Source organism: Pseudomonas sp. JY-Q, assembly GCF_001655295.1.
Classification (GTDB): Bacteria; Pseudomonadota; Gammaproteobacteria; order Pseudomonadales; family Pseudomonadaceae; genus Aquipseudomonas; species Aquipseudomonas alloputida.
In genome coordinates this window covers 2,323,620-2,438,962 of record NZ_CP011525.1, presented here as the reverse complement: position 1 = coordinate 2,438,962, position 115,343 = coordinate 2,323,620, and the positions used below count along the sequence as shown (strand labels likewise).

Here is a 115,343-nt window from a genome sequence, read left to right as displayed (position 1 = left end):
ATGTCGAACTTGGCGCCCACATCGATGCCACGCGTGGGCTCGTCGAACAGCAGCACCTGGCAATCGCGCTCCAGCCAGCGGCCGATCACCACTTTTTGCTGGTTACCGCCAGACAGCTCACCCACCACCTGCTGCGCGCCGGCACTGCGAATGCGCATGGCCTGGATCTGGCGTTCGGCCAAGGCCTTTTCCGCTTCGCTATCGAGCACACCGGCGCGCGATACCGCGCCCAGGTTGCCCAACGCAATGTTGGCGCTGATCGACTGCGTCAACAGCAGGCCCTCGCCTTTGCGGTCTTCGGTTATCAGCGCGATACCGGCCCGCACTGCAGCCTTGGGCGAGTCGATGTTTACCGCCTGCGGCGGTTGGCCGAGCGCGATACCGCCGCTGTCGGCGCGATCGGCACCGTAGATCAGGCGCAACAGCTCGGTACGGCCGGCGCCGATCAGGCCGGAAATGCCAAAAATCTCCCCTGCCCTGACTTCGAACGACACCTCGCGCACCTTGTCGCCGCGGCACAACTTGTCGACCTTGAGCAGCGGTGCACCCATCTGCCGTCGGCCCAGGTCGATATGCTCGCCCAGCTCGCGGCCGACCATCAGGTTGACCAGCTCGGCGCTGCTGTAGCGCTGGATCGGCTCGTCGCACACCAGCTTGCCATCGCGCAGCACAACGATGCGTTGGGCCACCCGCTGCAACTCTTCCAGGCGATGCGAGATATAGACGATGGCCACGCCGCGCGCGCGCAGGCGCTCGATCTGGGTGAACAGCAACGCCACCTCGCGCGCAGTGAGCATGGCAGTGGGTTCGTCCAGGATCAGCACATGGCAGTCACCGATCAGGTTGCGGGCAATTTCGACCATTTGCTGATGGCCGATGCCCAGTTCACCGACAGGGGTGTCCGGGTCGATGGCGTCGAGCCCGACCCGAGCCATGGCGGCCGTTGCCAGCTGGCGCAGGCGCTTGTGGCTGATCCAGCCGAAACGGCTGGGCAGGTTGTCGAGAAACAGGTTTTCCGCGACGGTCAGCGTCGGCAGCAGGTTCAGTTCCTGCATGACCATGCGCACACCAAGGCGTTCGGCCTCGCTGCGGCTGCCGGGCGCGTAGGCCTGGCCACGGTAGGTCATGTGCCCGGTGGTGGGCACCTCCAGGCCGCTGATGAGCTTGGACAACGTACTCTTGCCCGCGCCGTTCTCGCCGGTCAGGGCCAGCACTTCGCCGGCGCGCAGGCTCAGGCTGACCTCGCCGAGCACGGGCTGGGCGTAGGTCTTGCCCAGGCCGCTGGCGGCAAGCACCACTTCATTGGCCGATGCAGGCATGGCCGATTCTCCTGGCAGCATCAGGGCTTCTTGGTGATGAGTTCGACCGGGGTCTGGATGACGTTGTCGGCATCCACATCAGGCTTTTCGCCCTTGACCATTTTCAGCGCCGCCTGAATGCCATACACCGCCTGCTGGCTGGCGGCCTGGTCGAGGGTGGCAAGCACGCGTCCATCGGCAAGCATTGGCTTGATGGCTTTGATGTTGTCGTAGCCCACCACTTGCACCTGGCCGGCCTTGCCAGCGGCACGCACGGCGGACACAGCGCCCAGGGCCATGCTGTCGTTGCCGGCCAGCAAGGCCTTCAGGTCGGGGTATTCGTTGAGCATGGAGGCGGCGACGGCGTTGCCTTTGTCGATCTCCCAATTGCCGCTTTGTACCGAGACGATGTTCATCTGCGCGGCGTCCATGGCGTCCTTGAAGCCGGCGGTACGCTGCTGGGCATTGGTGGTGGTCGGCACGCCTTCGATAATGCCCACCTGGTCGCCGGCCTTGAGCTTCTGGCTGGCCAGGTAATCGCCAACCAGGCGCGCGCCCTTGCGGTTGTCGGGGCCGACGAAGGGAACGCTGATGCCTTTGCTCTTGAGCAAGTCAGGGTCCAGACGGTTGTCGATGTTGATCACCACCACGCCCTGGTCCATGGCCTTCTTCACCGCCGACACAAGTGCTTTCGAGTCAGCCGGGGCAATCACCAGCGCCTTGGCGCCGGCATTGACCATCTGCTCGACGATGCGGATCTGCTCGCCAGTGTCGGTCTCGTTCTTGATGCCGTTGGCGATCAGGTCGAACTCGTCGGCGTGGGTTTTCTGGTAGTCCTTGGCGCCGTCTTCCATGGTGCGGAAGAACTCGTTGGCCAGCGACTTCATGACAAGGGCGACCTTGGGCTTGTCTTCAGCGTGGGCAGCAGACAATGGCAAGGCGAGGCTAAGCGAGGAAATGACAGCGAGGGCCAGCAGACGACCGGGGAACGGCAGCTTCATGAACGATGACTCCGAATCTTGTGTTTTTTATCGGATCGCAAACGTTTGCGTTGACCAACTATGGTAACAGGACCGTTGTTTGTCAAATCCGTTTGGCTGTCGGAGGCCAATGTGCTGCCGGGGCCGATTATGCAGGCTTTTCCGAAAACCCGAACACCTTTTCCTTTTTTTGTTCGGAATTACGAATGCAATGCCACCTTTTGCAGGCGCGGCTCGGTGCAACACCACACATTGCCGGGGCTGCTACGCGGCCCCTTGCAACGCAAGGCCGCTCCAACCCAGGCAACGCGTGGTGCCTTGGTACGAAAAATGCCTATAGCCCTGCGCGACTCAATAACTATCTCACTAGGAAGCGAGAACAATAACGATGAATGCCGCACTCAAAACCTTCGCCCCCAGCGCACTCGCCCTGCTGCTGATCCTGCCATCCAGCGCCTCGGCCAAAGAAGCCGAAACCCAACAGAAGCTGGCCAACGTGGTCATCCTCGCCACCGGCGGCACCATTGCCGGCGCCGGCGCCAGCGCTGCCAACAGCGCCACTTACCAGGCTGCCAAGCTGGGCGTCGACAAGCTCATCGCCGGCGTGCCAGAACTGGCCGACATCGCCAATGTACGTGGCGAGCAAGTGATGCAGATCGCCTCCGAGAGCATCAGCAATGACGACCTGCTGAAGCTGGGCAAGCGCGTCGCCGAGCTGGCCGAAAGCAAGGACGTGGACGGCATCGTCATCACCCATGGCACCGACACCCTCGAAGAAACCGCCTACTTCCTCAACCTGGTAGAGAAGACCGACAAGCCAATCGTGGTGGTCGGCTCGATGCGTCCGGGTACCGCCATGTCCGCCGACGGCATGCTCAACCTGTACAACGCCGTGGCCGTAGCCAGCGACAAGCAGTCGCGTGGCAAGGGCGTGCTGGTGACCATGAACGACGAGATCCAGTCCGGCCGCGATGTGAGCAAGGCGGTCAACATCAAGACCGAAGCCTTCAAGAGCGCCTGGGGCCCGATGGGCATGGTGGTGGAAGGCAAATCGTACTGGTTCCGCCTGCCGGCCAAGCGCCATACGGTCAATTCCGAGTTCGATATCAAGCAGATCAGCAGCCTGCCGCAGGTGGACATTGCCTATGGCTATGGCAACGTCACCGACACAGCCTACAAGGCGCTGGCACAGAACGGCGCCAAGGCGCTGATCCATGCCGGTACCGGCAACGGTTCGGTATCGTCGCGGGTAGTCCCGGCGCTGCAAGAACTGCGCAAGAACGGCGTGCAGATCATCCGCTCGTCGCATGTCAACCAGGGTGGTTTCGTACTGCGTAACGCCGAACAGCCGGATGACAAGAACGACTGGGTCGTGGCTCACGACCTGAACCCGCAAAAAGCGCGGATCCTGGCGATGGTGGCAATGACCAAGACCCAGGACAGCAAAGAGCTGCAACGCATCTTCTGGGAGTACTGATCAACCACCCATGGCCGGTGCCCCACATCACCGGCCATTCTTCCCTTCCAGATCAATCCCGCCCGGCCGCCATTCAACTGGGGCTCGCATCAGTGGGTTTCTTCTCTGGCTTGCGCAAGCGGCTCTATTTGTAATCTCTCGGATCAACGCCCCACTTCTTGAGTCGAGACGCCAAGGTTGTGGGCTTCAACCCCAGCAATTGCGCAGCACCACCCTCGCCGGAGACTTTCCCTGCTGTTCGCTTGAGCACAGAGATCGCATTCAGCTTCATCTGCCGCTCCCAGTCTTTGTCGGCAGTCGGCTCGGGCTGGCATTGTGAAGTTGAAGATACAGGGCCACTGGACGGGGCGCTTGGCGCCAGAACCTCATGAAAGCTCACGCGACCGTCTCGGGAGACGATGGTCTGTCGCTCAATCACATTTTGAAGCTCGCGAATGTTGCCTGGCCAGGCGCACTGCTGAAGCACCGCGACTTGGGTCAGCGACATGCGAATGCCCGGCTTGTTAAACGCCAGGCTAGCCCTTTCAAGAAAATGGCTGGCGAGCAACGGAATGTCCTCAAGTCGCTCCCGCAAGGGCACCGAGCGTATAGGGAACACATTCAAGCGGAAGTATAAATCTTCCCGGAACGCCCCTCGGGCGACCATATCGCGCAGGTCACGGTTCGTTGCGGCGATAACTCGCACATCAACGGCCCTGGTGCGATTGTCGCCTACAGGCTCAAACTGGCGGTCCTGTAGAACACGGAGCAACTTGCTTTGTAACTCCAGCGGAATCTCTCCCACCTCATCGAGAAACAAGGTACCTCCGTCCGCCAATTCAAAGCGACCCACTCGGTTGCTGACCGCTCCGGTGAAGGCCCCTTTGAGGTGGCCGAAGAACTCGCTCTCGAACAATTCACGGGGTACCGCGGCGCAATTGACCCGAATCAGAGGGCGGTCGCGCCGGGGGCTGCTGGCATGAATCGCGCGAGCCACAAGCTCCTTACCCGTGCCTGACTCGCCGGTGACCAACACGTTGGCGTCGGTAGCTGCGACCAGGTCGATCTGCTGTAACAGATGCTTGACCGCTGGGCTTTCGCCGACGATCTCGTGGTGATTGCCGTGGGCGTTGATTTCCTCCTGCAGGTATTGGTTTTCCATCTCCAGCCGAGTCTTCAACTGCTCTACTTCACTTAGCGCATCGCGCAGGCGCGCTTCAGTGCGCTGTCGTTCGCGGATGTCCCGAAACAACACCACCGCCCCCACCAGCCTTCCCATCTCGAAGATTGGAGTGCTGGTGTACTCGACGGCGATTGGTTCGCCGCTCTTGTGCCAGAACACCTCGTGGTCCACGCGATGAACTTGTCCATCGCTGAACGAAGCATGGATGGGGCACTGATTGACCTCGAACGCACGTCCGTCGCTATGGCTGTGGTGGAACAAATGGTGGGCATCCTGGCCAATCATGTCGACGGCACTCCACCCCAGAATACGCTCGGCGGCGGGGTTGATGAACGTGGTCTGGCCCCGGGTATCGAGCCCATAGATGCCCTCGCCAACTGCACCAAGAATCAGCCGGTTCTGCTGCTGGATGCGCTCGAACACCTGGCTGATCCGCTCCCACCCCACGTGGCCCAAACGGTGTTGGCGGCGCGCCTCAGCCCGGTTACGGCGCTGCTCCAAAAGGTCCCGGCGCTGCACCGCCAGTACAATTTTCCCGCCCTCAACCGCGCTAGCCGAAACCTCCACCGCTATTTGCCGCAGTTGCAGATCCACCAGCAGCAGGTCGTCCGACCACGCTTCGCCTTGAGTCAGCACCTCATCCGTAAAGCTCACCCACAGTGCGATTCCCCCTCGCAGAAAATGGCTAAAGGCATGACCGGAAAGCTCATTTGCGGCGCAGCCCAGTAAATCGAGCGCGGCGTTGTTGGCTTGCAGTACCCGATCATCTACCGGGTGGATTAACAGCATGGCAACGGCGGAGTCGGCAGCGACTCCGAGGGCGACGGCGTCTGTCACTGATGGATATCCTCGAACCGATTTTCACGACATTTCGTGAACAATATTACGACCTTTCGTGATTTACGAAATTTCGTAAATAAACCTCGCCATCAAACAAAAAATAACTCAATAAAATCATGCAGTTACAAAAAACAGGAGATTGGCACATCTCTCGCTATGGGTGTGTTCACCTTAAACCAAACTGCGGGAGCAGAAATAATGGACAAACTTGAAATGCATCACCTGATCATGGCCGCGAAAGCACGCAAGGGCCTGAGCTGGGATGATCTTGCCAACGCAGTGGGCAAGGCCCCGGTATGGCTTGCATCGGTCTGCTACGGCATGAATAGCGCGCCGCTGGAAGTGGCAACGCATCTTTGCGAGGTATTGGAGCTGGATGATCAAGTCGCCGCCACCTTAACCGCTTTCCCAGTCAAGGGCTGGGACAAGTCCATCCCTCAAGACCCGCTGATCTATCGACTGTATGAAGTCGTGGGCGTCTATGGCCCGACCCTGAAAGACGTGATCCAGGAAAAATTTGGCGACGGCATCATGAGTGCCATCGACTTTTCCATGCATGTCGAGCGAATCGAAGACCCCAAAGGCGACCGGGTTCTGTTGACCCTCAATGGCAAGTTCTTGCCGTACCGTTCCTGGTAAACCCATCCAACCCTCGGCACCCCTCCAGGGGTGCCGCCTATTACCCGCAGTTGAGGGAGCCGCCATGTCTTATCTGCTACCCACCGATTTTGTCACCAAGATGCTCGATGCCGGCGCATCAAAGGTCCACATGTCCACTCGCGACACGCTGATCCGCAGCTATATGGCCGGGGCAATTCTGGCCCTGGCGGCCGTATTCGCAGTGACCATCGCAGTACAGACAGGCTCAGCCCTGCTAGGCGCAGTACTGTTTCCGGTTGGTTTTTCAATGCTCTACCTTATGGGCTTCGACCTGCTCACTGGGGTCTTCATGCTCACCCCGCTGGCATTACTGGACAAACGTCCCGGGGTCACCGTTAGGGGAATTCTGCGCAACTGGGGCCTGGTGTTCGTCGGCAACTTCGCCGGCGCCCTTACGGTCGCCTGCATGATGGCCTTCGTCTTTACCTATGGTTTCCACGCTTCCCCCGGCGCCGTGGGAGAGAAAATTGCCAGCATCGGTGAGGCCCGCACCCTGGGTTACGAGCAATACGGGCTGGCAGGCTGGTTGACGATCTTCCTGCGTGGCGTGCTGTGTAACTGGATGGTGTCGATGGGCGTGGTCGGCGCAATGATCTCCACCTCTGTGAGCGGCAAGGTGATCGCCATGTGGATGCCGATCATGCTGTTTTTCTTCATGGGCTTCGAGCACTCGGTCGTGAACATGTTCCTGTTCCCTTCCGCAATGATCATGGGCGGCGACTTCTCGCTCATGGACTACCTGGCGTGGAACGAAATCCCCACCGTACTGGGCAACCTGGTGGGCGGCCTGGCCTTCACAGGCCTGACGCTGTACGGCACCCACATCCGTACGGCCGCGAAGAAAGCCACCAGCGCAACAACCTGCTGAAGCGATAAAGAAGGCAGGCAGCCTCAGTCGCCGCCTGTCTCACTTCATACCCAGGACAAAAAAGAGGTTTTGCTTTGCACTGCTACTAACCCGAACATCGTTTACATTTCAGAACGGTGTCATGGCTTACGGACCAACGCTGGATTTCCCCTGACAAGCTGTTGCGAATTTACTTACAGTGAAATACTGTATGCACATACAGCAAAACAAGGAAATTCCTGTGTCCAGCACCGCCTCCGCCACCCCGAGCAGCTATGAACAGCTGGGTGTACGCATCCAGAAGATCATCAACAGCCCCACCGCCCAGCGCAGCCGTGCGGCGCTGATCTTCCGCCTGGAACAGGAAAGCCCGGATGACTGGGAGACCCTGCTTCAGGAGATTGCAGAAAACGACAACGTCACCCTCGCCCATCGCGACGATGGCGGTGTGCAGATTTTCTGGACCGTACCGAAGGAAGATTGACTGCGCATGAGAGTTTCGCTTTTCGCAGCAGCTTGCCTGTTACTGACCACTCCGCTTGTTCAAGCCGACGCCCCGCGCACCTTCCAGGAGGCCAAGAAGGTCGCCTGGAAGCTCTATGCGCCGCAATCGACCGAGTTTTATTGCGGCTGTAAATACAAAGGCAACAAGGTCGACCTGGCATCTTGCGGCTATACCCCACGCAAGAACGCCCAGCGCGCGTCGCGCATCGAGTGGGAGCACATCGTACCCGCCTGGCAGATCGGCCATCAGCGCCAGTGCTGGCAGAGCGGCGGGCGCAAGCAGTGCTCGCAGCATGACGAAGTGTACCAACGCGCCGAAGCCGACCTGCACAACCTGGTGCCAAGCATCGGCGAGGTCAACGGCGACCGCAGCAACTTCAGCTTCGGCTGGCTACCAGAACAACGCGGCCAGTATGGCCGCTGCCTGACCCAGGTCGACTTCAAGGCCAAGAAGGTGATGCCGCGCCCGTCGATCCGCGGCATGATCGCCCGCACCTACTTCTACATGAGCAAGCAGTACAACCTGCGCCTGTCCAAACAGGACCGCCAGCTGTTCGAAGCCTGGAACAAGACCTACCCGCCGCAAGCCTGGGAGCAGCAACGCAACCAACAGGTCGCCTGCGTGATGGGGCGAGGAAACGCGTTCGTGGGGCCGGTCAACCTCAAGGCGTGCGGTTGATCCTCAGGCCAGCGCCTGTAAATAGGCACTGGCTTGGCGATAACGGGCCAGCCGCGCCAGGTCGGCGGGGCCCGGGCAAGGGATGCGCGAGAGGTCGCTGTTGTCGGCCAGATCAGCCAGCTTGACGGTGCGCGCCAACGGGTCTTCGCCCAGGCGCACCACGAAATCCTGGTAAGGCTCGCCTTCGCGGCGGCTAAGCGCCAGCAACGCAGCCAGGATTTTCAGCGCGAAGCCCTCACGCGCCAGGTCGGACAGGGTCAGCGGGGTGTCTTCGATCACATCGTGAAGCACCGCCACAATCCGCTGCTCAGGTGTGGAAACCCGCATCATCACGCGTAACGGGTGGAGGATATAAGCAGCCCCACCCTTATCGTATTGCCCTTCATGCGCCCTGGCGGCCACGGCAATGGCCCGCTCCAGTGTAGACATGAGGCCCTCCCCGTTTGGCATCTCCCAACCCAAGCATAGCCAAACTTGTGTGAACAGCGCCTGACACAAGCCTTGGCCGCGGCGCCACTGTACTGGCTTAGGCTCTGTACGATAAGCCTTGATACTTGGTCATGCTGCGTCTCAAGACTTCTCGAACAGACCCTAGCGTGCTGCGCCGTGCTGGATGACCACCGAATCGGTACCCAGCTTGGCCATCACTTCGTCCCTGCGCGCTTGCGCTTCTTCGCGGGTGGGGAACGGCCCCATCAGCACCACCGGCTTGCCGTCACGGTACTCCACCGAAGAGGGGATGCCCTTTTCGATCAGGCGCGCCGTCATATCGCTGAGTGCGCCCATGTTGGCGCCCTGTACCACTTCCACATCCCACCCCTGGGGCGCCGGCTGGTCTGCCAGCGCCTCGGCACGGCGCTGCAGGTCGGCTCCGCCGCAGAGTTCACGGATACGCAGGTTGTTGCCGGTATCGTCAACGATGATGTCGTACTGGCCATCGCGCTTGATCGCCACGTAGCTGCGGTAGGCTTCGTACTGCCCGGCATCGTCCTTGCCGCGGACCTGACCGCAGATGGTGCCCTGGGTGTCGATCCGCACGTTGCCGAACTTGGCGGTCTTGGGGTTATGCAGGTGTTCGGCCACCTGCTTGTGCACGCCTTCGACCTCGTTCTCACAGCCCGCCAGGGCGAGCACTGCCATTACCACAGCCAGTTTGCGCACGCGTGTACCTCCAGATTCGAAGGAGCGGATTCTAGCACGCCGGGTATGCCCCGGACCGCGACCAAACGTTACACGCTGCTTCGGGCGCAAATGCAAAAAGGGCGATCATTTCTGATCGCCCTTTTTCGATTTGGTAGGCACAATTGGACTCGAACCAACGACCCCCACCATGTCAAGGTGGTGCTCTAACCAACTGAGCTATGTGCCTGTCGTGTGGTGCGCATATTAGTGGCCCGATGCGTACCTGTAAAGCTTTTTTTTGAGAAAAATCAAAAACTTTCGAATGAAAGCGCTTTGCGTCCATGCCGCGGTATTCCCGCTCGCGCGGCAATGGACAATGAAAAAAGGGGTGACCCTTTCGGATCACCCCTTTTTCGATTTGGTAGGCACAATTGGACTCGAACCAACGACCCCCACCATGTCAAGGTGGTGCTCTAACCAACTGAGCTATGTGCCTGTCGTGTGGTGCGCATTCTACGCATTACAAAAACCCTGTCAACACTTTTTTTCGCGCTAACCTACTGAATCTTAAACTCTTTATAGAGAGGCTGACTGAGGGGGGCCCCGTAAAGGATTTTCACCAGACGACTAGCGGGTGTTTATTATTATTGATAGCATCGGTACATTCGTTAAAAATATAAAACACGAGGTTCCTGCAGCATGGCTAACACCCCCTACCCCCAGTCCTACTACGCCGCCTCGGCCAACCCGGTGCCGCCACGTCCGGCGCTGCAGGGTGAGGTGGAAACCGATGTGTGCATCATCGGTGCCGGCTACACCGGCCTGTCCAGCGCCCTGTTCCTTCTGGAGAACGGCTTCAAGGTGAGCATCGTCGAAGCGGCCAAGGTCGGCTTCGGCGCATCGGGCCGCAACGGCGGCCAGATCGTCAACAGCTACAGCCGCGACATTGATGTCATCGAACGCACCGTCGGCCCCAAGCAGGCACAACTGCTGGGCCACATGGCCTTCGAGGGCGGGCGCATCATTCGTGAACGCGTGGCCAAGTACAACATTCAGTGCGACCTGAAAGATGGTGGCGTATTCGCTGCCCTTACCAGCAAGCAGATGGGTCACCTGGAATCGCAAAAGCGCCTGTGGGAACGCTTTGGCCATAATCAGCTGGAGCTGATGGACCAGAAGCGCATCCGCGAAGTGGTTGCCTGCGACAGCTACATCGGCGGCATGCTCGACATGAGCGGCGGCCACATCCACCCGCTGAACCTGGCCCTGGGTGAAGCTGCCGCGGTCGAGTCGCTGGGTGGCATCATCTATGAGCAAACCCCGGCCGTGCGCATCGAACGTGGTGCCAACCCGGTCGTGCATACCCCGCAGGGCAAGGTCCGCGCCAAGTTCATCATCGTTGCCGGCAACGCCTACCTGGGCAACCTGGTGCCCGAGCTGGCCGCCAAGTCCATGCCATGCGGCACGCAGGTGATCACCACCGAGCCACTGGGCGAAGAACTGGCCCGCACCCTGCTGCCGCAGGACTACTGCGTCGAGGACTGCAACTACCTGCTCGACTACTACCGCCTGACCAGCGACAAGCGCCTGATTTTCGGTGGCGGCGTGGTGTACGGCGCGCGTGACCCGGCCAACATCGAGGCGATCATCCGCCCGAAAATGCTCAAGGCCTTCCCGCAGCTGAAGAACGTGAAGATCGACTACGCCTGGACCGGTAACTTCCTGCTGACCTTGTCGCGCCTGCCACAGGTTGGCCGGATTGGCGACAACATCTACTACTCGCAGGGTTGCTCGGGCCACGGCGTGACCTACACCCACCTGGCGGGCAAGGTACTGGCCGAGGCCCTGCGTGGCCAGGCCGAGCGTTTCGACGCCTTTGCTGGCCTGCCGCACTACCCGTTCCCAGGTGGCCAGATGCTGCGTGTACCGTTCAGCGCCATCGGTGCCTGGTACTACAGCCTGCGCGATCGCCTGGGCTTCTGATTCAGGCAGGCCTGGCCTTTTCGCCGGCAAACCTGCGCCCACACGGACTGTGCAATAAGCACAAATCCTGTGGGCGCGGGCTTGCCGGCGAAGAGGCCGGCACAGGCAACGCTATTCGTTCAGGCTATTGACCGCCTGCTTCGCCGCAATCTCTTGCCCCGCCTTGGCCAATTCATCCGCAGCGTGCAACCACCGCTGGCGATCAACCTGAGCCGGCAGTTGCCGAGGTGGCTGCACCAGCACCGCCCAACTCCCCTGCTTCTCCCATGCCGATGCAAATTCATCGAATGCCATCACCTGCCGCCGGTGCATGCCCGAGCGCAGCAGCACCCGCTGCTTGTAACGGTCATAGCCCATCAACACCGCATAGCGCGGCTCGCTCCACCAGGCCGAACCGTCCTCGTAACGCAGCAGCACCGGGTTGCCCGCTGCCACCTGGGTCAGCAGCGCGTCCAGTTGCTTGTCCAGCGGGTACACCACCCTACCGTAGTCCCGCGCCACACGGGGAATAGCGGTATCCAGCGTTTCGGCGCCCTGAGGCAGGTTGAGCGGCTTATCCAGCAAGCCCGGCGTAATAGGCGCCCCCTGCTGCGACAGCACTGCCGCCAGCGCCATGGCCCCGCTGTGGTTGGCGTTGCCACGGTAGAACGGCACGCTGCTGATCTCGACTCGCTGCGGCAGGCCCTTGAGGTTGCCGGGCGGTGCGCTGGCGCAGCCGGCCAGGGTGGCAGCCAGCAGGCAGGCAGCCAGTAGCCGCCGGGGGGCAGCCTTGAAGGAATGTTGCTCCATGGACACTCGCTTGTTCCAACGCCAGGCAGGCAGCGCCCGGCTCTGGCCACCGATCATAGGTCCGACAGCGGCGCGGGTATAGTCCGACAGCGCCTTGGAGCGAATCGGCCCTAGAGATAGACCATTGTTCGATGGAACGTCACAGACGAAGGGCTAGACTAAAGCAGTGTCTGGAAGGTAAACGCGGGCCAATCAAGCGCTTGCCGCAAAGATGGAGGCACAGATGAGCCTGACCATGGCAATTCTCATGCTGGTAGGCATGTGGCTGAGCGTCGCAGCCGCCATGCTGTGGGGTGTACTGCGTATCGTGCGGCGTCATGCACACCACCTGCCACCGCAGGCACCCGCCAAGCCACAGCCAGTAAGACGGCCGCGGCGGCATGCCGGGGTGAGCTAACCTCAGGATTTCCCGAAGCCCACTGACTGACAAGCCCGCTGCACAGGTATTCGCATTGCCAGTGCCACGCGAATACCTATGCAGCGGGCTTGTCCGCAAGAGGGGCGCGAGGCGCCCCTTTTTACATCAACCTTCAGCCGCCTCACGCTTCAGACGCGCTCGGCGGGCCAGGATGTTGAGGACCTCGATAGCCGTCGAGAACGCCATGGCCGCATACACATAGCCCTTGGGTACATGGGCGCCAAAGCCTTCGGCGATCAGCGTCATGCCGATCATGATGAGGAAGCCCAGCGCCAGCATGACCACGGTCGGGTTGTCGTTGATGAAGTTGGCCAGCGGGTCGGCGGCCACCATCATCACGATCACAGCCGTGATAACGGCGATAATCATGATGGGCAGGTGCTCGGTCATGCCCACGGCGGTGATGATGCTGTCGACCGAGAAGACGATGTCCAGCAGCAGGATCTGGAAGATCGCCGCAGCAAAGCCCAGGGTCACCGTGGAGGAGACTTTGGCTTCCTCCTTGGCGCCATGCGGGTCGACGTTTTCGTGAATTTCCTTGGTCGCCTTCCACAGCAAGAACAAACCACCGGCAATCAGAATCACATCCTTCCACGAGAAGGCGTTGCCGAACACTTCGAACACCGGGTCGGTCAACTGGACGATCCAGGCCACGGTGCTGAGCAAGGCCAGCCGCATGACCAAGGCCATGCTGATACCGATACGCCGCGCCTTGGAGCGGTACTCCACCGGCAGTTTGTTGGTCAGGATCGAGATGAAGATCAGGTTGTCGATGCCCAGTACAACTTCCATGGCCACCAGCGTAGCCAGGGCAACCCAGGCGGTAGGGCTAGCGGCGAGTTCCAGCAAATATTCCATTGTTCAAATCCTGCAGCAGCGGTTGGGGTCAGATTTCCTGGGTTTCTTCTTTCTTCTCGGCATCCTTGGGCTTCTGCCCTTCGCCGCCGATGGCTTCGCTCAGCGCCTGCTGGGCAGCCTTGTTGGTGTCGTCGATGGCCTGCTTGGCCGACTGCGCGGCCTGGTCGAGCATCTGCTGGGCGGATTTCTCGGCCTGGTCGCAGCCTGCCAGGGTGAACAGGGCCAAAGCCAGCACCAATGGGGTGCCAATGGATTTGAGTTGCAGCATGGTGTCCTCGCTTGAAATAACCCGGCGGCGCATGGCGCCTGATAGCCGTGCATTCTAGAGACGGCAATAGTTCAGGAAAATTCGTATTTTCATGGCATATACTTCGGTTTTTACGAATCGGGACGACCGACGGTGCTTAACTATCGCCAGCTGCATTACTTCTGGGCCGTGGCCAAGACGGGCAGCATCACCCGCGCCAGCCAACAGCTGAACCTCACACCACAAACCATTAGCGGGCAGATCACGCTGTTCGAGCAAACCTACGGCCTGGAACTGTTCCAGCGCGCCGGCCGGCAGCTGGAACTGACAGAAACCGGCCGCCAGGCCCTGGTGTATGCAGAGCAGATGTTTCAGATTGGCAGCGAGCTTGAAGCCATGCTGCGCGCCGGCCCTCAGGAGCAGATCCTGTTTCGTGTGGGGGTGGCTGACGTGGTGCCCAAATCCATTGTCTACCGCCTGCTGGCACCGACCATGGACCTGGAGGAGGTGCTGCGCATCAACTGCCGCGAAGACAAACTTGAGCGGTTACTGGCAGACCTGGCTATTCAGCGCCTGGACCTGGTGATTTCCGACAGCCCCATGCCTAACCACCTGGACATCAAGTGCTACAGCCAAAAGCTGGGCGAGTGCGGACTGAGCTTCTTCGCCACCCCGGCGCTGGCACAACGGCTTGAAGGTCCTTTTCCAGCTTGCCTGCAGGATGCTCCGCTGCTGGTTCCCGGCCAGGAGACCGTGGTAAGCAGCCGCTTGCTGCGGTGGCTGGGCGAGCAGCAGGTGCAGCCACGGATCGTGGGGGAGTTCGATGACAGTGCCTTGATGCAAGCGTTCGGGCAGTCGGGCAGCGGCATTTTCGTTGCGCCCAGCGTAATCGCCGAGGAGGTGTGCCGTCAGTATGGCGTGCAACTGATCGGGCAGACCGAGGCCGTGCACGAGTCGTTCTATGCCATTTCGGTGGAGCGCAAGGTCAAGCACCCAGGGATCGTGGCGATTACCGAGGGGGCGCGGCGGGAGTTGTTTCACTGGTAGCCATCCAAGCCTGATTGACTAGCAACAAGGCGCGCCGTGCCCACCAGGTGCTCTATGGTAAAGTCCGCCCTTTCCAGATTCCGAGATACCGCTGCACATGACGCCTCTCCTCCGCTTCCTCAACCGCACCAGCCTGGTGACTCAGATCGTCATCGGCCTGCTCGCCGGCATCGCCCTCGCCCTGCTGGCACCTACCATCGCCCGCGACCTGGCCTTTCTTGGCAAGGTGTTTGTCAGCGCCCTGAAGGCGGTTGCGCCCGTGCTGGTGTTCATCCTGGTCATGGCTTCGGTCGCCAACCATCGTCACGGCCAGGAAACCCACATTCGCCCGATCCTCTGGCTGTACCTGCTGGGCACCTTTGCCGCAGCAGTGGTGGCCGTGGTTGCCAGCATGCTGTTCCCGTCGTACCTGGTACTAAGCACCAGCGAAGCCACGCTGAGCGCGCCAGGCGGCATCACCGAGGTGCTGCAGAACCTGCTGCTGAGTGCGGTAGACAACCCGGTCAATGCCCTGCTCAATGCCAACTTCATCGGCGTGCTGACATGGGCCATCGGCTTGGGCGTGGCCCTGCGCCACGCCGGCGAAACCACCCGTACCGTGGTCGAAGACCTGTCCACGGGTGTAACCCTGATCGTGCGCGTGGTCATCCGCTTCGCCCCGCTGGGCATCTTTGGCCTGGTCAGCTCCACCCTGGCCCAGTCGGGCCTGGACGCGCTGCTCGGCTACCTGCACCTGTTGGCGGTACTGATCGGCTGCATGCTGTTCGTGGCGCTGGTGATGAACCCGCTGATCGTGTTCTGGAAGATTCGCCGCAACCCCTACCCGCTGACGCTGCTGTGCCTGCGTGAAAGCGGTATTACCGCGTTCTTCACCCGCAGCTCGGCCGCCAACATCCCGGTGAACCTGGCGTTGTCGGAACGCCTTGGCCTGCATGAAGACACCTACTCGGTGTCGATCCCGCTGGGCGCGACCATCAACATGGCCGGTGCGGCGATCACCATTACCGTGCTGACCCTGGCCGCCGTGCATACCCTGGGTATCCAGGTGGACCTGCCGACTGCCGTGCTGCTCAGCGTGGTGGCGGCAGTGTGCGCCTGCGGCGCCTCGGGCGTGGCTGGGGGTTCGCTGCTGCTGATTCCGCTGGCGTGCAGCCTGTTTGGCATCCCTAGCGAAATTGCCATGCAGGTAGTGGCGGTGGGCTTCATCATCGGCGTGTTGCAGGATTCTGCCGAAACGGCGCTGAATTCTTCAACCGATGTGCTGTTCACCGCGGCGGCGTGTCAGGCCGAAGAGCAGCGTAACGGCTAAGCGGGCCGGGGCCGCTTTGCGGCCCCAATTGCCTTACGCGATCGCATTACCTACCCTAGTGGCCTTTCCCCAGCCACGAGACAGGGCCATGTCAGAACACGAAACCGCAGGTGAAGGCCGCTTCAACAGCATCGAGGTCCGCGTTCTCGGCTCGCTGATCGAAAAGCAGGCCACCAGCCCGGAAAGCTACCCGCTGACCCTCAATGCCCTGGTCCTGGCCTGCAACCAGAAGACCAGCCGCGAGCCGGTGATGAACCTCACCCAAGGCCAGGTCGGCCAGGCGCTGCGCGTCCTCGAAGGTCAGGGCATGACCCGCCTGCAGATGGGCAGCCGTGCCGACCGCTGGGAACATCGGGTAGACAAGGCACTGGAGCTGGTGCCAGCGCAGTTGGTGCTGATGGGCCTGATGTTCCTGCGGGGCCCGCAAACCCTCAACGAACTGCTGACCCGTAGCAACCGCCTGCACGACTTCGACGACACCGAGCAGATCCAGCATCAGCTGGAGCGCCTGATCTCGCGGGGCCTGGCCTTGCACCTGCCACGCCAGGCCGGCCAGCGTGAAGACCGCTACACCCATGCCTTGGGCGACCCGGCGGAAATCGAGGCTATTCTCGCTGCACGGCAGCAGGAAGGCGGCGCGCGCACCAGTGGCGGCAGTGTGTCCGAAGAACGCATCGAGGCCCTCGAAGCCCGCATTGCGGCGCTGGAAGCACGCCTGGCCGAGCTGGAAGGCTGAGCCGTCACGGCTCGGGGTCGGGGAAATTGCGGCAGCTCTTGCGCTCGGCCAGCTCCCGGTCAGTGGGGCGCTGGTCGACGAACACAGCGCGACCGTCGGCGTAGATTTCCAGGTAGCCCCAGTGCAGGTCCTGCTCTTGCTGCCCGGGCTTTGGGGGGACTAGCCACCAGGGTTCGCGGCTGATCAGGGTCATCGGTTTGATTCCTGAGGGGTCTGCAGTAAGCATAGACACCTTCAGGTCCTGCTTTGCTTGCACCGGCCCTTTCGCGGGTAAACCCGCTCCTACAGCGTCCTGTGTCCAACCCTCGATGTGTGTCCGCCACCAATCTGCGTAGGAGCGGGTTTACCCGCGAATACGGTGGCGGCGGCGACGGTGAACGGCAGGTGGAGATTGTCCAGCAGGCCCGGCCTCTTCGCGTGTAAACCCGCTCCTACGACGGCCTGTGTCCAGCCCTCGATGTGTGTCTACCACCGATCTGTGTAGGAGCGGGTTTACCCGCGAATACGGTAGCGGCAGCAACGGTGAAAGGCGGGTGGAGATTGGCCAGCAGGCCCAGCCACCGACATGTGTCCACCACCGATCCGATGTAGGAGCGGGTTTACCCGCGAATACGGTAGCGGCAGCAACGGTGAAAGGCGGGTGGAGATTGGCCAGCAGGCCCGGCCACCGACATGTGTCCACCACCGATCCGATGTAGGAGCGGGTTTACCCGCGAATACGGTAGCGGCAGCAACGGTGAACGGCGGGTGGTGATTGGCCTGCAGGCCCGGCCTCTTCGCGGGTAAACCCGCTCCTACGGGGATCTTCACAGTTTCAACAACTGCGCAGTCCTGTGAGAGCGGCTTCAACCGCGAAAGGGCCGTACAGGCTTACGCCGGTGCCGAAGTCCGAATCAGGTGGTCAAAGGCCGCGAGCGACGCCTTGGCCCCCTCACCCACCGCAATGACGATCTGCTTGTACGGCACGGTAGTCACGTCACCTGCTGCAAACACACCCGGGATGCTGGTCTGGCCCTTGGCGTCGACAATGATTTCGCCACGCGGCGACAGCTCGACGGTGCCCTTCAGCCAGTCAGTGTTGGGCAACAGGCCAATCTGCACGAAGATGCCTTCCAGTGCCACCTCGTGCTGTTCATCCGTGGTGCGGTCCTTGTAGCGCAGGCCGGTGACCTTCTCGCCATTGCCCAGCACCTCGGTGGTCAGCGCGCTGGTGATCACGTTGACGTTCGGCAGGCTGCGCAGCTTGCGTTGCAACACCGCATCGGCACGCAACTGGCTGTCGAACTCAATCAGCGTCACCTGGGCGACGATACCGGCCAGGTCGATGGCCGCTTCCACACCCGAGTTGCCGCCGCCAATCACCGCCACGCGTTTGCCCTTGAACAGCGGGCCGTCACAGTGCGGGCAGTAGGCCACGCCGCGGCCACGGTACTCTTGCTCACCCGGCACGTTCATTTCGCGCCAGCGGGCGCCGGTGGCCAGGATCACGGTCTTGGCCTTCAGCGAAGCGCCCCCCGCCAGGCGCACTTCGTGCAGACCGCCCTCGGCGGCCGGAATCAGCGCTTCACCGCGCTGCAGGTTCATGATGTCGACGTCGTACTGTTTGACGTGCTCTTCCAGCGCCGTGGCCAGCTTCGGCCCTTCGGTTTCCTGCACCGAGATGAAGTTCTCGATGGCCAGAGTGTCCAGCACCTGGCCGCCGAAGCGCTCGGCTGCAACACCGGTGCGGATGCCCTTGCGGGCAGCGTAGATGGCAGCAGCGGCGCCAGCGGGGCCACCGCCGACAACCAGCACGTCAAAGGCCTCCTTGGCGTTGATCTTCTCGGCCTGGCGGGCGCCAGCGTTGGTGTCGATCTTGCCAATGATTTCTTCCAGGCCCATACGGCCCTGACCAAACACTTCACCGTTGAGGTAGATACTCGGAACCGCCATGATCTTGCGCGATTCCACTTCGTCCTGGAACAGCGCACCGTCGATGGCAACATGGCGCACGTTGGGGTTGAGTACCGCCATCAGGTTCAGTGCCTGGACGACGTCCGGGCAGTTCTGGCACGACAGCGAGAAGTAGGTTTCGAAGTTGAATTCACCTTCCAGGGCCTGGATCTGCTCGATCACTTCGGCACTGGCCTTTGACGGGTGGCCACCCACTTGCAGCAGTGCCAGCACCAGCGATGTGAACTCGTGGCCCATGGGGATGCCGGCGAAGCGCAGGCTGATAGCGGCACCCGGGCGGTTCAGCGAGAACGAAGGGCGACGGGCATCGGTACCGTCCGCGCTGAAGGTAATGAGGTTCGACAGGCCGGCAATCTCCACCAGCAGGTCGTGCAATTCGCGGGACTTCGCGCCGTCGTCGAGGGAAGCAACGATCTCGATCGGCTGGGTGACCCGCTCCAGGTAGGTTTTCAGTTGCGATTTAAGCGTGGCGTCCAACATACGGGCGATTCCTTTTTCAAAACTCGGATACAAAAACGCCCAGGCGAGGTCGCCCGGGCGCTTGACGGGGCGGTAGGTACTTCAGCTTTGGCGGCTGCTTACCGCCCGCGTTATGGGCATGACCTTAGATCTTGCCTACGAGGTCCAGCGACGGCGCCAGAGTGGCTTCGCCTTCTTTCCACTTGGCCGGGCACACTTCGCCTGGGTGAGCGGCAACGTACTGAGCAGCCTTGACCTTACGCAGCAGTTCAGCAGCATCACGGCCTACACCACCGTCGTTCAGCTCGACAATCTTGATCTGGCCTTCCGGGTTGATCACGAAGGTACCGCGGTCGGCCAGGCCGGCTTCTTCGATCAGCACGTCGAAGTTGCGCGAAATGACGTGAGTCGGGTCACCGATCAGCGGGTATTCGATCTTGCCGATGGTGTCCGAAGTGTCGTGCCAGGCTTTGTGAGTGAAGTGGGTGTCGGTGGAAACACCGTAGATTTCCACGCCCAGTTTCTGGAACTCGGCGTAGTTGTCAGCAAGGTCACCCAGCTCGGTCGGGCAAACGAAGGTGAAGTCGGCCGGGTAGAAGAACACGACAGACCACTTGCCTTTCAGATCGGCTTCGCTGACCTGAACGAACTCGCCTTTGTGGTAGGCGGTGGCGTTGAAAGGTTTGACCTGGCTGTTGATGATTGGCATGAGAGACACTCCTTCATGGGGTTGGAATCAGTTGATGGATAGAATCCTAACTAATCATCCCGCTGAAGGCTCATTGGCAAAGCTCATGCTTTCGATTGGTTTTGGCTATAACCGAGGTTACTTAATAGAAGGGAACGGGCTGAGCAAAGGATTGCGGTCCTGAGCGCTGCACTGGCAAAGAAATGTAACAGCTCCCCATTCGGCATCACGGGCAAACGGGTCTAGGCTCAAGCCCATGTGATACCGGGCCCCTCTGACGGCTGCCAAGCCGCCATGTCGGATCACTGTTGCCTTGCAACGTCGACATTCAAGGAGGGGCTCATGACAGCTCTGCAAGCATTCCTCACAACACCTGTCCTCGGTACCAGCGCCTGGTTGTGGCTGGTGTTCATGGCCATCGTCATCGGTTTGTTGGTGCTCGACCTGGGCGTGCTGCACCGCCACGACCGGGAAATTGAAATGCGCGAGAGCCTGCTGCTGTATTCAGGCTATTTCAGTGTCGGTGTGCTGTTTGGCGCGGGGGTCTGGTACCAGTTGGGTGCACAGTCGGCACTGGAGTTCTACACCGGTTTCCTGGTCGAACAGTCGCTGTCGATGGACAACGTGTTCGTCATGGCGATGATCTTCAGCTACTTCGCCATCCCCCGCCGCTACCAGCACCGCGTGCTGTTCTGGGGCATCCTGGGCGTGGTGTTCCTGCGGGCCATCATGATCGGCGTGGGCGCGGCGCTGGTACAGAACTTTGCCTGGGTGCTGTACATCTTCGGTGCCTTCCTGCTGTTTACCGGGGTGAAAATGGCGCTGTCGAAGGAAGACAGCCGCCCGGACCTGGCCAACAACCCGATCCTCAAGTTCGTGCGGCGGCACATGCGGGTTACCGACCAGATCCATGGCTCGCACTTCTTCGTACGCCACACCCCGGCCGGGCACAGCAAGGCGCTGCGTTATGCCACCCCGCTGTTTCTGGCGCTGGTACTGATCGAACTGGCCGACCTGGTGTTTGCCGTCGACAGCGTGCCGGCGATCTTCGCCATCACCCAGGACCCGTTCATCGTCTACACCTCCAACATCTTCGCCATCCTCGGCTTACGCTCGCTGTATTTCGCGCTGGCGGCGCTGATGCACCGGTTCGTCTACCTCAAGTACGCACTGGCGCTGGTGTTGATCTTCATTGGCTGCAAGATTTTCTACCACGGCATGGTGGGCAAGGTGCCGGCGCTCCTGTCGTTGGGCGTGACATTCGGGTTGTTGCTGGGTGGGGTGGTGATTTCGTTGATCAAGACGCGGGGGCAGACGTTGAATAAAGAGGACAAGACGATAGAAAAAGCAGCTAACGATAAGAAAACAACGGGAGAAAAAAGGAATGACCCACAGTTACGGGTCTGAGTTGCAATCATTGCTTGATGATGAAGTAACCAACCGCTCCCCAAAGTGAGGCAATCAAGATCAACCAAAGGGCTGCTCCCATATCTCGCCTCAACTTTGGGGGAAAATTGTCAAGCTCCGCTTCGTTCAACCATCCGAGGCGTAAATGTAACCTTGGGAATGTGACCAAAGCGCTTACTGTACTCATCAGTAGGCATCGATGCCTTAGGTTTCGTCCGCCCCATACGGGTTTCATCTGCTCAAGATAGGGGTTGCTCGTGATCGCTGAAAGGGCGACATCAAAATCACCCGACAAAGCAATTTTCACATTGATAGCGATCCCCGCAAGGCCCAGGACGAAAGGCGCAATCAGGAATCCTATTTGCAACAATGGGGACCAATTGTCAAAGTCAATCATCAGTCACCTCATGAAGGAGTTCACCGGTCCGCTCTCCGAGGGCGCCAATACCAATAGCGCCTGCAGAAGAGGCTGCGCCAACGATCGCAATCCCGCACACTGCACCAAACCCACCGGTACCCACCGCAAAAATACCGCATAACGCAGCTGCTGCAGCACCTCCACCAGAGGCGCCTACCAACCCTCCCGTTAGACCCCCTACAAAATTTCCCGCTTCAGTAAACCGAACCTTTCGACAAGCACGAGTCTCCCCGGCCCGACAGACTTCATTTACTTTCAGATAAGACGAGGTCCCGCCCAGCCCAATCGCTGCATACCCTCCGTATTGCAGGTACTTACTTAACCGCGCCACCTTCTCAAGATGTGTCGCATACCCCGGAATCTGCCCCGGTCCGCCCGCTTTCGACCAATGGTGCACCAGGCTCTTGGTAGAGATATTCAAGCTCTTCTTCAGCCGCTCATAGCTCCCCAGATTCAGTTGCTTATTAAGCAACGCCGCTTTCAACTGGCCATCCAGTTGCTGCAACAACCGCCTGCGCTCGGCGAAGAAACCCGGACTATTCAAATGGCCATGGTGCATGAACTCACGCTGGTGCAATTGCTCGATGCTGGTCAAGGTATTGCTTACTTGTTTCAAGCCTTGATCCAGCATGTCCTTGCCCACGCCCATGGACAGACTGGCGTTGCTGAGCAAGCCGGCGATTTCGGCCTGGTGCTGCATCATGAAATCCGCTTCGACGTAGTCGAGTGCCTCCAGCGCACGCCGCGCATGCTGCGCAGCCGCCATAAGCTCTCCCTCTTCGCGCGTGCAGGCATTTCCATTGTCAGGATCACCGATAACGAAGATTTCCCCAGCTTTGAACCCTTGCGCATACGTGGGGTTGAGCCGCTGTAACCGTGAGATCGGCAACGTGGAATCGTGACCGGCCAGTTGAAGCAGTATCTGGGGAAACGACATGCGTCGTGGAACCACGTAGAAGCCAGGCTCCAGCGAACCAGGCAGTGCACCTATTACCGGTTGGGAGAAGCGCTCGGGGTTGAAGGTGGGTGACAGCTCGGCAGCGTGGGTATTGGCACGCCCTGCAATGGAGTGCATGGACGGCGGAGCCTCATACAAGGGCGCGACTACCCGGTTGGTGCCCGGCGAACAGCCACAGACAACCAACGCACCATCCATAGCCACCCGCTGGCCATCTGAAATAAAGTGATCCACACCTTCGGCGACAGTTCCCGCCTGCCCACAAAGAGGGCATGGCGTGGTGTGGTCGCCTTCACGGAGCACCATTCGGCCTTCGTCCAGATAGCCGGCCCCCGTCGCAATACAGACAGCACCCGTTGTGGTGACATCGCCGTCTACCGCCTGACCTTTCCCCTCTAGATTGACGCGCAGATATGAACTCCCTGTACTTGATTCAGGTTGGAAACCTATCACCAGCAAGGGAGATTCAAGTGGCCTCAGCCAAAATTCAGATACGTCCTACAAGTTGCAGGACTTTGCGCAATCACTGCAGGCGCGGGTTTAATCGCGAATGGGCCGGCGCAGGCTGACGCGTTCACCGCCCGCTACGCAACATCTCCACCGGCACATACTTGCCAATCTCGTATTTGCCAATCGCCGCCCTGTGCACTTCATCCGGCCCGTCAGCCAGGCGCAGGGTGCGCTGCATGGCATACATGTAGGCCAGCGGGAAATCGCCACTTACCCCTGCCCCACCATGTATCTGGATAGCCCGGTCGATCACTTTCAAGGCCACGTTCGGCGCCACCACCTTGATCTGGGCGATCTCGCTACGGGCCACCTTGTTGCCGACGGTGTCCATCATGTAGGCCGCTTTGAGCGTCAGCAGCCGGGCCATGTCGATTTCCATGCGCGAGTCGGCGATCTTGTCGACGTTGCCGCCCAGGCGTGCCAGTGGCCGACCAAAAGCAGTACGCTCCACCGAGCGCTTGCACATCAACTCGAGTGCGCGCTCGGCCATGCCGATCGAGCGCATGCAGTGGTGAATACGGCCAGGGCCCAGGCGGCCCTGGGCAATTTCGAATCCGCGGCCTTCGCCAAGGATCACGTTTTCGTACGGCACCCGCACATTTTCGAAAAGGACTTCGGCATGACCATGGGGCGCATCGTCATAACCGAACACCGGCAGCGGGCGAACGATCTTCACGCCTGGCGTGTCGGTCGGCACCAGCACCATGGAATGCTGCTGGTGGCGTGGCCCTTCAGGGTCGGACAGGCCCATGAAGATCATGACCTTGCAGCGCGGGTCGCAGGCGCCGGAAGTCCACCACTTGCGGCCGTTGATCACCCACTCGTCACCGTCCCGTATGGCGGTAGCAGCCATGTTGGTGGCGTCCGAGGAGGCCACGTCCGGTTCGGTCATGGCAAACGCCGAGCGGATCTCACCACGCAGCAGCGGCTCCAGCCACTGGCGTTTCTGCGCCTCGCTGCCATAGCGCACCAGCACTTCCATGTTGCCGGTGTCCGGCGCGGAGCAGTTGAACGGCTCCGGTCCGAGCAACGAGCGGCCCATGATCTCAGCCAGCGGGGCGTACTCCAGGTTGCTCAGGCCGGCGCCGTATTCCGACTCTGGCAGGAACAGGTTCCACAACCCTTCGGCGCGGGCCTTGGCCTTGAGCGCCTCCATGATTGCAGTGGGCTGCCAGCGGTCACCCTCGGCGACCTGGCGCTCGAACACGGCTTCGGCGGGGTAGACATGAGCGTCCATGAACGCAGTGACACGCTCGCGCAGTGCCTGGACCTTGGGCGAATAGGCGAAATCCATCTGGGCTACCTTCACAGTTCGGAGTACTTGGGCCAGAGCCTAGAGCAGCATTGCTCCATCCACCTAGTCTATTTTCCGCGTGTATAAACATTCATAACCGATATATGATCGGCCGATAATTCCAACAAAGAGCGGCGCCCATGAACCTTAGCAAGGTCGACCTCAACCTGTTCATCGTGTTCGATGCGATCTACACCGAAGCCAACCTGACCCGCGCCGGGCAGATCGTCGGCATTACCCAGCCGGCAGTGTCCAATGCCCTGTCGCGCCTGCGCGAAACCTTCAATGACCCGCTGTTCGTGCGTACCGCGCAAGGCATGGTGCCCACCCCCATGGCGCAGAACATCATCGGCCCTGTGCGCAACGCGCTGGCGCTGCTGCGGACCTCGGTGCAGGAAAGCCGCATTTTCAACCCGCAGCAGGCCAACAAGACCTTCCGCATCAGCATGACCGACCTGACCGAGGCGGTCATCCTGCCGCCGCTGTTCCAGCGCCTGCGCCGTCTGGCGCCGGCAGTCGTGATTGAAAGCTTCCTGTGCAAGCGCCGCGAGACCACCAAGGAACTCGCGGCCGGCCGCCTGGACTTTGCCATCGACGCGCCACTGAACACCGACCCGCAGGTGCGCCACATCAAACTGATGCAAGACCGCTATGTCTGCGCCCTGCGCCAAGGTCACCCGCTGGCCGACAGCAAGCTGACCCTCGACAGCTACCTGGGCATGACCCACATCCATATCTCCAGCCGCCGCAACGGCCTGGGTTACGTCGACCTGGCGCTGGGCAAGATGGGTGTTCAACGCAAGGTCGCCCTGCGTTCGCAACACTACCTGATGGCGTCGCAGGTGTTGCAGCAGACCGACATGGCGATGACGGTCCCCGAGCGCTTCGCCCGTCGCCATCAGTTGCGTTATCAGGCGCTGCCGGTGGAGGTACCTGCGCTGGAAACGCACCTGTACTGGCATGAAAGCACCGACCAGGACCCGGCCAACCGCTGGATGCGCGAGCAGATCACGGAATTGTGCGAGCGCGTGGTTGCAGAGGAAGAGAAGGCTCTGGAGCCCTGACGGTGCCGGCGAGGGACCCTTCATGGCCCTCACCAGGCAAAGTAGAAAATCCCATGAAAGATCTTCGATAGAGAATTTTTTTCTAAAATAATCGCGAATCGACCTGAGGGAAACGAAAAAAATACCGCTGCTGGCAGGTACGCTTACGTCAATGATCGCCGATTTCACGGCCACTGACACGGACCCGCCCTCAATGCCTAGCGCCCCACTCTACTTCGATTACGCCGCCACTACCCCAGTCGACGACCGGGTTATCGAAACCATGCTCGCCTGCCTGGGCAACCAGGCCAACTTCGGCAACCCGGCGTCCAGCGGCCACGCCTTCGGCCAGGCTGCACGTCACGCCGTGGACCAAGCGCGCCAGCAAGTCGCCGAGTGCGTCGGCGCGCACGCCGAGCATCTGGTATGGACGTCGGGTGCGACCGAGTCCAACAACCTGGCACTCAAGGGTATTGCCCAAGGCATCGGCCAGCCCGGGCACCTGATCACCAGCCAGCTGGAACACAAGGCCGTGCTCGACACCGTGGCCGAACTGGAGCGCCAGGGCTGGGCCGTTACACGCCTGGCAGCGGATGCCGACGGCCTGATCCAGCCCGCAAGCGTGCAGGCTGCGTTGCGCGCTGACACCCGCCTGGTGTCGCTGATGGCGGTCAACAACGAACTGGGCACGGTCACCGATTTTGCCGCGATCGGCGAGCAGGTGCGTGCCCACGGTGCCCTTCTGCACGTGGATGCCGCGCAGGCCGTGGGCAAGCTGGCGATCGACCTGCATACGATGGCCGTGGACCTGATGTCTTTTTCGGCGCACAAGGTCTACGGGCCAAAAGGCATCGGTGCGCTGTATGTCGGGCCGCGCGCCCGCGTGCTGATGCGTGCGCAGATGCACGGCGGCGGCCATGAGCAGGGCCTGCGTTCCGGCACCCTGGCGACCCATCAGATAGCGGGCATGGGCAGCGCCTTTGCCTTGGCCGGCCAACCTGGCGACAGCGAGCACCAGCGCCTCGAGCAACTGGCAAGACGCCTGCGCACAGGCCTGCTGGCCATGCCCGGCGTTACCCTGAACGGCTGCGCCAAGCAACGCATTCCCCATACCTTGAACCTGTGCATCGACAGCAAAGGCTTCAACAGTGCGGCACTGGCCGGCGAACTGGCCTTGTCGACCACCTCGGCCTGCAACTCGGCGAGCAACGCTGCCTCGCATGTGCTGCTGGCACTGGGGCTGGATGAGCGTCAGGCTCGCAACAGTGTGCGTTTGAGCATCGGCCGTTTCAGCACCGAGGCTGACGTGGACAAGGCGCTCGAAGTGTTTGGCCGAGTGCTGACGACAGCATCGGCCGCACTGTGGTGACCACCTCGGCTGTTTTCGCCTTGCCTGACCTGCGTCTCAAGACTTTTCGTACAGAGGCTAGAACAGGCGGCTGTCCGGGGTGAAATCCTCAACCTGGATTTTCGCGCTCTGCGCCTGCGGGTGCCGTGGGTTGAACAGGTAATTGGTGGTGCTGGGCATGATCGCGCTTGGCACCGGCAGCAGCAATGCCGAACCGTCATCCAGAAAGCGATTGCCCAGCGTACGGGTCAACTCAGGGTGAGCAGACCAGCCGGGCTGCAAAGCGGGCAACTGTGCCTGGGAAACCGTGTCGGGCAGTTCGATGCGAAGCAAGCGCATGGTGGTCGGGAAATCCTCGGGGTCGATCTCCAGGTGCACCAACACTTCCAGCATCGCCCCGGGAGGGCTGGTGGCGGCATACACCACCGGCCGCCCCGCCTGGTGCCAGCGGCCACTTACACGCAAGCCCCCCGTACCACTCAAGTCTGCATAGGCGCTGATTCGCCACAAAATCACAGGCCATAGCCCTCGGCAATCTGCAGCAGCATTTCTTCGACCTGCGTGGTGCCTTGCTGGGTGGTGAGCATCTGCATCGGCGTCAGCCCCGAGAAACGCTCCTTGGGCTTGGAAAGCCAGCGTTTGGCCTTGCCCGCTTCACCGAACACAGCCTCGGCCATGGCGGTGATGTGGGCCGAGCGGAACAGCCGATCGCTCTCATCCACGGTCAGCGGTTGGTCGCGCTCGATACGGGATTTGAGGGTGCGCAGCGGGATGATCTGGTCGCGCTCCACCGGCGTGAGCACACCGCGTTCGGTCAGCTTTACCAACCAGGTGGCGGCAAAACCATCGGTGATGCGGGTGTGGATTTCGAAATCACTGGCAAGCTCGGGAATGTCCAGCAGCGCCTGCAAGCGCGCCCGGTACTCGTGGTAACCGTTGTCGCGAAGCACTTCGGCAAGCATGGCAGGCTCCTTTTCGGCATTTGCCGATAAGTATGCGGTATATGCCGGGTCATTGCCAGTTTGCCTGATCGGGCGGTCGACGTCTGGGCTTTGCCAGATTAACCGCCAGCGTTGCCAGGGCCGCACAGCGGCCCCGGAAACCTCACAGGAAGGTGAACACTTGCGATGCCGGCAACCGCGACTTGCTCAGCCCGGCATTGAAGTCCGCCTCACTGCGGTAACCCAGGCTCAGGATCACCACACTGGTAAAGCCACGCTCACGCAAACCCAGTTCGGCATCGAGGACCTTGCTGTCGAAGCCCTCGATCGGCGTGGCATCCAGCCCATGCGCCGCTGCACCCAGCAAGGCAGTTCCCAACGCCAGGTAGGTCTGCTTTTCCATCCAGTGCTGCACATCCTTCTGGTCGAAGCGGTGCAGGTTGACGTAGTGCCTGCGGCTCTGGTTTTGCCCGGCGCGCGCTTGCTCATCACGGAAACGGCCATCGGCAGCCTCTTGATCGAGCACGGCGTTCAGGTGTTCTTCAGTCATTTCGGTACGGGTGCAGAACACGATCACATGCGAGGCATCGAAAAGCTTCTGCGTGTTGTAGGCATAACCCTCAGCAGTGCTCTTGGCCAGGCGGGCCTTGCCTTCGGCCGTGTCGGCGACGATGAAATGCCAGGGCTGGGAATTGACCGACGACGGGCTGTGACGCAGTTGTTCGAGCAGGGCGTCGACGGTGGCCTGGGGAATGCGGCGTGAGGCATCGTAAGCTTTGGTGGTGTAACGGCGCTTGGCCAGCGATACGGTATCCATGCGACAACTCCGGGATGAACAGTGGATTTGCCGGGCATCTTATCTTTCCAGCAAAAAAGAAAAAGCGGCACAATGTAACAACACTTTCATCCCTGGAATGAAAATGCTGCGCATCACCGACCTCGAACTGTTTGCCCGCAGCAGCGTGCTGGGTAGCTTCACTGCCGCCGCCCATGAAGCCGGCCTGCTGCCGGGCCAGGTGGCTGCCGCGATCAAACGTCTGGAACGCGACCTGGATGTACGCCTGTTCGCCCGCACCACCCGCAGCCTGCGCCTGACCGCCGAGGGCGAGCGCTACCTGCCAACCGCGCTGAATGTGCTGGAAAGCCTGCGCCAGGGCCATGAAGATCTGCATGGCAACCCCAATAGCCTGCGCGGCACCCTGCAGGTGTCGGCCCCTTCCGACATGGGCCGCAACATGCTGCTGCCCTGGCTCAGCGCTTTCCGCCGCGACCACCCGGCATTGCAACTGCGCTTCTTCCTGTCCGACCAGATGGCCGACCTCAACCGCGACCCTGTGGATGTGGCCATCCGCTATGGCCTCAACCAGGATGCCAACTACATCGCCCTGCCACTGGCCGAATGGAACCGCCGAGTGCTGGTGGCCTCGCCCGACTACCTGGCCCGCCACGGCCGCCCGCTTACCCCCGACGCGCTGCAGCAGCATGCCTGTCTGCTGTACATGCAGCACAGCCGGGTGTACGACAAGTGGCAGCTGGGTAACCGCACCGTGCAGGTGCGTGGGCCGCTGGTCAGTGACGATGCCGACGTCATCCGCCGCCTGGCCATCCAGGGGGAAGGTATCGTCTACAAGTCGTGGCTGGATGTCAGCGCCAACATCGCGGCCGGTGAACTGGAAATGGTCCTGCCCGAATTGCTCGGCGAGCCTACCCCGCTGACCTTGGTCTGCCCTCATCGCAAACAACTCACACCGGCCGTGAAGCAATTGCACCTGTGGCTACGCGAACGCTTCGAGGCCCTGCGCGCCCGGGCACTGACCAACGGCTGCACAATCGTTCCAGACTGAGCCGGGGGCATTGCGCTAAGGTTGCCATTTACCCCACGGTACCCGTCCATGAGCAACTGGATCGACTTCAAACAAGACGCCGACACCGGCATCGAGTCGGTCCGCGCGCATTTTGTCGGCCATGCCTATGATCCCCACTGGCACGACAGCTTCCTGGTCGGCGTGACCGAACAGGGCGTGCAGCAGTTCAACTGCCGCCGGGTGCGCCACCGCAGCACGCCGGGGCAGGTATTTTTACTTGAGCCTGGCGACATCCACGATGGCCTGGCGCCCACCGAAGAAGGCTTCACCTATTCGACGCTGTACCTGGAGCCCGCCTGGCTCGACCAACAGCTGCGCGCGCTGTACGAGCACGCGCCGGGCGACAGCCTGCCCAGCTTCGCCGACACCCTGTGCCACGACGAACGCCTGGCACGGGCCACCGCCCTGGCCTTCAGGGCCGTGCATGACCAGGACTTGCGCATCGTCAGGCAAACGGCCATGGACGATCTGCTGGCCTGCCTGACCCGCCACCTGCACTGGCGCCGCCGCATCAACCCCGACCCGCGCCTGCCGCTGACCGCACAGCGCGCCCGGGACTTCCTGCATGCCAATCTGGAGCGCGACATCGGCCTGGAGGACCTGGCCCAGGCCTGCGGCATTGACCGCTTTCGCCTGACGCGTGCGTTCAAGGCGGCGTTCGGCATTGCACCCCATGCCTACCTGATCCAGCTGCGCCTGGCCCGCGCGCGGCGCCTGCTTGCCCAAGGCCAGACACCGGCCGAAGTGGCCGTGGCGTTGGGCTTTGCCGACCAGAGCCACCTGGGGCGCTGGTTCCGCCGCGCCTACCAGTTGACCCCGGCCGACTACCGCAGGCGCTGCTCAAACCTTCCAGACTGAGTGCCGGCGGGCAGCGAGCATGGTGCTTCGATGTTACGGAGCCCATGAACCATGTCTGAGTCGTTGTTGCCCTTCATTCTGTTTGCCCTGGTGTCCAGTATCAGCCCGGGGCCGACCAACCTGTTGATCCTGGCCCATGGCGCCCGCCGGGGCCTGCGCGCAAGCCTGGCGCCGATCGTGGCGGCGTGTGGCGCGGCTGCAGCCATTGTGCTGCTCGTCGGGCTGGGGCTGGGCGAACTGCTGCTGCGCCACCCCCTGGCGCAACAGCTGATGAGCTGGGCCGGGGTGCTGTGGCTGAGTAGCCTGGCCTGGAAGATGCTGCGCAGTGCCGCCGCCCCGCTCCACACGACCACGGCGCCAGGCTTCAGTGCGCTCAGCGCGGCTTCGTTGCAGGTGGTGAACCCCAAGGTGTGGTTGATGGCCGTGGCGGTGGTCGGGGTATTTGCCGCGCCGTCGTTGCCAGTGTGGCAGCTGGCGCTGGTGTTCTTGCTGATCGCTCTGCCGAGCATGGCCGCGTGGGCGGTGTTGGGGGTGGGGAGCGCCCGGTGGCTGCAGGCACCGGGGCGGTTGCGGGTGTTCAACCAGGTACTGGCGGGGGTTTTGTTGATATCGGCATGGGCTGCCGTATTGGCCTGAGTCTCTACTTGACCGGCAAGGGGCCTGAGCGGCCCCGGCTCAGCGTGCCAACGCCTCGCGAAAGCGCCGGGTACTGGCAACGGCCAGTACCAGCCCGACCACTGCCACGCTGCCGCCCACCAGGCCGATATCCGCCACATTCATCTGGCTGCTGACGATACTGCCCAGCAGCGCACCCCCGCCAATACCGATGTTGTAGATACCCGAGAACAGCGCCATGGCCACATCGGTGGCGTCGGACGCCAGCTTCAGGGTCTTGGACTGCAGCGCCAGGCTGAAGCTGAGAATGGCCACGCCCCAGAACATGCTCAGCACTGCGAACACATAGAAGTTGCCCGACAGCGGCAACATCAGCAACAGGCACGCGGCGAGTACCCCGATCGAACCCACCAGGAAGCCATGCGGGAAGCGGTCGCTGTAACGGCTGAACAACAACGAACCAAAAACCCCGGCACCGCCGAACAACAGCAGCAACAGTGTGGTGCGGTCGCCGCCGATCTGCGCTACGTGCAGGGCGAACGGCTCGATATAGCTGTAGGCCGTGAACTGCGCGGTAATGACCAGCGTCACCAACAAGTAGGTAATGACCAGTGCCGGGCGCTTGAACAGGACCGGCAGGCTGCGCAACGAACCGGAGTTCTGGCTGGGCAGCAGCGGCAGCGATTTCATCAGGCACAGCATGGTGGCTAGCGCTACCCCGCCAATGCTCAGGAACGTGATGCGCCAGCCCAGTGCCTCGCCCACCACACGGCCCAGCGGGATGCCCAGGACCATGGCCAGGGTAGTGCCGGTGGCCAGCAGGCCCAGCGCCTTGGCCTGCTGGCCCGGCGGCGCCACACGCACCGCCAGCGAGGCGGTGATGGACCAGAACACCGCATGCGCCAGGGCAATGCCGATACGGCTGACCAGCAGCATGGCGAAGCTCTGCGAAAGCCACGACAGCAAGTGGCTGACAATGAACACCAGAAACACGAACAGCAGCAGACGCCGCCGTTCGATGTTGCGGGTCAGCAACATCATGGGCAACGAGGCCAGCGCCACGATCCAGGCATAGATGGTCAGCATCAGGCCGACCTGGGCAGTGCTCATGTCGAAGCTGCGGCCAATGTCACTGAGCAGCGCCACCGGGACGAACTCGGTGGTGTTGAAAATGAAGGCCGCCAAGGCCAGGGCGATGACGCTCAGCCAGCTGCCGCTGCCCGTTGTGGGTGGCAGGTGTGTGGGTATGGGTCCGTTCATGGGTGGAAACCGCTTCTCCGCAGACAAAGCAACAGGTCGCACGCCAGCCACCCGCTTGCAGGGGTGCCAACGTACGTTTTGTTATGGATAGGAATGCCCGGCATGGTACGCGTCAAGCTGGGGCCTCACAACCGCAGGGCAGGCAGAAGGAGTACCATGCGCGCTTTGTGTGAAACGCGCGTGCAACAAGGAGCCCGATCCGCTCATGGACAAGCAGCACCCCCAGCAGCAGTGGCAGCAGGCAGTCATCGCCTATGCCCAGGCCGTCAACGACTACGTCGCGCAGGGCCGTGCGCACGGCTGGGACAACCTCGAAGAGCCGCAGGCACCCGCCACCGAACACCTGCTCGACGCCTGGCTGGCAGCCCTGCAGGCAGCCAACCGCCCTGGCATGGACGAACCGCAGCGTCAGGCATTTCGCGAGGCCTGGCCACCCGCACACCACCCCTTGATACCGTTGCTCGAAGACCACGGCCAAGGCATCAGCCATGTCCTGCTGCTGGAAGATGGCAGCCTGCTGGCCCGCATCGGTATGCCTTACGACAAGGGCCAGGTGGTGCGTATCGATCACCATGGGGTAACCCCGGTCATCGGCATCGAACACTTTGGCCGTTGCCCGGCGCGGCGCTATTTCGCCCTGGCCAATGCCGAGGGCGTGCGTGTGACCGATGGCTGGGGCGGCCCGCAAGTGCAGCGCCTGGCCTGGCCTACCGGGCTGGAGGGGTTGCCGCCAGGCTACCCGTTCGAGCCGTTCGACCTGCCGCCCACACCGACCGCGCTGATCCCCTTCCCCGATGGCCAGCGAGTGCTGCTGGTGAGTGCCGAAGGTATCTTCGTGCTGGCCACTCAAGGTGCGACTCGCCTGCTGCCACAGCAGACACGCGTGCTCGATGAGCTGGCCGAGGGCACCGACCCGGACGACATCAGCCTGGGGCTGAGCATGGAGCATGGTGCGGTGTCGGCGGATGGCCGGCTGATCGTCGTGGGTGAGCAAGGCAGCCGACACCTTGTTCTGGACGAACGACTCAAGCCGCTGGCGCACATCGGCCCGGGCAGCGAATACCCGCACTTTGCCTTGTTCAACCGCGCGGGTGACCAGTTGATCGTCAATGCCTGCCATTTCTACGCCGGTGCCACGCTGGCCGTGAGGGTGGCAGACCTGCACGGGCTGAATACCGATTACTACAGCCAGGACCCGCGTACCCCGCTGGTGCAGGATGGCGCAAGGGTGTATGCGGGGGTTGCGCGCGATGGCGAGTACATTGTGGGTGATGCCTATGGCTACCTGCGGGCGTTTGGCGAAGAGGGTACGGAGCATTGGCAGCATTACCTGGGATCGACCATCAGTGCGATGGATATCAGCGCCGACGGACAGACGCTGGTAGCGGCGAGCCATGCGGGGGTTATTTCGGTGATTGCGCTGGATAGCGGGCGGCCCGAGTGGCAGATCGGTACCGGGGCGCACGGCGAGGTGCGGCGATGGTTGTTCTGGAAGGGCTGGGACAAGCCGATGGCCTGGTAAAACGGCTGCATCGGTGCTGCCTGTACGGGCCCCAACGCGCGCAAGCCCTACATCACCCCTGTGTAGGAGCGGGCTTGCCCGCGAAGAGGCCCGTACAGGCAACCGACCCATCAGCCCTGTAACGTGGCCATGTCGATCACGAACCGGTACTTCACATCCCCGGCAATCATCCGCTCATAGGCCTGGTTGATGTTGCGGATATCCAGCATCTCGATATCGCAACGGATGCCGTGCTCGGCGCAGAAGTTCAGTACTTCCTGAGTCTCGGCAATCCCCCCGATCAACGACCCCGCCAGCACCCGGCGCTTCATCACCAGGTTGGCCGCATGCAATGCCGGGTCGATCGGTTCGATCAGGCCAACCAGGATGTGCACACCGTCGAACTTCAGCGTTTCCAGGTACGGGTTGAGGTCGTGCTGCACCGGAATGGTGTCGAGCAGGAAATCGAAACGGCCAGCAGCGGCGCGCATCTGCTCGGCATCGGTGGAGACGATCACATGGTCGGCCCCTTGGCGGCGCGCTTCCTCGGCCTTGGCCTGAGAGCGCGTGAACAGGGTCACTTCCGCACCCAGGGCCTTGGCCAGTTTGATGCCCATGTGGCCCAGGCCGCCCATGCCGAGGATGCCGATCTTGTGGCCCGGGCCAACGCCGTGGTGCTTGAGCGGCGAATAGGTAGTGATGCCGGCACACAGGATAGGTGCAGCGCTGGGCAGGTCCATGCCGGCCGGTATGCGCACCACGAAGTGCTCGCTGACCACGATGCCGCTGGAATACCCCCCCATGGTGTTGCTGCCATCGACCCGGTCCGGGGTGGCGTAGGTCATGGTCGGGCCTTCGAGGCAATATTGCTCCAGGTCCTTGGCGCAGGCTTCACAGGTACGGCACGAGTCGACCATGCAGCCGACGCCCACCAGGTCACCGACCTTGTGCGCGGTGACTTTGTCGCCCACCGCCGTGACCCGGCCGATGATCTCGTGGCCCGGCATCAGCGGGTACACGGCAATGCCCCATTCGTTGCGCGCCTGGTGGATGTCGGAGTGGCACACGCCGCAGTACAGGATGTCGATGGCGACGTCATCCGGGCGCGGGCTGCGGCGTTGGAACGTCATGGGGGCCAGGGGGCTGGTGGGGGTTTGAGCGGCATAACCGATGGCGGTATACATGCAGGGCCTCGCAGTGAAGTGAAACGATTCAGGCGACGCATTTTGCGCGTCGTTCGCCGCCTCGCCCACGGCTGATTCTCCGGCATGCATGCCTGATTCTACGAAGATGCCAAGCTATAGCTGGCGCCACGCCCTCAATCTGCGATGATCAAGCTGTCTGATTCTCTGCCCTTGGTCCACCATGCAACTGACCCGTCACGTCGATGCCAATGCGCCGCTCTGCTCACTGATCCGCAGCCTCACCACGCGCCCGGGCTTCGTGCCCACCCTCCTGCCCCAGGTGCAGGTGCTGAGCTGGGACCACTATGTGGCCAGCAGCCCACAGATCTACGAACCCAGCCTCATGATCCTGGCCCAGGGCAGCAAGCTGGCACGCCTGGGGCCGCGCACCCTGGAGTACGGCGCCGGGCATTACCTGGTGCAGGCGTTGTCGGTGCCGTTCATGTGCGAAACCTTCGCCACCCCTGACGCGCCATTGCTGGGCGTGGCGGTGGGCATCGACCGTGGCGTGCTGGGCGAGTTGGTGCAGAGCATGGGCTTGGCACCGGACGCTGAAGTGCAGGCGCAAACACCGCAATCGATGACCTCCGCAGCACTGGATGCGCCAATGCGCGAAAGTGTGGAACGGCTGCTGCACTGCCTGCAGGACCCGCTTGACGCCAAGGTACTGGGCCCGGCGCGCGTACGCGAGGTGCTGTATACCGCGCTGCGCGGCCCGCAGGCCGGTGTGTTGCGGGCACTGGTGGAGCAACAGGGGCACTTCGCCCGCATCGGTGCCGCCCTCGCCCACCTGCGCGAGCACTACGCCGAGCCGCTGAGCGTGGAGGCACTGGCCGCGCGGGCCAACATGAGCGTTTCGACCTTCCATGAACACTTCAAGCGCTGCACCGACATGGCACCGATGCAGTACCTCAAGCGCTTGCGGCTGCTCAAGGCGCAGCAGATGCTGATTGGCGAAGGCCTGGGCGTGGCACAGGCTGCGCACAGGGTGGGCTATCAGAGCACCTCGCAGTTCAGCCGCGAATACAAGCGCCAGTTCGAACGCAGCCCAGGGGATGAATTGCCTTACCAAAGCATGCCGGTGTAATCACCCGATCTGAACAGCCCCTGCAGGTACGCATCCGGGACAAGGCGTTTTTCGCCCGGCGGGTCAGCCTGCCAGCGGCCACTGCGCCAAGGGCCGGTAAGCGCCCTTGCGTGACTCGTAAAGCGTGAAGTGGCGCGCGCTGAGGTAGAACTCCGGCGCGCTGCTGGCCTCGGGGGGTTGCCCGCGGTAATCCCTGGACAGGGTCAAGTGTGGCCGATACTCACGGTTGGCCGCATCCACCCCCAACGGCAGCAGTGCCTGCTGCAAGCCGTACACCAGTTGCAACAGGGCTGGCGGTGTCTGCTGTGGCTCCAGCACCAGCGCGCCGGCCCGCTGCCACACCTGCAAGCGGTCAAGCAGAAGCCGCGGTGCCATGGCCGGCAATGCCAGTTGATCGACTGCCGCACAGATCGCAGGCACCTGGGCGGTATCTACATCGCCGAGGAACAGCAGCGTGACATGGAAGTTGGCCGCCGGCACCGGTTTGCCGCTGCGCAGGTTCAGCCCGCGTCGCCACTGGGCCAGGTCACGGCGCTGCGCGTCGCTGACCGGCAAGGCGAAGAACAGCCGCTTGAACGGGCTACCGCTGGGGCGTATATCCTGAACCATACAAACTCCCTGACATGAAACGTTTGCGCAAGACTGTAGGGTATTACACCAATGTCGCCCCGCAGTTTGGTAACAATAAGTACAAACTGCCCCCATGATTGTTTATGCTGGCGGGCTCATGCCTCGGCGCATGGCCATTTTTCGACAAGTAAACGTCCATGAAAATTGCACTCGTACTTATCTTCGTCTTCTCGATCGCCTATGTTCACCTGCGCGGTCGGGTTCGCCACAAGCTGACTCGCCAGCTGGGCGACCACTCCAGCTTCCTGGCCCCGATCAACAGCTTCCTGTACCTGTTCTCCAAACACCCGGCCAAGCCCTACCTGCCGGTCGAGGCCTTTCCAGAACTGAAACCGCTGCAGGACCACTGGCAGGAGATCCGTGAGGAAGGCCGCCAGTTGCTGCACGTAGGCGAAATCAAGAAATCCGACAATTACGATGACGTCGGTTTCAACTCGTTCTTCAAGACCGGCTGGAAACGTTTTTACCTGAAGTGGTATGGCGAAAGCCACCCGTCGGCAATGGCCCTTTGCCCACGCACGACCGAGCTGCTGCAAGGCATCGGCACGGTCAAGGCCGCCATGTTCGCTACCCTGCCTCCGGGAGCCAAGCTGGTGCGCCACCGTGACCCGTATGCCGGCTCGTACCGCTACCATCTGGGCCTGGATACCCCGAATGACGACGGCTGCTACATCGACGTGGACGGCGAGAAATACGCATGGCGCGATGGTGAGGGGGTGATCTTTGACGAAACCTACATCCACTATGCAGCCAACACCACCGAGCACAACCGCATCATCCTGTTCTGCGACGTCGAACGCCCGCTCAAGTACCGCTGGGCAACCGCGTTCAACCGCTGGTTCAGCCGTAACGTGATGGCCGCTGCCGCTGCGCCCAACGATGCCAGCGACAAGACCGGTGGCATCAACCGCCTGTTCACCCGCATCTACAAGATCCGCGAACGTGGCAAGGCGCTGAAGAAGCGCAATCGCCTGCGCTACTACCTGGAAAAATGGGCAGTGGTCGCGGCGTTGGTGCTGGTGTTCATCTACATCTGAAGGCTCAACGCAGGCCACTGTACGAGTGACCTGCGTTTACCCACCAAAGTACCGCCTCGCACGTGCCACGCTTCGACTAGCCTGAAAGCTCCACTCGCAACCCCCCAAGGTGAAGACGATGAGCATGATGGACTGGGACGCCTACCGTAAGCAGTTGATGGCCGGCATCGGCGATCTCAAGCAACTCTCCCCCGACACCGTAGCCGGCTACATGACCGCCAGCGGTGCAGGCGCCAAAACCAACCACCTGGATGCCAAGACCCGCGAGCTGATCTCCTTGGCCGTGGCTGTGACCACCCGCTGCGACGGCTGTATCGCCGTGCATTCGCAGCAGGCCGTCAAAGCGGGTGCCAGCCGCGAGGAAATTGCCGAGGCCCTCGGCGTGGCCGTGGCCATGAACGCCGGTGCCGCGCTGGTGTACTCGGCCCGCGCAATGGACGCGGTGGGCAAGGCCAACGGTTGAGCACAAACGGCGTCGTCGCCCTTGCGCGACGGCGCCGCGCCACCCAGACTGGGCGGCTCACCCCGCGCAGGAACCCGCATGATCCACATTCGCCCCATGACGCCGGAAGATTTTGATCGTTTCTGGCCCACCTTCCAGGCCATTGTCCAAGCCCGTGAAACCTACGCTTTCGACCCGGCGCTGAGCTTCGAGCAAGCCCGCCAGCTGTGGCTGGAGCTGCCCTTGCACACGCTGTTGGCCGAAGAAGATGGCGAGCTACTGGGGTCGTATTACCTCAAGCCCAATGCTGCCGGGCCTGGTGCGCATGTAGGCAATTGCGGCTACATGGTCTGCGAACAGGCGCGCGGCCGGGGCGTGGCGCGCTTGATGTGCGAGCACTCGCAAAAGCTGGCGCGCCAGGAAGGCTTTCTGGCATTGCAGTTCAACTCGGTGGTAGCCACTAACGCAGTGGCCGTGGCGCTATGGCACAAGCTGGGCTTTGAAACAGTCGGCCGTTTGCCCAAGGCCTACCGTCATGCCCGCCTGGGGCTGGTGGACTGCCTGGTGATGTACAAATGGCTGGCGGATGAGCCGGTGGTGGAGAAGCCGCCGCTGCTGATCGGGCGCAAGAACATCGAGGCACGGGTATCGCGGCGCCGCGGGCGCTAGCTTTTCAGGCAAGCCTGCCTCCCCAGCCAACTCATCACGCTGGGGCCTGATGTTCTTGCCAAATGGGGCTCCGGCGCCGCAAAAACGCACAACCTGTTGTTTTTTCTCAGCATTCACAGCACACCAACATTTGACGCCCCAGCCTTTCAATGGTCAGATGCGCGCCAGTTTCAGGTGCCCTGCGCCGCCGCGCGCAGGGTGAAACGGGAAACCGGTGCGTCGTGTTGCCCACGACAAGTCCGGTGCTGCCCCCGCAACGGTAAGCGAGCGAACCCTTCGAGATACCACTGTGCTCAAGCATGGGAAGGTGAAGGTTTCATGCCCCTCGCAAGCCCGGAGACCGGCCTGGAGCTTCACTTGGCAACCCGCGGTGGGCGGGCGCAGGCCGGAATCCGTGCGCGCGCCTGCCTGCATGGTTCGCCTTTGCGTGTTTTCCACCGGGATCCATTCATTCCTGCAGCAGTGGAACGACATGTCCCGTATGTTCAAACTTCACCCCCTGGCGGCCTACCTGGCCGTTGCCCTGCCGGCGCTGGCTGATGACCGCGACCCGCAGCCTCTGGCCCTGCCTTCCACGGCCATCACCGACACCCAGGACAACCGCACCATCGACCTGGCCACGCCGACCCAGGCCGGCTCGCGCCTTGGCCTCAGCGCCCTGGAAACACCGGCCAGCACCAGCAGTATCAGCGAACGGCAGATTCAGCAGCGCAACAACATCACGGTGCAGGATGCAGTGACCCGCTCGCCGGGCATTACCTTCGTCGGCTCCCCGGGGGACGGCGGTACAGGCCTGTCTGCCCGCGGCTTTGCCGGCCACAGCTCAGTGATGACCCTGTTCGACGGCGCGCGCCTGTACACCGGTGCCGGCACCCAGACCTTCCCGGTCGACCCGTGGATGGTCGAACGCATCGAGGTGATTCGCGGCCCGGCCTCGGTACTGCATGGCGAAGGCGCCACCGGCGCAGTGATCAACGTGATCCCGAAAAAACCTTTTGCCGGCGAGGTGCGCAACCACCTGCGCCTGGGTTACGGCTCGTGGGACCGCCAGCAGCTCGGCCTGGACAGCGGCGGCAGTCTCAGCGAGCGCCTGAGCTACCGCCTGACGCTGAACCAACAGGCCGGCAATGGCTGGGTCGACCGTACCGCTTCACGTAGCCTGGCCCTGAGCGCCGCGCTGCGTTTCGATGCCAGTGATGACCTCAGCTTCACGCTGGCCCATGACCGCGGCGATGCACAACCTGCCAACTACTACGGTACCCCGCTGATCGACGGCCACTACCGCAGCAGCCTGCGCAAGAAGAACTACAACGTGCAGAACGACGTGCAGCAGTACGTTGATGAATGGACCCGGCTCACGACCGACTGGGCGCTGAACGACCAGCTCAGCGCCAGCAACCAGCTGTACTACATCAAAAGCCGCCGCCACTGGCGCAACGCCGAGGACTACAGCTGGGACACCGGGCGTCAGCAACTGCTGCGCGGCAGCTACCTGGAGATCAAGCACAACCAGGAACAGTTCGGTGACCGCCAGACCTTCACCTTCGACCACAGCCTGTTAGGCCTGGCCAGCAAGACCGTGCTCGGTGCCGAGTACAACAAGGTGCGCTTCAACGTCGACAGCAATTCACCCTACAACGATGTCGGCGGCGACTACCTCGACCCATGGCAGCCGCAGCCCGGCGGGTTCCATAGCGCCTCGCCGTTGCGGCCGCAAACGCTCTCGACCACCCATACCTTTGCCCTGTTTGCCGAGAACCGCCTGCAATTGAGCGATCGCCTGTCTTTGGTTACCGGCGTGCGTCGCGACCAGAACCACATCGACCGCAACAACTTGATCAACGACAGCCGTAGCGATCGCAGCCTGCAAGGGGGCAACTGGCGCGTCGGGCTGGTGTATGCACTCAACGACGACCTGTCGTTGTACGGCCAGTACTCGACCAGCGAGGATGGGGTCAACAACCTCATCAGCCTCAGCCCCGCGCAGATGAACTATGACCTGACCGAGGCGAAGCAGACCGAGGTCGGCCTCAAGCAGCGCTTTTGGGAGGGACGTGGCGAATGGACGCTTGCCGCCTACCACATCGTCAAGAAAAAGCTGCTGGTGGACGACCCCATCACGCACGAGAAGCAACAAGCCGGGCAGCAGACCTCCGATGGCCTGGAAGCGACGCTGGAGCTGGCCCTGGCCCATCAGTGGCAGGTGTCGGCCAACGCATCGCTGGTACGCGCCAAGTACGACGACTTCGACGAAATGGTCGGCGGCCTGCCGCAGGACCGGGCAGGCAACCGGCCGGCCAACGTGCCACGGCGTACCGCCAACCTTTGGTTGAGCAAAGGCTTCGGCCAGCAGGTGGAGGCTGGCATTGGGGCGCGCTATGTGGATGAGCGTTATGCCGATACCGCCAATACCCAGAGCGCCCCCGGGTACACCGTGGTCGATGCCAACATCGCCTGGCAGGTGCTGCCGGATGTGAAATTGGGGTTGCAGTTGAACAACCTGTTCGATCGCGAGTATGTGCAGTCGGCGTTCAGCGGGCAGCAGTGGTTGATGGGGATACCGCGGTCGTACTTCGCGACGGTGGATTACAGCTTCTGATCTGGGTGGCTTGTGCCGCGAAGAGCCCGGCACAGGCCACACAAAAACCTCTATTCCCTTTTAGCTTCTTGTTATACGATAACGTTTCACATGAAATTCATTCCTATTAGAAAACCCATGACAAGTGCCAGCGCCACGCCCACGCTGATCACCCAGCGCCTGCAGAGCATCGATGCCCTGCGCGGCCTGGTGATCCTGTTCATGCTCCTGGACCACGTCCGCGAGACTTTCCTCCTGCACCGCCAGGTCAGCGACCCCATGGCCATCGACACCACGGAACCGGCGCTTTTCTTCAGCCGCACCCTCGCTCACCTGTGTGCGCCTGTGTTCGTCCTGCTGACCGGCCTGTCGGCCTGGCTGTATGGCGAGAAGCATCAGGGCCGTGGCGACGTCTCGGCGTTCCTGTTCAAACGCGGGCTGTTCCTGGTGGTGCTGGAGTTCACCCTGGTCAACTTCGCCTGGACCTTCCAGTTGCCCCCGAGCGTGATCTACCTGCAAGTGATCTGGGCCATCGGCGTCAGCATGATCGCCCTGTCGCTGCTGGTGTGGCTGCCACGCGCCGCACTGCTCGCCCTGGGCGCCAGCATCGTCGCCGGCCACAACCTGCTCGACGGCCTGCACTTTGGCGTGGATTCAGCCCTGCATGTGCCGTGGGCAATCCTGCATGATCGCGGCTGGCTGGCGTTTTCCGAAAACCTGCACCTGCGCACGTCTTACCCGGTGCTGCCGTGGATCGGCGTCATCGCCTTGGGTTACGGCCTGGGGCCCTGGTTCGCCCGCGGCAGCGATGCCGGGCAACGCCAGCAACACCTGCTGGCGGCTGGTTTGCTCGCGCTGCTTGGCTTTGTCCTGCTGCGCATGTTCAACGGTTACGGTGAGGCGCCGTGGAGCGGTTACCCAACCTTCACGCAAACCCTGATGAGCTTCTTCAACATCACCAAATACCCACCGTCGCTGCTGTTCCTGACCCTGACCCTGGGCTGCGGCCTGTTGTTGTTACGCGCGTTCGAACGGGCCGGCCTGGCGCGCTGGATCACTGCCCTGGCGGTGTTCGGTGCGGCACCGATGTTCTTCTACCTGCTGCACCTGTATGTGCTGAAGCTGCTGTACCTGGCCTGCGTGGCGCTATTCGGGCTCAACCATGGCGACTACTTCGGTTTCAACGGTGTTGCAGCGATATGGCTGAGCGCAGTACTGCTGGCGGTTTCGCTGTACCTGCCGGTGCGCGGGTTCGCCCGCCTGAAGCAGCGTCGCCGCGACATCCGTTGGCTGAAGTACTTCTGAAAAGCGTTTTCACCTGGCGACGCGATGGTCTACCATGCGGGCCGCCGGTTTCCACCACGGAACTAACAGGGAATCCCAGGCCTGCCAATACGGGCCAAACGGAACTGCCCCCGCAACTGTAGGTGCCGAGCCTGCTCCATCAATGCCACTGGGCCTGCCGCCCGGGAAGGCCGGAGCCGGGCCGTGACGCACCAGTCAGGAGACCTGCCGGCCTACATTCACCAACCGGCGGGGTGTCCGGGATTGGCCATCCGTGTTGCCCCGGCCACCCGCTGGGCCTCGGCGATGCCTGTCCGTGCGTTCCTCACCAGAACTGTCCGATAGGAGATCGCCCAGCATGCTGCCCCGTTTCGCCACCCTGCTCGCTGGCCTAGGCTTCACTGGCCTGGCCCAGGCCGCTGCCACCCACTATCCGCTGACGGTCGACAACTGCGGCAAGCCGCAGGTTTTTGCCCAGGCGCCGCAGCGCGCCGTCACCATCGGCCAGGCCGGTACCGAGCTGCTCTATGCCCTGGGGCTGGGTGAAAAGCTGGCGGGCACCTCGCTGTGGTTCAACAATGTATTGCCTGAATACCAGGCGGTGAACGCCAAGGTGCCGCGCCTGGCCGACAACGACCCCAGCTTCGAGGCGGTGGTCGGCAAGCGCCCGCAGCTGGTCGCGGCGCAGTTCGAATGGATGGTCGGTACCCAGGGCGTGGTCGCCACCCGCGAGCAGTTCGATGAGCTGAAGATCCCCACCTACGTGCTGCCATCGGACTGCGAGGGCAAGGACAACCTGGTCGGTGCAGACGGCACCCGCCTGCAAGCGTTCCAGGTAGACAGCATCTACAAGAGCGTCAGCCAACTGGCCGAGATCTTCGACGTTCAGGACCGCGGCGCGGCCCTGAACGCCGAGTTGCAAGGGCGCCTCGACAGCGCCAGGGCACAACTGGCCGGCAAGGACCTGTCGGCAACTTCGGCGCTGTTCTGGTTCTCCAGCGCCGACCTTGACATCGACCCCTATGTGGCCGGCCGCCAAGGTGTCGCCGATTTCATGCTGCGCACCCTCGGTGTGCGCAACGTGGTCGAGTCCAGCGAAGAATGGCCAAGCGTAGGCTGGGAAACCCTGGCCAAGGCCAATCCGACCTGGCTGATCATCGCGCGTATGGACCGCCGCCGTTTCCCCGCCGACGACTACCAGAAAAAACTCGAATTCCTGCGCAGTGACCCGGTAACCCGCAACATGGACGCGGTGAAGCACGACCGCATCATTATCCTCGACGCTGACGCCATGCAGGCCGGCATTCGCCTGTTCCGCGGCGTGCAGACGCTGTCCACGGCCTTCGCCAGCGGTAAAGCAGCCCCGTGATGAACCGCCTGTTACCCTGCATCGCGGTTGCCCTGGCCGCTCTGTTGGCCGCCCTGCTGGCCGGTACCGCCATTGGCGAAACCAACCTGTCGCCCAGCGTGGTTGGCCAGGTGCTGGCCAACCACCTGTGGCAAGCCGATTACCCGGTGGACCCGATCGACGCCGGCATCATCTGGAACTACCGCCTGACCCGCACCCTGGTCGCCGCCGCTTGCGGCGCCGGGCTGGCCACCTGCGGTGTCATCCTGCAGGCGATGTTGCGCAACCCACTGGCCGAGCCCTACCTGCTGGGGCTGTCTGCCGGCGCCTCGACCGGCGCGGTACTGGTCGGCCTGCTGGGGCTGGGTAGCCTGGCATTAAGCATGTCTGCTGGGGCCTTCATCGGCGCCGGGGCCGCATTCGCCCTGGTGCTGGTGCTGGCCCGCGCGGCCGGCCCCAGCAGCAACAATGCACAGGTCATCCTTGCCGGTATCGCCGGCTCGCAGCTGTTCAATGCACTGACCGCCTTCCTGATCACCAAGTCAGCCACCGCCGAGCAGGCGCGCGGCATCCTGTTCTGGCTGCTGGGCAACCTGAGCGGCGTGCGCTGGCCTTCGGTGTGGCTGGCCGTACCGGTGGCGATTTTCGGCTTGCTGGTGTGCCTGTGGCATCGCCGTGCGCTGGATGCCTTTACCTTCGGTGCCGATTCGGCCGCCTCGCTGGGCATCCCGGTGCGGCGCACCCAGTTGCTGCTGATCAGTTGTGCAGCGCTGGTGACGGCTGTGATGGTGTCCATTGTCGGCGCCATCGGTTTTGTCGGGCTGGTTATACCCCATGCCCTGCGCCTTCTGCTCGGCCCCGGGCACAGCCGTCTGTTGCCCGCCAGCGCACTGGGTGGTGCGCTGTTTCTGATTGTGGCGGACATTCTTTCGCGCACGCTGATCACCGGCCAGGTGATCCCGGTGGGCGTGGTTACGGCGCTGATCGGTGCCCCGGTATTCGCGCTGATTCTGGTCAGCCGACGGGGGCGCCCATGACAGCCATGACCGCTGTTCGCATCCCCCCGCTGGCCTGCCATGGGCTGGGGTTGCAACTGGCCGGCACTACCGTGCTCAGCGCTATCGATCTCAGCGTTGTCGCCGGTGAAACCCTGGGCATCGTCGGCCCCAACGGCTCGGGTAAGTCCTCGCTGTTGAAGTTGCTGGCAGGGCTGCGCAAACCCGCCTGCGGCAGCGTGCAGCTCCTGGGTGAGCCACTGGCACAGATGCCCCGCCGCCGTGTTGCCCAAGCGCTGGCACTGGTCGAGCAACAGGCCGACACACTCGATGCGATCAGCGTGTTCGACGCGGTTGCCTTGGGCCGCACGCCGTGGCTCTCGGCCCTGGCACCGTTCTCCCGGCAGGACTGCGCCATCGTCGAGCAAGCCCTGGCCGACCTCGACGCCCTGCACCTGCGCACGCGCCTGTGGGGGTCGCTGTCCGGTGGCGAGCGCCAGCGTGTGCACATCGCCCGTGCGCTGGCCCAACGGCCGCAGGTGCTGCTGCTGGACGAACCGACCAACCACCTGGACATTCAGCATCAGCTAAGCCTGCTGCAACAAGTGCAGGCGCTGCCGGTCACCACCCTGGTAGCGCTGCATGACCTCAACCAGGCGCTGACCTGCGACCGTGTCGCGGTTCTCGACAAGGGCCGTCTGGTCGCCCTCGGCAACCCCTTCGAAGTGCTTACCCCCGAGCGCCTGTTGAGCACCTTCGGCGTCCACGCCCACTACCTCACCGACCCTTTCGACGGCGCGCGCATCCTGCGCTTTCGCGCCCCCTGAACCTGGTAGCCTTGCCCATGCTGTTGCGCCCTGTCGCCCTGCTGCTCACCAGCACCCTGCTTGCCCCGACCGCACTGGCCGAAGTGCATGAAGTGAAAATGCTCAACCGTGGCAGCGACGGCGCCATGGTCTACGAGCCTGACCACTTGCGCATTGCCCCCGGCGACAGCGTGCGCTTCCTGCCGAGCCACAGCGGGCATAATGCCGCCAGCGTGGCGGGCCTGCTACCCACCGGTGCCGAGCCGTTCAAGAGCAAGCTGAACCAGCCGTTCGAGCACACCTTCCGCGTGCCGGGCGTATACGGTATCCAGTGCATTCCGCACGTGGCCATGGGCATGGTCATGGTGATCCAGGTCGGTGATGCGCCTACCGCCGAATTGCCGGCCAGCTTGCCGGCGCGGGCCAAAGCCCGCTTTGCCGCACAGTTGCAAAAACTCGGGGCCGGGCAGTGAGGCGGCTATTCGGGCCGCTCACACCCTGGCCGGCTCCGCCCCGTTGCACAGCAATGGCTTTACCGAGGATGGCACCTGGAACCTCATCAACCGCCGTGCGTTCGACCCAGTGACCCAGGGCGCGATCTTCATCGCCAATAGGCACGTTCCCACAGGTCAGCGTAATCGCAACTGCATGTGCGTGGTCTGCCACACCGGGTCCTGCTCCACATCCACCACCGTGAAGCCTTGCCGCTCCCAGAACGCAATGGCACCCGGCAGAAACGGATGAGTATGCAAGTAAAGGCAGTCCAAGCCCGCTTGCATCGCCCGTTCGCGCAAGGCACCAAACAAGGCAGCCGCCAGGCCATGCCTGCGGTAGGCCGGCAACACGAACAGCCGCACCACCTCGACTACCCGCTCTGCGCGGTAATCAAGCTGGGCAAAGCGATGGTCATAGGGCAAGTAACCGATCACCGCGACCAGCCGCCCACCCTCACGGGCTTCCAGAAAGCAGCCCGCACCGTCCAGGTAAGTGTCGGCGAAATGCGCCAGGTCACGCGGCAAGGGTGCGTTGGCGAGCATCGGGAAAAGCGCGCGCCGGGCGCTGTCGACAAACGCCAGCACTTCGGCAATGGCGTCACGCGCCACAGGTTGCAGGGTCCAGTTCGGCATCGGGCTATTGCCAGTGTGGTTGGGAGCGCACGGTTCTACCGCAGCGTGCCGCACAAGGCAAATCACAGGGCTCGTCGTGGCAAGGCGGACATCGGTATAATCGGCAGTCTTCACTGCCCGACCAGGCCACACCATGCCTCGCCTCCCGAAGTTGCTGTTACCCCTGTTGCTGGCTGCTGCATTCACCGCCTGCGACCAGAAACCCTCCCGTGAAGATCAGATCCTCAGCCAGCTGCCGCTGCAGGACGCCTACACGCACAACATCGAGCGCATGTCCGCGCTGCTGGGCCGCACTCACCCGCAGCTGTCGCAAGCGACCATTCAGGACGTACTGCGCAAGCACCTCACCGTCGAGGACCAGCGCCGGGACCTGTTCCGCCTGTACAGCGAAAAAAACTTCAGCGACGCCGAATTCGCCACCATCGTCGCCGCCACCCAGGACCCCGCCAAAGCTCGCGCCCTGGAAGACACCGAAGCCGGCAAACGCTTGAGCGAAAAACTCACCGCCCTGATGCGCGAAACCGCCCGCGATGTGAACGTGCAAGCCTTGGTGGAGCAGCGTATGCAAGAGGTGGAAGATGAGCTTGATGCGCTGGACAAAGCAGGCTCTTGACCGCTGCCCGGCAAGGTAACTTCTGTTCAGCCGCCCTTTACGATCACCCGAGGTCAGGATTGACACACACCAAGCATGGATTGCGCCTGGATCTACGTACACTCATTCTGGTGCTCTGCGCCCTTACCGCAGTGGTCATGCTGTGCGCCAGCTATTTCGCCAGCTACCGGGTGCAGCGCCAGCTATTGATCGACAATGCCCTGGAAGCCAACCGGGTGTATGCGACCAAGCTGGCCAGCATCACCGAAACCTTCATTGGCAACGCCTTGCAGCAACTGATGTTCAGCGCCGGCGTGCAAAGCCGGCAGTTGAGCGACACCACAGCGCTGCAGTTGGAAACCGACCGCGTACTGGGCCAGAGCATGGCCTTCAACTCCACCTTCGTGATCGATGCCAACGGTGTACTGCTGGCAGTATCCCCCGCCCCGCTACGCCACCTGCTCGGCACCCACGTGCAGTCGCCCGGTGCTCTGGAAGCCCTGCGCGAACGCCGTCCACTGGTTTCCACGCCCTACCTGTCGGCGGCCGACAACCTGGTGGTAGCCTTATCGCAACCCATTTTCGACAGCAACGGCAACTACCTGGGGTATGTGGGTGGCAGCCTATACCTGCGTGAACGCAACATCCTCAACAGCCTGCTGGGCGAGCATTTCTACAAGGACGGTTCGTACCTGTATGTGGTCGACCGCAACCGACGCCTGCTGTACCACCCCCATAGCGAGCGGGTAGGCACGGTGGTGGAGGGCAATGCGCTGGTCGACCAGTTGGCGACACTGGACAGCGGTACCCGGCAACTGACCAATAGCCTGGGCGTGGAAATGCTCGCCGGCTTCGCCACTGTGCCCAGCGCCGGCTGGGGCGTGGTAGCGCAGCAGCCCTTGGTGCAGACGGTGGCGCCGTTGCACCATCTGGTGCTGAACGTGATCGCCAGTTCGGCGCCCTTGGCGCTGGTTGGCAGCCTGCTGCTGTGGTGGCTGGCCCGTACCATCGCCCGACCGCTCTGGAAGCTTGCCGCCGGTGCCCGCACGATGGACCGCGCCGCTACCGCCGAGCACTTGCATCAGGTGCGGGCCTGGTACTTCGAGGCGGCAGAGCTCAAGCGCGCGTTGCTGTTCAGCCTGAACTTGCTGCAAGAGCGTATCGGCCGGCTCAATCGGGACGCCCAGACCGATCCGCTGACCGGCCTGGGCAACCGCCGCAGCCTGGAAATCAGCCTGTCGTTACTGGAGGCTGAAAACCGGGAGTTTGCAGCCATTGCGCTGGATATCGACCACTTCAAGCGGATAAATGACAGCCATGGACACGAAGTGGGCGACCAGGTGCTGCGCCAGCTGGCGGAGCTCATGCGCCGTTGTTGCCGCGAGGGCGACCTGCTGTGTCGCACCGGTGGCGAGGAGTTCCTGATATTGCTGCCTGGGGCCACCCTGAACGTGGCGGCCGCGGTGGCCGAACGGTTGCGTGTGACCGTACAGGATATGCCGGTGGAACCGGTGGGCGCCGTGACGATTTCGCTGGGGGTGACGCACTGGGATGGCGAGACTCACGGCGAGCCCATGAACGCATTGGGCGAGGCTGACCGGGCGCTTTACCGGGCCAAGCAGGAGGGGCGCAACCGAGTCGCTTTTGCCTGAACGTCTTGAGTTGTCTGCAGGGGGCGGGCTTGCCCGTGAAATGCCGTTACAGGCAACGATGAATCGGTGGCTTGTAACAATTCCTGTCATAAAACTGCAGTGTTTCAGTCATAGGATTGACCCCGACCTGACATTTTCACTTCATGGATGAGCGTCTCATGCGTCGTGTGGTTTTCAATCAGAAAGGTGGCGTCGGCAAATCCAGCATTGCCTGCAACCTCGCCGCAGCCAGTGCCGCCGAGGGCTACCGGACCTTGCTGGTCGACCTCGACCCGCAGGCCAATGCCACCTTCTACCTCACCGGGCTGGTCAACGACACCATTCCTGCCGGCATCGCCGACTTCTTCCGCCAGACCTTGTCGCCGGTTACCGCCGCCGGCAAGAAGCACCGCGTGGCCATCACCGAAACCCGCTACCGCAACCTGCACCTGGTCACCGCCAGCCCTGACCTCAGCGACCTGCAAAGCAAGCTGGAGAGCAAGTTCAAGATCAACAAGCTGCGCAAGTTGCTGATAACGCTGAGCGAGGACTATGAGCGAATCTACATCGACACCCCACCCGCGCTGAACTTCTACACCTTCAGCGCGCTGGTGGCGGCCGAGCGTCTGTTGATTCCGTTCGACTGCGACAGTTTCTCGCGCCAGGCCCTGCACAGTGTCATGGCCGAGGTCGAAGAACTGCGCCAGGACCACAACCCCGCGCTGGTGGTGGAAGGTGTGGTGGTCAATCAGTTCGCCGGGCGCACGGCGCTGCACCAGACCTTGGTCGATCAACTGCGCAACGAAGGCATGCCGGTATTGCCGGTGTACCTGAGCAGTTCGATCAAGATGCGCGAATCGCACCATGCCTCGGTGCCATTGGTGCATTTGGCGCCGCGGCATAAACTGGCTCTGGAATTCATCGATTTGCTGGATGTGCTTGAGCGTGCGGCCTGACAGGCCGTTGGGGGTACTCCAGCTGTAACCTGCTGGACCGGTCGAATCAGGTATACCGAGGTCGCCCTCGACAAAGCGCGTTGCAGCGCTCGGCTATCTACTGGCAAGCACAATAACGATGGCGCGGCCCGACTGCGCCACTTTCAACATGGCTGCCAAAGGAAACCGGAGAGCACCCGCATGTCCGCACATCATGAGGTATCCCCCGCCACCCTGCGCAGGGTGATTGCCGCTTCGGCCATCGGCAATTTCGTCGAATGGTTCGACTTCGCCGTGTACGGCTTTCTCGCCACGCTGATCGCAAGCCAGTTTTTCGCCAGCGAAGACGCCAGCGTAGCCTTGCTCAAAACCTTCGCGGTGTTCGCCGTGGCCTTCGCCCTGCGTCCCTTGGGCGGCATCGTCTTCGGCGCCTTGGGCGACCGCCTGGGACGCAAGCGCATCCTGTCGCTGACCATCTTGCTGATGGCCGGCTCCACCACGTTGATCGGCCTGCTGCCGACCTACGCCAGTATCGGCCTGGCAGCCCCGGCGCTGCTGACCCTGGCCCGCTGCCTGCAGGGTTTTTCTGCCGGTGGCGAATATGCCGGGGCCTGCGCCTACCTGATGGAGCACGCGCCTGACAACAAGCGCGCCTTTTATGGCAGCTTCGTGCCTGTGTCGACCTTTTCCGCCTTTGCCTGTGCGGCGGTGATCGCGTATGGCCTGGAAGCCAGCCTGTCGACCGAGGCGATGAATGCCTGGGGTTGGCGCATTCCGTTCCTGATTGCAGCACCGCTGGGCCTGGTCGGCCTGTACCTGCGCTGGCGCATGGAAGAAACCCCGGCGTTCCGCGAAGCCGTCGCCCAGGGCAAGGAGCACGAGCATTCACCGCTGAAGGAAACCCTGCGCCACCATGGCCGGGTCATTCGCAACCTGGGGGCGTTCATTTCGCTGACCGCATTGTCGTTCTACATGTTCACCACCTACTTCGCCACCTACCTGCAACTGGTCGGCAACCTGACCCGCGCGCAGTCACTGCTGGTAACCACCGTGGCCCTGCTGTTCGCTGCGGTCGGCTGCCCGCTGGCCGGGGCATTTTCGGACCGGGTGGGGCGACGCAAGACCATCGGCTTTACCTGCCTGTGGGTGATGCTGTGCGTGTTCCCGGCGTACTGGCTGGCCAGCTCTGGCTCGATGTCGGGTGCGCTGCTGGGGGTGATCCTGCTCGCGGTGGGGGCATTGTGCAGCGGCGTGGTTACCGCAGCCTTGCTCTCGGAAAGCTTCCCTACCCGTACCCGCTACACCGCTTCGGCAATTACCTACAACGTGGCCTACACGCTATTTGGCGGCACAGCGCCGCTGGTGGCAACCTGGCTCATCGGACAGACCGGCAGCAGCCTGGCACCGGCGTTCTACCTGGTGGTGATTGCGCTGGTGGCGTTGGTGGGCGGGTTGGCGTTGCCGGAAACGTCGCGGATTTCTTTGCATGACGACCTGGGTGTGGACGGTGTACGGGCTGGTGCCCGAAGGGCCGTTTGAGGTTGTTGGGGCTGCCTTGCAGCCCCACGTACTCAGCCTTCCTGCTGCTCATCCCGCCGATACGCCCACTGATACAACGCCGGCAACACCAGCAACGTCAGCGCGGTAGAAGACAAGATCCCACCAATCACCACCGTCGCCAGTGGCCGCTGCACCTCTGCCCCGGTCCCGGTGGCCAAGGCCATCGGTATGAACCCCAGCGAGGCCACCAGCGCCGTCATCAGTACTGGCCGCAAGCGGGTCAGCGCCCCCTCCTCGACCGCCGCCCGCAGCGTGCGCCCTTCCTCGCGCAGCCCGCGGATAAAGGCAATCATCACCAGCCCGTTCAACACTGCCACTCCCGACAATGCAATGAACCCGACGCCGGCAGAAATAGACAGCGGAATATCACGCACCCACAGCGCCAGCACCCCGCCGGTCAGGGCAAAGGGGATGCCGGTGAACACCAGCAGGCCATCCCTGAGGTTGTTGAACATCATCAGCAACAGCGCCATGACCAGCAGCAAGGCCACCGGCACCACCACCTGCAAGCGCTCGGCTGCCGACTGCAACTGTTCGAACTGCCCTCCCCAACGCGTCCAGTAACCCGGTGGTACCTGCACCTGGTCGATCAGGGCCTGCTCAGCCTCTTGCACAAACGAGCCCAGGTCGCGTCCACGCACGTTGGCACTGACCACCACCACGCGCTTGCCATCCTCGCGGCTCACCTGATTCGGGCCCAGTTGCAGGTTCAGCGTGGCGACCTGCGACAGCGGGATGAAACCGATTTGCCCGGCCCCCTCAGCGGCACTGGCCGGAACCGGAATCAGCAGGCTGGCCAGCCCGTCGACATCGGTACGCAAGGTCTCCGACAGGCGCACGACCATGTCGAAGCGGCGGTCGCCTTCATACAGCGTACCGGCGGTGCGGCCGCCCACGGCAATGGCGATGGCATCCTGCACATCGCCCACATTCAGGCCATGACGGGCGGCCTTGTCACGGTCGATGTCGATGGTCAGTACCGGCAGGCCCGTCGTCTGCTCCACCTTCACCTCGGACGCGCCCGACACCCCTTGCAGGCTGGCAGCGATCTGTGCGGCAGTGCGGTTGAGCACCTCCATGTCGTCACCGAACAGCTTCACCGCCACATCACTGCGCACCCCGGAAATCAGCTCGTTGAACCGCAGCTGAATCGGCTGCGACAGCTCGTAGTTGCTGCCCGGCACACTGGCAGCGGCGCGTTGCACCTGGGCGATCAGCTCATCCCGCGGTTTGCCCGGGTCAACCCATTGTTCGCGCGGGCGCAGCATCACGTAGGCATCGGAAATGTTCGGCGGCATCGGGTCGGAGGCAATCTCGGCAGTGCCGGTGCGGGCAAACACCCGCTCCACCTCCGGCACCTGAGCGATGATCGCCTGCTCCAGGCGCTGTTGCATGTCCACCGACTGCGACAGGCTGGTGCCCGGCACGCGCAGGGCCTGCAGGGCGAAGTCACCCTCGCTGAGGCTGGGGATGAACTCGCTGCCCATGCGGCTGGCCATCACGCCCGACAACAGCACCAGGGCGGCGGCGGCGGCACATGCCAGTTTGCGCCGGCCCAGCACCCAGGCCAGCACCGGGGCATAGCGCTGCCGTGCCGTACGCATCACCAGGCCTTCCTCTTCCTTGACCTTGCCGGTGACGAACAGGGCAATGGCTGCCGGAACGAACGTGACCGAAAGGATCATCGCGCCCAACAGGGCCATGACCACGGTAAAGGCCATAGGGTGGAACATCTTGCCCTCGACCCCGGTCAGGGCAAAGATCGGCAGGTACACCACCATGATGATCAACTGCCCATAGATCAGCGGCCGGCGTGCTTCGCGGGCAGCGGCAAACACCTCATGGAACCGTTCGCTGCGGGTCAGCATGCGACCGTGGCGCTGCTGGGCATGGGCCAGGCGACGGATGGCGTTTTCCACGATCACCACCGCGCCGTCGACGATGATGCCGAAGTCCAGCGCGCCCAGGCTCATCAGGTTGGCACTGACCTTGTTGCTGAACATGCCGGTAAAGGTGAACAGCATCGAAAGCGGGATAACCATGGCCGTGATCAGCGCAGCGCGAATGTTGCCGAGGAACAGGAACAGCACGGCAATCACCAGGATCGCACCTTCGATCAGGTTCTTCTTCACCGTGGCGATGGCTTTCTCCACCAGGTTGGTGCGGTCGTACACCGTCACAGCGACTACGCCCTTGGGCAGGTTGCGATTGATCTCGACCAATTTTGCAGCGACCGCCTGCGACACCGTGCGGCTGTTCTCGCCAATCAGCATGAACACCGTGCCCAGCACCACTTCCCGACCGTTTTCGGTGGCTGCCCCCGAGCGCAGCTCTTCGCCAAGGCCAACCTGGGCGACATGGCTGACGCGGATCGGCGTGCCGTCGACGCTGGAGATAACGATGTTGGCAATGTCTTCGGCCGAGGCCACCTGGCCCGGCGCGCGAATCAGCAACTGCTCGCCATTGCGCTCGATATAGCCAGCGCCAATGTTGGCGTTATTGCGCTCCAGCGCTGCAATCAGGTCGTTGAGGGTGAGCTTGTAGGCCGCCAGGCGCTTGGGCTCTGGTGCAATCAGGTATTGCTTGGCATGGCCGCCAATGCTGTTGACCTCGGCCACACCCGGTACATTGCGCAGCTGCGGCTTGATGATCCAGTCCTGAATCACCCGCAGGTCAGTTGGGGTGTAAGGCGTACCGTCTTCCTTGAGCGCCCCCTCCTGGGCTTCCACCGTCCACAGGAAAATTTCCCCCAGCCCGGTGGAGATCGGCCCCATGCCCGCCTCGATGCCCTCAGGCAATTGCTCGCGGGCCACCTGCAGGCGCTCGTTGACCAGTTGGCGGGCGAAGAAGATATCGGTGCCATCATCGAAAATGACCGTGACTTGCGACAGGCCCGAGCGCGACAGCGAGCGGGTCTGCTTGAGCCCTGGCAGGCCAGCCATCGCGGTCTCGATGGCAAAGGTGATGCGCTGCTCGGTCTCCAGCGGCGAATAGCCGGGGGCGGCGGTGTTGATCTGCACCTGGACGTTAGTGATGTCCGGCACAGCATCGATCGGCAGTTTCTGGTAGCTGTGGATACCCACCGCGGCCATCAGGACCACGGCCAGCATCACCACCAGGCGCTGCTCGATGGCAAATTGAATCAGGCGTTCGAACATGCAGGTGTCCCCGTGATCAGTGGCTGTGCTCGGCCGAGCCCTTGCCCAGTTCCGACTTGAGGACAAAGCTGCCGGCGGCCGCAACCTGAGTACCGGCGGCCAGGCCGCTGGTGATTTCCACCTGGCCAGCATCGCGACGGCCAGTCTTCACCGGGCGCGCCTCGAAGCCTTCCTCCGTGCGGGCGAACACCACGGTCTGCGCCTCCCAGGTTTGCAGGGCGCTTTCCGGCACCGCCACGGCGGCATCGAAGCGGTCGACGCTGACAGCCACATTGACGAACAGCCCGGGGCGCCAGGCGCCATTGGGGTTGGCCAGTGTGGCACGCACAGTGGCGGCACGGTTCTGCTCGCCGAGCAGGCTGCCGACGTAGTTGACCTTGCCCAGAACTTGGGCGCCCAGGTCCGGCGCACTGACCGTGACTTCACGGCCGGTCACCACCTTGCCCAGGTCACGAGGGGCCACGGCGAAGGTGGCCCACACCCGGCTCAGGTCAGACAGGGTGAACGCGTTGCTGGTCTCGTCGACCACCTCGCCCACGGTCAGGTGCTTCTCCACGACGACCGCATCGAAGGGGGCGCGCAGTTCATAGCGGTTGCCGGCACCGGCCGGCCCCACCGCTGCGACCTTCTGCCGAGCATTGGCCAGGGCGATCTCGGCCTCCTGCAGCGCCTGACGTGCCTGCAGGTAATCCTGCTCGGCGCTGATTCGCTCCTGCCACAGCTGTTGTTCCCGTTGAAAGGTCAACCGCGCCAGTTCCAGGCGACGTTGAGCGGCCTGCTGCTCACTGCGCAGGTCGGAGATCTGCTGGCTGGCAATCACCGCCAGTACCTGGCCGCGCTTGACCGCCTGGCCCAGCTCGGCGTGCACCGCTTCGACCACACCCGGCACGCGGGGTACCACATGAGCGGTGCGGTCCTCGTCAAAGCGGATCTCACCCGGGAAGCTGATGGCGGTGCCCAGCTCACGGGGGCCTGCGGCAGCCAGTTGTATGCCAGCCGATTCGATCTGCGCGATAGACAGGTGCAGCTGGCCTTCTTCTTCGCCGTGCTCCTTCTCTGCATGGCCTTCGACGGCCTGCGCTGCAGCATGGCCGTGGCTGTCTTCACCATGGTCGTCATGGGGGGCTTGAGCCTTGGACGCCTGGCCGAGGTTGCCGGTCCAGGCCAGGCCCGTGAGGCCAAGCGCAGCAATGGCGGCAGCCAGAAGGGCTAGCTTGCGTGGGTTAGTCATTGTTGCTCCTGCTATTGGGTTTGTTGCTCACGCCATCGAGATCGCCGTAGATGCGCTCCACTTGTGCACGCGCGTCGGTCGCCGAGGCCAGCGCCTCGAGGTACAGCCCGCGAGCCTCGATCAGCGTGCGCTGGGCGTCGAGTACATCGAGGAAAGCGAACTTGCCCATTTCAAAACCGCGGGTGGCGGTGTCCACGGCCTGCTGCGCAGCCGGCAGGATGGTGCGGTCGTAGGCTTCAACGTCCTGCATCGCCGTCTCCCACTGGCTGATGGCACTACGGGTTTCACTGCGCAGACGCAGCGCCACGGCATTGCGCAGGTCACGCGCCTGGTCGGCACGGCGCGCAGCTGCCAGAACATTGCCTTGGTTGCGGTCGAACAGCGGCAACGGCATGGACAGGCCAACCACGTTCACTCGCTCCCGGTCTTCGCGGCTGTACTGGCTGCCAAGGCTGACGGTGAGGTTGGGGATACGCTGGGCTTTTTCCGCCCCCAGGGAGGCGTCGCCGCGCTCGACCTGGGCAGCGGCCAGGCGCCATTCGGCAGTCTTTTCGACCTGGTCAAGCAAGGTGTCGGCACCCGGCGCAATGCCTGGCGAAAGGTTGGCTGCCTGCAACCGGTCGAAGCTTGCCAGCGGGCTGCCCGTCATCCGGGCCAAGGCCTGGTAGGCCACGCTGCGCTGGGTTTTCGCGCGGCGCACTTCGGCCTGGGCCTGGGCCAGTTGCACCTGGGCACGGGTGGCCTCCACCGGTGATGACTGGCCTGCCGTAACCCGCCCTTGCACCACCCGCAGACCTCGTTCAGTCAACGCCTGCGACTGCTGAGCCAACTCCAGCGCGGTCTGTGCACGCAAGGCAGCGTGGAAAGCCTGCACCACATCGGCCCGCAGGGCGTTGCGCTGGCGCTCCAGGTCAAGCTGGGCAATGGCCTGGCCGGCACCCGCCACGGCGAGACGTGCGCCGCGCTTCCCGCCCAGCTCCAGCGGCTGGCTGAGGGTGACGGTGGTGGTGCTGGTGTCGCGGCGGGTGTCCTCGACCTCCCAGGCCAGCTCCGGGTTGGGGAGCAGCCCGGCCTGGCGCCGTTCGCCATCGGCAATGCCAATTTCACGGCCGGCTGCAGCCAGCTCCGGGTTCTGGGCGAAAGCGGCGGTAAGCGCCTGGGGCAGGCTCAGCACCTGGCTGGCCTGGGCGCCGGTGGCACTGGCCAGCAGCAGACAGAGCAAGGCGATCTTGCGGGGGATGGGCACGAAACAGTCCTCTGGGCGAAGCATTGGCGAGGGACTGTAGAAAGGGCTGGTTATCGGGGCGGTGGCGGCAAGATTACAATTTTGTAATGACGCCCTGCGGTTCGTTGCAGGGGCAGCTTTGCACGGCTGGGTACAGGGCATTCAACGCCCAATAAGTTCGATAATCGCCCACTTTCCCGGTGCGACGATCTTGGCCAATTGACGGAACTAACCAGTCAGTACAAAACTACGTGCATTCAACAACAACAAAGCGATGCCCGTCATGAAGCCCCTTATTCTCGTGCTCAACGGCCCCAACCTGAACATGCTGGGCACCCGCGAGCCTGCCCAGTACGGCCACGAAACCCTCGCTGACCTGGCTCAGGGATGTGCCGACACTGCCCACGCCCACGGCCTGGAAATCGAATTCCGCCAGACCAACCACGAAGGTGAACTGATCGACTGGATCCACGCCGCCCGTGGCCGCTGCGCCGGCATCGTGATCAACCCCGGCGCCTGGACGCACACCTCGGTCGCCATCCGCGATGCCCTGGTGGCCAGCGAACTGCCGGTGATCGAGGTGCACCTGTCCAATGTGCACAAACGCGAGCCGTTCCGTCACTTGTCGTTCGTATCGTCCATCGCCGTCGGTGTCATCTGCGGCCTGGGCAGCCACGGCTACCGCATGGCGCTGAGCCACTTCGCCGAGCTGTTGCAGGAGCGTGCGGCATGAGCCAGCAAGCCATCCTCGCCGGCCTGATCGGCCGCGGCATCCAACTGTCACGTACGCCGGCCCTGCACGAACACGAAGGCGACGCCCAGGCCCTGCGCTACTTGTACCGGCTGATCGACGCCGACCAGCTGCAACTGGATGACAGTGCCCTGCCCGGCCTGCTCGAAGCCGCGCAACATACCGGTTTCACCGGGCTGAACATTACGTACCCGTTCAAGCAGGCGATCCTGCCGTTGCTCGACGAACTGTCCGACGAGGCCCGTGGTATCGGCGCGGTAAACACCGTGGTGCTCAAGGACGGCAAGCGCGTCGGCCACAACACCGATTGCCTGGGCTTTGCCGAAGGCTTGCGCCGTGGCCTGCCCGACGTTGCACGGCGCCAGGTGGTGCAGATGGGTGCCGGTGGCGCTGGCTCGGCCGTGGCCCATGCCCTGCTGGGTGAAGGGGTAGAGCGGCTGGTGCTGTTCGAAGTGGATGCGACCCGTGCGCAGGCGCTGGTGGACAACCTGAACGCCCATTTCGGCGCGGAGCGCGCCGTGCTTGGCACCGACCTGGCCACAGCACTGGCCGAAGCGGACGGGCTGGTCAACACCACGCCGGTGGGCATGGCCAAGCTACCGGGCACGCCACTGCCGGTGGCGTTGCTGCATCCCCGCCTGTGGGTGGCAGAGATCATCTACTTCCCGCTGGAGACCGAACTGCTGCGCGCGGCCCGGGCACTGGGCTGCCGCACACTGGATGGCAGCTACATGGCGGTGTTCCAGGCGGTGAAGGCATTCGAGCTGTTCAGCGGGCGGCAGGCGGATGCGGCGCGGATGCAGGCGCACTTTGCCAGTTTTACCTGAGTAGGTCGCCGTTGGCTTCTTCGCGGGTTCACCCGCGAAGCAGCCAACAAAGGCCAATCACCCTTTTTCATCCAGCAACGCCTGTATCACCTGTTCCTGCTCGCCATAATCCCCCTCGCCAACGTGCACATGGCGCACCTGCCCCTTGCGGTCGACAAAGTAATGCGCCGGCCAGAACTGGTTGCCCCAGGCATTCCACACCTTGTAGTCATTATCTACCGCCACCGGATACCCGATACCCAACCGGGCTACCTTGTCCCGCAAAGTCGCCACATCATGCTCGTAGTCGAACTCGGGCGTGTGTACCCCCACCACCACCAGTCCTTGATCGGCATAGCGCCGCGCCCAATCATTCACATGCGGCAGGCTGCGCCGACAGTTGATGCAGTCCCAGGTCCAGAAGTCCACCAGCACCACCTTACCCTTGAGCCCCGGGGCATCCACGGGCGGCGAATTCAACCACTGGCTGGCGCCTGACAGCGACGGCATGGCGCCGTAGCTGTCGCGTGCCTTCAGGTGCCCAGCCAACCCAAGCCCCATCAGCGCCAGCGCAAAACCACCTGCCTTGAGCATCCGGCGCCGATCAATTGTCATGGCAACCGCCCGTGGCGTAGGTGCGGTACTGCACGCTTTGCCGCTGGCCATGGGAGTCAAGGTAGTCCATTCGGGTGTTCACCAGGCCGCAGGCGTTGCTCTGATCGTCCTGCACCGACAGCACTTTCTTCACATCCAGAGGCTCACCGTAGCGGTACTGCATGACCCCGCCATCCTGCATCGGGGCCGTGGCGGCCTGGGCAGCGATGGCGCCGAAGCTGAGCACGGCGAACAGGCTGGCGCTGACGATAGTCTTGACGTTCATGGCATCTCTCCTGGGTAACACGTGGGGGTGGGGAGTGTTGCTCCCCGGTCGAGAGCCATTTCACGTCAGCCAGGTATCCCGCATGTGTCTCCCAGCGTTGTGATATGCGTCCTGCTGTATCCCTACCCGTGCCAGATACACTGCAATACAAACTCCCGCAGGCAAGGGCGAACGCGCTCGGTACACTGCGCCCAACCCCCTTTTGCACAGGAACCCAGCGCATGGAACACGTCGATCACATCCTGATCGTCGACGACGACCGCGAGATCCGCGAACTGGTCGGCAACTACCTGAAGAAGAACGGCCTGCGCACCAGCATCGTTGCCGACGGCCGGCAGATGCGCGCCTTTCTCGAAGCCAACAGCGTCGACCTGATCGTGCTCGACATCATGATGCCTGGCGACGACGGCCTGCTGTTGTGCCGCGAGCTGCGCGCCGGCAAGCACCGCAATACGCCGGTGCTGATGCTGACCGCCCGCAATGACGAAACCGACCGCATCATCGGCCTGGAAATGGGCGCCGACGATTACCTGACCAAACCATTCTCGGCCCGCGAACTGCTCGCCCGCATCAACGCCGTGCTGCGCCGCACACGCATGCTGCCGCCCAACCTGACCATCAGTGAAAGCAGCCGCCTGCTGGGGTTCGGTCAGTGGCGTCTGGACACCACCGCGCGCCACCTGCTCGACAGCGAAGGCACCCTGGTGGCCCTGAGTGGCGCCGAGTACCGCCTGCTGCGGGTGTTCCTCGACCACCCGCAGCGGGTGCTCAGCCGCGAACAGCTGCTTAACCTGACCCAGGGCCGCGAAGCCGACATCTTCGACCGCTCCATCGACTTGCTGGTCAGCCGCCTGCGCCAGCGCCTGGGTGACGATGCCCGCGAGCCCAGCTGCGTCAAGACCGTGCGCAGCGAGGGCTACGTGTTTTCGCTGCCGGTGCAATTGCTCGAGTCCCCCTCATGAAATGGCCGCGCACCCTGGCCTCGCGCCTGGCGATGATCTTCTTCACCGGCCTGGTGTTGGCTTATGGTCTGTCGTTCGGCCTGCAGGCCTACGAGCGCTACATCAGCAGCCGTTCGATGATGCTCAGCAACCTCGAACAGGACGTGGCGACTTCGGTTGCCATCCTCGATCGCCTGCCTGCAGCCGAGCGTGCCGCCTGGCTGCCGCGCCTGGAACGGCGCACCTACCGCTATCGCCTCGACCAGGGCCTGGCAGGCGAAGCGATGGCCAGCAGTGACCCACCGATGGCCGCCGCGTCGATCGTCAAGGCCATTGGCAGCGACTACCGCCTGACCTTCCTGGAAATCCCGGGGCCCAATGCGCACTTCCAGGCGCACCTGAACCTGGCCGACGGCGCGCCACTGACCATCGACGTGACGCCAGCAACAGTCCCGGTAGCCCGTTGGTTGCCCGTGGTGCTGCTGATTCAGCTGGCTGTGCTGTTGCTGTGTACCTGGCTGGCGGTACGCCTGGCCATCGGCCCGCTAACCCGTCTGGCCCAGGCAGTGGACAACCTCGACCCGGACCAGCCCGGCGTGCAACTGGATGAAAGCGGCCCACGCGAGGTGCGTTACGCTGCCGTGGCCTTCAACGCCCTGCAGGCGCGCATTGCTGCCCACCTCAAGGAACGCATGCAGTTGCTGGCAGCCATTTCCCACGACCTGCAAACACCGATCACTCGCATGAAGTTGCGGGTCGAAGTGATGGATGAGGGGGTCGAAAAGGACAAGTTCGGGAGCGACCTGGATGAAATGGAACACCTGGTGCGCGAAGGCGTGGCTTACGCCCGCAGCATGGACAGCAGCACCGAAGCGACCTGCCGGGTCAACCTTGATGCCTTTCTCGACAGCCTGGTATTCGACTACCAGGACAGCGGCGCCCAGGTTGAACGCCACGGCAGCAGCGGGACTCTGCTGGAAACCCGCCCGCATGCGCTGCGCCGGGTACTGGTGAACCTGGTCGACAACGCCCTGAAGTTTGCAGGTGCTGCCGAGCTGCAAGTGTCACGCGAGGGCAGTACCACCATCATCCGCGTGCTCGACAACGGGCCAGGGATACCCGGTGACGAGCTGGATGAAGTGCTCAAGCCGTTCTACCGGGTGGAAGGTTCACGCAATCGCAGCACGGGTGGCACCGGCTTGGGATTGGCCATTGCCCACCAGCTGATCCAGGCCATGGGGGGCCGGCTGACCCTGAGCAACCGCGAACAGGGCGGATTGTGCGCGCAGATCGAACTCTCCTGAAGTGCATCTGCGATCGTTGGCAGGAACGGCCTTGGATCTCGATCGGGCCGTTCCTGTAAACCGCGAGGTCGCCTCTACATACAGATACACAACTGCATCCCCCTGACACACTGCAGATACCCCGCCTCGAGACACTCCCGGTCACACAACCACACCCCGGGAGTCCCTGATGAAAGCCCTCACCTTGCCCTCCGGCTGGAAGCTGTTCGCCGCCCTCGCCGGCCTGACCTTGGCGATGACCGCCATAGTCCTGGCCAGCCAACCTGACCCGGACGGCTTGCGCAGTGCCATTCGTGCCACCGCACGCAGCTCGTTCGCACTGTTCCTGCTGGCGTTCCTGGCCTCGTCGCTGGTGACCTTGCTGCCTGGCACATCAAGCCGCCGCATCCTTCAGGAGCGACGCTACCTGGGGTTGGCATTCGCGTTCTCCCACACCGTGCACGGCGTGCTGATTTATCGCTACGCCCAGCAATTTCCCGAGCTGTTCTGGGCCGGCCGCACACTGACTTCCAGCCTGCCCGGCACAGTCGGCTACCTGTTCGTGCTGCTGCTCACCGCCACCTCGTTCAAGCCCCCCATGCGGCTGTTGGGCGGCCGTGCCTGGCAAGCGCTGCACAGCAGCGGCATGTGGGTACTGGCTGCCGTGTTCTGCCTGTCGTTCTACAAACGCATCCCCATGGGCGGGTGGTACCCGCTGGCGTTCGCCCTGATGTTCAGCGCCATCGCCGTCAAGCTCACCGCCAAAGTGGCCCGTAAACAACGCCGCAGCACCCGCGCCCTTGCCTGAAGAGAGCACCGCAAATGACGACCTTGACCCGTACCCTGACCACCGTTGATCGCCTCGGCAGCTGGAGTGCCGACGTGCCATTACGGGTATTTTTGGCCTGGGAGTTTTTCGAATCCGGCCTGGAGAAATTCAACGGCAGCAACTGGTTCGCCGACCTGCAGTCCAACTTCCCGTTCCCCTTCAACCTGCTGCCCGCGGAGCTGAACTGGCAGCTGTCGATGTGGGCCGAGTTGGTGCTGCCGTTGCTGCTGCTGTTGGGCCTGGGTACCCGGCTGGCATCGTTGGGTTTGATGGTGGTCACCGTTGTAGCGATAGCGGCAGTGCACTGGCCGGCGCACTGGTCGGGCCTGGCGGAGCTGGCCCAAGGCTATACCATTACCGACCAGGGCTTCGGCAATTACAAATTGCCATTGATCTACCTGGTGGCGTTGCTACCCCTGCTGCTCAAGGGCGCCGGGCGCCTTAGCCTCGATCATTGGCTTGGCATGCGGTTCGGCAGATGAGGGTTGGGGGCTGCTGCGCAGCCCCCAATGCCTTCAAACGGTTCCGACAATGACGCCCTGCTCGCGCAATGCCTCCAACAATGCCAACCCTTGCTGCACATCCCCGCCCAATGCCTGCAGCCGCTCTCTTCCAGTTCCCTGCTCCACCAGCAACCGATACGCCATAGGTGCCAACCGGGCAAAACGCACCTGCAACCGGGCATCGCGATAAACCAGCAGCAAGCTCGGCGATGCTGGGGCAGCCGTTGGCTGGTAGTCCACGCCAATGCTTTCTACCGGCCAACGATAGGCCAGCACCCGCGCCACACAAGACAACAACGGCGCTCCAGCCAGCAGGTCACCACCCGGGTCATGCGCCGGGTCCTCGGCATCGCTCAGGTACAGTTGCGCCTCGACCCACTCATAGTGCGCCAGCTCCAGCTGCCAAGGGGTGTCCAGCGCCACACGTTGCAAGTAGTCGACGAACGTCTCGGCAATTTCGGTAAACAACGGCGTCTGGCAACGGTAACTGGCGTAGAAATCACGTACTCGGGCATGCCAGCGCTGCTCGCCCAACGCCTGGCGCATGACCGGGAAGCTGCCAGCCAGCAACCCTTCGATGGCGCCATAGAACAACTCACGGTAAACCTTCAGGCGGCGGGCCTCGACGCCGGGCGGCGGGGCATGGCGCTGTGGGTCGCGCAGGTGACGGGCCAAGGCATACTGCTGCGCACGCAGGGTCTCATTCATCTGCTTGCCCTCCGGCAGCGCATTGCACAGCACGCATACGCGCCGTCTCGGCCAACAGTTCGGCCAAGGGCGGGTAGTTGAAATCACGTTCAAGCACCGTCGGCTTTACGCCAAAGCGCACGCAAGCGCTGGCGTACAGCGTCCAGACATCCTCCTTCACGGCCGCCCCGTGGGTATCCACTTTGAGGTCAGGCGCTTCATCGTAATGCCCGGCAACGTGCATCCCGGTCACGCGCGCCGGGGGCAAGCCTGCAAGGAATTGCTGGGCGTCGTAGCCATGGTTGCAGGCGTTGACATAGACATTGTTGACGTCCAGCAGCAGGTCACAATCCGCTTCTTCGAGCACCGCCTGGATGAAGTCGAGTTCGCTCATCGCCTGATACGGCGCGGCGTAGTAGCTGATGTTCTCCACGGCAATGCGCCGCTCCAGCTGCTCCTGAGCCTGGCGTATGCGCGCGGCCACATGGCGTACGGCTTCATCGGTGAACGGGATGGGCATCAGGTCGTACAGGTGCCCGTCATCACTGCAGTAGCTCAGGTGCTCGCTGTACAGTCGCACCTGGTATCGCTCGAGAAACTGCCGGGTCTGCTCAAGGAAATGGCGGTCCAGCGGGGCACTGCCACCCAGCGATAAAGACAACCCATGACAGGTGACAGCAAAGCGCTCCGCCAACTGGGCCAAGCCCTTGCCATAGGCGCCGCCCACGGCAATCCAGTTTTCCGGCGCACACTCGAGAAAGTCCACTGCACCCGCCTCCATGGCCAGCAGTTCCGGCAACAGGCCGCGACGCAAGCCTAGCCCGATGTTCAACATCGCAGGAAACATAAAAGTTCTCCAACAAGCACAACGCCCCACCTGGCCAGCAGGAGGAGCGTTGTGGCGTTTCATGGGGTAGAACGTCAGGGCTTGCCGGTCAGGTGGCTGAACAAGCCATCAGGCATGGCTTTGCCATTGGCCTGGTAAATCGCCTTGAGGTGATCGGCCGCTTCCTGCTCGGAGATGAAACCGTCATGGTTGCGGTCGATCGTGTCGAAATCACGGGCACGGTCCTTGGCCACCGCCAGAAACTCATCGCGCGAGACCTTGCCATCGTGATTGCTGTCGGTTTTGGCGAACGAGGCGTCACCGCACTTGCCTTCACCACACTTGCCCTCAGCCCCAGCCTTGGCGCCGGCGCCGCACTTACCCTCACCGCACTTGCCTTCGCTCTGGGAAGCCTTGCCGCTCCCCCCGCACTTGCCCTCACCACACTTGCCCTCGCCGGCCACTTTGGCCGAGGCCAGTTGGTAACCTTGAGCCAGCGGCTCGACGGCGAACGCACTGTTGCTCAATGCCATGCTGCCGATCAGGGCGGCGCCGAGCAGGCCGAGGGTGTTTTTTGCTTGAGTCATGATGCAGCTCCACTGGGGTTGGAAAGTGGAGCCATTAGGCCGTTGCGGTTTGTCGTGGATGTATCGTGCCAGGCGCACTTTTGTATGGCAGTAGGTCTGCAGCACAGGCAGATACAGTGCGATACACACCACCCGGCAACGGGCCCCAAGTTGCCTTGGGGCCATGAGGCGTGATCAGTCTTCCAGCGGTTTGGGCGGGGCCGCTGGCTTGGCGGGCTTGGCCGGCTTGCTGTCCTTGTCCTTGGCTTGCGGGGCCGCCGCTACGGGCTCGGGCGCCGCCACCGCCTTTTCGCTGGCAGGCAGTTCATCGACCGCTTTGAGGATCACCTGTGGGTCGATGGCCTCGCCGGTGTCGTCGTCCTTGAGCATGTGCCGCTCACCATCCTTGCCCACCAGGATCACCTTGGTACCCTTGCTCGCACCCAGCTTCAGTTCCCGAATCAGGGCCATTGTGGTCTGCTGCTCGAGGTTCTTGTCCTCTCGCTTGCCCATCATGTTGGCGACGCTGTACAGGACAAGGTTGCGCTCCTTGAACGCTGCCTGGGTGGCCGGGTCCTCGAGCGCTTTGTTCAGCCCTCGCAACGTTGGGTCGGCACTGCTGGGAGCGATAACCACCAATGGTCTGGCCTTGCCCAGTTCCTTGGCTAGAGGCGCATCACTGTCTGCGGCAAACAGGGGGCCGGCAACAGCAAGCAAGGTTGCGAGGGTCAGTGACCGGACAAGCATGCGTATCTCCTTATTGTCTCGATAAACCAATGACTACAGATCACGGAGAAAAATCCGACAGGGAGCCTAAACCACTTCATTCCAGAACGGGGTGTGTAAAAGTAACTGTCGATTTCCGAGCCACCTGAAGCCAAGACTACGGCGCTGGTACAAACCACATTCAGCTTGACTGAGCATAGCCCAAAGCCGCTTTGGCAGGGCCGGGCAAGCCCTTACCCTGAGCGCATGTCAACGTACATCGATCGAGGGCCCCTTGGGTCCCATTTCCATCGCTTGAATCGTCATATCCAGCATCAGTCCTCTGCGTGCAGCGCGCTGAGCATCACGAATGGCATCCGCCTGGTCGATCCTGGCCCCTTCGCTCAGCGCTTCGTCGTCAAGCACGGTTTCAAGCTGCCTTCTGAACGGCAGGTCGACCGCAGCGAATCGCTCAGGATGGGAACGCTCCAGGTGCGCCTGCCAAAATTCACGGTCAACCATGGAGCGGGCAATCTCTTCCGGTGTCTCTGCATCCCGCACCGCAGCCTCTGCGTCTGCAAGGTCCGCCTCCAGGACGCCAGAGATCGCAAGAAAGCTCATTTCTCCCACCTGCAATGGCAGGTCGAGACGCTCCCTCAGCCCGATCCTGAAAGCCAACCCCACCTCGCTTCCTTCCAGCGTCCTGCCATGCTGTAGCGCCCATCGGGTAGCGAACATGTCGACTGCATCCTGGCGCCATAAACGTCTGCCCAGGTCTAGCAAAGCGCGTTCGCTTTCTCCCTGAGCCGCGTGCTCAACCTGCCAAACCAGCAAATTCAGTTCAAGGTTGCTCAAGCACCAGGTTGCACCGTCCTGGCACCCCCACTCATCATTGGCCACTGACAGCAAGTTCTGCCGCAGCTCTGGCGTAATGGCCATCGCTTGCAATACCGCCATTACCCGATTGCCCAGTGCACGCGCATTGACACGAAAGTCTTCGGACAGCAACAACTGGCGAAGCACACGGAAAAAACGCTCGGCGTCCTGCCCTGCATCCAGCGAGTCCCAGGCAGCAAGCATCAAGCCGCGATGCTCCGGGGCCACGGCATCCCCCCAGACTTCACGCGCGTGCTGCAGGCGCAGAAGCACTTGCTCCTCGTCGAGGGCCGGATCGACGCTGCTCAACGAAGCCTGCAAGCGTAACGTCTGGGCCTCGCCCAAGGGGTTCGCATTCAAGCGAAACCGCCGCCGATGCCACACGGGCAACTGGTAGAAACCCTCTGGAATGTGCCTGATCCGGTTATCCCGCAAGTCAACGGATACCAACTGAGCGTTGTCGAACACGCCCAGTGGAAACTGCGAGATCTGTGTGTCGCGCAAGTTCAGCCAACGCAACTCAGCCAAACCCGCCAACGTGAACCGGCTCCCCAGGGGGTTGTGGGACAGGTCGAGAGACTGCAGGCTCGTGCAACTGGCCAATGTGGCGGTTTGTGCAGTGTTCAGGACGATCCGGTTGTTGGTCAGGCTCAGATGCCGCAACTGCGGTATCTGCAGCAACGGCTGCGGAAGGCGCGTCAACAGGTTCCCTCCCAGATCGAGGGTTTGCAGGTTAGGGAAAGCCAGCAATAGGCTGCTGGGCACCTCCAGAAGGTCAAGGTGCAGCAGCGACAGGCTGGTCACACCTCTGAAGCTGACCTGTGGGGGTATGTTGGGCAAGCCGCTCGATCTGAAATTGCAGAACATGACGTGGAGGTTTTCCTGTGCATTGATCTGCAGTTCCCCCACGCCCACCGACCGCCGCCAACAATTGAACAACGTCTGGCGTAAAGCCTCTCGATCTTCCCTGACATCGCCCTGCCCTCGTGCCACCCAGGTATTCAGTGTGATGCGCAGGATGGCGAACTCATTGCGAAGGTCAGTCAGTACGTGTTCAATCTGCTGCCCTGAACGCCTGGCGTCATCGGCGAAGGTCTCGACCTGCTCATCACTCAACCACGGAAAGAGATCGCGCAGCGTTGCCCTCAGGGCACTCCCCCTTGATGCGAACCCACCTACTCCGCCACCACCCAGTGGGTAGCCAATACGTCCATCGGCCAAGCGCATGGGCCCTCGGACAGCACCTGGGCGTACCGCGCCAAGCAAACGACTGATCTCATCACGATGGCGTGCCGCTTCGCGCGCCAGTATCACCCTGAGGTTGTGCGTAAATGGATCGCCGATCCCCATCGCCGCCCTCTGCGCTTCGGTATAGGCTGGCGCCATGACGTCGAACAACTCACCTGCCTCACCCAGCGCCGTGCCCTGGCTGCCATGCAGTTGAAACGTACCGTTCACGTGCACCAGATCGAACGCCCGCTGCCCTTGCTCGGTCTTCGCCAGCATCGGCCCGCCCAGGCAACCTTCGTACAGGCGCCAGCACACACCTTCACCTCCGGGTAGATACCGCAACAAGCCCAAGGCCACCCGTGCCAGGTCTGCATGCTGCGGGGTATCAAGGTACAACGCTTCAAATACCCGAGCCTGGCGGGTAGCCAGCACACTGCCCCTTGCCGCTTCGGCGAGCCCCAGTGCAACCCTGCCGCTGGACAGCAGCCGCGTGCGATCAATGCTGCTGGCGGCCTGTACCAGTGCTTGCGCAGTGCGCGCGCTCAGTCTCGGGAACACCCGGCGCAACGCCGCGCTGCCAGCGGTGTCGCTGGGCTGCAAGGCTTCGAAAAGGTGCTGCAGCAGTGTTCGGCGCTGCGTCCATGCCAACGCGGCCAGTGCCTGATCTGTCAGGCCACTCGCGCCTGGCAGGTGCCGAGCGTGATCGAGCACTGTTGTATCTGCTACCGGCTCGCCGCTGCGCAGACGGCCAATCATGCTGCGGATGCGTTGATCAAGCCTGACCCGCTCCACACTGTCGATCATCCCGGGGCTCGGTGCCTGGGCGTGTACATGCAGGCCACGCAGGTCGTCGCCATCAAGGCCATGGAACAGCAGAACCTCATCGATCTGTTCGTCATTCAGCCTATTGAAGGGTTCGCCCAAACGCCGGAACATGCGGTATTTGTCGGTCCACCGAGCCGGTTGCTCGCTCCACAAACGCCAGGCACCTGCGCCATTGTGGCGCAGCAACGGCCCGTGGCCGTCGACCGGATACAACTGCCATTGATCATCACCCGCCTCTGCCACGCGATAGTGATGCCCGTCCATTTCGATCCAGGCCCGCCCGTCCTGACGCCGAATACCCAAGGCATCCCGGCTCGAGGCCGCAACGGGGGCCTGGCTTTGAAACAGGGTCAAGTCGTGTTGCCAAAGTTTCTCAGTGCCGTCCTCCAGCCGGGCCGGCACCATGGCATCGACCTTCGCAGAGCGTGCCCAAACCCGTCGAGCGACACCCACCCCGGCTACCGTGGTCGCCAGCACGGCAAGGTCTGTCGCCACGTGGGTCAAATGGTCGAGCGCCTCCTGACGATCGCCTTGCTGCCAGGCCTCGGCGCCATGGTAGACCTCACCCAGTAGTTCGTAGGCCGTCACGGCCAGCAGCGCCAGGCCAAGCCCAGGCAGAAAGAAACTGGCCAGGTTGAGCAGCGCCCATCCTTCGGCTGCAAGGCGCAGGTCATGCTGGCGCTGAACCTCACGATCCAGCCTGGCCACAGGCACTGCGATCATCGCCGCATCGTCCTTGATCTGGTGGATACGTGCCTGTGCCAGGCTGATGAACAACGGCTGCGGGTAAGCCTGCAAGCGCGGTTCGAGATCGCGAAAAGCCCAGCCCGGCAGGCCATCGAAGCGCTCCGCGACCTGGGCGAAAAAAGCCTGGCTGTCGCGCCGCAGCACGAAGCGGCTGAAAAAACGCTGGTAAGCCTTGTCTCGCAAGCGACGGCCCAGTTCGCGGTTCAGTTTGTCGAGGCTCTCGAACGCGCGCCAGGGCGAAAAAGGGTCTCCAGGCACGTAAAGCAACACCCGACGCGTCGTGTTGAACAAAACGCCCTGCTCAACCACTACGAACACGGTCACCTGCTCAATCTGGCAACCCAGCAATTTCAGTTGCCTGGCCTGCACAAGGTCGCCCGCCAAGCGCGGCAGCTCACCCTTCTCGCACACAGCCACCATCACATTGAGTTCGCTGGCATCCAGCGTTCCCTCTTGCCTGGCTTTGTAGGCGTCCACAAGCATGGTGTAGCGCGTGGCATCTACAAGCTGCGATACCAGGCGCTCGGCACTGCCAGTGGGCGTGAGGATGGCATCCAGATGACGTTGATAGCGCTCACCCAGGTCCAGCTCACGACACAGTCCGGCAAACTCGATGCTCGTAGGGGGTTTGGCCGTGCCGTGGCGTGGAAGCAGCAGGCGGTTACCGCGCGGCTGGCCACCTTCCTGCGCCTGCGCGTCCGTGAAGTTGCGCAATGCCACTTCGAGCAGTGGCTTTTCTTCATAGACCACGGTAGTCAGGTGCGCGCCCACCGGCTGACTGTTGATCACAGGTTCCCGGCGGCCCTCCAGGAACCTGAGCAAGTGCGGGTTACGGCCAAGCCCGTAACGGTCGTCGAGGGCCTTTCCCAGGGCTGATGCGACGAAACTGTCGAGGCCTTCGATGCCTCGCAGCACCGTGTTCACTTGCTCACAGCAGCGAAGGCTGTTTGACAATGCCCTGCCGATCTCAGGCAGTTGCTCAGCGGGTGCATGACGCAACCAGGGTGGCAGGCGCCTGCCGATGATGCCGTCCTGGAACGCGTCGATGGCGGCCTGCGCATCTGACGGCAAAGTGGTGTCCATAGCGGGGGCCTCTTCATGAAAAGAGGCCAGACTAAGTTGCCTGCTCCCCGCCAGGCGCTATATAGCTAATGCCTGCGTTCAGACAACCGCCAACCCGCTAGCTGAGCGGACGCTGCACCGTGTTCCGGTCCAGCGCCTCCAGCGTCAACTGCAGCAACACCGCATGCTCGCGTTGCTGATTGCGGATCTGCAGCCGCGCGATTTCCTCGTCCCGATTCCCCAGCGCCATCAGCCGTTCCAGCTCAGCGTGCATGGATTGGGGCACTTGCAAGCGAACCGCGCAGGCCTTGCGCAAGTAATCCTGCCAGAACCAATGGCGTGACAGGTAATCAGCAATGCCCTCCCGGGTCTGTCGCGCCAGAACCCTTTCACGGGCCAGGAGAAGGTCCTGGCTACTCAAGGCAGGGATGCCTGCATAGAGCATTTCATCGGGTTGGCCAGGCAAGTCCAGAGACTTGCGCAAGCCGATTCGATAGGCCAAGGCGAATTCGATCGATTCAGCGCTCGCCCCCACCCGATGAGCATGTTCAGCGGCAATTTGCTCAAGCACCGCCAACCGCCACATCCGGGCACCGAGCTTCAGCAAGGCCCGTTCAGGCCGGGCAGATCCGCTGTGCCTCGTGCGCCATATCATCACTCGCAGTTCCAGGTTGGCGAAACGCGCGGTGGCGTTATCCTGGCAACCGGTCGCCGCAGCGTGCTCGAACAGCTCCTGCCTGAGGGCATCATGCTCAGACATCGCCTGGAACATGTCGAACATGCGGGCCGCGAGCGCGGATGCAGTCGATGAGAAACTGAAGGCGCCCGATTCTGTCAGCATCGACAGGGTATTGAAGAACGCTTCCGATTGCTCCTCGGCCTCCAGATAGGCCCACAGTGCAGCCATTTCATCTCGACGTTCGACAGGCAGCGCATCCAGAATGCGCAACCGGTAAGGCACGCGACTGGCCTCAAGCAAATGCCAGTTTGATAACCCATCCTGCGCGCCCCCCAGCCGATTGCCGGAAAGCTCGACCCTGCCCAAGCGCCACAGCTGCGACTGATGAAAACCCTCGGGCAGTTCGGAAATACGGTTGTCGCTGAGGTTCAGGGTGTGCAGTTCTGGCGCGTCCATCAGCCCGTAGGGGCACTCGGGCAACTGGGTGTTCGACAGGTAGAGGGCATTCAGCTCGGTCATTGCCTGGACGGAAAATGCCCTGCGCAACGGGTTGTCCGAAAGGTTCAGGTACACCAGGGATCGGCAATCTGCCAGGACCAACGCCTGGCCTTGGTCGAGGGCGATCTGGTTACCAGACAAGTCGAGCACCTCCAGCTTCTGGACAAGCATCAGAGGCAATGGCAAACGCCGGAGTCGGCAATGGGTGATTTCCAGGTTGCGCAAGTTGGGAAACGCCCGCAGAAACTCATCCGGAACGTGCTCCACGCGCATGGCGCGCAAGGCCAGGATCGAAACGTGGGGAAAGCCCACTTGCGCGGGCAGGGCCGGCAGGTGGCCCAAGCGGCTGATGGTCTGGGTCAGCATGAAGCGCCCATCGTCCAGTGCCGCTTGCCCTTGCAGTTCCGGCACAAGACAGCGCCAGCAGTTGATCAACCCCTTTCTGAATTCACGCCGGGCGGCCAGTTCTGGTGACAGCAAGGCACTGCGTGCCCACTGGGTCAAGTGCCTCTTGAGCACCCCGTATTGCTGTTCCAGCCTATGTAACCTGGCCTGCGCGTCGCCTGATGCGAGCCAGTGCCCGATCTGCTCGTCACTGAAAGCTGGGTACAGATCACGCAGCCGAGCCTGAAGCGCCCTGGGCCTGTTCCGCCCCAGCGCCCCCCAGAACCTGCCGCCCGCCAAAGGGTAGCCAACCCTGCCATCCGCCAGACGTTGCGGCGGGAGAAACGAGCCGGTCGGCTGTTCCAACCTGAGCAGACTCACCACGGTCTGGCGTTGCTCGATAGCAACGTCGGTCAGCGCCTGGCGCAGCGCAGGCACAAACGACCGGCCTTGGCCGATGGCCACTTGCGATGCGTCGTCATAGGCTGCGGCCAAGGTCTCGAACAACTCCCCCCTCTCACCGGCAACCGTGTGCGTTCGGGTACGCAGGCGGAACAGCCCATGATGATGAAGCAAGTCAAACGTCTGCCCCGATCCCTCGACCGTCAATAACGGCTCGCTGGCATCACCGTCGTACAATCGCCACCCGGGCCCGCCAGCCCCCGGCACATGCACCAGCAGATTAAGTACCACACGCGCCAGGTCGAGGTTTTGCGGCGTATCGATGCTCAGCGCCTCATACACCCGCGCCATTCGAATTCGCGCAACCTGCAACCTTGCTGCCTCGGCCATCGGCAACGGCACGCGCCCCGTCTCACGCAAAAGCTGCAGGTCATCCTCGCTGGCATCGCGTAGCACCTCATCCGCAGCCAGGCGGTGCAGGCTGGCAAAATTCTGCCGTAAGAGACGGCCCGTTTCCGTGTCGGGATTCTGCTCTTCGTACACCGCCTGCAGCAGTGCTCGTCGCCCGGCCCAAGCCACATCGGCCAACGCTGCTCCGTCCTTGCCGGCGGCCTGTGGAAGGCGCATGACCTGCTCCAGCAGTAGCGGGTCTGCCGTTACCCCTCCCTCGCGCAAGTGGTTGATCAACGTCCCAATCCTGCCGGCGAGCCGCACGCGTGCGACGGTGTCGACCAGCGCTGCTTCCGGCGCAAGGCCATACACATGCCATGCCCGAAGGTGCTGATCATCGAGGCCATGGATCGCCAGCGACTGGTCGATCTGCGCATCGTCAAGGTCGCTGAATGGCCCGCCCAGGCGGCGGAACAACTGGCGTGTGTCGCCCCACTCGGCGGGCTGTTCACACCACAGCCGCCACGCGCCGGCCCCATTGTGACGGAGCGGCGGCGCATAGCCCTGGTAAGGGAGCAATTGCCACTGTTCATCATCATTGTGCCAGGTCACCTCATACCAGTGGCCGTCCATGCTGATCCAGCGGCGCTCGCCAACACGGTGCACACCCTCCATGTCCAGCACCGCCGTGTCTGACGGGCTTTCGCAGCGATAGGGGCCGAGGTCTGCGTTCCACAGCTTTTCCTCACCGTTTTCCAGCTGCGCCGGTACCAGGTTGTCCACCACACTCCAGGCGCGTCGGGCCGTGGTGACGACGGCAACGGTTGCCCCCACCGCCAGCAGCCCTTTGCCAACCTTCAGCAGGTGCGCCAGTGCCGCATTGCGCTCGTTTTCCTGCCAGTCCCCTACAGCCTGGAACGTCTGCTCAAGCAGTTCCCAGGCCATCACCCCCAACAACACCGCGCCGATGCCCGGAACGAAAAACCCTGCAACACCCAACAGAGTCCAGCCTTCAGTACGCAAACGGCGGGCGTGTTCGGCCTGGACCTCGCGATCAAGCAAGGCCACGGGCGGGGCGATGACCGCAGCATCGTCCTTGATCTGCGCAATCCAGTCGTCAGCAAGGTGTTCGAACAATGGCAGGCGATAGGCAAAGGTCTGCTCATCGAGGTCGCGAGTTGCCCAGCCGGGCACGTCATCGAGCCGCTCACTGACGGCCGAGAAGAATCGCTGGCTATCGCGTCGGCGCACGAAGCGGTTGAAGAAGCGCCGGTAGTCATCTTCGCGCAGGCGTTTGCCAAGCACCCGGCGGGCATAATCTTCCAGGTCGCTGCGCACGCTCCAGGGGCCGTGCGGGTCACCCGGTACATAGACCAACACGCGCTTGCTGGTGTTGAACAACAGGCCCGCGTCGATCACGTCCAGCACGACGATCTGCTGCAAGCGGCAACCGAACACCGCCAACTGGCGCACGCGAACCGAGGCGCCTTCGAGCTTGCCGAGCGTGTCCTTGGTGCAGAGCGCCACCACCCACTGCAGTTCGTCTGCGCTCAATACGCCCTGCGCCCTGGCCTGCAGGGCATCCACCAGCATGCTGTAGCGTTGCCGTCGCGTCAGCAACCCCCTGACTTCGGGCTGAAGTACCGAATCCAGATGCGCCTGGTATTTCTGCCCAAGATCCAGCGCTCGACACAGCCTGGCGAAGCTCGGTGCAGACAGCTCACTACGCCTTGCGCCGCGCACATCGACCAGGCAATTGCCCTGTGGCTGGTCGCGCTGCTGTTCTGCGGTGAAATTGCTCAAAGCGGCCTCGAGCAGAGGGATGTCGTAGTAATCGCTGCCGACGACCGGAAGCCGACTGGTTACATAATGGATCGTGGGCGAGGTAAAGGTGTACCACTGGCGAAAGGACAGGCGATCGACGTCAAGGTCGCCGTGGGCACCGAGCGCTTGCTGCAGCAAGGGCTGGGTAAATGCATTCAGGTTGCGTAGCCGCGCCAGCGCTGACACCAAGCCTGCGCGGCAGGCCAGCAGTTCAGGCAGCGCCTCGCTCAGCAAGGTGAATTCGGCCATGCTCAGCCGCTTCATCCAGGCCGGCAGCCGCTGTGCAATGTAGTGATCCTGGCATGCTTGGGCCATGGCAAGGGTATCGACCGCAGCCGATGGTTGACGGCTATTGTTCTGCATCTCTGCCTCCGCGACGACATGGAGGACCGAGTCTGAAGACTGTAGCGTCAGGCTGACGCCTAGCTATCTACCACCCGCTCAGAACAGCAGTAACTGATGGTCGGTAAGGCGCGCGAAATCATCGCCGACAAAGGGCAGGATGGCGTCGGCCACCGGCAGTAGCTGACGGCTGATGTAGTGATCGTAATCGATCGGTGCCTGCAGGTTTTCCAGCGGCTCAGGGCCGGCGGTGGTGATCACGTAGCTGATCCAGCCCCCACGCTGGTACTGCAGAGGGCGCTGCAGACGCTTGTTGTAGTCGTCGGCAAGGCGTGCGGCACGCACATGCGGCGGCACGTTGCGCTGGTAATCGGCCAGCGGGCGACGCAGGCGCTTGCGATAAACCAGCAGTTCGTCCTGCTCGCCCGCCAACGTTCGCCGCACGTACTCGCGGACATAATCACGGTAGGGCTCGCTGCGGAACACTCGGCCGTAGAGTTCCTGCTGGAACTGCCGGGCCAGCGGTGACCAGTCGGTGCGCACCGATTCCAGGCCCTTGTAAACCATTTCTTCAGCACCGTCGGCCCGCTGCACCAGGCCGGCATAGCGCTTTTTGCTGCCTTCATCGGTACCGCGGATGGTGGGCATCAGGAAGCGTCGGTAATGCACCTCGAACTGCAGTTCGAGGGCGCTCTGCAGGTTCATGGTCTCGTGCAGATGGGCTTGCCACCATTGGTTGACCTTTGCCACCAGCTCGCGGCCGATGCGCGCCGCGTCTGCCTCGGCGTGGGCACCCTTGAGCCAGACAAAGGTGGAGTCGGTGTCACCGTAGATTACATCGTAGCCACACGCCTCGATCAGGGACCTGGTCTGGCGCATGATCTGGTGGCCGCGCATGGTGATCGACGACGCCAGGCGCGGGTCGAAGAAACGGCAACCGCTGGAGCCAAGCACGCCATAAAAGGCATTCATGATGATTTTCAAGGCCTGCGACAGCGGCGCATTGCCCTCGCGCTTGGCCGCTTCCCTGCCCTGCCACACCCGTTCGACGATGGCTGGCAGGCAGTGCTGTGTGCGTGAAAAACGCCCACCGCGAAAACCCTCGACCGAATGTGCGTCGTCAGGCAGACGCAGGCCTTCGATCAGCCCGACCGGGTCGATGAGAAAGGTACGGATGATCGATGGGTACAGGCTCTTGTAGTCCAGCACCAGCACCGAGTCGTAAAGCCCTGGCCGCGAATCCATGACAAACCCGCCGGGGCTGGCTTCGTCAGGGCGGCTGCCAAGGCTGGGCGCGACAAAGCCAAGGCGGTGCATCTGTGGAATGTACAAGTGACAGAACGCAGCTACCGACCCACCGCTGCGGTCCACGGCCAATCCCGTCACCGAGGCACGTTCGAGCAGGAAGTCGAGCAGCCGGGTATGGGCGAAAATGCGCGTGACCAGTTCACAGTCCTTCAGGTTGTAGCGCGCCAGGGCCGGTTTGTCTTCGGCGAAGCGGCGATTGATTTCGTCCATGCGTTGGCACGGTGTGTCGATGGCCTTGCCTTCACCCAGCAGGGTCTGGGCAACGTTCTCCAGGCTGAACGAGGCAAAGCTCCAGGTGGCCGAACGCAACGCCTCGATGCCATCGATCAGCAGCCGCCCCGGCGCATCGGCGAAAACATGGCCGCCACCGGCATGGCTGCGCAGGGTCATGACCGCACCGTTGCGCCCCAGGGCCAGTGGCACCTGCAACGACTTGGCGTGCTCATGCAGCAGGCGCAGGTCGAACTGCACCAGGTTCCAGCCAATGATCGCGTCCGGGTCATGCCTGGCCATCCACTGGTTGAGCCGGGTGATCAAGGCGGCGCGATCGGCGCAATACTCCAGATCGAAGTCAAGCCCGCTGGCATCGCCGTTGGCCGGGCCGAGCATGTACACCTGGCGCTGGCCACAGCCCTCCAGCGCGATGCTGTACAGCTCGCCACGCTCGCTGGTCTCGATATCCAGCGACACCAGGCGCAGCGCCGGGCGATAGCCTGGCAGCGGCTTGAGCTGGGCGTCCCGGTAAACGCCCTGCGTATCCGGCTGACCAGTGAACTGCACCGGCGCCGTGATGAAGCGCTCCATGAGGTAACGCTCCGGCGGGCGGATATCGGCCTCGAACACGTCGATACCGGCCGTGCGCAGACGCTGCTCCAGTTGCATCAATTGGCGATGCTGGCGGGTATAGAGGCCGAGCATCGGGCGATGCTCGAAGTCCTTCAGGCGCAGTGGCTTGAGCTTCGTCCCGGTTTCGTTGGCCAGCAGCACACGGGCGTGCTCGGCCTGCGCCTGAGGAATGAAAGCCACCGACTCCTGCGCCGCCAGCCGCAACAGCCGCGGCCCGGCATCGGTGGCCAGCCAGAACTCCACGCAGGTGCCTTCCGGCGTATCGTGCCAGTGCCGGGTCAGGACAAAACCCTGCTGCAACTCCACTGCGTCGACCTCTGGATTGTCTGTAGATGGCGCTATTCTACCTGTGTCGTGCCTGGCATGAGTGTTTTAGCGCCTACCCGCCACAAAACCGCTCCCCCGCCCGGCCACGGCCAGCAGCCAGGCCAAGGCGATCAACACCAGCACCACCCCGCCAAACCACGCCACGCCGGCCCCAGCCAGCAGCAATCCGCCAATGATCCCGCCCAGGGCAATGGCGCAGTTCCACACCGTCACCAGCATCGACTGCGCCACATCACCACCCGGGCCTGCGGCGTCGGCGCACGCTGTCTGCAGCAGGGTCGGGGCGCCGCCATAGGTCATTCCCCACAAGGCGATGCTCAGGTACACAAGCCACGACGATGCCTGCCCCAATGCCAGCGTGGCCAAGGCAAAACCGGCCAGGCTCAGCAATACCAGCTTGCGCAGGTGCCGGTCGACCAGCAGCCCTACCAGGCCGATCCCGGCCAGCGCCGACAGACCAAACACCATCAGCACCGGGCCAATGTCCGCAGCCATGCCAGCCGCCGCCAGCAACGGCACGATATAGGTGTAGAGAATGTTATGGCCAAGGATCCAGGTGAGGATCACCAGCAGTACGATCAACACCCCTGGCGTGCGCAATACCTGCATGGCCGCCGGGCGCTTGTCGGCAGCCTGCCCCGGGTAGTCCGGCACGGATCGCAACACCCACACCACCAGCAGCGACGCCACCAGCGTGACGACCACGAACGTCGCGCGCCAGCCCAGCCCCGCTCCCAGCCAGGTCGCAATCGGCAAGCCGAGCGACAAGGCAATCGGCTGCCCGAGCATGGCCAGCGCCATGGCCCGGCCCTGCAACGGTACCGGCACCATGCGCCGGGCATGGCCAGCGATCAGGCCCCATGCCAGGCCGGCCGCAGCCCCCGTGAAAAAGCGCAGCACCAGGGTCAGGCTGTTGGAGTCCGATAGGGCCGTCAGCCCGTTGAACAGCACGAAGCCGATGATCGCCAGCAACAGCGCCCGGCGCCGATACCAGCCTTGGGTCAATGTCACCAACGGGATGGCGGTCAGTAACGAGCCCAAGGCATACGCCGTGACCCATTGCCCAGCCATGGCCTGGCTGATGTGCATGCCATCAGCGATCTGGTCGAGCAGACCCGCCGGCAGGGTTTCGCTGAGGATGGCGATGAAACCGGTCATGGCCAGCGCCAGCAGCCCGCCAACGGGCAGACGTTCGTTGCTGGCGGCCAGCACCGGTGCGGAAGATGTCTGGGACATTGCAAATGCCTTGAGTGAGAGACGAGGCGAACAGTCTGCAAGACCAGGCCATTGCGGAAAAAGACGGTTACAATGCCGCTCACCCAGGACATCAGCGTCCGTAATCAGGAGTGCGACATGGACAGCCTCAGCGGCTTCGTGGTCTTCAATCGGGTGGCCGAAACCCGCAGCTTCGTGGCCGCCAGCCAGTCACTGGGGATCAGTGCCTCGGCAGTGGGCAAGCGCGTGGCGCGCCTGGAAAGCCGCCTGGGCGTGCGCCTGTTCCACCGCAGCACACGCAGCATCACCCTCACCGCCGAGGGCACGATGTTCCTCGAACGCAGCCGGCGCATCCTTGCCGAAATCGAAGCCACCGAGCAGGAGCTGTCGCAGGCCAGCGAAACGCCGCGCGGGCGCCTGCGGGTGAGCATGCCGCAGGTGACCAGGCTGGTAATGCCGGCCCTGGCCGAGTTCATGGCACTGTACCCACAGGTTGAACTGGACCTGGACTTCTCCGACCGCATGGTGGATATCGTTGGTGAAGGCTTCGATGTGGTGATGCGCGGCGGGCAGCCGGTGGATTCCCGGCTCAGCGCCAAATTCCTCGGGCACTTTCAGCACCGCCTGGTAGCCTCGCCCGAGTACCTGCGCGAACGCGGCACACCCTTGCACCCACGCGACCTGGCAGCGCATACCTGCCTGCATTATCGTTTCCCCAGCAACGGCAAGCTGGAAACCTGGCCGCTGCGCCAGGAGCATCCCGAGCACGCCTATGACATCCCCATCTCGATGGTCTGCAACCACGTCGAAACACGCGTCTGCTTTGCCTTGAACCACCGCGGCATTACCTGTCTGCCGGACTTCAACGTGGGTCGTGAATTGGGCAATGGCTCACTGGTCAGTGTCCTCGACGACTTCATGGAACGGCGCGGCAGCTTCTATCTGCTGTGGCCGTCCGGGCGGCAGATGCCGCCAAAGTTACGGGTATTCATCGACTTCATGCTCGATCGGGTATTCAACCGTACAGGTAGTTGATGTCCTTGTAGGCCAGCGGCGGTACCTGGCCGAGCAGGAAGTCACGCAGCTTGTGCATTTGCCGCGCTTTTGGGCTGGCCTTGAGCCAGGTCATGTAGTAACCGTCGCCGGTGGCCACGGCATGCTTGAAAGGCGTGACCAGGCGCCCGGCGGCCAGGTCGGTGCTGGCCAGTACCAGATCGACCACTGAAATGCCCAAGCCTTGCTGGGCGGCCGATATGCCCTGGTCGAGGGTATCGAACACCTGCCCCTGGTCGATGCTGATGTCCAGCGCGTCCATTCGCGCCAGCCAACGCCGCCAGTCACGCCGGTCGGGTGACGGGTGCAGGAACTCGCATCGGGGCAGGTCGGACAGTTGCGGTTGTGCCTGCGTCATGTAATCCGGATGACATACCGGGATCAGCCATTCATCGAACAGCTTGAAACTCTCGATATCGGCAGGAAAACGCCCGCTGGCCAGGAGAATGGCGCAGTCGTAGGGCTCGGAATAGAAGTCCACGCTGTCGATATCCATCCACACACTGGACAGTTGCACGCTGCAGTTGTCCTCGACCTTCTTGAACGCATCCAGCGCCCGCAGCAGCCAGCGCACCGTGAGCGTGGACGGCGCCTTCAGGCGCAGGCCGTAGCGATCCTGACGCAGCAGTGCGCAGGCATTCTCGATGATCTTGAAGCCTACCTTCAGCTCTTGCGCAAGCAGGCGGCCGTGCTCGGTCAGGCTCAGCTTCGGGCCCCGACGTTCGAACAGGTCGCAGCCAAACAGGGCTTCGAGGGTCTTGATGTGGTGGCTGACGGCGCCCTGGGTCAGGGCCAGCTCCTCAGCAGCGCGGGTGAAAGAGCCATAGCGAGAGGCCACCTCGAAGGCACGCAGCGCGTGCAAGGCCTGAATCCGTTCCGACATGGCGGCGTCCCGAGCATGAGTAAGACTAATAGTAGGTCATAACTCCACGCGTTTTACAACGACAGGAGCGTCTCGGAAAATGCCGGTAAATAACAAACATAACCAAGATCCTGCCTGCATGTGACTGGAACGTTCACTTAAATCAACGCCTGGGGAAATCATGTTTACGGGATATGGAAATTGCTATCGCCTGGATGCGCTGGAGCTCGCCGCTGAACATGGTCACACCATGCAACACTGGACGTTCAAAACCATAGAACACTTTCGCAGTATTCTCGCCAACCCCGAATTCCCCTGCCTGTTCGGCCGCAAGGCGGTAAACGGCGAAACCTGCCACATTCTCTTCGCCCGCGCCGAGCAACTGGCCGATGATATCGCACAGGGCCTGGCCAATTATGTGCGCACCGTCGCACCGATCGCACCCAAGCAGCGCATCGGCAGCCCATTGGTGGTGTTTCTCGAAACCGCCGCCGGCAGCAGCCTGGCCGAGCAGCAGGCCTTGGCCTGGAAGGTACTGCGCGGCGTGCATGCGCGCGACCCGCACCCTTGGCCGCAGGGCATCCCGACCGATCCCGACGATACCGGCTGGTCATTCTGCTATGCCGGCATGCCGCTGTTCATCAACATGAACTTCCCCGGCCATCAGCAGATGAAAAGCCGCAATCTGGGCCAGCACATCACCTTCGTCATCAACCCGCGGGAGAACTTCGACGAAGTGGCCAACGCCAGCACCGAGAGTGGCAAGCGCATCCGCGAACGGATTCGCGAGCGCGTGCACCACTACAACGACGGCGTTGTGCCCGACACCCTTGGCTTTTTCGGCGATACCGACAACTACGAGTGGAAGCAGTATCAACTGCAGGAGGCAGGCTCGCTCAACCCGTCACGCTGCCCCTTCCATGCCCATGCCGCACACCAGGCGACACCCGACATACTGATCGAGAACTGACCGTGAATACCGCACTCACCGCCACCTACGCCCTCACCGTGCTGCTACTGATCGCCACTCCCGGCCCGGTGGTGGCACTGATCGTCAACACTGCGGCCGCCTCCGGCTCGCGCAAGGCCATGTTCACCGCCGTCGGCACCAACTGGGCATCACTGGTGCTGATCGGCGCGGCAGCGTGGATCATCCTCACCAGTGCCGCCATCGACAAAACATGGCTCAGCACCATGAGCCTGCTGGGCTGCCTGTTCATCGGCTACATTGCCATGGGCACGTTGAGGGACGCCCTGCAGGCACCCGCGTCAGACGCGGCGAGCGAGGCCCCCAAGGCTGGGCGCGGTGGGCTGATGCAAGGCTTCATGGTGGGCATTTCCAACCCGAAAGACATCATTTTCTTCATCGCCTTCTTCCCGCAGTTCATTCAGATCACCGAATCGTTCGGCAAGAGCATGGTGGTGCTGTCGCTGCTGTGGGTGGCCATCGATTTCGCCGTGCTCAGCCTGTACATCTTCGCCATCGGCAAGATCGCCTCGCAGCGCAGCAACCGCATCATCAGCCTGGCGTCGGGCGTCGCCCTGCTGCTGATCGCCGCCGGCGGCCTGCTGTACAACCTCAAGGAACTGGCGGCCTGAATCTGCTGCAAAGTACCCGACTTAAGCGAAGGAGAGACCATGACCACGACTGACACGCGCCCGTCTCCTTCGCCGCTGCAGCAGGACTACCAGCGTTTTCTCCTGCTGGGCAGTCGCCGTGCCCCCTATACCCTGCATGTGCACGAAACCGGCTACCGCTCCGGCACCATCAACACCGATGCCCTTGGCTTGCGCTACAGCCATTGCGCCGGCAAGCGCTTTTCGGCGGCCGAGCACGGTGGTGCGTCGCGCATCAACCTGCTGGTCGGCGGCTCCACAGCCCTGGGCATCGGCGCCAGCTCCGACGAACACACGGTGGCCTCGCACCTGTCGATGCTCACGGGCGAAGTCTGGCTGAGCCTGGCCGGCTGCGGGCTGAACGCCACCCAGGAATTGATGATGTTCCTGACCCACCAGCACCGCCTTGGCCAGCTCGGCCATGTGGTGGTGCTCAGTGGCCTCAACAGCCTGGCCCACGAAGCCCTGTGTGAAGTCCTCGCAGGTACCAACGACCCGCAGCACGCCAAGGCCTACCAGGCCTTTCTCAACAGTTTCAGCGAAGGCATGCAGCCCTGCGCACCGCCCCGTCGGCAGTCGCTGTGGCGGCGCATCGGTCAGGCGCTGGCCCCTCCCGTGGTCACAGCCCCGGTCAGCTGGCCACTGTCGTCCCCGGAAAAACGACTGGCCCGTGCCGCCGACAACATTGGCCGCACCTTGCGCCAATGGGACCGTCTGCTGGCAGACAGCCACGCCACGCTCACCTTCATCCTGCAACCGCTGCTGCCCTGGTGCCGGGATACCCTGCCCGCCGGCGAGCAAGCCATGTTGACCGCGCTGCAGCAACAACCGGCCAACTTCGACCGGCTGCTGGAGGGGGCATTCGACAGACAGTTGCATTCGGCATTTTTCCGCCGTATCAAAAGCCAGGCCGACCCGGTGCCCTGCTACGACATGAACTGCATGCTCGACAGCTCGCCCGTGTTCGGCGCAGACCTGTTCATCGACCGCCTGCACCTGAACGATCTGGGCAACAATGCCTTGGCCAAGGTGATCACCGCCAAGCTTGGGCTGGCCCAGGAAAAACATGCCCAGCGCAAGGTCACGCCGATCAAGCTCGTCTGACAGTTGTCGGGTGGTCTTTCGGCCACCCCCCTTGGGTGGCTAGAATACGTCGTCGTTACGATTTGCCCGAGGCGCACGTTTGACCGCCATGAACACCAAAGTCGTCCATCCGTACCTGGCCATCCATGGGGTTTGCCTGTGAGCCTTGTGCGACGCCTGCCCCCGCTGTTGGCTGCGCTGCTGCCACTGGCCGCGCAAGCGCTGGAGGTACGCATCGACCCTCATGCCGACTTGCTCTACCGTCAGGCCTTGCCACTACTGGAGCAGGCCGACAACCAGGACGACGCTGCCAGCACGCTGCGCACCGCAGTGGGCGGCGACCCTGAGCTTAGCCGCCAGGGCCAGGCCATGGCTCACACCTTGCCGACAGCGGTTGCCCTGCTGAAAAAATCGGTAGAGCTTGGCCACCCGGTCGCACAGTACCGCCTGGCGCTGTATTACATGACGTACCTGCCCGCCGCGCAAATCCCGGAGGCCGCCTGCCCGTTGCTCGAAGCCAGCCTCCAGCAGGGGTTTGCCGCACCGGCGCCCGCCATCGCCACCTGGTGCCGGCCCTACAACGTCAGCAGCGAGTACCGTACAGCGCTGGAGGCCATCCCCAGCATGGCCACCGTGTACGCCCCCTACTACCCGCAACCGGCCACGCGCCTGGCCTGCAACCGCAGCCGGCCACAAGGCCTGGAAATGCTGTGGGGGCGTCAGCGCGACTACCAGGCCGAGGTGTACCGCCTGCTTGGCGACCTCGACCCACAGCAGCGCACGAGCCTGCTGCAGAAAGCCGTAGACATCAATGGCTGCGCAACGGCGCAACAGCTGCTGACCAGCCGCCCATAACCCAGGGTCATTCGGGGCCGCCTTGCGGCCCTGTTGTCAGTTGGCCACTGAGGTTGAGACGAACACGCCTCGACCAGCAAGATCGTTCAAGCCATCCCCTGCCCCGTCTGTCATGCTGGCCTGCCTCGTAGCCGTCATGCAGCCATCATGCCCCACATCGCCCGCCAAGCCTTTCTTCACGGCGCCATTGCCATTCTCCCGTTGTCCCTGGCCGTTGCCCCTTGGGGCCTGCTGGCCGGTTCCATGGCCATCGAGGCCAACCTCAGCGCCTGGCAGGGGCAGGGGCTGTCGGCCATCGTCTTCGCCGGCGCCGCGCAGCTGGTGGCCATTGGCATGCTCAAGGGGGGTGCCAACCTGGCATCGATCCTGCTCACCACCCTGCTGCTGACCTCGCAGCACCTGCTGTATGGCCTGTCGATGCGCCCGGTACTGTCCAGCCAGCCGCTGCGCTGGCGGCTCGGCCTGGGCTTTCTGCTGACCGACGAATTCTTCGCCCTGACCAGCCAGTACGACCAGCAGCAATTCAACCGCTGGTATGCCTTGGGGGTGGGCCTGACCTTTTACATCGCCTGGAACCTGTTCACCCTGGCCGGCATACTGCTGGGCCAGAACATTCCACACCTGGACCAGTTCGGCCTGGATTTCTCCATTGTCGCCACTTTTGTCGCCCTGATCGCGCCGCTGGTGCGCAACCTGGCCACCGTGGTGTGCGTAGCCGTGTCGCTGTTCTGTTCGGTGCTGTTCAGCTACTGGCACTGGGAAACCGCCCTGGTGGTCGCAGGCCTGCTGGGCATGAGCGCCGGGTTCATCTGCCAGAAATTCGCCGGAGCCCGCGCATGACCTGGATCCTGATTTTCGCCATGGGCGCCATCGTGTTTCTCAACCGCTACGCATTCCTGGAGCCGCGCCTGCCCTTGCGCCTGAGCTCGAATGCCCGGCAGTTTCTCGGCTTTGCCGTGCCGGGCATGCTCACCGCCATCTGCGGCCCGATCATCTTCATGGCTGACCACCAGCTCAACCTGAGCGTGCTCAACCCCTACCTGCTGGGCTCCCTTGTGGCCATCGCCCTGGTGCTGTTGACCCGCAGCGTATTGCTGAGCATGCTGGTGAGCATGTTGATCTTCTTCCTTCTGCGCAGCTGGCTGGCATGAGCCCGCCCTTGCGCGAGCAGACACACCTCTGGCAGGCGCCAGCCCTTGGCGACGTCGAGATGCTGCACGCTCGCTACTACCAGCAGCGCTTCGCCCCGCATGTGCACGAGGGCTATGTATTCACCGTGATCGAGTCGGGCGCCCAGCGCTTCTGGCACCGCGGCAGCGAGCACCTGGCACCGGTCGGCAGCATGGTGCTGATCAACCCCGACGAACTGCATACCGGCGCTACGGCCCATGAAGCCGGCTGGCGTTATCGCGGCTTCTATCCCGAGCACGAGCGGGTGACCGGTGTGCTTGACGAACTGGAACTGGGCCGCCACGGCATGCCCAGCTTCAAGGACAGCGTGATCCATGACCCGGCCCTGGCCCTCGCGTTCAGCCAGCTGCATCAGTTGTCCGAAGCCAGCGCCAGCGCCTTGCAGCAGCAGACGGCCTGGCGCCAGGCGGTGCTGGCCCTGGTGCAGCGGCACGGGCAGTGCGCCGAGCCTTCGGCCCCTGGCCACGAACCCCTGGCCGTAGCCCGCGCCCGCGAACTGCTGGAAAGCCAACTGGCCGACCCGCCCTCACTGGAAGCGCTGGCGGCAGCAGTCAACCTGTCGCCGTTCCACTTCGCCCGGGTGTTCCGCCAGGCCACCGGACTGCCACCCCATGCCTGGCTGAAGCAACGCCGCCTGGCCCGCGCCCGCGAAATGCTGAAGCACGGCCTGGCCGCTTCGCAAGTGGCGTTCGACCTTGGCTTTGCCGACCAGAGCCATTTGAGCCGGCAGTTCAAGCAAGCCTATGGGGTGACCCCGGGGGCGTATCGGCAAGCCTGCGTTCACTCTGCTCTGCGCGCGTGAAAGGGCGGCAGCGCCCTCTCGAACTTGCATCTATACGCCAGGCCCAAGCTATGCTCTGCGCGTAAGCGAAAATCAGAAACGCGGAATTTTCCTACAACAACCATGCTTTGAATGCAGACCCGACGGCATTTTCCCGACTGTGCAGTTGAGCACTTCAACAGGTCACTTTCAGATACCGAGCCCTGAATCCCTTGCACGGCACGAGCATCAACTTTAAACATGCCGTTTATAAGTAACGAGTTGTTACTGCGCCGCAAGAGCAGCCACTGGCAGCTGCCGCAGCGCGCTTTGCAAAGGCCGCAAGAGCCTGGCCAACCCTCTGCTACACTGACAAGGCTGAATGGAGGATCCTGCCATGTCCGAAAGAGAGCTCACCACCCTTCTGTCGTTGATGAACCAGCGCCAGGCCTGTCTGAGCAGTGCCTGCAAGGAGATTGCCGACTGGATCGACCGGCAGGGCGATGTGCCCGCCGCCGGCAAGATCCGCGCTAGCCTGAAGGCACTGGAGGCCGATGAGGCCCAGGTTCGAAAGACCCTGACGTCGCTGACCCTCGACAGACCGCTGCCGCGCTTTCGTAGCTGAAAGGCGCAGTTGAAAAAAAGGGCCGCTGAACGCGGCCCTTTGATCTGTCAGTGGTTCATGTGCATGTGATCATGCCCACCACCCGCGTCGGCGTTGAGTGCACGCACTTGTGCCTGAACGTCCAGGGTTTCCTTGGCGCCCTTGGCATCCTCGATGGTCAGGGTCAGTGGCACTTTGTCACCCTCCTTCACCTGATTGTTCAGGCCCATCAGCATGACATGAAGGCCATTCGAGTCCAGGGTCACTGCCTTGCCGGCTGGCAATTCGACAGCCTTGACCTCACGCATGCCCATCACGTCACCGTTCATGGTCATCTCGTGCACCTGCACGGTCTTGGCCACGGGCGAAGCCACACCCACCAGCTTGCTGTCGCTGCTGGCAGTCAGGACCATGAACGCACCGGTGGACTGCTGATGCGGCACGCTGGCACGCACCCAGGCATCACTCACGGTGGTCTGGGCCAGGGCCGGCAGGGCCAGCCCCATCAGTACCAGGGCAGCCAAACCGCGTTTGATCGGTTGCATCGACATTCAGCAGATCTCCATCAGGGTGACCAGATCTTCGGCGCATTCCTTGGCGTTCAGGGAATGACCCAGGCTCAGGCGCAGGGTGCCACGTGTATCGTAGACGTAGCTGGTGGACGAATGAGAAATGGTGTAGGTGTCTCCGGCCGGAACCTTCTCGTAGAACACCTTGAATTCCTTGGCCACCGCGGCAATTTCCTCGGGGGTGCCGGTCAGCGCGGTGAACGTCGGGTCGAAGGCCTTGACGTAGGCATCGAGCACCTCGGGCGTGTCGCGCTCCGGGTCCAGGGTGATGAATACCACCTGGAACAGGTCGCGGTCGCGGCCCCTCAGCAGCTTGCGAATCTGCGCCGCCCGCGCCAGCGTGGTCGGGCAGACGGCCGGGCACTGGGTGAAGCCGAAGAAGACCATCGGCATGCTGCCGTAGAAGCTCGACAGGGTGCGCACGTTACCTTGCGGGTCTTTGAGGCTGAACTTGCGCCCGAGGATTTCGTTGCTCATGTTCTTGCCGTACTTGAACTCGAGCCCCCGGGCCGGGCTGCAGCCTGCCAGCAGGCCAAGCCCGAGAACGCCCATGCCGGCGACAACTGCACGCCGGGTCAAAAGATCATTCATGAAACCATCCTTTACAGGGAAGGTGCCGGCCCTCGGGACGGGCCGGTCGAAAAACCGGGGCATTCTGGCATGACACCCAGAGGGGTTCTACCCGACCATGGCGGGTATGGCCTGCAGCCCTTTGAATACGGGCTGCGGCCTGTTGTCGCAGGGGTTGAAACCGTAACACTTTGTTGCTAAGGGAGCCGCCTTCAACTCAGTAGTAGGCGTTTTCTTTCTGGCTGTGGTCAGTCACGTCGCGCACGCCCTTCAGCTCCGGAATACGCTCGAGCAGGGTGCGCTCGATGCCTTCCTTCAGGGTGACATCGGCCTGGCCGCAACCCTGGCAGCCACCACCGAACTGCAGCACGGCAATGCCGTCATCGACCACGTCCACCAGGCTCACCTGGCCGCCATGGCTGGCCAGGCCGGGGTTGATCTCGGTCTGCAGGTAGTAGTTGATACGCTCGTTGATCGGGCTGTCCTCGTTGACCATCGGCACCTTGGCGTTTGGCGCCTTGATGGTCAGCTGGCCGCCCATGCGGTCGGTGGCGTAGTCGACCAGTGCGTCTTCCAGGAACGGCACGCTGACGGCGTCCAGGTAAGCAGTGAAGCTTTTCAGACCCACGGCGGTGTCGTCAGGCTTCTCTTCGCCCGGCTTGCAGTAGGCGATGCACGTCTCGGCGTACTGGGTGCCCGGCTGGGTGATGAAAATGCGAATGCCGATGCCGGGCGTATTCTGCTTGGAGAGCAGATCGGCCAGGTAGTCATGGGCGGCGTCGGTAATGGTTATAGCGCTCATGTAGGTTCCTCACAGACTTGCGGCCAAGTGTACGCCAACCCAGCCTTCGAACAAAGTCCTAGCAATTGACTCGGGAAAGCGCATATTCAGGGGCCGGCCCCCGTTGCGCCGCCAGCCAGGCCTGCATTCGCCGGTACAGGCCGCGCTCCAGCCACTGGTAGCTGAACCACGACATTAGTCCAATGGACGGCACGCACAGGGCAAATGTCAGGAACGGGTTCAGATGCAGGCGCTCACTGGCGAACCAACCGGCATACAGCACCAGCACATGTATCAGGTACACCGAGTACGAACAGTCGCCAAGGGCCTTGAGCAGCCGATTGCCCTGGAACAGCGGCTCCATGGCCACGAAGGCCAGGACGACCATCGCACTCGGTAACCCCCAGTGCAGCAAGCGTTGGGAAGCGTCCAGACAGTAGATCGCCATGCCCGCCACACCCAGCAACGCCAGCGGCAACCACCGCCCCTGACGGATCAGCCCGCGGCGGTACAGTACGCCGACACCAATGCCCAGCAGAAACTCGTAGATGATGCCGTTGTTGTAGAAGCGGCTGACCACGCCCATGCGCCCCAGTACCTCACTGACCAGCAACAGAGCGGCAGTCACCAGCAGCAGGTGATGCCGTTGGCGTACCAGGAAGGCCAGGCCGAACAGCAGGTAGAAGAACATCTCGAAGTTCAGCGTCCAGCCCACGTTCAGGGTCGGGTACAGGCCATAGCCACCTGGGTTTTCCGCCGGGATGAACAGCAGCGACAGGAACAGGTGCCGCCAGTCAAACGCCTGATGTGGCATCCATTGGCTGAATGCCAGCAGCAACATGGCCATCAGGGCTGTGTAGAACCAGTAGGCAGGGACGATGCGCAGCGCCCGATTGAGCAGGAACTGGCATGGTTTGATGGTTTTGTCGCGGGTCGACAGGTAGATGACCAGCCCACTGATGACGAAGAAGATGTCGACGCCTACGGCGCCACGGTCGGTGAGCAGTTGGCCGATGGGGCCGGTGGCGTGGAAGTCGAAGAAGATCTGCATGAAATGGTGGCAGACCACCACCCAGGCGGCGAACGCCCGCAGTGCCTGAAGCGAATACAGCATGGAATACCCTGCGCTTGGCGGTGCATTGAGGCCCGTATCGAGTGCAGAGGCCAGCGCCAGTCTTGAGAGCCGCGCCGTACCTGTTGTAGGAGCGGGTTCACCCGCGAAGGGCTGCAAAGCAGCCCCCTTTTGCAATCGATCAAGACCACCCACCCGTTCCGACCGCAAGGTACTCGGAAAGGTCAGCCAACCCGATCAGAGGTTCTCGTACCGGTTCATGTCCAGCACGCCCGCCTCGACCGGTTCGGTTTCCTTGATATAGCTGTTCAGGTCATGGAAATAGCGCCAGAACGCCGGGTGACTGCGGCGCACACCCCAGCGCATGACAATGCGCTCGAACTTCGCCGCGTCATCTTTGGCGTACTCCATGTCCTCGACGAACTCCGGCACATCCTTGGTCGGGATGTTGAAGATGAAGTTCGGGTAGCTGGAGAGCACCCCCGGGTACAGGGTCAGGGTATCCAGCCCCGGCTGGTAGCGGTACGCCTCACCCAGCAGGAACGCCACGTTGCTGTGCGCGCGGTTGCGCAGCAGGCTGTACACCTGACGTTGGCCGTCCTGCCCTTCGATACGCAGCATGGTCGCCTCGGGCAACTGGTTGATCACCTTCAGCCCGGCCGCCGGGCGCGACACCAGACGGCTGAGCGACTGCTCGGCATTGCGGAATTCTTCGCTCATCTGCGGCCGTGAGCAGAACGCGCCCTGGCAGCGGTTGATCGGGTCCGGTGCGGCATTCAGGCTGCCGGTGCGCTGCAGCAGCTTCAGGCCAAAGTCGCGTTTGGGGTTGCGCGGGTCGAGCTTGATGCCACTCGGGGTGTCGGTGTCGATGTCTTCATAATCCATCCACATCTTCACCTTGCCACTGTTCTGGTACCAGTCGCCAAGGATCGCCTTGCGCTGGTCGGCCGGCATCAGGCGCAGGAAGTTGACCTCGGCGCCGTTGCGGATCAGGTCGAAGTACAGGCGCGTCTGCAACTGGTGCGAAACGTTGCCATACACATCGAAGTTGACCGCCAGCTGGTAATACGTGCGCTCGAACAACGGGTAGTCGAACAGCCACACGGTCAGCGGCACATCCCCCACCAGGCCCTTGGTCACCGATGCGCTGTCGAAGTGGCGGAAGATGCTCAGCAGCGCATTGTCGTTACCGGCCCACAGCGTCGACCATCTCGGTGCCGGCATTTCGGCATAGGCTTCACGGCGCAGTTTCTCGTAGTCGTTGCGCTTGTCACGATAGGCGTGCCACAGGCTCAGCACACTGCCCACGTCATCGATCTGACCAGGCATGGCCAGCAGCGGGGTAGCCTCGCCGCGGTACTTGGCATCGGTGATGTAGCGATCGAAGGCCGGCTCCTGGAACAGCGCCCAGAAGTTGTCGCGGATCACGTCAGTGGCAATCTGCCCGCGGCACACCGGGCCACGGATGAAGGTGCGCACGAAGTACTCGGCGTTATCCAGCATGAACTGGTAGCGCGCCACCGCCGGGATCGCCTCGAAGGTTTCAAACGGATTGGCCCGGTGGCGCGGGCCGTAGCCCGGAAGCGCGGCAGCATGCCAGTCACCGGCATAGAACAGCTGCTTCACGCGCTTGAGCTTCTGCGGCCCCATCGGGTAGGTGATGTGCGTCTTGTGCACAATCACGCCCTGCACCGGGATCAACCGGTAGTAGAAGTCCGTGCCCGGTGGGTCGTTGGGGCGGCGGGTGGCAATGATATCGACCGGCTTGCCACTTGGCGTGCGCGAGCGCACCCACTGGAAGAAGTGGCCCTGCTCGCCGCCAGCGAAATAGATGTGCGCCAAAAACAGGTGCTCGTACAGCCAGCGGCCCACCAGCGCCTCGGTGGAACCCGGGCGGTTGAGCAGTTCTTCCCACTCTGCGATCTGCCTGGCTTCGGCCGCGCTAGGCTGGATCGGCTGGTACTCCACCGGCGCACCGGCCGCCAGCCAGCGGCGCAGGGTGGCGTATTCGTCGTCGGTCAGCCCGGTCACCGCCAGCGGCATGCCCTCCTTGGGGTGTGCGCCGGCATAGGCGTCAAATTCATGGGGCAACGGGCACATGTTGTTGCGGCTCAGGCCCAGGACGATCTCTTCGGGTAGCTTGGCGTTGGGCGTAAGCGGGGTCTTGTGGCCCAATTCCAGCATGCGCGCCATCAACGCGGCCTGACCACCCTGGTTGTCGAGCACCGAGTAGAAGCCCTTCTTGCGCCACTGCTCTTCGCTGTGTGCGTCGTAGAACAGCCGCGTGGTGGGCACCGCCTTGCTCCGCTCGCCCTGGTACACCGGGACCTTGCTGGCCCCGCGTACCGCGCCTTCAGGGCTTTCCAGCTTGAGCTGGCAGGCGGCGTCGTTGCAGGCGTGGCAGGCCACGCACTTCTCGGTGAAGATCGGTTGAATGTCCCGGGTGTAGGAAATAGCCGGGCTCGACTGGGGGGCCTGCCCGAATACCGCGCCGCTGATGAGCAAGGCGAAGGCGCCGGCAAGGATACGATGCACCATGTGCGGAAAGTCCTGGTTCTTGAAAGCCATCACGATTTGTTGCCTGGTCGTCCTGGGTGCCTTGCGCTGCCTCCACCCGCCCAACATGAGCAGTTTTCATGCAAATGGGCGACATGCCTAAAAACCGCGCAGCTTTGTTATGATTCGGCACCTTCTGATATTCGCCCGACCAGGTAGTTCCTATGTCCGACCGCAGCGCTCGTCTCCAAGCACTCCAGAACGCACTCAAAGAGCGCATCCTGATCCTCGACGGCGGCATGGGTACTATGATCCAAAGCTACCGTCTGGAGGAACACGACTATCGTGGCACGCGTTTTGCCGATTGGCCAAGCGATGTGAAGGGTAACAACGACTTGTTGCTGCTCAGCCGCCCGGACGTGATCGCCGCCATCGAGAAGGCCTATCTGGATGCTGGTGCCGATATTCTCGAAACCAACACCTTCAACGCCACGCAGATTTCCCAGGCCGACTACGGCATGGAGTCGCTGGTTTACGAGCTGAACGTCGAAGGCGCGCGCATCGCTCGCCAGGTTGCCGATGCCAAGACCCTGGAAACGCCCGACAAGCCGCGCTTCGTTGCCGGCGTGCTCGGCCCTACCAGCCGAACCTGTTCGATTTCCCCGGACGTCAACGACCCTGGGTTCCGCAACGTCACCTTCGACGAGTTGGTAGAAAACTACATCGAGGCCACCCGCGGCTTGATCGAAGGCGGCGCCGACCTGATCCTGATCGAAACCATCTTCGACACCCTCAACGCCAAGGCGGCGATCTTCGCCGTGCAGCAAGTGTTCGAGGACGACAACGTCGAACTGCCGATCATGATCTCCGGCACCATCACCGACGCCTCCGGCCGTACCCTGTCGGGTCAGACCACCGAAGCGTTCTGGAACTCGGTGCGCCACGCCAAGCCGATTTCCGTGGGCCTGAACTGCGCCCTCGGCGCCAAGGACCTGCGCCCGTATCTGGAAGAGCTGGCCACCAAGGCCGACACCCACGTGTCCGCCCACCCCAATGCCGGCCTGCCGAACGCCTTCGGCGAGTACGACGAAACCCCGGCCGAGATGGCCGCGGTAGTCGAAGAATTCGCGGCCAGCGGCTTCCTCAACATCATTGGCGGCTGCTGCGGTACCACCCCAGGCCATATCCAGGCCATTGCCGAAGCCGTGGCCAAGTACAAGCCGCGCGAGCTCCCGGAAATCGCCAAGGCCTGCCGCCTGTCGGGCCTGGAGCCGTTCACCATCGACCGCCAGTCGCTGTTCGTCAACGTCGGTGAGCGCACCAACATCACCGGTTCCGCCAAATTCGCCCGGCTGATCCGCGAAGAGAACTATACCGAAGCCCTGGAAGTCGCCCTGCAGCAGGTCGAGGCCGGCGCCCAGGTAATCGACATCAACATGGACGAAGGGATGCTCGACTCCCAGGCGGCCATGGTCCGGTTCCTCAACCTGATCGCGGGTGAGCCGGACATCTCGCGTGTACCGATCATGATCGACTCGTCCAAGTGGGAAGTGATCGAAGCCGGCCTCAAGTGCATCCAGGGCAAGGGCATCGTCAACTCCATTTCCATGAAGGAAGGCGTCGAGCAGTTCAAGCACCACGCCCGCCTGTGCAAGCGCTATGGCGCTGCCGTGGTGGTCATGGCTTTCGACGAAGTCGGCCAGGCCGACACTGCCGCGCGCAAGAAGGAAATCTGCCAGCGCAGCTATGACATCCTGGTCAACGAAGTGGGCTTCCCGCCAGAAGACATCATCTTCGACCCGAACATCTTCGCCGTCGCCACCGGTATCGAAGAGCACAACAACTACGCCGTCGACTTCATCGAAGCCTGTGCCTATATCCGCGATCACCTGCCCCACGCCCTGAGCTCGGGTGGCGTGTCCAACGTGTCGTTCTCGTTCCGTGGCAACAACCCGGTGCGTGAGGCGATCCACTCGGTGTTCCTGTACCACGCGATCCAGAACGGCCTGACCATGGGTATCGTCAACGCCGGCCAGCTGGAGATCTACGACGAGATCCCGGCCCAGCTGCGTGAAAAGGTCGAGGACGTGGTGCTCAACCGCACCCCGCATGGCACCGATGCACTGCTGGCCATCGCCGACGACTACAAGGGTGGCGGCGCAACCAAGGAAGTGGAAAACGAAGAGTGGCGCTCGCTGCCGGTGGAAAAACGCCTGGAGCACGCGCTGGTCAAGGGCATCACCGCGTTCATCGTCGAAGACACCGAAGAATGCCGCCAGCAGTGCGCGCGCCCCATCGAAGTGATCGAAGGCCCGCTGATGAACGGCATGAACGTGGTCGGCGACCTGTTCGGCGCGGGCAAGATGTTCCTGCCGCAGGTGGTCAAGTCGGCCCGCGTCATGAAACAGGCCGTTGCTCACCTGATCCCCTTCATCGAAGCCGAAAAAGGCGACAAGCCGGAAGCCAAGGGCAAGATCCTGATGGCCACGGTGAAAGGCGACGTGCACGACATCGGGAAGAACATTGTCGGCGTGGTGCTGGGCTGTAACGGATACGACATCGTCGACCTTGGCGTGATGGTGCCGGCGGAGAAGATCCTGCAGACAGCCCGCGAGCAGAAGTGCGACATCATCGGCCTGTCCGGCCTGATTACCCCGTCGCTGGACGAAATGGTCCACGTTGCCCGCGAAATGCAGCGCCAGGGCTTCGAACTGCCGCTGATGATCGGTGGCGCCACCACCTCCAAGGCGCACACGGCGGTCAAGATCGAGCCCAAGTACAGCAACGACGCAGTCATCTACGTCACCGACGCTTCGCGCGCGGTCGGCGTGGCCACCCAGTTGCTGTCCAAAGAACTCAAGCCGGGCTTCGTCGAGAAGACCCGCCTGGAATACGTGGACGTGCGCGAGCGCACCGCCAACCGCAGCGCCCGCACCGAGCGCCTCAGCTACGCCCAGGCGATCGCTGCCAAGCCGCAGTACGACTGGGCCAGCTACCAGCCAGCGGTGCCCTCCTTCACCGGCGTCAAGGTGCTGGAAGACATCGATTTGCGCACCCTGGCCGAGTACATCGACTGGACCCCGTTCTTCATCTCCTGGGACTTGGCCGGCAAGTTCCCGCGCATCCTCACCGACGAGGTGGTTGGCGAGGCTGCTACGGCGCTGTACAAGGATGCCCGCGAGATGCTCGACAAGCTGATCGACGAGAAGCTGATCAGCGCCCGCGCGGTATTCGGTTTCTGGCCGGCCAACCAGGTGGCCGATGACGACATCGAAGTCTACGGCGAAGATGGCCAGGCACTGGCCACCCTGCACCATCTGCGCCAGCAGACCATCAAGCCGGACGGCAAGCCCAACTGGTCGCTGGCCGACTTCGTCGCACCGAAAGACAGCGGCGTGACCGACTACGTAGGTGGTTTTATCACCACCGCCGGCATCGGTGCCGAGGAAGTGGCCAAGGCTTACCAGGACAAGGGCGACGACTACAGCTCGATCATGGTCAAGGCCCTGGCCGACCGCCTGGCCGAAGCCTGTGCCGAATGGCTGCACGAGCAGGTGCGTAAAGAGCACTGGGGCTATGCCCGCGACGAACACCTGGACAACGAGGCGCTGATCAAGGAGCAGTACAGCGGCATCCGCCCTGCACCGGGCTACCCAGCCTGCCCCGACCACACCGAAAAGGAAACCCTGTTCCGCCTGCTCGATGGCACCGCCATCGGTGAGACCGGGCCAAGCGGGGTGTACCTCACCGAGCACTTCGCGATGTTCCCGGCGGCGGCGGTCAGCGGCTGGTACTTCGCCCACCCGCAGGCGAAGTATTTTGCCGTAGGCAAGGTCGACAAGGACCAGATCGAACGTTACAGCGCACGCAAAGGCCAGGATATCAGCGTAAGCGAGCGCTGGCTGGCGCCTAACCTGGGGTATGACAGCTAAACGACTTCGCTGGCTTCTTCGCGGGCTCGCCCACACAGGTATGAAACAGGCCTCAAGGGCCGTGATTGACCTGTAGGAGCGGGTTTACCCGCGAAGAGGCCGGCACAGGCAACCTCACAACCATTGCCTACACTGTCCTTGATTGCCTCTGATTTCCCCAGGAGCCACCATGGACGATTCCAGCCAGGGCAAACCCCCGACCTTCTGGCAGATGCTGCACAGCATCCTCGCTGCCGCCTTCGGCGTGCAAAGCGGCAAAAACCGCGCACGCGACTTCACCCACGGCAAAGCCAGCCATTTCATTACGCTGGGGGCGCTGTTCACCCTGGTGTTCATTGCGGTATTGATCGGCCTGGTGCAATTGGCGCTGCACCTGACCCGCTAGCCTATGCCGGCCTCTTCGCGGGTAAACCCGCGCCTACAGCGGCCTGTGTCCAACCAGCGATGCGTGTGTAGGAGCGGGTTTACCCGCGAATACGGTCGCGGCGGCAACGGTGAACGGCAGGTGGTAATTGGCCAGCAGGCCCGGCCCTTTCGCGGGTGAACCCGCTCCTACGACGGCCCTTCCCCAACCAGCGATGCGTGTGTAGGAGCGGGTTTACCCGCGAATACGGTCGCGGCCGCAACGGTGAACGGCGGGTGGATATTGGCCAGCAGGGCCGGCCCTTTCGCGGGTAAACCCGCTCCTACGACGGTCCCGCGCCATTCTCAAGGGATATGTTTTCACCGCGAAGAGGCGGCCACAGGCAATAATAAAGCGCCTGCGAGACTCCCTCCCACAGGCGCCCTGCTACATCACGGTCTTGAGTTTCAAGTCACTGGTGGCTGACCCAATACACCGCAGTGACCACCACCAGAACGATCAGGCAGAGGATCGCCCAGGCATCGACGCTGCTGTCAGCTTTGCGGACCTTGGTTGAGTTTCCCATTGCATTGCCTCTTGTAGTGGTTATGGGAATGCACTTCACCACCAACAGTTAAGACGAGCAATGCCCTTCCCTCAAGCAGGGTCATTCAATATTCGACCGGTGACGCCAGAAACGGGTAACGGTAACCGGGCGGGCGCCCTTCAGCACTGTAACGCCGAAAATCGACGCCGTAGTCGTCCCTTTCCAACAGCTTCAGCCAACGCCTGGCCTTGGCCTGATCGATTTCCTGCAATACCGGAACACGGCGCTCGCGCAGGCCGTCGCGGTTCAACGCCAGCCCGTGGGCGTCATCGTGCAGCATCACCATGGCCCAACCGCCAAGGGTGAAATGCCCACCCATCAGCACGCTCAAGCGCCCATCGATACGTGCGCGCAAGGCTTCGGGCGAGCTGTTGACGGCAGCGAACAGCACGTCACGACCCGCCGTGTACCCGGCCTCCTCGAACGCCTGCATGGCACCAAAGGCCATCTGATCATTGGCCGACCACACCAGCCGGGTGGCCGGGTAACGCTCAAGCAACTGCTTCGCTTGCTCGTAGGCGCGCTGGCGGTTCCAGCCGCCGTATACCACTTGCCGCAAGCGCACCTGAGGGAAATCGGCCAGAGCGCGGCGCATGCCCTCAACGCGCAACTGCGAGGCCGGGGTGGTCTTGACCCCGGCAAAAGCCACCAGATCCACCGGCCCTGCGTCGCGAGGCAGCTGCGCGAGCATCAGGTGCAACATCTGGAAGCCTGCCTGCTCGTCGTTGCTCATCAAGGTACCCAGTGGCTCGGCATACTTGCCGGGCTGGGCCTCGATGCTGAGGCGCTGGCTGGCGGTCAGGCCATTATTGACCAGCAGCAGTTTCACCCCGGTGCCACGCGACAACCGCAGGATTTCCGGTGCCACGTACTGCTCATTGACCAGCACCAGGTAATCCGGACGCTGCGGCGCACTCAGGATCGCCCGGGCCTGGGCCAGTGCCAGGTCGGCTCGGCGCTCGCTGTATTGCACCTGCAGGGTCATGCCCAGCTCGTCCGCGGCGGCCTGCATGAAGCGGGTATAGCTGGTCCAGAATGTCTCGGTGGACAGCCCCGGGTTGAGGAACACCACCGAAGCCGGTTGCGCATTTGCCACCAGTGGCAAGGCAAGGCACAAGCTTTGGCACAGGGCCTTGAGCATGGGGTCACATCTCTGCGAAGCAAACGCCGGATTATAAACGCCTGACGATGCTCAGCGCACAAATGGCAGTCAATCTCACATAGTCCATTTGGTTCTTTTCATATGCAAAAACATCACTTTAGCGCATAACCGCAACCTGCTATCGTTCCCCGGCTCCGTACCGGAGTGCGCGGCCGTGCGCGCGAATAGCTGCATGCCTGAGACAGGACTTTTATGTACGTATACGACGAGTACGATCAGCGGATCATCGAGGACCGCGTCAAGCAGTTCCGTGATCAGACCCGCCGCTACCTGGCCGGTGAGCTGAGCGAAGAAGAATTCCGCCCTCTGCGCCTGCAGAACGGCCTATACATCCAACGTTTCGCGCCGATGCTGCGTGTCGCGGTGCCGTACGGCCAGCTGAACGCCAACCAGGTCCGCACCCTGGCCAAGATCGCTCGCGACTATGACAAGGGCTATGCCCACATTTCCACCCGCCAGAACGTGCAGTTCAACTGGCCGGCGCTGGAAGACATCCCCGACATCCTCGCCGAGCTGGCCACCGTGCAGATGCACGCGATCCAGACCAGCGGCAACTGCCTGCGCAACACCACCACCGACCAGTTCGCCGGTGTGGCCGCAGACGAGATCGTCGACCCGCGCCCGTGGTGTGAAATCGTCCGTCAGTGGACCACCTTCCACCCGGAATTCGCCTACCTGCCACGCAAGTTCAAGATCGCCATCAACGGTTCGCAGGAAGACCGCGCCGCCATCGAAGTGCACGACATTGGCCTGGAGCCCGTGCGCAACGCGGCCGGCGAACTGGGCTTCCGTGTGCTGGTCGGTGGCGGCCTGGGCCGTACCCCGGTGGTGGGCTCGTTCATCAACGAGTTCCTGCCATGGCAGGACCTGATCAGCTACCTCGACGCCATCCTGCGCGTGTACAACCGTTACGGCCGCCGTGACAACAAGTACAAGGCGCGGATCAAGATTCTGGTCAAGGCCCTTACCCCGGAAGTGTTCGCCGAAAAGGTCGAGGCCGAAATGGTCCACCTGCGTGGCGGCACCACCACCCTGACCGAAGCCGAAGTGCAACGCGTATCGCGCCACTTCGTCGACCCCGAGTACCTCGCACTCGACAACGTCGACTATACCGCCCTGGATGCCGAGCACCCAGGGTTCGCCCGCTGGCGCTCGCGCAACACCCGCGCCCACAAGCGCCCGGGCTACGTGGCTGTTACCCTGTCACTCAAGCCTACCGGTGTTGCCCCGGGCGACCTGACCGACAAGCAGCTGGACGCCGTGGCCGACCTGGCCGAACGCTACAGCTTCGGCTTCCTGCGCACCTCGCACGAGCAGAACATCATCCTCGCCGACGTCGAGCAGCGCCAGTTGCACGCGCTGTGGCTTGAACTGCGCGAAGGCGGCTTCGCTACCCCGAACATCGGCCTGCTGACCGACATCATCTGCTGCCCGGGTGGCGACTACTGCTCGCTGGCAAACGCCAAGTCGATCCCGATTGCCGAGTCCATCCAGCGCCGCTTCGACGACCTGGACTACCTGTTCGACATCGGCGAAATCGACCTGAACATCTCCGGCTGCATGAACGCCTGCGGCCACCACCACGTGGGCCACATCGGCATCCTCGGCGTGGACAAGAAGGGTGAGGAGTTCTACCAGGTGTCGCTGGGCGGCAACGCCGCACGCGGCGCAAGCCTGGGCAAGATCCTTGGCCCGTCCTTCGCGCAGGATGACATGGCCGATGTGATCGAGAAGCTGATCGCCGTGTACGTCGAGCAACGTACCGAGGAAGAGCGTTTCATCGACACCTACCAGCGTATCGGCATCGACCCCTTCAAGGAACGCGTCTATGCAGCGAATCATTAAGAACAACCAGATCGTCGACGAAACCTGGCACCTGCTGCCCAAGGAAACCTCGTTCGACGAGCTGACCAACTGCGACGACTACATCGTGCCGCTGCAAATGTGGCGCGACCATGCCCATGTGCTCAAGGCCCGCGATGGCGGCCTGGGTGTATGGCTGGACAGCGACCAGGAAGCGGAGGAAATCGGTGAAGACGTGCACCACTTCCAGGTCATCGCCCTGAACTTCCCGGCATTCACCGACGGCCGCAGCTACTCCAATGCGCGCCTGCTGCGTGACCGCTACAAGTTCAAAGGCGAACTGCGCGCCATCGGCGATGTGCTGCGCGACCAGCTGTTCTTCATGGCCCGCTGCGGCTTCGACGCCTTCGCCATCCGTGCCGACAAGGACCCGGAAGACGCGCTGCAAAGCCTGAAGGACTTCTCGGTGACCTACCAGGCCGCCACCGACGAACCGCTGCCGCTGTTCCGCCGCCGCTGATCGTCCCGCCCCAGCGAACAGCCCGCCTCTCGGCGGGCTGTTTCGTTCACAGGGCGTGGCGTTGAATTGCCTCTCGGCTCAATTCAAGCAAAAGCTGCCGTTTCGCGACCTCACGCGCTGCGCAGATATGCTCGACCTGGGCAAAGTAGTCGCCATCGCTCAGCGTTTTCGACTGTTCGAGCAACGCATCCAGGCGCTGCTGAAAAGGCTCGTCCAAGCGGCTGAAGCGCGCCGCCTGCTGCTCGTGCAGGTAGTCCTGCCAGAAGGATCGATCTGCCAGCGCCTGCGCCAAGGCTTGTGGCGTTTCCTGCCGCAGCACCTCGCTGCGCGCGGCGTCCAGGTCTTCGCGGCCAACCCCGCTGAAACTCTCATACGAAAGATGGCTGGGCTGCACGGGAAGGTCGAGGCTATCCGCCAGCCTGACGCGATAGGTCAGGTAAACCTCAACGGGATCGTTCGAAAAGTAATCCGCAATATGCCGCGCGGCAATTGCGTTGACTTTGTCCAGGCGGAACAATGAACGCCCCAGCCTGACCAGCGCCCGCTCCTTCTGCAACCCGGTACCGGCTGCACCGGCCTTGGCGACCAGCGCGCCAACCTCCAGCTCGCTGAGCGTCAGCAGCAACTCGTCGCTGCAACTGCGCGGCCGGGCAACTTGCTCGAACAGGCTCGCGCGTACTTCAGCGTGCTGTTCGCAGGCTTCGAGGATATGCCACACCCGCGCCTGAAGGTCGCGCGGTTGTGCGTCGTATTCACGCAGGGCGCGTAAATCAGAGAAAAAGCGAAACAGATCCTGCGCCCCGGCTTCCTGGCTCAAGCGGTTCCAGCTCGCCAATCGCACCTCGCGCTGGGCTGGCGTGAACCCTGAAAACCAAGGGGCTGCAGCGTTCGGGATCGAAGTGGCATGAGCTGCACGTCGACGCTCAGCAGCCCCGGCCGACGCCCTGGCCAACTGCAAGCGCTGCAGGGTTTCGTCCGAGAGTGGATTGTCGTGCAGCTCCAGGCCCCGCCACAAGCGAAGCGGCACTAGGGACAACGCTTCAGGCAGCGTCTGGATCTGGTTGTCACGCATGTCCAGCAACTCCAGATTACCGTGCCTGGCCAGATCAGCGGGCAGATCGCCCAGCCCGGTGTTGCGCAAGGACAGCCGGCGCAGCAGGGGGAAAGACGCCAAGGGTGGCAGCAAGCCGACCGGGTTACCGTTGAGCTCCAAGCGGCGCAGCTCCACAAGCTGGCTCAAACGCAGGTTATCCTCGCTGGAAAGCACGATCTGGTTGCCGCCAAGGCGCAGGGTCCTCAGTTCGGTCAGTTGCTCGATACCTGCGGGAAGGCGCGTCAGCTGGTTGTTCCGCAAGTCCAGGTTGCGCACCTTGCTGAAGCGACCAAGAAAGCCCGCATCAAGGCTCGTCACCTGCATATCGCGCAGGGTCAGGTGCGTGATGTGGTCGAAACTCACATTATCAGGCAACGCTGGCAGGTCACCCACCCGCTCGCCCACGAGGGTCAGGTGGTAGTCACCCGCCACCTCTCCAGGGGTAAAGCGCTGCCAGCTTGCCGTAATGCGCCTGGCAACCTTGATACGACGCAGGCGGCGAACAATGTTCAGCCCTGCGTCATTTCGCCAGGCTTGCAATGCCTGCTTGAGGCTGACCTTGGCCTGTAACAGTTGGCTGACATGGTCCCACGGGTCCACCCCCCGCTGTGCCAGGTCTTGCAGGTAGCCCTCCAGCTGCTCACTGCTCATCACCGGGAACACGTGGTTCAACGTGCGCCGCAGTGCCTGGCGGGTGCCTGTCAGCTGGCCACTGAGCGGGTAGCCCAAACGCCCATCGAACAACCGCACAGGAGGGCGAATCCCCTGCCCCACACGGGCCAGCCCAATCATTCGGGCCGCCGCTTCACGGTCAGCGAGCGCCTCACGCCCAAGCCGCTCACCCAGTGCGTCATCCGTCATCTGGCTAATACCGAGCAACTGTCGCTGGCGGCTGTCCAGTTGCCGTCTCAACGTCTGCAGCAACCCACCCCTGCCCGCGGCAGGCAGCTCAACGTTGACCCCAGCCGACCAGGGGGCGATGGCATCGAGCAGGCCCAGCGCGAGCTTGCCGGTATCGTCATTTTCTGCCGCGGCCTGGCGCAACCCTGCGCAGGCACGGTCTATCCGACTGTCGCGTATTGCCCAGCGTGCACGTTCCGCCAAGGCCAAGGGCACCCGGCCTGCGCCCGTCAGGCTCTCCATCTCGACACTGCTGGCCCCCTCGACGATTTCCCGTGCGCAGCGGTGGGAAAGGCCTGGGAAGTCCCGCATCAAGACCCGGTCTGCTGCTTGCGGGCTGATCTGTCGCTCGTTGAAGACCTCCTCGAAAGCCTCACCTCGCAACGCCGGGAAATCACGGTGCAATTGCTGGCGCTCGATGGCATCGAGCAGGCGTGCCGGCGGGGGCGCATTTTCCAGTAACAAACGGCGCAGGCTGTCAGCCTCGAAACCCGTGGCCTGCAACGCCACAGACACCGCCTCATCGGGCACCTGCGCCGTACGACTGGCAAGGCGGCGCACCATGTAGGCGGCGTCATGCCAGCGCTGCGGTTGTTCGAACTCATGCACCCATCCCCCGGCACCATTGTGCTCAAGTGCCGGTACGTAGGCCTGTGGCCTTGATGGATGATGAATACGCCATGCGCCATCGTCCCCTTCACTCACCTCATAGACAGCATCGTGCAGGCGCCTCAGCGAACGGCCAGTTTCATTCACGGCCTGTCCTACCATCAGATCGACGCCCTCACGCTGATAGCCCGACAAGGACGGGTCACACAGCCGCAACTGGCCATCGCCCAGGCTTACCGGCACCAAGGCATCCACCTGCACCACTCGCTGGGCCAGCTTGCCAAGTGCCGTCGCCCCGGCCGCCGTCACCGCCGTCATCACAACCGTGTCGGCCACGTTGAACAAGTGGCCCAATGCGGCGTCGCGATCACCCAACTGCCAATCCTGGTAGCTTTCGTACACCTCACCTGCCAGCTGCACCACCGTAAGCCCCAGCAGGGCCTGCCCCAACACAGGCACAAACAGCGCTGCCAGGCCTGCTACGCTCAACCCCAAATCCAGATAGCCCTGCAAACGTGCGCGACGGTCGGCGACATCTTCATCCTCTGTCGAAACGGCCAATACCCGTGCGTCATCCAGCATTTTGTCGATCCGGGCTTGGCGCAGCGCGACAAACACGTCGCCCTCGATCGCAAAACAGCGGCCATCCAGCTCAAGCGGGAGAACGGTATTACCGTGGCTGAGCAGCGCGTTCAGCGCCGCGCAGAAGGCGACGCGATCACGCTCTGCGACGAAGCGCTGGAAGTAGCGCCGATACGCTTCATTACGCAAACGTATGCCAAGGGTCATGTACAGCAGCTCCCAGCTGGTGTGCCAACTCACCGGGGCATACGGGTCCTCAGGGAACCACGCGATAACACCAAGCAGGCGGGCGTTCTGACGCACTTCGATCACCAGTGCGCCAATGACCTCCTTGCCCAACAGCCGCAGGGTGTGACACTTCAATACGGTGTTGTCGGCTGGCAGGAAAGACCCTGTGCCCACCACCTGGTTGATCCACTGACAGGTCTGCTCATCGATTTCACCCTTGATTCTTGCGACGATTGCAGCAAGCGCCAGGTTGGCGCTCATCGCCTCCTCCAGGGCACTCTCGACGGCCACCCCCTCGCCTTCCAGCTTCGATTGCAAATGGCTTTGATAACGCCTGCCAATATCGATGTCTCTGCAAAGGTGGACAAAAGCTTGCGCACTTAGCGGCAGCAGGTGCCCGCTGGCAGTGACCAACTGCGACCCGGCCGCGAACCAGCCAGGCTGCATTTCCTTTTCGTGGAAGTTATGCAGTGCCGCCGAAAGAAGCGTCTGGGTGCTGACGATGCGTGTTGACGTGCTAGGTAGAGCAGGTGATATCGACGGTTTGGGCTGCAGGGTCACCAGCCTGAGCTGAGCCTGGCGCAAATCCACCTGCTTGATCGAATGGGCCTCGGGTGCACGTTTGAGCAACGACTCGGCGAACTCATCCAAGGGGGTTATAGCCCTTAACCAGGCGTCGACGTGGTCCTGCGCCCGCTGTTGGCGCAAAGCAGCGGCGCGCAGCCCTGTCAGCTCTTGGGCAGATGCGCGCTTGAGCCAGCCTGGCAGCTGACGGGCAATCAGCGCATCGATGGAGTCGGCGGGTATTACTGAAGGGGTCATGGGCAGCCTCAACGCTTGATAAAAAAGCGCTAGCTGAACAAGGTTCCAGTCCCCTCGGGCCCTATTTATGTAGTGAATGCACAGCTTGAAAATGTATTTGTGACTACAGGTCAAAGGACTTTGGCGCCATGGCGGCTTATTCGCTGCCGTTCAAACCTGCACACTGGCCATCACATGATCCTCTTCCTATTCAGGAGCAACCCCATGAGCGTTCCTTCCTTCGGCCTCGGCACCTTCCGCCTCTCCGGCCAAACCGTCATCGACTCGGTCAAGTCTGCCCTGGCAGTCGGCTACCGCGTCATCGATACCGCCCAGATCTACAAGAACGAAGCCGAAGTGGGCCAGGCCATCGCCGAAAGCGGCGTGCCGCGCAGCGAGCTGTTCATCACCACCAAGATCTGGGTCGACAACTACGCCGCCGACAAGCTGATCCCCAGCCTGCGTGACAGCTTGCAGAAGCTGCGCACCGACTACGTCGACCTGCTGCTGATCCACTGGCCAGCGCCGGGCAATGGCGTAGAACTGCCCGAGTACATGAAGGCCCTGGCCGACGCCAAGCAGCAAGGCCTGGCTCGCCAGATCGGCGTTTCCAACTTCAACATCGAGCTGACCAGGCAAGCCATTGCCGTGGTCGGCAAAGGGGAAATCGCCACCAACCAGATCGAGCTCAGCCCCTACCTGCAGAACAGCACGCTGACCGCGTTCCTCGAGGAACAAGGGATCACCGTGACCTCGTACATGACCCTGGCCTACGGCAAAGTGCTGAAAGACCCGGTGCTGGCCCAGATCGCCGCCAAGCACAAGGCTACCGTCGCCCAGGTTGCCCTGGCCTGGGCCTTGCAACTGGGCTATGCCGTGATCCCGTCGTCGACCAAGCGTGAAAACCTGGCCAGCAACCTGCTTGCCCGTGGCCTGACGCTGGACACCGACGATATGGCACGCATCGCCAAGCTGGAGCGCAACGGCCGCGAGGTCAGCCCTGACGGCCTGGCGCCAACCTGGGACTGACACTGATGACTGCTCAAACAATGAGACCCGGCCGCGTGCTCTTCGCGTTGGCCATTGGCGCCTTTGGCATCGGCACTACCGAGTTCACCCCGATGGGGCTACTGCCAGTCATCGCCCAAGGCGTGGAGGTGAGCATCCCCAGCGCCGGCATGCTGATCACCGCCTATGCCATTGGCGTGATGGTCGGCGCGCCGATCATGACCTTGCTGTTCAGCCGCTTTGGGAAGCGCGCTGCGCTGATGGCGCTGATGGCCATCTTCACCCTTGGCAACCTGCTGTCGTCACTGTCGCCGGACTACTACACCCTGCTCGCTTCGCGACTGGTCACCAGCCTCAACCATGGTGCGTTCTTCGGCCTGGGAGCCGTGGTGGCAGCCAGCGTGGTGCCCAAGGAAAAACAGGCCAGCGCCGTGGCCACCATGTTCATGGGCCTGACCATCGCCAACATCGGCGGCGTACCGGCCGCCACCTGGATCGGCCAGCAGATCGGCTGGCGCATGGCATTTGCCGGTACCGCCGTACTTGGCCTGCTGGCCATGGCCGCGCTGTGGTACGCCCTGCCCAAGGGTGAACGCGGCAGCGTGCCGCATGTGCGCAAGGAACTGGCGGTCATTGCCCGCCCCAGCGTGCTGCTGGCAATGGCCACCACCGTGCTCGGTGCCGGCGCCATGTTCACCTTGTACACCTACGTGGCGCCGGTGCTGGCCGAACTGACCGGTGCCTCGGACGGCTTCGTAACCTTGGCGCTGGTACTGATCGGCGTTGGCTTCACCCTTGGCAACAGCCTGGGTGGCCGCCTGGCCGACTGGTCGCTGGATGGCGCGGCGAAAATCTTCCTTGCCGTGCTGGCGCTGATCATGCTGCTGATGCCCCTGGTACTGAGCAGCCACCTCGGCGCTGCCATCGCCCTGCTGGTCTGGGGCATGTTCACCTTCGCCGTGGTACCGCCGCTGCAAATGCGTGTAATGACTGCCGCCATCGAGGCGCCAGGCCTGGCGTCGTCGATCAACGTGGGTGCGTTCAACCTGGGTAACGCCGTGGGCGCGGCGCTGGGTGGTGCGGTTATCAGCCTGAACCTGGGCTACGCCGCCGTGCCAATGGCCGGAAGTGTGCTGGCGGCTGCGGGGCTGTTGCTGGTATGGCTGGGCGGCCGCCACAAGGTCGCCGGCAAGACCGCAGCCGATATGGCCTGAAGGCAACCACCTGCAGGAGCGGCCCACCGCGATACAAGGCCGCTTCTGCACACGGGCCGCACCTGACGCCTGCGACGCACCGTTCCTCACTGCAATGATGAAATGCCGGGCGATTGCGTGCGCTTGTCAGGCTGTGGGCACGGATGCCCGAAACGCGACATTGGCTGCCTGTTCGGCGTGAGACAGGCAACCTCGGCACTGGATAACCTGCTGCGGCAATGCCTTGTTCCCTTGCCCTAGAAGAACCTTGCCCATGACAACCTCCGCCGCCTCCGTAGCCGCCGCCACGCCTGCCGACCAGCCTCAGGGCTTTGTCGTGCGCATCGTCGGTGCTGCTGCATTCGCCCACCTGCTCAACGACCTGATTCAAGCCGTACTGCCGTCGATCTACCCCATGCTGAAAAGCGATTTCGCGCTGAGCTTCGCCCAGATCGGCTGGATTGCCTTGGTGTATCAGGTGACCGCTTCCCTGCTGCAACCTTGGGTCGGCATGTTCACCGACAAGCACCCACAACCCTACCTGCTGCCTGCCGGCATGGTGGTGACGCTGGTGGGCATCGCCCTGCTCGCCTTTGCCGGCAGCTATGAAATGCTGCTGGTGGCCGCCGCCGTGGTCGGCGTGGGTTCGGCCACCTTTCACCCAGAGGCCTCGAGGGTCGCCAGGATGGCTTCCGGCGGGCGCTTCGGGACCGCGCAATCAACCTTCCAGGTCGGCGGTAATACCGGCTCGGCCCTCGGCCCACTGCTCACCGCTGCCATCATCATTCCGCACGGCCAACCGGCCATTGCCTGGTTCATGCTGGCCGCTGCGCTGGCCGTTCTGGTGCTGCTGCGGGTGACGGGCTGGAGCGTGCGCCACGGCCAGGCCCGGCTCAAGAGCTTCGCGGGGCAACAGGCCCCCGGCCTGTCGCGGGGTGCCATGTGGCGCGCTGTGGTGGTGATTGCCGTGCTTATGTTCGCCAAGTTCGTCTACATCGCTTCGTTCACCAACTTCTTCACCTTCTACCTGATCGAGCATTTCGGCCTGAGTGTGCAGCACAGCCAGCTGTACCTGTTCGTGTTCCTCGCAGCCGTTGCGCTGGGCACCTTTGCCGGTGGCCCGGTGGGTGATCGCATCGGGCGCAAGGCCGTGATCTGGGTCTCGTTCCTCGGCGTGGCGCCCTTCGCCCTGGCCCTGCCCCATGCCAACCTCGCCTGGACAGCCGTGCTGGCGGTGGCCATCGGCCTGGTGATGTCCTCGGCATTCGCTGCCCTGGTGGTGTATGCCCAGGAGGCGGTGCCAGGCCGGGTCGGCATGGTTTCGGGGGTGATGTTCGGGCTGATGTTCGGCATCAGCGGCGTGGGTGCAGCCGGCCTGGGCACACTGGCCGACCGGCATGGCATCGAATGGGTGTACCAAGCCATCGCGTTCCTGCCGCTGCTCGGGTTGGCCACCGCCTTGCTACCGGCCACCCGCTCGCGGGCCCGCCCTGGCCGTTGCTGCTAAAGTGGCCCTGCCAGGCTGCTTCGATACGAGGTCACGATGGTAAAGCCACAGCGTGAATTGCTGGTGGAGGTCGATGAGTGGACCTGGGAAGTGGGTAGCCGTGCGACAGACTACCCAAGCGACTGGTTCATCGAGCCCCATAGCCATACCAAGCATCAACTGATCTATGCCATCAAAGGCCTGATGATCGTCGCGTCCGGGAACGAATGCTGGACAGTGCCACCCAGCCGCGGTGTGTGGATGCCTTGCGGCCAGGTGCACGCCATTCGCTGTGTCGGCGACGTGAAGATGCGCAGTGTGTTCGTGCGCATCGACGCGGCAACAGGCCTGCCCCTGCAGAGCAAGGCCATCAGCATCTCGCCCTTGCTCAGCGAACTGATCAAGGCCTCGGTGGGGTTCACCGCACCGTTTGCCGAGGACTCGCGCGAAGCCCGGGTCATGCGCCTGATCCTCGACGAAATCTGCGTACTGCCGACCTTGCCGCTGAAGCTGTCGCAACCCAGCGACCAGCGCCTGCGGGTGATCTGCACGGCATTGCATGAACGGCCCGACGATAACGCCACCGTTGCCGACTGGGGCGTGCAGCTGGGGGTGGACGAAAAGACCATCCAGCGGTTGTTCCGCAAGGAAACCGGCATGACCTTTGGCCAGTGGCGCCAGCAGGCGCGGCTGATGCTGGCACTGGAGCGGATTGCCCTGGGCGAGCGAATCATCGATGTGGCGGGCGCCTTGGGCTATGACAGCCCAAGTGCCTTCGCCAGCATGTTCAAGCGCCAGTTCGGTACCACGCCCAGTCAGTTCTTCAGATAACCTGAAGTCCACGCATTTGCCGGCCTTGGCCCGCGGCATACGGGCCGTCCGCTGACGGCTCGCCCTGCCTGTTCTTGCACAGCATCCCCGCCAAGCCGTATACAGTACCCCTACAACAATGCCCGCAAAGGAGCCCGGCACATGACCGTGACGCTGTCCCCCCTGCAGATCGACTGCGATTTCGACTCCGGCAACATTCAGGTACTGGATGCCAGCAACCCGGCCCAGGTACACCTGGCCATTCGCCCGGACACCCACAGCGGCCACTACCAGTGGTTCCACTTCAAGGTCAGCGGGCTCACACCGGGGCAGGTCCATCGCTTCAGCCTGGACAACGCTTCTGGCTCCTCGTACAAGAACGCGTGGAGCGGCTACAACGCTGTGGCCAGCTACGACCAGCAGCGCTGGTTCCGCGTGCCCAGCCAGTTCGACGGTACGGCGCTATCGTTCGAGGTCAAGGCTGAACAGGACCAGATCTGGTTCGCCTATTTCGAGCCCTACCCGCGTGCCCGCCACAACCAGCTGATCGAACGGGCCCGCCAACTCCCGGGGGTCGAGTTGCTGGCCAGCGGCCGCAGTATCCAGGGCCGCGACATCCCGCTGCTGCGGGCAGGCGACGGTGCCGAAGGCAAGCGCAAGCTGTGGCTGATTGCCCAGCAGCACCCGGGCGAGCACATGGCCGAATGGTTCATGGAAGGCGTGATCGACCGCCTGCAGGCCAACGACGCAGTGGTCCAGCAATTGCTCGCCAAGGCCGACCTTTACCTGATACCCAACATGAACCCCGACGGCGCCTTCCTCGGCCACCTGCGCACCAACTTCAAAGGCAAGGACCTCAACCGCGCCTGGCAGGACGCCAGCGTCGAATTCAGCCCGGAAGTGTTCTTTGCACAGGCGCAGATGAAGCAGTACGGTGTGGATGCCTTCATCGACGTGCACGGTGACGAAGAGATCCCGCACGTGTTCACGGCCGCATGCGAGGGCAACCCCGGTTACACCCCTCGGCTGGCCAAGCTCGAAGAGCAGTTCCGTACCACCTTGTGCAGCCTGACTCGCGACTTCCAGACGGTGCATGGCTATACCCGTGACGAGCCCGGACAGGCGAACACGACGCTGGCCTGCAACGCGGTGGGCATGGCCCATGACTGCCTGTCACTGACGCTGGAGATGCCGTTCAAGGACCATGACGACGCGCCCGATGCAGTTGCCGGGTGGTCGGGGGCGCGCTCGAAGGCACTGGCCGGCGCGGTGCTGGAGACCCTGGCAAGCATGGTAGGCGATTTGCGCTGAACCTCGTCTTGCGCAACCCCTGCAGGAGCAGCACGTCGCGACACGCGGCGGCTCCTTCGGGGGTATAGACCGCTGTTCAGAACTGCACATCCAGTATCACACTGTCGGTATAGGTCGCAGCCGGCGGTGTCGCCTGATCGGTATAGACCTTGGCGTTGTAGTTGAACACCTGGCTACCCGTGCCGGTACCCACGCCGGGGTTGATGTCGGCATCCGTACTGGAACGCCTGGCAGCCCCGGACGCCCCCCAGCGCACGGTACCGGCACTTTTGAAAATGTCATAGGCCAGGTAGTTGTTGGCCGAAGACTTCATCCGCCGCCGCCCACCGGACACGTTCTGCCCGTCACCCAGCCCTACCGTGTAGCTGCTGCCCTTGGTGCATGACACGTTTATGCCCTGGCTCACCGTGCCGAACCCCGCCACCACCGGCGCACTGGCGAAGCTGATGTCGGGGGTGGTGATCTGGCAATCGTTGGTCACCGTCAGGCTCACGTTCAAGACCTGGCTACCCGAGCCGATGTCACGCCCAAGGCATATCCCCAACGCGCCAATACCCGAACAATAATCCCAGCTCCAGGCCACGGTCAGGGCCTCTTGATACAACCCGGCCGCGACATTGCTGCCAATCTGGGTGCGCATGTAGATCGGCACCGCCTTGGGCGTGGTACCGCCGAGCAGCCCCAACAAGTCGAGGATGCCGTTGCGGGCGAAGTCGTAGGCCACACCCCGGGTAATCGGGTAGCGGGTGGTGTTGTCGGCATAGAGCGTGTAGGGAATGACATCGCCTGTCGGGCCGACCAGACCGCCCGAAGCGGGCGTGATCGTGGCGTAGAAATGATCACCGCTGCTGAGCAAGGTCAGCAGCGAACCGGTGCACTGCAACCCGGAGTTGAGGCTGGAAGCCGTCTGTACCGTGTTGCGAACCTGCGTCGAATTAAGGCTGCCAAACGCTGCCGGCAAGGTGGCCACCGACGAGCAAAGCGCCCAGGCCGTACTGCTCGGCAACAGCAGCACGCTCGCCACCAGGCCCCGCCGCCAGGCATTCATCGGCACACCAACGGACCAATCAAAGGGACCGAGCCTTGCGCGTCAGGCAGGTCGAACGCCACTTCGCAATGCCCACCCCCTTCAAGCGCCACCTGAAGGCGGTTATGCGACGACAGGTTCTCCAGGTACACCAACCCGTCCCACCCCACCACCGCCTGGGTGCCACTCTCTGCGTGGGTAACACGGCTACCCAGTTTGAGCACCTGCTGGTTGCCATCCACCAATTCGACACTGGCCGCCATGACGCGCTTGAGGGGGAACTCCAGCAAGTAGCCACTGCCCCGTCGTACCGCCACACGCTGCTCAACGTCCGGCGCGAGGACATCCGGTGGCAGGTTCATGGGGTCGATCTCGTACTTGCCCCGGTAGTAACCGCTGCTGTAAGGCACCAGCAAGTGCCCCTTGGCATCGGTACGGCCGATTTCCTGGTTTTCATAACGCACCGGTACATCGGCGTAACCTGCGGTGCTGACCACCACGAAGGCATCATCGATACGGTTGGCGGCGAACACGCCGGCATCCATCCACACCAGAGAACCACTGGCGTCGGCCCAGCGGGTCATCTCGCCGCTGCTGCCATACACACCGGCCTGCAATTGTACCGATTGCAGGCGCCAGGTGACGTCGGCCTGGCGATAGGCATCACGGTCGCTGCCTGCGGCATAGCCCAGGTTGTAACCGACGCCGACACCCGCTGGCACCGCGCGGCTGTAGTTGACCCGTTGCAGGGTCTCGCCTTCATTGCTGCGTTCCATGCTCAGCGCCAGGGTGCCGTGCAGGTCGAACGGGATCACCAGCTGCGCCTGCACCGCCCACTGGCTGTCACCCACTTCACGGTTGGCCGACAGGTACACACTGCTGCTGCCCCACAGCGGCTTGCTGTAGCTCAGGTTGATCAACCGGGTACGCGTTCCGTCACCGGCGCGCACGTCGAAGTAGCCAGCGCCAATGCTGCCGTACGCGTTCAGGTTGACACTGAGGGTAACCTGTTCGCTGCTTTTGCTCAGTTGCATGTCCGGGGAGCCCACCCGGCTCAGGTCGGCATAATCGCCATGACGTTGCAGGCGCTGGTAACCGAAGCCGATGCGCTGGCTGTTGTACTGGTAGCCAAGGGCGACCTGGTGGCCCTTGTCGCCCTCGAACCGGCTTTGCGCCAAGGCGGCGTTGAGCACGCCGAAATTGCCCACGCGCATGTTGCCACCCAGCCCTCCGAGCATCAGCGACTCCGCCGTTTCGGCGTGGGTTTCCAGGGTGAACATGTCACTGAGCCCATAGCGCAGGCTGCCCGAGGCAATACCCGGCCCATAGCTGAAATCGCGTACGCCGTAATCCCGGCGTAGGCTGCCGGCGGCCACCGAGTAGTCCGACAGGCCCTTCTGCAGCAGGCTGCTGGTGACATAGAACGGCAAGGTGGTCGACACCTGCCGGCCAAGGGCATCAGTGGTGACCACCACCGCCTCCCCGGCCCCGTTGATGAACGGCACGTTGGTCAGGGTGTACGGGCCTGGCTGAAGTTCGGTGGTGCTGGACTTGAAACCGTTGATGAACAGGTCGAGCGACGTGGGGACCGCCGCTTCACCGGCGAACGCAGGCAACGGGTAAGTGACAAGATCCGGACGCACCGCGAAGTCGCGTGACAGCTGCACCCCGCCCACGCGCACCGAACTGCTCCAGGGCAAGGCGCCCGTCACGAAGTCACCGGTTTCGTAGGTCAGCAGGCGCTGCTCGTCGGTAAAGCGCCAGGTGGTGTCGTAACGCATGAAACCTCGGCGCGTATCGTCCGCCTGTGCGCCACTGAAAGACTGGCGCCACTGCCCGGTACTGGAAAAGGTACCCCAGCTGTCGAACAGGCGCAGCTCGTTCCAGGCGGCCAGGTAGGTGCCGCCTTGATCGGTGTCGTTGAGATACAGGTCGTAGTTGAACAAGGCGCCAAAACTGCTGCGCGCATCGCTGGCCGGGTAAAGGTTGCGATCACCCACTTGCTGGTCAGGCAACCAGGCCGGCGGTACCTGCAGCAACAGGCGCTGGTTCTGACTGTCGTAATCGGTATGCAGCCCCGCGATGCTGTCCAGGGCCACCTCCCCCTGGGGGTTGCCCGGCAGCGAAACGCCGGCTGCGCGCAATAGGTCGCTGTCCAGGTACAACCGCCCGGCCCGCTGCTGCACCGGTATCAGTTCAACCCTGGGCATCTGGTTCACCACCAGGTCGAGGTAAAGGGTGGCCTCGGCGATGGCGGACATCTCCGTGGGCGGTGGGGGCAAGTCGTCGGCCAGCACCAGCGTGGGGCTGACCATGGCCAGCCCTAGGCACCAGCGGCACGTCGTCGCCGGGAGCCGTTTCACACACGGTTTCCAACCATTGCCGGGTCCTCCTTGGCCCCTGCACTTCATTTAGCCGTTGGCTCATTGGCCTTGGCGGATGGCGTCCGCCGAGTGTTGACCATTGACCCTGCCCTTCAGCACGCTAACGTTGCCGGATGCCACGGGAGCCGGCCAGCGCATGCTTGCCCCTGGCAGTACATAGCCCAGCAGGCCTTCAGCCAGTGGCTTGCTCTGGGGGCCTTGCTGCACGACCACATCGGTCAGCCGCGCATGTACCGGGCCCGTGTTACGCAGTTCAATGTAGGGCTTGCCCTGCACCGTCACCGGGCGCCAACTGAGCTGTGGCTTGCCCACGCCCTCGGCATTGCGTTTGCCTTCAGGGTCGGCCTTGCCCCACAGCCCTTCGCCATAGACGAACAGCGGCACCGAATAACGCATCTGCAAACGAATGGCCGCCGTGGCACCGGGCTCGGCCTTGTCGACCGGGATGGCGGGCGGAATCTCGTCGATGATGATGCGGTAGGCCTGCTCCTGGCCGGCGGGTGAAGGGCCGGTACGGGTCAGGCGGATCAGCTGCTTCTGCCCGGGCGCAATGTTGGCGACCGGCGGGCTGCCGATAATCTCGCGCTGCGCCTGGAACTGCTCCTGGTAATCACCCTGGCGCCAGGCGAATACCCGCACCTGCAGGTTTGCCGGCGCAGTGCCACGGTTTTCCAGCCACAACGCACCGGCCTTCTGGTCGGCCTCC

The 115,343-nt window shown here is 62.8% G+C and carries 100 protein-coding genes, 2 tRNA genes and 2 riboswitches (2 of these 104 cut by a window edge); of the genes, 55 read left to right on the top strand and 47 right to left on the bottom strand.

Annotation, left to right across the window (positions count from 1 at the left end):
• Together AA098_RS11095 and AA098_RS11090 are read right to left on the bottom strand one after the other, a co-directional pair.
• Positions 1–1,319, bottom strand: the 5' portion of a protein-coding gene (locus AA098_RS11095; protein ID WP_003250637.1) for a sugar ABC transporter ATP-binding protein. The gene continues 235 nt to the left of window position 1, outside the view; the window shows 1,319 of its 1,554 coding nt (coding positions 1–1,319); the start codon lies at positions 1,317–1,319; the stop codon falls past the left edge of the window.
• Positions 1,320–1,339: 20 nt separating this feature from the next.
• Positions 1,340–2,299 carry a sugar ABC transporter substrate-binding protein gene (locus AA098_RS11090; RefSeq protein WP_004574327.1) on the bottom strand — a complete coding sequence of 320 codons (960 nt, stop codon included), beginning with the start codon at positions 2,297–2,299 and terminating at the stop codon, positions 1,340–1,342.
• A 367-nt stretch (positions 2,300–2,666) separates the two neighbouring features.
• Between AA098_RS11090 and AA098_RS11085 the strand changes: the two genes are divergently transcribed.
• A complete protein-coding gene (locus tag AA098_RS11085) occupies positions 2,667–3,755 on the top strand; it encodes an asparaginase (protein ID WP_003250634.1) in 1,089 nt (362 codons plus the stop codon).
• A 124-nt stretch (positions 3,756–3,879) separates the two neighbouring features.
• Here the strand turns inward: AA098_RS11085 and AA098_RS11080 are convergent, their stop codons facing one another.
• Positions 3,880–5,754 (bottom strand): sigma 54-interacting transcriptional regulator, encoded by a 1,875-nt coding sequence (locus tag AA098_RS11080; RefSeq protein WP_064614218.1) that lies wholly within the window; start codon positions 5,752–5,754, stop codon positions 3,880–3,882.
• A gap of 201 nt (positions 5,755–5,955) precedes the next feature.
• Here AA098_RS11080 and cynS point away from each other — a divergent pair, with 201 nt between their 5' ends.
• The 4 genes from cynS to AA098_RS11060 all read left to right on the top strand — a co-directional run bounded on the left by cynS (position 5,956) and on the right by AA098_RS11060 (position 8,447).
• Entirely contained in the window at positions 5,956–6,396 is a 441-nt protein-coding gene (gene cynS, locus AA098_RS11075) for a cyanase (RefSeq protein ID WP_003250631.1), read from the top strand.
• 64 nt (positions 6,397–6,460) lie between these two features.
• The gene (locus AA098_RS11070; RefSeq protein ID WP_060537405.1) at positions 6,461–7,285 is read left to right on the top strand and encodes a formate/nitrite transporter family protein; all 825 of its coding nucleotides are present in this window, start codon (positions 6,461–6,463) and stop codon (positions 7,283–7,285) included.
• 220 nt (positions 7,286–7,505) lie between these two features.
• Entirely contained in the window at positions 7,506–7,748 is a 243-nt protein-coding gene (locus AA098_RS11065; RefSeq protein WP_004574330.1) for a DUF1654 domain-containing protein, read from the top strand.
• 6 nt (positions 7,749–7,754) lie between these two features.
• A complete protein-coding gene (locus AA098_RS11060; RefSeq protein ID WP_014591566.1) occupies positions 7,755–8,447 on the top strand; it encodes an endonuclease in 693 nt (230 codons plus the stop codon).
• 3 nt (positions 8,448–8,450) lie between these two features.
• On the opposite strand, the gene AA098_RS11055 is transcribed toward AA098_RS11060, so the two are convergent.
• The 4 genes from AA098_RS11055 to AA098_RS11040 all read right to left on the bottom strand — a co-directional run bounded on the left by AA098_RS11055 (position 8,451) and on the right by AA098_RS11040 (position 10,065).
• Entirely contained in the window at positions 8,451–8,876 is a 426-nt protein-coding gene (locus AA098_RS11055) for a hypothetical protein (RefSeq protein ID WP_003250560.1), read from the bottom strand.
• 162 nt (positions 8,877–9,038) lie between these two features.
• Positions 9,039–9,608 carry an SPOR domain-containing protein gene (locus tag AA098_RS11050; protein ID WP_003250559.1) on the bottom strand — a complete coding sequence of 190 codons (570 nt, stop codon included), beginning with the start codon at positions 9,606–9,608 and terminating at the stop codon, positions 9,039–9,041.
• Positions 9,609–9,739: 131 nt separating this feature from the next.
• A tRNA-Val gene (locus tag AA098_RS11045) sits at positions 9,740–9,816 on the bottom strand.
• Positions 9,817–9,988: 172 nt separating this feature from the next.
• Positions 9,989–10,065 (bottom strand) — tRNA-Val (locus AA098_RS11040).
• Between the two features lie 203 nt (positions 10,066–10,268).
• On the opposite strand from AA098_RS11040, the gene AA098_RS11035 reads away from it, so the two are divergent.
• The gene (locus AA098_RS11035) at positions 10,269–11,552 is read left to right on the top strand and encodes an FAD-binding oxidoreductase (RefSeq protein WP_003250557.1); all 1,284 of its coding nucleotides are present in this window, start codon (positions 10,269–10,271) and stop codon (positions 11,550–11,552) included.
• Positions 11,553–11,663: 111 nt separating this feature from the next.
• On the opposite strand, the gene AA098_RS11030 is transcribed toward AA098_RS11035, so the two are convergent.
• Positions 11,664–12,398, bottom strand: a complete 735-nt coding sequence (locus AA098_RS11030) for a peptidase C39 family protein (protein WP_003250555.1) — start codon at positions 12,396–12,398, stop codon at positions 11,664–11,666.
• A 166-nt stretch (positions 12,399–12,564) separates the two neighbouring features.
• Here AA098_RS11030 and AA098_RS29490 point away from each other — a divergent pair, with 166 nt between their 5' ends.
• Positions 12,565–12,738: a hypothetical protein gene (locus tag AA098_RS29490; protein ID WP_003250553.1), complete on the top strand. Its 174-nt coding sequence runs from the start codon at positions 12,565–12,567 to the stop codon at positions 12,736–12,738.
• A gap of 126 nt (positions 12,739–12,864) precedes the next feature.
• Here the strand turns inward: AA098_RS29490 and AA098_RS11025 are convergent, their stop codons facing one another.
• Complete coding sequence (locus tag AA098_RS11025) at positions 12,865–13,617, bottom strand: TerC family protein (protein WP_003250551.1); 753 nt, start codon at positions 13,615–13,617, stop codon at positions 12,865–12,867.
• A gap of 28 nt (positions 13,618–13,645) precedes the next feature.
• Entirely contained in the window at positions 13,646–13,885 is a 240-nt protein-coding gene (locus AA098_RS11020) for a hypothetical protein (RefSeq protein ID WP_003250549.1), read from the bottom strand.
• Positions 13,886–14,017: 132 nt separating this feature from the next.
• Here AA098_RS11020 and nhaR point away from each other — a divergent pair, with 132 nt between their 5' ends.
• The 3 genes from nhaR (at position 14,018) to AA098_RS11005 (ending at position 16,956) form a co-directional block, all read left to right on the top strand.
• Complete coding sequence (gene nhaR / locus AA098_RS11015; protein ID WP_004573709.1) at positions 14,018–14,911, top strand: transcriptional activator NhaR; 894 nt, start codon at positions 14,018–14,020, stop codon at positions 14,909–14,911.
• A 97-nt stretch (positions 14,912–15,008) separates the two neighbouring features.
• Positions 15,009–16,220: a serine/threonine transporter SstT gene (gene sstT / locus AA098_RS11010; RefSeq protein WP_064614217.1), complete on the top strand. Its 1,212-nt coding sequence runs from the start codon at positions 15,009–15,011 to the stop codon at positions 16,218–16,220.
• An 88-nt stretch (positions 16,221–16,308) separates the two neighbouring features.
• Complete coding sequence (locus tag AA098_RS11005; protein ID WP_004573713.1) at positions 16,309–16,956, top strand: YceH family protein; 648 nt, start codon at positions 16,309–16,311, stop codon at positions 16,954–16,956.
• A gap of 4 nt (positions 16,957–16,960) precedes the next feature.
• Here the strand turns inward: AA098_RS11005 and AA098_RS11000 are convergent, their stop codons facing one another.
• From AA098_RS11000 to ahpC, 3 genes are all read right to left on the bottom strand, one after another.
• The gene (locus AA098_RS11000) at positions 16,961–17,149 is read right to left on the bottom strand and encodes a hypothetical protein (protein ID WP_003250541.1); all 189 of its coding nucleotides are present in this window, start codon (positions 17,147–17,149) and stop codon (positions 16,961–16,963) included.
• Between the two features lie 677 nt (positions 17,150–17,826).
• A complete protein-coding gene (ahpF, locus tag AA098_RS10995) occupies positions 17,827–19,389 on the bottom strand; it encodes an alkyl hydroperoxide reductase subunit F (RefSeq protein WP_004573714.1) in 1,563 nt (520 codons plus the stop codon).
• Between the two features lie 124 nt (positions 19,390–19,513).
• Positions 19,514–20,077: an alkyl hydroperoxide reductase subunit C gene (ahpC, locus tag AA098_RS10990; protein ID WP_003250537.1), complete on the bottom strand. Its 564-nt coding sequence runs from the start codon at positions 20,075–20,077 to the stop codon at positions 19,514–19,516.
• A gap of 321 nt (positions 20,078–20,398) precedes the next feature.
• On the opposite strand from ahpC, the gene AA098_RS10985 reads away from it, so the two are divergent.
• Entirely contained in the window at positions 20,399–21,463 is a 1,065-nt protein-coding gene (locus tag AA098_RS10985; protein WP_064614216.1) for a TerC family protein, read from the top strand.
• 7 nt (positions 21,464–21,470) lie between these two features.
• Here the strand turns inward: AA098_RS10985 and AA098_RS10980 are convergent, their stop codons facing one another.
• From AA098_RS10980 to AA098_RS10970, 3 genes are all read right to left on the bottom strand, one after another.
• Positions 21,471–21,860, bottom strand: coding sequence for a hypothetical protein (locus tag AA098_RS10980; protein ID WP_060537715.1), 390 nt, complete (start codon positions 21,858–21,860; stop codon positions 21,471–21,473).
• Positions 21,853–23,250, bottom strand: a complete 1,398-nt coding sequence (locus AA098_RS10975) for a PAAR domain-containing protein (protein ID WP_060537723.1) — start codon at positions 23,248–23,250, stop codon at positions 21,853–21,855. The genes AA098_RS10980 and AA098_RS10975 overlap by 8 nt, the downstream gene beginning before the upstream one ends.
• Before the next feature lie 163 nt (positions 23,251–23,413).
• Complete coding sequence (locus tag AA098_RS10970) at positions 23,414–24,643, bottom strand: acyl-CoA dehydrogenase (protein WP_003250533.1); 1,230 nt, start codon at positions 24,641–24,643, stop codon at positions 23,414–23,416.
• Positions 24,644–24,783: 140 nt separating this feature from the next.
• On the opposite strand from AA098_RS10970, the gene AA098_RS10965 reads away from it, so the two are divergent.
• Both AA098_RS10965 and AA098_RS10960 read left to right on the top strand, forming a co-directional pair.
• On the top strand, positions 24,784–25,707 hold the full coding sequence (locus tag AA098_RS10965; RefSeq protein ID WP_004573723.1) for a LysR family transcriptional regulator: 924 nt from the start codon (positions 24,784–24,786) through the stop codon (positions 25,705–25,707).
• 193 nt (positions 25,708–25,900) lie between these two features.
• A complete protein-coding gene (locus tag AA098_RS10960) occupies positions 25,901–27,055 on the top strand; it encodes a cysteine desulfurase family protein (protein ID WP_060537721.1) in 1,155 nt (384 codons plus the stop codon).
• Between the two features lie 57 nt (positions 27,056–27,112).
• Here AA098_RS10960 and AA098_RS10955 read toward each other — a convergent pair whose 3' ends face one another.
• The 3 genes from AA098_RS10955 to nfsB all read right to left on the bottom strand — a co-directional run bounded on the left by AA098_RS10955 (position 27,113) and on the right by nfsB (position 28,792).
• Positions 27,113–27,550, bottom strand: a complete 438-nt coding sequence (locus tag AA098_RS10955) for an RES family NAD+ phosphorylase (protein WP_019751987.1) — start codon at positions 27,548–27,550, stop codon at positions 27,113–27,115.
• Complete coding sequence (locus AA098_RS10950) at positions 27,547–27,996, bottom strand: antitoxin Xre/MbcA/ParS toxin-binding domain-containing protein (RefSeq protein ID WP_003250525.1); 450 nt, start codon at positions 27,994–27,996, stop codon at positions 27,547–27,549. The genes AA098_RS10955 and AA098_RS10950 overlap by 4 nt, the downstream gene beginning before the upstream one ends.
• Positions 27,997–28,138: 142 nt before the next feature.
• A complete protein-coding gene (gene nfsB / locus AA098_RS10945) occupies positions 28,139–28,792 on the bottom strand; it encodes an oxygen-insensitive NAD(P)H nitroreductase (RefSeq protein WP_064614215.1) in 654 nt (217 codons plus the stop codon).
• A gap of 103 nt (positions 28,793–28,895) precedes the next feature.
• Between nfsB and AA098_RS10940 the strand changes: the two genes are divergently transcribed.
• From AA098_RS10940 to AA098_RS10930, 3 genes are read left to right on the top strand one after another with little or no spacing between them, the layout of a single operon-like run.
• Positions 28,896–29,819 carry a LysR family transcriptional regulator gene (locus tag AA098_RS10940; RefSeq protein ID WP_064614214.1) on the top strand — a complete coding sequence of 308 codons (924 nt, stop codon included), beginning with the start codon at positions 28,896–28,898 and terminating at the stop codon, positions 29,817–29,819.
• 48 nt (positions 29,820–29,867) lie between these two features.
• Entirely contained in the window at positions 29,868–30,698 is an 831-nt protein-coding gene (locus AA098_RS10935; protein ID WP_003250518.1) for an AraC family transcriptional regulator, read from the top strand.
• A gap of 51 nt (positions 30,699–30,749) precedes the next feature.
• Complete coding sequence (locus tag AA098_RS10930) at positions 30,750–31,334, top strand: LysE family translocator (protein WP_004573728.1); 585 nt, start codon at positions 30,750–30,752, stop codon at positions 31,332–31,334.
• A gap of 39 nt (positions 31,335–31,373) precedes the next feature.
• Here AA098_RS10930 and AA098_RS10925 read toward each other — a convergent pair whose 3' ends face one another.
• Positions 31,374–32,573, bottom strand: a complete 1,200-nt coding sequence (locus AA098_RS10925; RefSeq protein ID WP_014861778.1) for a sugar transporter — start codon at positions 32,571–32,573, stop codon at positions 31,374–31,376.
• Positions 32,574–32,778: 205 nt separating this feature from the next.
• Here AA098_RS10925 and AA098_RS10920 point away from each other — a divergent pair, with 205 nt between their 5' ends.
• A complete protein-coding gene (locus tag AA098_RS10920; RefSeq protein WP_064614213.1) occupies positions 32,779–34,095 on the top strand; it encodes a hypothetical protein in 1,317 nt (438 codons plus the stop codon).
• Between the two features lie 110 nt (positions 34,096–34,205).
• Here the strand turns inward: AA098_RS10920 and calA are convergent, their stop codons facing one another.
• The gene (gene calA / locus AA098_RS10915) at positions 34,206–35,258 is read right to left on the bottom strand and encodes a vanillin reductase (protein WP_064614212.1); all 1,053 of its coding nucleotides are present in this window, start codon (positions 35,256–35,258) and stop codon (positions 34,206–34,208) included.
• Between the two features lie 181 nt (positions 35,259–35,439).
• On the opposite strand from calA, the gene AA098_RS10910 reads away from it, so the two are divergent.
• Entirely contained in the window at positions 35,440–36,345 is a 906-nt protein-coding gene (locus AA098_RS10910) for an AraC family transcriptional regulator (protein ID WP_003250509.1), read from the top strand.
• 63 nt (positions 36,346–36,408) lie between these two features.
• On the opposite strand, the gene thpR is transcribed toward AA098_RS10910, so the two are convergent.
• Positions 36,409–36,954 (bottom strand): RNA 2',3'-cyclic phosphodiesterase, encoded by a 546-nt coding sequence (gene thpR, locus AA098_RS10905; protein WP_064614211.1) that lies wholly within the window; start codon positions 36,952–36,954, stop codon positions 36,409–36,411.
• A gap of 158 nt (positions 36,955–37,112) precedes the next feature.
• Between thpR and lpxO the strand changes: the two genes are divergently transcribed.
• The 9 genes from lpxO (at position 37,113) to AA098_RS10860 (ending at position 46,607) form a co-directional block, all read left to right on the top strand.
• Positions 37,113–38,012, top strand: a complete 900-nt coding sequence (gene lpxO, locus AA098_RS10900) for a lipid A hydroxylase LpxO (protein ID WP_003250504.1) — start codon at positions 37,113–37,115, stop codon at positions 38,010–38,012.
• Positions 38,013–38,130: 118 nt separating this feature from the next.
• Positions 38,131–38,475 carry a carboxymuconolactone decarboxylase family protein gene (locus AA098_RS10895; protein WP_014591592.1) on the top strand — a complete coding sequence of 115 codons (345 nt, stop codon included), beginning with the start codon at positions 38,131–38,133 and terminating at the stop codon, positions 38,473–38,475.
• A gap of 78 nt (positions 38,476–38,553) precedes the next feature.
• Positions 38,554–39,123, top strand: coding sequence for a GNAT family N-acetyltransferase (locus AA098_RS10890; protein WP_003250500.1), 570 nt, complete (start codon positions 38,554–38,556; stop codon positions 39,121–39,123).
• Between the two features lie 155 nt (positions 39,124–39,278).
• Positions 39,279–39,487, top strand: a riboswitch (cobalamin riboswitch).
• Between the two features lie 108 nt (positions 39,488–39,595).
• The gene (locus tag AA098_RS10885; protein ID WP_064615188.1) at positions 39,596–41,722 is read left to right on the top strand and encodes a TonB-dependent siderophore receptor; all 2,127 of its coding nucleotides are present in this window, start codon (positions 39,596–39,598) and stop codon (positions 41,720–41,722) included.
• Between the two features lie 117 nt (positions 41,723–41,839).
• Positions 41,840–43,006, top strand: a complete 1,167-nt coding sequence (locus AA098_RS10880; RefSeq protein WP_060544830.1) for a DUF1624 domain-containing protein — start codon at positions 41,840–41,842, stop codon at positions 43,004–43,006.
• A 28-nt stretch (positions 43,007–43,034) separates the two neighbouring features.
• Positions 43,035–43,233: riboswitch (cobalamin riboswitch) on the top strand.
• Between the two features lie 110 nt (positions 43,234–43,343).
• On the top strand, positions 43,344–44,354 hold the full coding sequence (locus tag AA098_RS10875) for an ABC transporter substrate-binding protein (RefSeq protein WP_064614210.1): 1,011 nt from the start codon (positions 43,344–43,346) through the stop codon (positions 44,352–44,354).
• Complete coding sequence (locus AA098_RS10870) at positions 44,354–45,370, top strand: iron ABC transporter permease (RefSeq protein WP_003250493.1); 1,017 nt, start codon at positions 44,354–44,356, stop codon at positions 45,368–45,370. The genes AA098_RS10875 and AA098_RS10870 overlap by 1 nt, the downstream gene beginning before the upstream one ends.
• On the top strand, positions 45,367–46,155 hold the full coding sequence (locus AA098_RS10865; protein ID WP_054888682.1) for an ABC transporter ATP-binding protein: 789 nt from the start codon (positions 45,367–45,369) through the stop codon (positions 46,153–46,155). Before AA098_RS10870 ends, AA098_RS10865 begins: the two co-directional genes overlap by 4 nt.
• A 17-nt stretch (positions 46,156–46,172) precedes the next feature.
• Positions 46,173–46,607 carry a pseudoazurin gene (locus AA098_RS10860; protein WP_054888681.1) on the top strand — a complete coding sequence of 145 codons (435 nt, stop codon included), beginning with the start codon at positions 46,173–46,175 and terminating at the stop codon, positions 46,605–46,607.
• Between the two features lie 156 nt (positions 46,608–46,763).
• Here the strand turns inward: AA098_RS10860 and AA098_RS10855 are convergent, their stop codons facing one another.
• Entirely contained in the window at positions 46,764–47,261 is a 498-nt protein-coding gene (locus AA098_RS10855) for a GNAT family N-acetyltransferase (RefSeq protein WP_003250486.1), read from the bottom strand.
• Between the two features lie 133 nt (positions 47,262–47,394).
• On the opposite strand from AA098_RS10855, the gene AA098_RS10850 reads away from it, so the two are divergent.
• The 4 genes from AA098_RS10850 (at position 47,395) to AA098_RS10835 (ending at position 51,958) form a co-directional block, all read left to right on the top strand.
• On the top strand, positions 47,395–47,874 hold the full coding sequence (locus tag AA098_RS10850; protein ID WP_003250484.1) for a hypothetical protein: 480 nt from the start codon (positions 47,395–47,397) through the stop codon (positions 47,872–47,874).
• A 59-nt stretch (positions 47,875–47,933) separates the two neighbouring features.
• Entirely contained in the window at positions 47,934–49,505 is a 1,572-nt protein-coding gene (locus AA098_RS10845; RefSeq protein ID WP_014861791.1) for a sensor domain-containing diguanylate cyclase, read from the top strand.
• A 158-nt stretch (positions 49,506–49,663) separates the two neighbouring features.
• Positions 49,664–50,440 (top strand): ParA family protein, encoded by a 777-nt coding sequence (locus tag AA098_RS10840; protein WP_004573740.1) that lies wholly within the window; start codon positions 49,664–49,666, stop codon positions 50,438–50,440.
• A 180-nt stretch (positions 50,441–50,620) separates the two neighbouring features.
• Entirely contained in the window at positions 50,621–51,958 is a 1,338-nt protein-coding gene (locus tag AA098_RS10835) for an MFS transporter (protein ID WP_003250478.1), read from the top strand.
• A 32-nt stretch (positions 51,959–51,990) separates the two neighbouring features.
• Here the strand turns inward: AA098_RS10835 and AA098_RS10830 are convergent, their stop codons facing one another.
• The 3 genes from AA098_RS10830 to AA098_RS10820 are packed head-to-tail and all read right to left on the bottom strand — an operon-like array spanning position 51,991 to position 57,614.
• Positions 51,991–55,137: an efflux RND transporter permease subunit gene (locus AA098_RS10830; RefSeq protein ID WP_003250476.1), complete on the bottom strand. Its 3,147-nt coding sequence runs from the start codon at positions 55,135–55,137 to the stop codon at positions 51,991–51,993.
• 16 nt (positions 55,138–55,153) lie between these two features.
• On the bottom strand, positions 55,154–56,368 hold the full coding sequence (locus tag AA098_RS10825; RefSeq protein WP_054888677.1) for an efflux RND transporter periplasmic adaptor subunit: 1,215 nt from the start codon (positions 56,366–56,368) through the stop codon (positions 55,154–55,156).
• Entirely contained in the window at positions 56,361–57,614 is a 1,254-nt protein-coding gene (locus tag AA098_RS10820) for a TolC family protein (RefSeq protein WP_004573747.1), read from the bottom strand. Before AA098_RS10820 ends, AA098_RS10825 begins: the two co-directional genes overlap by 8 nt.
• A gap of 262 nt (positions 57,615–57,876) precedes the next feature.
• Between AA098_RS10820 and aroQ the strand changes: the two genes are divergently transcribed.
• Together aroQ and AA098_RS10810 are read left to right on the top strand one after the other, a co-directional pair.
• A complete protein-coding gene (gene aroQ / locus AA098_RS10815; RefSeq protein ID WP_003250469.1) occupies positions 57,877–58,326 on the top strand; it encodes a type II 3-dehydroquinate dehydratase in 450 nt (149 codons plus the stop codon).
• Positions 58,323–59,171 carry a shikimate dehydrogenase gene (locus tag AA098_RS10810; protein WP_003250467.1) on the top strand — a complete coding sequence of 283 codons (849 nt, stop codon included), beginning with the start codon at positions 58,323–58,325 and terminating at the stop codon, positions 59,169–59,171. Before aroQ ends, AA098_RS10810 begins: the two co-directional genes overlap by 4 nt.
• Before the next feature lie 57 nt (positions 59,172–59,228).
• On the opposite strand, the gene AA098_RS10805 is transcribed toward AA098_RS10810, so the two are convergent.
• A complete protein-coding gene (locus AA098_RS10805) occupies positions 59,229–59,744 on the bottom strand; it encodes a thioredoxin family protein (protein WP_003250466.1) in 516 nt (171 codons plus the stop codon).
• A 10-nt stretch (positions 59,745–59,754) separates the two neighbouring features.
• A complete protein-coding gene (locus tag AA098_RS10800) occupies positions 59,755–60,030 on the bottom strand; it encodes a DUF2790 domain-containing protein (RefSeq protein WP_054888676.1) in 276 nt (91 codons plus the stop codon).
• A gap of 221 nt (positions 60,031–60,251) precedes the next feature.
• Between AA098_RS10800 and AA098_RS10795 the strand changes: the two genes are divergently transcribed.
• The 4 genes from AA098_RS10795 to AA098_RS10780 all read left to right on the top strand — a co-directional run bounded on the left by AA098_RS10795 (position 60,252) and on the right by AA098_RS10780 (position 63,565).
• The gene (locus tag AA098_RS10795) at positions 60,252–60,992 is read left to right on the top strand and encodes a response regulator (protein ID WP_064614209.1); all 741 of its coding nucleotides are present in this window, start codon (positions 60,252–60,254) and stop codon (positions 60,990–60,992) included.
• On the top strand, positions 60,989–62,275 hold the full coding sequence (locus AA098_RS10790) for a HAMP domain-containing sensor histidine kinase (RefSeq protein ID WP_004573750.1): 1,287 nt from the start codon (positions 60,989–60,991) through the stop codon (positions 62,273–62,275). The genes AA098_RS10795 and AA098_RS10790 overlap by 4 nt, the downstream gene beginning before the upstream one ends.
• A gap of 169 nt (positions 62,276–62,444) precedes the next feature.
• Entirely contained in the window at positions 62,445–63,062 is a 618-nt protein-coding gene (locus AA098_RS10785; protein WP_014861799.1) for a ferric reductase-like transmembrane domain-containing protein, read from the top strand.
• 14 nt (positions 63,063–63,076) lie between these two features.
• Positions 63,077–63,565, top strand: coding sequence for a DoxX family membrane protein (locus AA098_RS10780; protein WP_003250457.1), 489 nt, complete (start codon positions 63,077–63,079; stop codon positions 63,563–63,565).
• 33 nt (positions 63,566–63,598) lie between these two features.
• Here the strand turns inward: AA098_RS10780 and AA098_RS10775 are convergent, their stop codons facing one another.
• The 8 genes from AA098_RS10775 to AA098_RS10740 all read right to left on the bottom strand — a co-directional run bounded on the left by AA098_RS10775 (position 63,599) and on the right by AA098_RS10740 (position 79,346).
• A complete protein-coding gene (locus AA098_RS10775) occupies positions 63,599–64,294 on the bottom strand; it encodes a DUF2063 domain-containing protein (protein ID WP_003250455.1) in 696 nt (231 codons plus the stop codon).
• On the bottom strand, positions 64,287–65,120 hold the full coding sequence (locus AA098_RS10770; RefSeq protein WP_047604017.1) for a DUF692 domain-containing protein: 834 nt from the start codon (positions 65,118–65,120) through the stop codon (positions 64,287–64,289). Before AA098_RS10770 ends, AA098_RS10775 begins: the two co-directional genes overlap by 8 nt.
• Positions 65,121–65,194: 74 nt before the next feature.
• Positions 65,195–65,686, bottom strand: a complete 492-nt coding sequence (locus AA098_RS10765; protein ID WP_003250451.1) for a hypothetical protein — start codon at positions 65,684–65,686, stop codon at positions 65,195–65,197.
• A gap of 174 nt (positions 65,687–65,860) precedes the next feature.
• Positions 65,861–66,412: a DUF4174 domain-containing protein gene (locus AA098_RS10760; protein ID WP_003250449.1), complete on the bottom strand. Its 552-nt coding sequence runs from the start codon at positions 66,410–66,412 to the stop codon at positions 65,861–65,863.
• A gap of 228 nt (positions 66,413–66,640) precedes the next feature.
• Positions 66,641–71,131 (bottom strand): NEL-type E3 ubiquitin ligase domain-containing protein, encoded by a 4,491-nt coding sequence (locus AA098_RS10755; RefSeq protein ID WP_064614208.1) that lies wholly within the window; start codon positions 71,129–71,131, stop codon positions 66,641–66,643.
• A gap of 97 nt (positions 71,132–71,228) precedes the next feature.
• The gene (locus tag AA098_RS10750; RefSeq protein ID WP_060544834.1) at positions 71,229–75,650 is read right to left on the bottom strand and encodes an NEL-type E3 ubiquitin ligase domain-containing protein; all 4,422 of its coding nucleotides are present in this window, start codon (positions 75,648–75,650) and stop codon (positions 71,229–71,231) included.
• Positions 75,651–75,728: 78 nt separating this feature from the next.
• The gene (locus AA098_RS10745; RefSeq protein ID WP_064614207.1) at positions 75,729–78,089 is read right to left on the bottom strand and encodes a DNA polymerase II; all 2,361 of its coding nucleotides are present in this window, start codon (positions 78,087–78,089) and stop codon (positions 75,729–75,731) included.
• 66 nt (positions 78,090–78,155) lie between these two features.
• The gene (locus AA098_RS10740) at positions 78,156–79,346 is read right to left on the bottom strand and encodes an MFS transporter (protein WP_004573758.1); all 1,191 of its coding nucleotides are present in this window, start codon (positions 79,344–79,346) and stop codon (positions 78,156–78,158) included.
• 117 nt (positions 79,347–79,463) lie between these two features.
• On the opposite strand from AA098_RS10740, the gene AA098_RS10735 reads away from it, so the two are divergent.
• On the top strand, positions 79,464–80,360 hold the full coding sequence (locus AA098_RS10735) for a LysR family transcriptional regulator (RefSeq protein ID WP_003250440.1): 897 nt from the start codon (positions 79,464–79,466) through the stop codon (positions 80,358–80,360).
• Here AA098_RS10735 and AA098_RS10730 read toward each other — a convergent pair.
• Entirely contained in the window at positions 80,341–81,261 is a 921-nt protein-coding gene (locus AA098_RS10730; protein WP_003250438.1) for a LysR substrate-binding domain-containing protein, read from the bottom strand. The genes AA098_RS10735 and AA098_RS10730 overlap by 20 nt on opposite strands.
• Positions 81,262–81,421: 160 nt before the next feature.
• Between AA098_RS10730 and AA098_RS10725 the strand changes: the two genes are divergently transcribed.
• The 8 genes from AA098_RS10725 (at position 81,422) to AA098_RS10690 (ending at position 87,371) form a co-directional block, all read left to right on the top strand.
• Complete coding sequence (locus AA098_RS10725; RefSeq protein ID WP_014861807.1) at positions 81,422–82,210, top strand: YqcI/YcgG family protein; 789 nt, start codon at positions 81,422–81,424, stop codon at positions 82,208–82,210.
• Positions 82,211–82,212: 2 nt separating this feature from the next.
• Positions 82,213–82,839 carry a LysE family translocator gene (locus AA098_RS10720; protein ID WP_003250434.1) on the top strand — a complete coding sequence of 209 codons (627 nt, stop codon included), beginning with the start codon at positions 82,213–82,215 and terminating at the stop codon, positions 82,837–82,839.
• Between the two features lie 39 nt (positions 82,840–82,878).
• The gene (locus AA098_RS10715) at positions 82,879–83,961 is read left to right on the top strand and encodes a hypothetical protein (RefSeq protein WP_003250433.1); all 1,083 of its coding nucleotides are present in this window, start codon (positions 82,879–82,881) and stop codon (positions 83,959–83,961) included.
• A 138-nt stretch (positions 83,962–84,099) separates the two neighbouring features.
• Positions 84,100–84,795, top strand: a complete 696-nt coding sequence (locus AA098_RS10710) for a sel1 repeat family protein (RefSeq protein ID WP_064614206.1) — start codon at positions 84,100–84,102, stop codon at positions 84,793–84,795.
• A gap of 147 nt (positions 84,796–84,942) precedes the next feature.
• Positions 84,943–85,635: an AzlC family ABC transporter permease gene (locus AA098_RS10705; protein WP_004573762.1), complete on the top strand. Its 693-nt coding sequence runs from the start codon at positions 84,943–84,945 to the stop codon at positions 85,633–85,635.
• Positions 85,632–85,946 (top strand): AzlD domain-containing protein, encoded by a 315-nt coding sequence (locus AA098_RS10700; protein WP_004573763.1) that lies wholly within the window; start codon positions 85,632–85,634, stop codon positions 85,944–85,946. Before AA098_RS10705 ends, AA098_RS10700 begins: the two co-directional genes overlap by 4 nt.
• Positions 85,943–86,788 (top strand): AraC family transcriptional regulator, encoded by an 846-nt coding sequence (locus AA098_RS10695; protein WP_003250425.1) that lies wholly within the window; start codon positions 85,943–85,945, stop codon positions 86,786–86,788. The genes AA098_RS10700 and AA098_RS10695 overlap by 4 nt, the downstream gene beginning before the upstream one ends.
• A gap of 355 nt (positions 86,789–87,143) precedes the next feature.
• Entirely contained in the window at positions 87,144–87,371 is a 228-nt protein-coding gene (locus AA098_RS10690) for a hypothetical protein (protein ID WP_003250422.1), read from the top strand.
• Between the two features lie 47 nt (positions 87,372–87,418).
• Here AA098_RS10690 and AA098_RS10685 read toward each other — a convergent pair whose 3' ends face one another.
• From AA098_RS10685 to AA098_RS10665, 5 genes are all read right to left on the bottom strand, one after another.
• Positions 87,419–87,901: a copper chaperone PCu(A)C gene (locus AA098_RS10685; protein WP_064614205.1), complete on the bottom strand. Its 483-nt coding sequence runs from the start codon at positions 87,899–87,901 to the stop codon at positions 87,419–87,421.
• Positions 87,902–88,510, bottom strand: a complete 609-nt coding sequence (locus AA098_RS10680; RefSeq protein WP_003250418.1) for an SCO family protein — start codon at positions 88,508–88,510, stop codon at positions 87,902–87,904.
• A 196-nt stretch (positions 88,511–88,706) separates the two neighbouring features.
• Positions 88,707–89,291 carry a Fe-S biogenesis protein NfuA gene (gene nfuA / locus AA098_RS10675; RefSeq protein WP_003250416.1) on the bottom strand — a complete coding sequence of 195 codons (585 nt, stop codon included), beginning with the start codon at positions 89,289–89,291 and terminating at the stop codon, positions 88,707–88,709.
• A 58-nt stretch (positions 89,292–89,349) separates the two neighbouring features.
• Positions 89,350–90,384, bottom strand: coding sequence for an acyltransferase (locus AA098_RS10670; protein WP_064614204.1), 1,035 nt, complete (start codon positions 90,382–90,384; stop codon positions 89,350–89,352).
• A gap of 195 nt (positions 90,385–90,579) precedes the next feature.
• Positions 90,580–92,880, bottom strand: a complete 2,301-nt coding sequence (locus AA098_RS10665) for a fatty acid cis/trans isomerase (protein ID WP_004573786.1) — start codon at positions 92,878–92,880, stop codon at positions 90,580–90,582.
• 182 nt (positions 92,881–93,062) lie between these two features.
• Between AA098_RS10665 and metH the strand changes: the two genes are divergently transcribed.
• Together metH and AA098_RS10655 are read left to right on the top strand one after the other, a co-directional pair.
• Positions 93,063–96,770: a methionine synthase gene (gene metH, locus AA098_RS10660; RefSeq protein WP_047604036.1), complete on the top strand. Its 3,708-nt coding sequence runs from the start codon at positions 93,063–93,065 to the stop codon at positions 96,768–96,770.
• A gap of 169 nt (positions 96,771–96,939) precedes the next feature.
• Positions 96,940–97,155: a DUF2970 domain-containing protein gene (locus AA098_RS10655; protein ID WP_003250401.1), complete on the top strand. Its 216-nt coding sequence runs from the start codon at positions 96,940–96,942 to the stop codon at positions 97,153–97,155.
• A 629-nt stretch (positions 97,156–97,784) separates the two neighbouring features.
• Here the strand turns inward: AA098_RS10655 and AA098_RS10650 are convergent.
• Complete coding sequence (locus AA098_RS10650) at positions 97,785–98,861, bottom strand: ABC transporter substrate-binding protein (RefSeq protein ID WP_004575747.1); 1,077 nt, start codon at positions 98,859–98,861, stop codon at positions 97,785–97,787.
• 213 nt (positions 98,862–99,074) lie between these two features.
• Here AA098_RS10650 and AA098_RS10645 point away from each other — a divergent pair, with 213 nt between their 5' ends.
• Positions 99,075–100,727, top strand: a complete 1,653-nt coding sequence (locus AA098_RS10645) for a nitrite/sulfite reductase (RefSeq protein ID WP_003250394.1) — start codon at positions 99,075–99,077, stop codon at positions 100,725–100,727.
• Positions 100,711–101,205: a DUF934 domain-containing protein gene (locus tag AA098_RS10640; RefSeq protein ID WP_003250391.1), complete on the top strand. Its 495-nt coding sequence runs from the start codon at positions 100,711–100,713 to the stop codon at positions 101,203–101,205. Before AA098_RS10645 ends, AA098_RS10640 begins: the two co-directional genes overlap by 17 nt.
• Before the next feature lie 46 nt (positions 101,206–101,251).
• Here the strand turns inward: AA098_RS10640 and AA098_RS10635 are convergent, their stop codons facing one another.
• A complete protein-coding gene (locus AA098_RS10635; RefSeq protein ID WP_064614203.1) occupies positions 101,252–105,439 on the bottom strand; it encodes an NEL-type E3 ubiquitin ligase domain-containing protein in 4,188 nt (1,395 codons plus the stop codon).
• A 204-nt stretch (positions 105,440–105,643) separates the two neighbouring features.
• Between AA098_RS10635 and dkgB the strand changes: the two genes are divergently transcribed.
• The 5 genes from dkgB (at position 105,644) to AA098_RS10610 (ending at position 111,226) form a co-directional block, all read left to right on the top strand.
• Positions 105,644–106,447, top strand: coding sequence for a 2,5-didehydrogluconate reductase DkgB (dkgB, locus tag AA098_RS10630; protein WP_060544841.1), 804 nt, complete (start codon positions 105,644–105,646; stop codon positions 106,445–106,447).
• A 20-nt stretch (positions 106,448–106,467) separates the two neighbouring features.
• Positions 106,468–107,640 carry an MFS transporter gene (locus AA098_RS10625; RefSeq protein ID WP_064614202.1) on the top strand — a complete coding sequence of 391 codons (1,173 nt, stop codon included), beginning with the start codon at positions 106,468–106,470 and terminating at the stop codon, positions 107,638–107,640.
• A 253-nt stretch (positions 107,641–107,893) separates the two neighbouring features.
• Positions 107,894–109,126: an MFS transporter gene (locus AA098_RS10620; RefSeq protein WP_003250383.1), complete on the top strand. Its 1,233-nt coding sequence runs from the start codon at positions 107,894–107,896 to the stop codon at positions 109,124–109,126.
• Between the two features lie 36 nt (positions 109,127–109,162).
• Positions 109,163–109,936 (top strand): helix-turn-helix domain-containing protein, encoded by a 774-nt coding sequence (locus AA098_RS10615; RefSeq protein WP_064614201.1) that lies wholly within the window; start codon positions 109,163–109,165, stop codon positions 109,934–109,936.
• A 141-nt stretch (positions 109,937–110,077) separates the two neighbouring features.
• Positions 110,078–111,226, top strand: coding sequence for a M14-type cytosolic carboxypeptidase (locus AA098_RS10610; protein WP_003250378.1), 1,149 nt, complete (start codon positions 110,078–110,080; stop codon positions 111,224–111,226).
• 76 nt (positions 111,227–111,302) lie between these two features.
• Here the strand turns inward: AA098_RS10610 and AA098_RS10605 are convergent, their stop codons facing one another.
• From AA098_RS10605 to AA098_RS10595, 3 genes are all read right to left on the bottom strand, one after another.
• A complete protein-coding gene (locus AA098_RS10605; protein ID WP_003250377.1) occupies positions 111,303–112,274 on the bottom strand; it encodes a spore coat U domain-containing protein in 972 nt (323 codons plus the stop codon).
• Positions 112,271–114,568 (bottom strand): fimbria/pilus outer membrane usher protein, encoded by a 2,298-nt coding sequence (locus tag AA098_RS10600; RefSeq protein ID WP_064614200.1) that lies wholly within the window; start codon positions 114,566–114,568, stop codon positions 112,271–112,273. Before AA098_RS10600 ends, AA098_RS10605 begins: the two co-directional genes overlap by 4 nt.
• A gap of 108 nt (positions 114,569–114,676) precedes the next feature.
• Positions 114,677–115,343, bottom strand: the 3' portion of a protein-coding gene (locus AA098_RS10595; RefSeq protein ID WP_014861818.1) for a molecular chaperone. 110 nt of this gene lie beyond the right edge of the window; only the last 667 of its 777 coding nucleotides appear in the window; its start codon lies off the right edge, out of view; the stop codon is at positions 114,677–114,679.

Coding starts and splice junctions, on each gene's coding strand:
- AA098_RS11030 (WP_003250555.1), bottom strand. CDS start 12,398: ATGATCGGTGGCCAGAGCCGGGCGCTGCCTGCCTGGCGTTGGAACAAG.
- AA098_RS11060 (WP_014591566.1), top strand. CDS start 7,755: ATGAGAGTTTCGCTTTTCGCAGCAGCTTGCCTGTTACTGACCACTCCG.
- AA098_RS10610 (WP_003250378.1), top strand. CDS start 110,078: ATGACCGTGACGCTGTCCCCCCTGCAGATCGACTGCGATTTCGACTCC.
- AA098_RS11020 (WP_003250549.1), bottom strand. CDS start 13,885: ATGCTGCAACTCAAATCCATTGGCACCCCATTGGTGCTGGCTTTGGCC.
- AA098_RS10795 (WP_064614209.1), top strand. CDS start 60,252: ATGGAACACGTCGATCACATCCTGATCGTCGACGACGACCGCGAGATC.
- AA098_RS10765 (WP_003250451.1), bottom strand. CDS start 65,686: ATGACTCAAGCAAAAAACACCCTCGGCCTGCTCGGCGCCGCCCTGATC.
- AA098_RS11000 (WP_003250541.1), bottom strand. CDS start 17,149: ATGACCCTGATCAGCCGCGAACCCTGGTGGCTAGTCCCCCCAAAGCCC.
- AA098_RS10755 (WP_064614208.1), bottom strand. CDS start 71,131: ATGGACACCACTTTGCCGTCAGATGCGCAGGCCGCCATCGACGCGTTC.
- AA098_RS10650 (WP_004575747.1), bottom strand. CDS start 98,861: ATGCTCAAGGCCCTGTGCCAAAGCTTGTGCCTTGCCTTGCCACTGGTG.
- AA098_RS10790 (WP_004573750.1), top strand. CDS start 60,989: ATGAAATGGCCGCGCACCCTGGCCTCGCGCCTGGCGATGATCTTCTTC.
- AA098_RS10780 (WP_003250457.1), top strand. CDS start 63,077: ATGACGACCTTGACCCGTACCCTGACCACCGTTGATCGCCTCGGCAGC.
- lpxO (WP_003250504.1), top strand. CDS start 37,113: ATGAAAATTGCACTCGTACTTATCTTCGTCTTCTCGATCGCCTATGTT.
- AA098_RS10875 (WP_064614210.1), top strand. CDS start 43,344: ATGCTGCCCCGTTTCGCCACCCTGCTCGCTGGCCTAGGCTTCACTGGC.
- AA098_RS29490 (WP_003250553.1), top strand. CDS start 12,565: ATGAGCCTGACCATGGCAATTCTCATGCTGGTAGGCATGTGGCTGAGC.
- nfsB (WP_064614215.1), bottom strand. CDS start 28,792: ATGGATACCGTATCGCTGGCCAAGCGCCGTTACACCACCAAAGCTTAC.
- AA098_RS10855 (WP_003250486.1), bottom strand. CDS start 47,261: ATGCCGAACTGGACCCTGCAACCTGTGGCGCGTGACGCCATTGCCGAA.
- AA098_RS10750 (WP_060544834.1), bottom strand. CDS start 75,650: ATGCAGAACAATAGCCGTCAACCATCGGCTGCGGTCGATACCCTTGCC.
- AA098_RS10690 (WP_003250422.1), top strand. CDS start 87,144: ATGTCCGAAAGAGAGCTCACCACCCTTCTGTCGTTGATGAACCAGCGC.
- AA098_RS10860 (WP_054888681.1), top strand. CDS start 46,173: ATGCTGTTGCGCCCTGTCGCCCTGCTGCTCACCAGCACCCTGCTTGCC.
- AA098_RS10600 (WP_064614200.1), bottom strand. CDS start 114,568: ATGGTCAGCCCCACGCTGGTGCTGGCCGACGACTTGCCCCCACCGCCC.
- AA098_RS10870 (WP_003250493.1), top strand. CDS start 44,354: ATGAACCGCCTGTTACCCTGCATCGCGGTTGCCCTGGCCGCTCTGTTG.
- AA098_RS10865 (WP_054888682.1), top strand. CDS start 45,367: ATGACAGCCATGACCGCTGTTCGCATCCCCCCGCTGGCCTGCCATGGG.
- AA098_RS10840 (WP_004573740.1), top strand. CDS start 49,664: ATGCGTCGTGTGGTTTTCAATCAGAAAGGTGGCGTCGGCAAATCCAGC.
- AA098_RS10740 (WP_004573758.1), bottom strand. CDS start 79,346: ATGTCCCAGACATCTTCCGCACCGGTGCTGGCCGCCAGCAACGAACGT.
- AA098_RS10960 (WP_060537721.1), top strand. CDS start 25,901: ATGCCTAGCGCCCCACTCTACTTCGATTACGCCGCCACTACCCCAGTC.
- metH (WP_047604036.1), top strand. CDS start 93,063: ATGTCCGACCGCAGCGCTCGTCTCCAAGCACTCCAGAACGCACTCAAA.
- AA098_RS10665 (WP_004573786.1), bottom strand. CDS start 92,880: ATGGTGCATCGTATCCTTGCCGGCGCCTTCGCCTTGCTCATCAGCGGC.
- AA098_RS10895 (WP_014591592.1), top strand. CDS start 38,131: ATGAGCATGATGGACTGGGACGCCTACCGTAAGCAGTTGATGGCCGGC.
- AA098_RS10920 (WP_064614213.1), top strand. CDS start 32,779: ATGGACAAGCAGCACCCCCAGCAGCAGTGGCAGCAGGCAGTCATCGCC.
- AA098_RS10890 (WP_003250500.1), top strand. CDS start 38,554: ATGATCCACATTCGCCCCATGACGCCGGAAGATTTTGATCGTTTCTGG.
- AA098_RS10640 (WP_003250391.1), top strand. CDS start 100,711: ATGCAGCGAATCATTAAGAACAACCAGATCGTCGACGAAACCTGGCAC.
- AA098_RS11090 (WP_004574327.1), bottom strand. CDS start 2,299: ATGAAGCTGCCGTTCCCCGGTCGTCTGCTGGCCCTCGCTGTCATTTCC.
- AA098_RS10950 (WP_003250525.1), bottom strand. CDS start 27,996: ATGCTTGCCGAAGTGCTTCGCGACAACGGTTACCACGAGTACCGGGCG.
- AA098_RS10635 (WP_064614203.1), bottom strand. CDS start 105,439: ATGACCCCTTCAGTAATACCCGCCGACTCCATCGATGCGCTGATTGCC.
- AA098_RS10705 (WP_004573762.1), top strand. CDS start 84,943: ATGCCCCACATCGCCCGCCAAGCCTTTCTTCACGGCGCCATTGCCATT.
- AA098_RS10930 (WP_004573728.1), top strand. CDS start 30,750: ATGTCTGAGTCGTTGTTGCCCTTCATTCTGTTTGCCCTGGTGTCCAGT.
- sstT (WP_064614217.1), top strand. CDS start 15,009: ATGACGCCTCTCCTCCGCTTCCTCAACCGCACCAGCCTGGTGACTCAG.
- AA098_RS11025 (WP_003250551.1), bottom strand. CDS start 13,617: ATGGAATATTTGCTGGAACTCGCCGCTAGCCCTACCGCCTGGGTTGCC.
- aroQ (WP_003250469.1), top strand. CDS start 57,877: ATGAAGCCCCTTATTCTCGTGCTCAACGGCCCCAACCTGAACATGCTG.
- AA098_RS11055 (WP_003250560.1), bottom strand. CDS start 8,876: ATGTCTACACTGGAGCGGGCCATTGCCGTGGCCGCCAGGGCGCATGAA.
- AA098_RS11070 (WP_060537405.1), top strand. CDS start 6,461: ATGTCTTATCTGCTACCCACCGATTTTGTCACCAAGATGCTCGATGCC.
- thpR (WP_064614211.1), bottom strand. CDS start 36,954: ATGGTTCAGGATATACGCCCCAGCGGTAGCCCGTTCAAGCGGCTGTTC.
- AA098_RS10615 (WP_064614201.1), top strand. CDS start 109,163: ATGGTAAAGCCACAGCGTGAATTGCTGGTGGAGGTCGATGAGTGGACC.
- AA098_RS10645 (WP_003250394.1), top strand. CDS start 99,075: ATGTACGTATACGACGAGTACGATCAGCGGATCATCGAGGACCGCGTC.
- AA098_RS10770 (WP_047604017.1), bottom strand. CDS start 65,120: ATGTTTCCTGCGATGTTGAACATCGGGCTAGGCTTGCGTCGCGGCCTG.
- AA098_RS10655 (WP_003250401.1), top strand. CDS start 96,940: ATGGACGATTCCAGCCAGGGCAAACCCCCGACCTTCTGGCAGATGCTG.
- AA098_RS10835 (WP_003250478.1), top strand. CDS start 50,621: ATGTCCGCACATCATGAGGTATCCCCCGCCACCCTGCGCAGGGTGATT.
- AA098_RS10605 (WP_003250377.1), bottom strand. CDS start 112,274: ATGAATGCCTGGCGGCGGGGCCTGGTGGCGAGCGTGCTGCTGTTGCCG.
- AA098_RS10760 (WP_003250449.1), bottom strand. CDS start 66,412: ATGCTTGTCCGGTCACTGACCCTCGCAACCTTGCTTGCTGTTGCCGGC.
- AA098_RS10785 (WP_014861799.1), top strand. CDS start 62,445: ATGAAAGCCCTCACCTTGCCCTCCGGCTGGAAGCTGTTCGCCGCCCTC.
- nfuA (WP_003250416.1), bottom strand. CDS start 89,291: ATGAGCGCTATAACCATTACCGACGCCGCCCATGACTACCTGGCCGAT.
- calA (WP_064614212.1), bottom strand. CDS start 35,258: ATGTATACCGCCATCGGTTATGCCGCTCAAACCCCCACCAGCCCCCTG.
- AA098_RS10620 (WP_003250383.1), top strand. CDS start 107,894: ATGACAACCTCCGCCGCCTCCGTAGCCGCCGCCACGCCTGCCGACCAG.
- AA098_RS11035 (WP_003250557.1), top strand. CDS start 10,269: ATGGCTAACACCCCCTACCCCCAGTCCTACTACGCCGCCTCGGCCAAC.
- AA098_RS10715 (WP_003250433.1), top strand. CDS start 82,879: ATGACCACGACTGACACGCGCCCGTCTCCTTCGCCGCTGCAGCAGGAC.
- AA098_RS10885 (WP_064615188.1), top strand. CDS start 39,596: ATGTCCCGTATGTTCAAACTTCACCCCCTGGCGGCCTACCTGGCCGTT.
- dkgB (WP_060544841.1), top strand. CDS start 105,644: ATGAGCGTTCCTTCCTTCGGCCTCGGCACCTTCCGCCTCTCCGGCCAA.
- AA098_RS10685 (WP_064614205.1), bottom strand. CDS start 87,901: ATGTCGATGCAACCGATCAAACGCGGTTTGGCTGCCCTGGTACTGATG.
- AA098_RS10910 (WP_003250509.1), top strand. CDS start 35,440: ATGCAACTGACCCGTCACGTCGATGCCAATGCGCCGCTCTGCTCACTG.
- AA098_RS10625 (WP_064614202.1), top strand. CDS start 106,468: ATGAGACCCGGCCGCGTGCTCTTCGCGTTGGCCATTGGCGCCTTTGGC.
- AA098_RS10800 (WP_054888676.1), bottom strand. CDS start 60,030: ATGAACGTCAAGACTATCGTCAGCGCCAGCCTGTTCGCCGTGCTCAGC.
- AA098_RS11085 (WP_003250634.1), top strand. CDS start 2,667: ATGAATGCCGCACTCAAAACCTTCGCCCCCAGCGCACTCGCCCTGCTG.
- AA098_RS10670 (WP_064614204.1), bottom strand. CDS start 90,384: ATGCTGTATTCGCTTCAGGCACTGCGGGCGTTCGCCGCCTGGGTGGTG.
- AA098_RS10810 (WP_003250467.1), top strand. CDS start 58,323: ATGAGCCAGCAAGCCATCCTCGCCGGCCTGATCGGCCGCGGCATCCAA.
- AA098_RS10850 (WP_003250484.1), top strand. CDS start 47,395: ATGCCTCGCCTCCCGAAGTTGCTGTTACCCCTGTTGCTGGCTGCTGCA.
- ahpC (WP_003250537.1), bottom strand. CDS start 20,077: ATGCCAATCATCAACAGCCAGGTCAAACCTTTCAACGCCACCGCCTAC.
- AA098_RS10830 (WP_003250476.1), bottom strand. CDS start 55,137: ATGTTCGAACGCCTGATTCAATTTGCCATCGAGCAGCGCCTGGTGGTG.
- AA098_RS10965 (WP_004573723.1), top strand. CDS start 24,784: ATGAACCTTAGCAAGGTCGACCTCAACCTGTTCATCGTGTTCGATGCG.
- AA098_RS10730 (WP_003250438.1), bottom strand. CDS start 81,261: ATGTCGGAACGGATTCAGGCCTTGCACGCGCTGCGTGCCTTCGAGGTG.
- AA098_RS10825 (WP_054888677.1), bottom strand. CDS start 56,368: ATGACTAACCCACGCAAGCTAGCCCTTCTGGCTGCCGCCATTGCTGCG.
- cynS (WP_003250631.1), top strand. CDS start 5,956: ATGGACAAACTTGAAATGCATCACCTGATCATGGCCGCGAAAGCACGC.
- AA098_RS10980 (WP_060537715.1), bottom strand. CDS start 21,860: ATGATTGACTTTGACAATTGGTCCCCATTGTTGCAAATAGGATTCCTG.
- AA098_RS10695 (WP_003250425.1), top strand. CDS start 85,943: ATGAGCCCGCCCTTGCGCGAGCAGACACACCTCTGGCAGGCGCCAGCC.
- AA098_RS10775 (WP_003250455.1), bottom strand. CDS start 64,294: ATGAATGAGACCCTGCGTGCGCAGCAGTATGCCTTGGCCCGTCACCTG.
- AA098_RS10940 (WP_064614214.1), top strand. CDS start 28,896: ATGCTGCGCATCACCGACCTCGAACTGTTTGCCCGCAGCAGCGTGCTG.
- AA098_RS10805 (WP_003250466.1), bottom strand. CDS start 59,744: ATGCTCAAGGCAGGTGGTTTTGCGCTGGCGCTGATGGGGCTTGGGTTG.
- AA098_RS10700 (WP_004573763.1), top strand. CDS start 85,632: ATGACCTGGATCCTGATTTTCGCCATGGGCGCCATCGTGTTTCTCAAC.
- AA098_RS10725 (WP_014861807.1), top strand. CDS start 81,422: ATGTTTACGGGATATGGAAATTGCTATCGCCTGGATGCGCTGGAGCTC.
- AA098_RS10985 (WP_064614216.1), top strand. CDS start 20,399: ATGACAGCTCTGCAAGCATTCCTCACAACACCTGTCCTCGGTACCAGC.
- AA098_RS10935 (WP_003250518.1), top strand. CDS start 29,868: ATGAGCAACTGGATCGACTTCAAACAAGACGCCGACACCGGCATCGAG.
- AA098_RS10970 (WP_003250533.1), bottom strand. CDS start 24,643: ATGGATTTCGCCTATTCGCCCAAGGTCCAGGCACTGCGCGAGCGTGTC.
- AA098_RS11005 (WP_004573713.1), top strand. CDS start 16,309: ATGTCAGAACACGAAACCGCAGGTGAAGGCCGCTTCAACAGCATCGAG.
- AA098_RS10925 (WP_014861778.1), bottom strand. CDS start 32,573: ATGAACGGACCCATACCCACACACCTGCCACCCACAACGGGCAGCGGC.
- ahpF (WP_004573714.1), bottom strand. CDS start 19,389: ATGTTGGACGCCACGCTTAAATCGCAACTGAAAACCTACCTGGAGCGG.
- AA098_RS10680 (WP_003250418.1), bottom strand. CDS start 88,510: ATGAATGATCTTTTGACCCGGCGTGCAGTTGTCGCCGGCATGGGCGTT.
- AA098_RS10880 (WP_060544830.1), top strand. CDS start 41,840: ATGACAAGTGCCAGCGCCACGCCCACGCTGATCACCCAGCGCCTGCAG.
- AA098_RS10735 (WP_003250440.1), top strand. CDS start 79,464: ATGGACAGCCTCAGCGGCTTCGTGGTCTTCAATCGGGTGGCCGAAACC.